The sequence below is a fragment of the Bacillus cereus group sp. BfR-BA-01316 genome, assembly GCF_022664195.1.
Lineage (GTDB): Bacteria > Bacillota > Bacilli > Bacillales > Bacillaceae_G > Bacillus_A.
In genome coordinates this window covers 1-91,939 of sequence record NZ_JAKUGX010000019.1, presented here as the reverse complement: position 1 = coordinate 91,939, position 91,939 = coordinate 1, and the positions used below count along the sequence as shown (strand labels likewise).

The window sequence follows — 91,939 nt, the reverse complement described above, 5'->3', positions numbered from 1 at the left end:
TCTTTCTGTAAATAGCTTTTTTGTCATTTTGAACATTCTCCGATCCCAATTTTCCTCTTATTATACAAGAAATACCCGATAGAATAGACTTTTTTTAAGTGTCTATTCTATAGGGTACATTTTATAATAACAGTGTTTTTTCTTTTCTATTTATAGGTCAATGTATTTTATTTGAATAAAAAAGAGGATATTATGATAAAGAAAAATAGAATAGGCACAATTATACCGATTTTAATACCGGTTTTATTGATTTTATCTATTGTTAATGTTGCATACAAAATTATTTTAACTGAATTTTTTGTATACTTTTACCTGTATTTCTTTGTCCAATTGGATTTATCTTAGCTATTTTTTCCTATGTAGTAGATAAAAATATCGGAGCGAAAATCGAGATACTATTAAATGTGTTAGTATTTCTGATTCCTTTTATTTGGATGTTCGGAAGAATTACGTAGTTGAAATTCAATCCGGACATCTCTCCTATATCACTAAATCTATGAACATATAAAAAAGGAAGGGAATTTTTATAATTCTCTTCCTTTTTTATATGTTCATTTGCTGTTTAGTACTTCGAAAAATGCTGTAGAATTTATCTCTATCATTATAACAGTATAAAAGTTGGTTATAAGATGCAATATTACATATCAAAATCTTTATTTGTTCTGTTATAATTTTAAGAGTAAATTATTCATCCATTAATTTACACCATCCATATCTACAGTTATGGAAACCCTAATTACATATAAAAAGAGAGAAGAACATTGGTGAGTTCTTCTCTTTTTTTTATATACTTAATATTACTATTCATTTTGACACCCACAATTCACACATGCTCCCCGACTCCGTCGCTGATAAACCAATGTGCTGTCGCTCCCCATAATAATCCTCCTACCATACATAGAAGTTGATTTATAACAGGCCAATCAATGAGTTGAAAATGTAGCATGAATGAATAAGCGAAATTCTGTAATACCCGGACATCGGGAATTACAAACACTAGGGTGATACACATTATCCATGCAAAATGAGCAGGATTGCACGTGGAATTATTTCTCCCCATATTCGAATTGTAGCCAATGCAATGATTGATCCAAGCCACCCGATGCAAACGATTGCCACTTCTCCCACATCTGATTGTACGTTTGCTAAAAATGATCCCATCATAAACCCTCTGGAATCATTTTCACCAAAAGGGAATCCTAGTCGATCCAGCCTTTGAATATCAAACCCGCAACCATTATCATGAATAGAAAGATATTGTAGGCATCCTATTTAAAAATGAGGTGCACACCATATTAGTGAAGCTGGCATATATATTTCGTATCTATCCAAATAAAAAACAAGTACTATTAATTCCTAAATCTATTGGTTACTGTTATTTTGTATTTAATCGTCTTCTTTCTCTATAGAATTATACATGTGTTACACAAACCCACTTTTAAGTCCATATTTACTTCTTAAAATAAACAGCACCAAAGTTTTCATTAAACCTCTTACACCAAACAGAAACCGAACCATATGCACTTACATCTATCCCTTCAGGAATTCCGTAGTTTTGGTCTCCTTTATTTCCCTTTAATTTTCCTAATTCAATATACTGATAGTTTTTCACGTCTTCATTATTTTTCAAGCGATTCGTAGGAACTAATACAACTCGCACATCCGGCCCATTAGATGTTTTAAAATCAGAAAGTCGTAAAACACGTTTTCCATCCGCTAATTGATGAATTGTTGCCGTTCCAGTTGTTTCATGAACACCATTTTGAAACTGTCCTTCACTTATTACTCGATCACTTTGTTGCTTTGTTTCATTTGATTGTACTTCTGTTTGTGGCAATGCTTCATTCACTTGCTTATCAATAAATAATTTCTCTGGTCGGAACAATGACCATAAAACCCCCATTACAATTATCAAACCGCCTATAAACCATACATATTTTCTTTTCATAAAGTAAAAAACCTCCTGTAACATACTGTGTAGTAGTATGTTAGCAAGAAGGTCTTTCATTTTTATAACATAAATATTACAAAAGTCTTTCAGCGGTCTTATTTTTTCTGATGCGATGGGAAGCGTAAACCAAAATTCACTACCCTGCTTGCCGTCTGCGCGCCCCCTCTCACCATTTTATCTCTTGTGCATTTCAATCAATGATTTTGCAATAGCTAATCCAAATTCAGGACTTTGCTTGCAAGAGTCTTAGAATTTTTGCATCAGAACCATTAAAAGTATAGTGAGGCCTATTCAGGAAACTTAAAAAGAGCAGTTAGTAAATTTAGTTTTTAACTGTGTCTTTAACTCAATAATCTTCTGAAGAATTAACAGTAGCAGAAACCTTTTGTTTTTCATTGCCAGAGACATGTCTCTCTAATTAAATCTCAGGTGTCGCATATTCTCCTGAGAAACCAATCTGAGTAATGACAACATCCATATTTTTTTCTGTTTTAAAGTGATTAATAGTTGCTTGATTAGCTGTTTCTTTAGTCTTTAGCTAGGCTTCTTTACTAAATTCATCTATTGTACCGTAATCCATAATTGCATATACATAAGCATCCAGTGTTAGTAACGTGGCACTTCCTAAGACAAATAGGGGTTTCACTAATTTTTTACTCATGTACATTCATAATTCCATTCTATTGTTTATTTATTTTGTTCATATGAACACTTTGAATTTTAAAGTACCTTATACGCTTTTTCTATTTCATTAGATGACAATAAGATTATATTTTTATAAGGAAATATATTAATTTTGAATTGTACAAATAGGGAGAGTAACTTCAACTGTTGTTCCTTTATTTATTTCACTCTCAATAAATACCTTTCCGTGATGTGTTTCGATAATTTTATAGCAGATCATTAATCCTAAGCCAATCCCCTCTTCTTTAATACTGTAAAAAGGTTCTCCTAGATATGGTATACGTTCTTTTGAAATCCCACACCCTTGATCGATAAAACGAACGATTATTTGATCATTATCAAGTTTATCAATTTGAATCAGAATTTCTCCTCCCGTTGGCATGGATTCAATTGCGTTTTTTAAAATATTAACAAATACTTGTTTTAATTGATTTCCTTCGCATGGAATCAATGGAATACTAGGTGTAAAATCGATTCTAATTTGTATATTATTCATCATTGCTTGAGGTTGCAGTAGCGTCAAAACTTGATCCATTAGCACACCAATATCATTAGGTTGTATCTTTACCACCTGTGGTTTAGCTACCGCCATAAATTCATTTGTAATACTTTCTATACGCTCAATCTCTGATGATACTATATTTATATAACCCTGATCATTCTCATTTCCCGTTGATTTTAGTAATTGCATAAACCCTTTCATTGCGGTTAATGGATTATTAATTTCATGAGCCATTGCAGTCGCTAATTGTCCTACGACAGCAAGTTTTTCAGATTTTCGTAGTAATTCTTCTGTTTTTAACCGTTCAGTGATATCACGAGAAATGCTTAGGAAAACTTTTTTACCATTTAAGTTAAAAACACGGACACTAAACTCAGTTGTTATTATTTTTCTTGTTGGAAAAACATATTCATCTTGCAAAGTGAAGGAAGTTTGTCCCTCTCTAATTTTTTCTAGTAACCTTACGATCATTGGAGAATCTTGTGGTACAAAATTTGGAAATGGCAACGAGAGCAGTTCTTCTCTACTATACCCAAATCTTTCACACCCAACAGGGTTTACCTCAATAAATCGACTTGGAACATGATCTTCATTCAGCTCTACTACATATACTGCGTCAGTTGCTTGTTCGATTAGTGCACGGTACTTCATTTCACTATCTCTTAATTGTTGGTGTAATCGATGCCTTTCTCTTTCTGCTTGTTTTCTTTCAGAAATATCTCTACATATTGCTGATAAAGCTATCACATTTCCTCTTACATCTAGTATAGGAGAAACTGTCAGACTAACATCAAGAAGACTTCCATCGTTACGTTGTCTAACCGTTTCTAATCTAGTAACTATGGATTCCCCTGTTAGAATTTTCCGAATATTTTCAAGTGATTCATCCATTAAGAAATCTGGTACACAAGGTAATCTCTTACCTATGATTTCTTGTGATGACCACCCAAATATCTTTTCATAAGCTTTATTGGCTTGTAAAATATGCCCTTCTCGATCAGATATGGTAATAGCATCTACATTATGCTTTATAAACGATTCCAGTAATTCTTTGGTAGCTCTTAATTCTGATTCTACCTTTTTCCTTTTGGTTATATCAACTGTAGAACCAACAACTTCAATAACTTGCCCATTTCGTTTAATCGGCCTAAGTGCAATAAGAATAATAGTTTTATCATTTGGCCAGGGTAATTCGAATATAATTTCTTTCCCTTCCCATGCCTGAAGATAATGCTTCATCAATTGTGGAACTAAATGTGGAGGAACAATAGAAGCATCAATAGTGCGTAAGCTTTTTCCTACCACCTGTTCAGAATAAAATCCTTTTTGATAATAAAACTGCCCATCACATAAAGTGTGTATAAAGTGCTTACCCACTTTTTTAAATTTAAAAATCCCGCCTTGAAGTTCATGTACGGTATCTGTGAGTTCTTGCTTCGATTTTATTAATTCTCGATTTATTTTAGATAAATCTTGTGTTAAATAATACAAACTCTGGTAAGCTTCCATAAGAAAGAGCCCGATTAGAAGTCCTAAAGCTATATATAATAAGCCTCCAGTGTAAAGCAATGTAGTATTAAAACATAAACCAACTAACCACTTTATTCCCACAAAAACAGAAAAATATAAAGATGCACTTTTAAAAGGATCAAGGTTTTTAAAATATGTTTTAAAAGTAGCAAATAGGATACTCATACTTAAATATGCAATCACGGGTGGCTCCCAATACCCACCAATGTAAAAGATACGCATTATAATAATGCTAATTAATGTAATCCAACCAGCAATGCGACCGAAGTAAATAAAAGATAAAATAAGAGGAACAACTCTAAGATCGTAGGAAAATCCCATGTACGGAAAAGAAAAGAACATCAAAGTAACTGCGATAATCCCTCCATAGAATTTTTCAAAATATCGCCTGGAATGAATCGTAAACACTTGAATAAATATTGCTGCGCTAACTAATAGAGAAAAAATAGAAAGATTGATGAAATAGTCTTTAATAATCATGTAATGTCCCTCCTTGCATTAAGTATATTCGACAAAAAAGCAGAAAATCCTACAAATAGTATAAACAGTTTAGGTGCAAAAAAATTAAAATAGATGTAAATAATCTTTAAATCTTGGACATTCTGAGATCCAAAAATTCTCTAAAGCAAATATTGAATTTACCAAAACTATGCTTTTTTTAGACTCATATAATCGTATCTACAAAAAGCAACCAGAAATATTTACTTTCATGATGGAAGTGCTCTTTTCTAGTCTAAAAAAAGCAATATATCGTTTTATTGCACCAAAACTTGAAGAAAGAAATCTTCTCGAAAAGACAGAAGTACTGCATAAATTCCAAAATACTCGGCAGAAATCAACTTTCTATTTTAACAGTAATCTTATTTAGTCTGAAATTTCAATTTAACTATAAAAACGATCCTTTTTGTAGGAACCTACAGAAAAGATCGTTTTTTTTAACTCTTATTCTTTGCTGAAATGCTCATTTATGATGGGATCGAGTCATGAACCACACATTCTAATTCGAAGACATTTTTTAATATCTACGCAATTTCTCCAAAGTCTCCAATATATCATCTGTAAAAGCAGTAACTCCCTCTTTCTCTAAAGCTCTAAAATATAAACTTCTTAAAAAATCTCTAATATTTTGTACTAAAATATCATGTTGAGGATGTGGGATATCTTCAACAATTGCTATACTATGTAGCCAATTGCTCCACTCTTCTTCAGTTAAAATATTTTGATTCCGTAACGACATGATTGGCGTTACTAATCTCTCATCCTCAAAGTTTATGTATACGTAATCATTCAATCGAACCTTCTGACGAACGGCAGCAAGGATTGCATATGAAAACTCACGATTTCGTATTGTACGTGCTAAAGCATCTAGTGCATCAGCCGCATGTGCCGTAGAGTGTGCCCAGCCTTTCCCTTCTACGTAACCCCTTACATCTTCTTCTAAATAGACATATTCCAGCACTTGTTCTGCCACACTGTACAGTTGGTCTTCAGTTAACAATGGTTCTCTTTCATGAACAGATAAAATAAGTGGTGGAATTAATACAGAGAACGCACGTTTAAAAACAGAGTCTGTTCCTTTTTCACCAATTTTATAAAATAAATAATCAGGACTAATCGCTTGTAACATTAATCCTCGTAATTCTTTTTGTCTAAATACATCATTTGTAATCCATGTGTGAAGCGTACTATAAATCAAATCATCACGTAATTCAGCATCAGGTGATCCGATATAATCTAGCATCCACTGTGCATATGGATATGCGTCGACATCGTCTGGTACAGCATAATTGTTATTTTTAATTTGTTGTAGCTCTTCTTTTAATTCTAGTACTTCATTCATTATATTTCCTGTCCCCTTTTTACGTTTTTCAACTTATTTTTGCCTTATCCCCTGTAATTTTTTTCATAAAATCAAGTCGATTTTTAAATATATTTTTAGTACCTATCCTTCTATAAACTTGATTAAATTATATAAAATTTATCCTGATAAATAAAAGAAAATACATATAAAATAAGTATTGGCATAGCACTAATACATTGGAACACCGAAGTCTCTCACTTTGTTTGCATGCATTTTATTATAGTTTTTTCATTTGTATTCAAACACAGTTACAATCAAAACTTTAATCATTTTAGAACCTGTTTAATAAATTCTGTTTTAGCTTTTGTGTATGCTTCTCTATCTTGGTTAAACCTTTGAGCCAACTCTTGCTTAAGAGTTGAATAATCATAAACTAATTGCGGATTTTCTTGTAAACGGTTACGAAATAAAAGTTGTTGCTCCCATCGCTCAGTTCCTTTAACCATCAAATGCAGATGAGCTACACGCCTATTATTCTTAACTTTCACAAAGAACCTTCTCCAAGGTCTTTCATCTAATTCTGGGCTTACATAATGCCATTCATATATAGCCAATTTAGCTGAAATATCTAGCACTCTATCAAATGAGTCTGTTTCAGCCATTAGATCAATTATAGGTTTTGCAGGTAAACCAGGTATGGATGTACTTCCTATATGTATTACCTTGCTTACACCGAGAGGAGCAAGCAGTTCATAAAGTTACTGTTCTTCACATCTTCCTTTATCTTGCCAATCAGGATTTGCATTAACTATCTCTACTGACTCATTCGCCCATAAAGGCCAATCATTTGGATTATTTTTTTTATCCATCCAAAACATCTCCTTTCACAAATTATAACACTATTTTTTATGTTGAAATTCCATGTTTATAGAGACAAATTATTTCGGTTCATTATTTTAACTCATTCAAAACTGCAATAATTTTTATTACATCTATATTTGGTAGAGTTTAAACCCTAGATGGCTACACCCTTTCTACCTTTTTATTCTGCTATATAAACGATTTTATATTCCTTTAAATACAACTTCCGGATTCTCAAAATCACTATTAGAAAATACAACATCCGCACACTCTTTCGGATTATGCTCGTCTATATACATCTTACAAGCTGCATGATACCTGTTCAAAAACATCTTCTCCGCTTCTTCATAACTTCCAAAAGCTTCAGTCTCTCGCTTTGCACCACGTTTTCTCGCAATCTCAAAATCTGTATCTACAAAAATTTTATAATCAAATAGATGCTCAACTTCTTTTTTCAATAAAAATGTTCCATCTACTATTAACACCATATTTGGCGAGGCCACTAGCGGCTCATTATGTACAGGGATATCCGTTATTAAGTTATGAGAAATCGTTTCATAACTTAAATTCCCGTGAGGTCCTAAAGGCTTTAATAACCTTTCTTTAAAAGCTGTATAATCATGTGCATCTTCGTAATACCCTCTTGCGGATCCTTTTCCTTGCGCATATCGAATCGCCCTCGGGTTATGAAAGTCGTCAATGCTGGCACGTGTTACTTGCTCTCCCCATTTTTTAATTTCTTCCGCTAATTCGTTCGCAAATGTTGTCTTTCCTGACGCCGTAATACCACTCACTCCAACTCTAATTGGATGAGTTAAGTTTAACGTTAAAATATGATCAGCAATTTCTTTCATTCGTTTTTGGCGATGCACGATATGACCTCCTCATTTTTGTTTACATAACAAAATTATGATGAATAAAAATGTCACTACTTGTCGGTAAGTCGATATATTTTTATTGATTTACATATTCCTTATTTCCCCTTAAACCCTCGATACAAAGCAGTTCGTAACTCCTGCTTATATTCCTCAATTTCTGGCATATCGAGCTCTTCTGCTAATCGAATTGCTAATTCAATATCATACGGTACACGTACGAGTTGAATGGAAAAGCTCGCTGCTTCTTTTTCATTGTATGTTCCTTCAAAAATTAAATAGGAAGCTTGTGTAATTTCAAGTGGATTTCCTACGCTACCAGCATTACATAACGTTTTCCCCCTAAAATTTTGAACGTATGCTTGATGAACGTCACCGTAGCAAACGACATCTGGTTTTCTTTCCCCTTCTATATTCTCTGTCAACTCACTATTTTCGAACATACTAACACGCTCTTCTCTTGAAGCGTGTGGTTGAATTCTTTCATACAAACTTCTCGGTGAAGCGTGGAACATACGAATGAGTTTGCCGCTCATAAAAAATTCGATTGAAAATGGTAAACTCCTTAAATACTCATTTTGTTCTTCTGACAATTGTTTTTGATGCCATTTTAACGCTTCAAATTCAGTCGGTTTTGTAATGAAATCATCCCAGTTTCCCATTACTACTCCTTCACATTCTTTACGAACAATTTCAATTACTTCGCTAGAATGAGGGCCTTTTCCTACTAAATCTCCAAGACAAATAATGCGCTCAATACCTCGTAATTTAATATCTTTCAGTACAGATTCTAATGCCGGAATATTACCATGAATATCTGAAATTACCGCTATTTTATCCAAATGAAACCCTCCATTATCTATTGTTTATTATATCCACATGATATGATTGGTACCATTTCGGAATATAGGATGAAAAATGATTATGTTCTTCTAAAATTCTGTTTAATCTCTCTTTCATATTCTCTACTAAATGTGGTGTAGTTCGGTTTGTCCATACGATATCCGCTGGGAATGTCATCGCTGCATATAATGAATACAGTTTCCAAAAATGGAGTGACGGTTCACCTCCGCAATAACCGTGAACTTGACCAACCGCAAATGGTTTGCTTATTCTTGTAGTAAAAATCGCTACGTTATAAAAATCATGTATTGGATCGCCAAAATCATATCCACCAAAATCAATAACGATAAACTCCTTATTATGAATCATACTATTCGCTGGATGGAAGTCATCATGTAAAAATGTGATAGGACGATTTTTTAATAAGTCTTTATGATTCTCTACAAAGGTTAATACTGGCTTCATATCTAGAAAGTCTACCTCTAAGTCTGCTAATGCTTTCAAGTATCTCTCGTACTTGTTCCACCGAAACGTTTCCCACGAAGCAATGACATTCTCTTTTTCTATTGCATGAATTCTCTTTAAAACTTCTCCCGCTCTTTTCCCCGCAGCATACTGCTCTTTCACCGATAACTTGCCTAAACTCTCTTCTCCATTTACTCCGTCAATCCATTCAAATATTTGAACGCATTTATTTAATTCTTCAAGTCTTATGAAATGAGTTAACTTCGGCGTTGGAATATGTAATAACTCTATTTGTTTCATATACGTATATTCTTCTTGTTTTCGTTCAAAGTTAACAGCATCACATACTTTTATAAAATACGTTACTCGGTTTTCTAATTCCATTTTATATTTCTCTTCATGTGAAAACCCTTTTGAAATAGCTGTACATTTTACAATACGAGGCCACCCTAGTTTTCTCTCTATCTCTCTGAACATTTCTTCCACAAAGTTCACCTCTATTCATATACGTACAAACTACCTAATACTTCACGCTCTCGTTTATTTCCACCTTTAAACTCCACCGCAAACGGATATTCCCCGTACTGCATTATACGTTCTTTTACTAGACCTTCCCCAATCGGTTCACAAAATTGTACGCTAATATTTCCAAACGATACACTTTGACATTCAGCATTCCACTTTACATTTTTTGTGGCCAAGCTTACTGTTAGTCCCATTACTTCTTTCCATTTCCGCACTGTTTCTCGAACATTTTTCACCGCATAATGAATCGTTTCAATTTGTTGTACTTTGTTTTTATGTTCCGTAATCGTCCCTATTTCACGTAAATCGTTTCTTCTTTCTTCATCCGTTTCATTCCACTGTATAAAGAATGGTAATCTCGGTCCGTTCTCTTCTTGCTTTACAAATAACATTTTCCATTCTAAAAGGCGGCCATCTTTTCTCATCCGTTTCCCTTTAAATGGTCCTATCGTTTGTAAGCCATGTTTGCTTAATTTATCTGCTAGTTCTTCAATTTCATTTGTTCGAATTGCGATTTGTAGCATTCCTTCTCCATTTTGTAATTTCACCACTGTTTCTTGTACTAATGGATTTTCTGCTTCCTTCGCTTTTTCTTCATGCTGAACAGCTAAAAATTCTATATATGATAAATCAAAATAACATAAACTATTCCAAGTACCCCAGTTTGTATGCTGTCCGCCTAACGCAGTATGAAAACCTAGTACCTGCATTTGTTTTGCCGCTTCCTCCGGTGTACAATGAACTGCGTGAACGAGATGATCAAATGCTAACATATTCTTTCTCCCCTTTCTCTCCATCCTTTCATTGTATATTTTATTTTTCTTTCATTCAATTCAAAAAACTTTAAAACCTAGTTGATTTATACGATTAATATGTATTATAATGAAACAAATTTAATTATTGCTGATTGGAAAAACCAAAGGCACTTTTCTCACACGGGAAAAGTGCCTTTTTCATTTATTATTACAGGGGGATTATTTATGCAGAAATTAATTATCTTTTCTATTATCGGATTTTTCGCTCAATTGATTGATGGAGCGCTTGGAATGGCGTATGGGGTAACGTCTTCCTCTTTATTATTAATGTTTGGTATTGCACCAGCTGTTGCTTCTGCATCGGTTCATTTAGCTGAAGTAGTCACTACTGCCGCTTCCGGTGCATCTCATATACGATTCGGAAACGTTGATAAATATACAGTTTCTAGACTTACATTGCCAGGAGCGATTGGCGCTTTTGTCGGAGCATGTTTTTTAAGTAATTTACCGGGCGATATTATTAAACCGTACATTTCCTTATTTTTATTTACTTTAGGGGTTTATATTTTATTACGATTCATCATTCAAAAACAAATTGTTGCTTCAAATAAGCGTATGTCTGCTAAACAACTTGTGCCACTTGGCTTGTTCGCAGGATTTGTTGATTCAACTGGCGGTGGTGGCTGGGGACCTATTACGACACCTGTTCTTCTTGCAAAAGGGAATGATGCTAGAAAAGTTATTGGATCTGTAGATACGAGCGAATTTCCTGTTTCACTCGCTGCAACAATCGGCTTTTTCATCTCACTTGGTTGGGAACAAATAAGCTGGGTTTGGGTATTTGCCCTAATGCTCGGTGGTATTGTTGCCGCACCAATCGCGGCATGGTTAGTACGCATCGTTCCTTCGCATTTACTCGGCGTACTCGTTGGCGGACTTATTATTTTTACGAATATACGTACATTGCTTACATCATTTAAAGTTGATCCAACTATTATTACACTTTCTTATGTTGCAGTTGGTCTTGTCGTTATTATTTCTATTTTTATTTCTGTCCGTAACCATTCAAAGTATTCGAAACAAGCGACGAGTAGCTATCCAACAGATCAAAAACAAATGCTACCATAATTACGCAAAATACCGCCCGATTTGCTTCGAGCGGTATTCTTTATTTTTCAATCTTCCAATTGATCATCGTTTCTGTATTATTTACTCTTTTCATATGTAATTTCTCTAATACACGAATAGAGCTATAATTATCAAGGAGTGTCTCCGCTATAATCGTTTCCACTTCTCCTGTTTGAAAAGCCCATTTCATTAATTCACTAACTGCTTCTGTTGCATAACCTTCATTCCAATATTTCTCAATAAATCCGTAACCAATTTCTACTGTATGTTGCTCGTTCGGTTTCCCTTTAAATCCTATATCACCTAGAACAACATCATCCTCTTTCCGAATAACATACCACGCGCCCCACGGTAATACAGCCGCATCTTGTTTCAAATTTTCTATATGCCCTAAAATATGCGGGCCACTATTGTATCCTTGATTATTCGTAATTTGAACCCATTCTTCCGTACACGGGATAATATGTAATCTTTCCGTTTCTAATTTCATAACGATGTCCCCTTTTCAATTAAACAATACTACAATTTCACTATAAATATATAGAATATTCATTCTTTTTTACGTAAACATATGTTTATTCTTTGAAACAAAATAAAAAACTAATCCCTTTTGATATTTATGTCGAATTATATTTTCTGAATTTTCTTTTAATTTTAAAGGGTTTTTCAATATTTTTTGCGAAACATTTGTATAACAATTTCTTTCTTTATTTATTGTTACATAACAGTAGGTTCGGGTGGAGCTTTGCGAGCGTTTCCTATACAATAACCGATATTTTTTGACTTTTCCTAACAAAATCCCTTGCAATATTTTCAGAAACTCATTACAATTGCCATATATTAAAAATCATAGCAATGAATAAATCCTCATCAATCCGATGAGGTAGAGGTTGCAACTTTTAAGAGTAGAACGGCCGAGACACAGAGAATGTCACCCGACTCCGTTTAAAAGGAAAAGTTGCCGAAGTTTATATTTCTTCTCTGGAAATATTGGCTGGGGCTGTCTCCGAAAGGAACAGAACTGTCACGTTTACAAAATACCGAGTAAACGTGGTGTGCTATCTTAACGGAAGGGTATGATGGGGTGGTTATTTGTGAAACGTTCCGCCTAATTCTTTTGGCGGTTTTTTGTATTTTTCTCCCCCGCTCCTTCCTATCTTACAAGAAAAGGAGTGTTGAACATGAATAGCGCAACGAATCAAGCTACCTCTAAAACGCAAACTACACAAGGACAAGGTGAATTAAAACGCGGATTAAAATCTCGTCACCTTACGATGATTTCTCTCGGTGGTACAATCGGTACCGGACTATTTCTTGCCAGCGGTGGTGTTATCCATTCGGCTGGTCCTGGCGGTGCACTAGTCGCATACGCTGCAATTGGAATTATGGTTTATTTCTTAATGACAAGCTTAGCAGAACTCGCAGCTTACATGCCTGTTACTGGATCTTTTAGCACTTATGCAACAAAATTTGTTGATCCATCACTTGGCTTTGCACTTGGATGGAACTATTGGTATAACTGGGCGATTACGATCGCTGCTGAACTAGCGGCCGTAACATTAATTATGAAATTTTGGTTCCCAGATACACCTTCTCTTATTTGGAGTGGACTTTGTTTAGCTATTATTTTTCTCTTAAACTATTTATCTGTTAAAGGTTTTGGTGAATCTGAATATTGGTTCGCACTTATTAAAGTAGTTACTATTATTATCTTTTTAATTGTCGGTTTTATGATGATTTTTGGAATTATGGGCGGCGAATCTGTCGGCTTTAAAAACTTCACTGTTGCAGATGCACCATTTAACGGTGGAATCATGGCAATTATCGGTGTATTTATGGCTGCTGGTTTCTCATTCCAAGGAACTGAATTATTAGGAGTGGCTGCTGGTGAAACTGCTGATCCAGAACGCAATATTCCGAAAGCAATTCGTTCTATCTTTTGGCGCATTATATTATTCTATATTTTAGCAATTCTTGTTATCGGTTTATTAATTCCTTATACGACTGATAGCCTTGCAGCAAGTGATGTTACAGTAAGTCCATTTACACTTGTATTTGAAAAAGCGGGCGTTGCCTTCGCTGCTTCTGTTATGAACGCTGTTATTTTAACTGCAGTTTTATCTGCTGGTAACTCTGGCATGTATGCATCAACTCGTATGCTTTGGGATTTAGCTCGCCAAGGAAAAGCACCAAAGTTCTTAGGCAAATTAGATAGCCGCGGTGTACCTGTTAACGCATTAATCGCAACATCAGTAGTTGGTAGTGTCGCTTTCATCGCTTCTTTATACGGTGACGGTGTTGTATACATTTGGTTATTAAATGCTTCTGGGATGTCAGGATTTATTGCTTGGGTAGGAATTGCTGTTAGTCATTACCGTTTCCGAAAAGCTTATGTTGCACAAGGGAAAGATTTAAAAGATTTACCGTATAGAGCAAAATGGTTCCCGTTCGGTCCAATCTTTGCATTTACACTTTGTGTTATCGTTATTTTAGGTCAAAACTACGGAGCATTTACGGGAGCATCTATCGATTGGAACGGTGTGCTCGTTTCTTACATCGGTTTACCACTCTTCTTAGTACTATGGTTAGGTTATAAATTTACTAAGAAAACGAAAGTCATTCCACTTGATAAATGTGAACTGAAATAAAGTAAAACGAGCAAACAAATTTGTTTGCTCGTTTTTTATTGCAATGCTTCTCCCTTCCCTATTTCTCCTGTTTTTGCAATAATAGAGAAAATATAAATAAAGGTTGGGGTTACATGAACATTCGTATTACTGATGAAGCAATAGCAGCTATACATAGACTAGAACGTGAAGACAAAAAGATCATTCGCATTAGAGGAACAATGACAAACTCTTGCAGCATTTTCGTTGATGTTGATTTAATTTGGGATACATATAATGCGGATGATGTTGTATATGAAGATGAACAGCTTATTGTACAAATGGACTCATTCACGAAAGACTACACTGGTGCTACGGTGAAACTTGATTATAAGACGACTGGTTTTAGCATTACGACTCCTAGTGAGACGTTGGTGTATGGATTGTCGATTAAAAAATAAAAATTGTTTTTAACTGACCACTGAGGTGAAAAAATGGGTAGCAAATCACATCAATGATATTACGAAAGAAGATAAAGAAATTGTTTTTCATTGGTTGCGAGAATTGCTCAATAATAACCATCCTGTCAATCCATGGATTATGAAACATGGGTTAAGAACGGTGATAAAAAATGGCTGTTTACCAAAAGATTTTTGTTTTTAATTATTTGTAAAGAAAGCAACAATCTATATGAAAACAGCTAATAATAAACACGTTTATACTTCATTTGGAAGTATAAACGTGTTTTCTCTTTAAAACATTAACATTGTCTTAAAATATTTTGAAACATTTCCGGCTTATTTTGTTCAAAACTCTCTATTAGTTCTTTTCCAAATATCGTTATACTCTTTTCCCAAGGGTGACCTAAATACCCCCACTTAAAGTCCTTCTGAATAAAGAAATAATAATCTCCATTTGGAAAAATCGGGATTGTCCACTCATCAAATTCATTTCTATCGAACTTTAAATGTGGATTTACCCAGTAACATTCATGTTGCCAATCAAGTGCCATTATATATTCATCCGATACTGTATTCTCTTTAAAAACTAGTAATGCTTTTTCTTCAAGTTCGTCATATACATCTAAATCTACCGACTCTCCGAAGTAATGAGAAATATCATATGTAACAAAAGGACTTGGCACCTTAAATGATGGAAATGTAGAATCACTTGGCGAAAACTTAAGCTCACTATATATCCTGTCCCATATTTGGTCGTACTCTTTGTCTGTAAACTCCATCCAATTTTTCATTAAACAACTGCCTTCCCTTATAATTTCAAAGGATTTTCACTCGATTTTCCCGAATATATAAATAACTATTCTCGCAAGGAGCGAATTTGTATGAATCTATTTGAACATGAAACGTAAAACCGCTTCATTTTAATAAGAGGTCCTCCCTTTCTCATTTCTTACTATATCATTCATTAACAAAATAGGAGGACATAATATGAAACGTGATCCATTATTTTCGGCACTATTAGATAGTGCAAAGACAAACTTTAGCGGCTGGGATTTTTCTTTCATTTCAGAAACTGGCCGTATGAATAGCGAGCCTCTATCGTGGTCATATGGTAGTACAGCCTTCCAGCTTATGCAACGTGCAAAATCAATGCTAGATATGGGTACTGGCGGCGGAGAGTTTTTATCTATGTTACAACCGTTCCCGTCAACTATTTACGTTACTGAGGGCTATGCTCCGAATGTCCCAATTGCACGAAAGAAATTAGAACCTTTAGGAGTTACAGTTGTAGAAGTGACCGATGATACTGCTTTACCATTTCAAGATGGTCAGTTTGATTTAATTGTGAATCAACATGAATCATATGCTGCTTCCGAGGTAAAACGAATCCTTTCTCCAAATGGGATATTCCTTACTCAACAAGTCGGTGGTTTTGATTGCGCCCATCTTAATGAGCTGTTTGGTGCACCGCTTAATTCAGAATTTGCAAGTTGGTCACTCGAAACAGCATGTAGTGAATTAGAGCAAAATGGATTTACTATTTTAGAAGCAAAAGAAGAGTTCCCTTTTCAACGTTTTTATGATGTCGGTGCTGTCGTCTATTATTTAAAAGCAATTCCATGGCAAATTCCTGACTTTACTGTTGAAAGCTATACTGAGGAATTATATCGAATACATGAAATCATCTTGCAAAAAGGATATTTCGATGTAAAGCAGCACCGCTTTATCATTAAAGCAAATTATGTAGAGCAAAATTTGAATTAGCATTCCCTGCAAAAAAGCCAAATTCCAATAAAGGATTTGGCTTTTTCTTCGTATTTTAACGTATCTTCTCTTATTGAGAAACGAGATGTTTTACATATCGTTTTTTCGTATCATCTTCTGTCAGAAGAGCAGTTGTGTATTCAACAATATTACGATTATCATAAATAAATGTATGCTCTAAATTGTTTTCGTCTTTTAGTAACCTCAGTAAGTATCTTTGTAAATGGCTAATTACACCTCTGTTATCATCATCTAATATCCAATCAATTGACTTCCATTCTAATATACCTTCATCAGTGCTTAATGGCGTATCGATATGTACTTCATCTGGTAAATCAGCAAGAAATACATACATTCCATCACTATCCCGAGGCTCATCCTTTTCTTTAAAAATGACATTACCCTTATAAGTTACATCATGAAGTTGAATACCCGTTTCCTCAAACGTTTCTCTAATTACTCCTTCATATGGGGTTTCATTATCCTCCATTTTACCTCCAACGCCATTCCACATTCCATTGTCGGCTTTTTGTTTCTATTTAACAGAAGTATTTTATCCCCTTTTCTAATGAAGCATATTGTGTACTTATACATATCATCATATCCTTTCTATTTCCTAACCGTTAACTTAATATAAAAGCGTTAATTATTATCCTCTTTATAGGAGCACCTGCGGATTAAAGGTCCATCTAATTCATTGATTGTTTCTGAGGAAAATAAAATAAAAATACTAAACTAGTCTAGTATTTTCATTTTCGAAAAAGGATAATATATAAATTCCACCTTGCCAATAACGTTATCTTCTTCAATATAACCTAAACCATTTCGACTATCCTTACTATGTTCACGATTGTCTCCCATTACAAATAACTTATTTGGTGGAATTTTTGTCTTTTGAAAGTTGTAAAACACTTGTGTATTGTTGAATAAATCTTTATTTATATAAGGTTCATCTTGCTTTTTGTCATTTACGTATACAATTCCATTCGTTATGCTAATTACGTCACCAGGAAGCCCTATTACACGTTTTACATAATATTTCGATCCATCCTCTTCCTTAATAATGACGATTTCTCCGTGCTGTATGCTAGAAAAAAGTACCGCAGCTTTATTTACAAATACGTAGTCTTCTTCATGTAAAGTTGGCTGCATTGATTTTCCTTCCACCTTACATAAAGTGAAAGACTGGTACGCTCCTACTAGGACAAATATAAATAGTATGTACTTTCCCCAACCTCTCTTAATCTCCTCTTTCATATCCATTCCCACCTTATCAAAACACTTTTCAACTCAAAAATATATCACTGCACAATATGTTTTCATTTGCGCAGTGATATACTACAATTTGAAGTTTTTTATTGTGCCTTACTCGGCTATTGTGCTACTGGGACTGGACTTGCACCCGATCTCTGCGTTTTTAAATCAAAATATGCATCCAAAACCTCTTTACCAATTGCAGAATTAATACCTGATTTATCATTATTCACCCATGGTACAACAACAGAAAAAGCAACTTCCGGATCAGCATCATATGGCGCATACCCGGCGAGAGTTAAATTATAACATTTTTTTCGATAGTTGTTCTCATCTCTTCCAATATCACTTTCTCCACCGTACACTGTCTCTGCTGTTCCTGTTTTCCCAGCTGGTTTATAAGGTAACCCTTTAAAAGTTCCAGTACCTGTCCCATCAGCCTCTTGGAAAACCCTCCTAAATCCTTCTTTCACATGATTTATATATGAAAGATCCATATCCACTCGATTTAACACGACTGGTTCCATCGATTGCATAACTTTCCCGACTCCCTCTGGTCTATTTGGTTGTTCTCTAATTTCTTGTACAATTTGTGGTTTCATACGGTAACCACCATTTGCAATCGTTGAAATATATTGAGCAAGCTGGAGCGGCGTATATGTATCATATTGTCCAATCGCATAATCAAGTAAAAAACCTGGTATATTATCTGTTCTACCTATTTGACCTATCGATTCATTCGGTAAATCTATGCCAGTTGGCACACCTAAACCAAATTGTCTAAAATAATAACGCATTTTATTAAACGCTTCTTGTTTAATATCTAACGGATTGTTTGGTACATAATCAATCCCCGCAATCTTTAACGCCGTATTAAACATGTAGACATTGGATGAAACTTGCAATGCTCTTAAATCATCAATATCTCCAAAGTCTTTCCACGATTTCTTCGGCTTCGAACTTCCTTTAAAAAACATTGGTGCATCGAAAAAATGCGTATATGGCTTAATCGCTTCTGTTTGATATCCCGCTAATACCGTAGCTCCTTTCACCGTTGATCCTAACTCGTAAGAACTTATCATCGTTCCTAAAGCGTAGTCTTCTATTTGCATCCCGCCATCTTTATTTACAATTTTCTTTCCTGCTAATGATAGAATTTGACCATTTTTTGGATTCATCATAACGACGAATGCACGATCCATCATCGGTTCAGAAGAATGAAATGCCCTTAAATTCTTTTCAAGACTTTCCTCCACTTTTTTCTGCAAATCCATATCAACTGTTAGCATTAAATTATTTCCACTTTTTCCTTTTGTCACTTTTTCAGTCCGAATAATATTTCCAGCTTTATCAGTAATATTTTTAGACTGTTCTTTCGTTCCATGTAACACATCTTCATATTGTTTTTCGATGTAACTCTTACCAATACGATCATTTCTGTTATAATCTCGCACTAAATAATAGTCTAATTGCTCCCTTGGTAATCCCTCATTCTCACTAGAAACACTACCAAGTACAGAACGTAGTATTTTATCATTTGGATATTCTCGCTCCCAATCCACAGTCGTATCTACGCCTGGCAAGCTCGATAATCTTTCACTCACTACTGCATATTCATTTTGACTGACATCTTTTTTGACGATTTGTGGCGTCATTTTATATCCCGCATTCATTTTACTTTTAATTGCTAGTACTTCTATATCCTCCTTCGAAAGCTCGTTTAATTCTTCTTGTGTAATTCTTTCTCGTCTCAACTCTTCTACTTTCTTATCTAAGTCTTTCCCTTCTATTTCCTGCTTCCTAAATTTACTCTCGTCTTCTTTCGTTACTTTTGTTGCTGCACGCTTTTCATTTAACTGCATCCAAAAATCTTTTTTATCTGTCTCTGTTAACTTGTCCATATCTTCTTGTGGCATTTCAATTAGCTTTGCTAAATTTCTTGCCACTATTAAAACCTCTTTTGAGTCCACTCCTTTCATCTTCGTATATGTAACAGTTCGTAACGGTTTATTATTTACAATAACTTTCCCTTCCCGGTCAAACATCTTCCCTCTCGGAACTGGAGTACTCACCGTTACATCTTCCTTTTTATTCACTTCATTTCGATACGTTTCTCCGTCAATGATTTGTACTTTACCTAATTGAATAATAATAGCTGAGAATAAAAGAAAAACGATAAAAAATAGTACATTTAACCGAAACGGAATATGAGTCTTTTTCTTTTTCGACTGTTTCTGCTTCTCCTTTTTCTGTCTCATTTTGCTCCCTCGCTTCATTCTATTAACATTTCTGTGCAAAAATCATTATGTATTAAATTTATTTATATGCTATATATAGAATTTTATATTAATTACAAAAGAAATAAAAGATTTAATTTTCAGTTTTCATATTTTATGTCCTATTTATTACCATTCCCCTTAATAAGCGATAACATGAATATAATTCATACAAAAAACTGAGGTGACATCATTCACCTCAGTTTCTTTACGAAAACAAAAACTTATTTAATCGAAGATAACCCTTCAACAAATTCACCAATTTTATTTTGAAAAACATAATCAAAATTATATTCTTGACCCGTTAATTCTTCATTTACTAAAATAGTTGTTGCTCCTACTTCTCTCTTTGCGATTTCTGGGAATGAAGCGACAGGCTGTACTTTGAGTGACGTTCCCATTACGAGAAGTACATCTGTTTCATATAAACATTTGATCGCATTTTGATATTGTGGTAACGTATCTCCGTATAAAACAACATCTGGATTTAAAATGAAATTACACTTCTCACAGCGTGGCACTTCATGATCAATCATATATTGTAAATCATATCCCGCTTTGCACTTCGGACAATGTGCTGTTTGAAGTGTTCCATGTAAATCAATGACATGTTTACTACCACCTAATTGATGTAAACCATCAATATTTTGCGTTAAAATCGTTATATCTTTTCCTTGTTCCTCTAGCTCTGCTAAAAAGCGATGCCCACGATTTGGTTTATATTGATGAAACGTATTAATTTGAAAGATTTCTTTATAATGCTTCCAAAATTCTTTCGGACTTCTATTATAATATCCTCTTGATAAATACATCTCTACATTCGCATCAGCATATAATCCATTTGCTGAACGAAAATCAGGGATTCCACTTTCCGTACTTGCGCCAGCCCCTGTTAACGCTGTAATTTTCTTCGCTTTTTCTAATATCGAACGTACTTCTTCAAATTGCACAAAAATCACCTCTATGTATATTCCTATACTTATTATACCAGTTGTTTACAATAGGTGTTGTACAATTCATTTTACTTAATGCGTCGCGCCACCACATTCTACAATATCTACCTCTACTTTCGTCGTTACTTCGATTGCCAATTCTATTCCTTTACTAATCGTAGAAAGTGACATACTCGGTTGACCTGGATAATTGCTCGCTTGCTCTGGTAAGAACGGAATATGAACAAATCCACCTTTTATTTTCTTATCATGTTTCTCTGGTTCATGCATGAGACCATAGAATAAATGATTACAAACGAATGTACCTGAAGTTTGTGAAACAGACGACGGTATACCTTCTTCGCGAAGTTTTTTCACGATTGCTTTCATCGGAAGTGTAGACCAATACGCGGTCGGCCCTTCTTCTACAACCGGCATATCCACCGGCTTGTTCCCTTCATTATCAGCAATTCTTGCATCATCAACGTTAATTGCTACACGCTCTATCGTAATATCTGGTCTGCCCCCAGCTTGTCCAATACATATAATAATGTCAGGCGATAACTCTTCTATATATGCTTTTAATATTTGTATTGATTTATGAAATACGGTTGGCACTTGTTTACTAATAATCTTGTACTCTCCGATTGTTTTTTCATGCAAACTTTTTGCGACTTCCCAAGCTGGGTTGATGCTTTCTCCGCCGAACGGATCAAATCCTGTTAATAATACTGTTTTCATAGTTTCACTCTCCTAATTAGAAACGATATACAAGGCCGTACATTATAAACATATTTATAATGAAAATGGAAAGAGCAATTGGTACTTGCGCCTTAATGACTGCATTCTTATCTTTCAATTCTAACAGCATCGCCGGAACAATATTAAAGTTTGCCGCCATTGGAGTAATCAATGTTCCGCAATATCCAGCAAACATACCGAGTGCTGCCATAATAGCTGGATTCCCTCCGTGCATTTGTACAATTAGAGGTAAGCCGATTCCGCCAGTGATTACTGCAAACGCTGCGAATGCATTCCCCATTACGACTGTAAATAGCATCATTCCTAAACAATACGCCATAACAGCAACGAATGGATACTCTGTCGGTAACACTTGTCCGACTAAATCAGAAACAACTTGTCCAACGCCAGACTTCGCGAAAATACCGCCAAGTGCCGCTAACATTTGTGGTAAAATAACTGCCCAGCCAACAGCTTGTAATAACCTACTTCCTTCTTGAACAGGCGTTGTTATTTTTGATTTTGTAATACGCATCGCCGCAATGAATGCGAGTAATGCTCCTAACGCTAATGCAACTAACGTTACTTTATCTGGATCAACAAGCGCGACATTTCCCCATTTGATTTTTCCTAACGTTAACGTACCGATAATTGTAAAAATAGGTATTAATAGTGCAGGCATGAAAATTTTATTCTTTAATTTCTCAGCATGTTTCACACGTTCTTGCACTGGTACTTCTTTCTCCTCAGATTTTGTTACTTTATTTAATGAAGCTAAAACGACCATAACTAGCACAATACAGCCAACATAAAATGAAGGTATTACATTTCCAAATATGAATGTAACTGCAAACAATGCCCAAAATAAGCTAGAACCGAATCGGTTTGGATGTTCACGATCAAATGCGATACGAATTGCGATAAAGGCAACAATTATCCCTAGTAAATAATAAATTGTATCCATTGTTATAATGTTCATCTTATATAGCCTCCTTCTCTTGTTTTTCTTCTGCCTTCATTGTTTTCTCTATATACTTATCAAACCTTCTAAACCTAATCCAGCTCACAATAAGGGCAGATATCGCAGTTGGAATACCCCAAAGCGCCATATCCCATACACCGACATGCATTCCTACTGAATCAAAGAATCCTTTCATTAATAAAATGGCACCAGTTGCGATAAAAATATCTTCTCCGAAAAACCAAGCTGTATTTTCCGCAGCTGCTGCATTTGCTTTAATCTTTTCTCTTAATTTTTCAGGAAGTTTACCGTATTTACCTTGCGCAGCCCCTTCTGCCATTGGCGCAACTAGTGGTCTCACTGTTTGCGCATGCCCACCAATATTAAGTCCAAGTGCTGCTGATGATTCTCTTATCGTAAAATATGACATTAATACTCTTCCAGTTGTTGCTCCTTTTGATTTCGTTATAAGTGCTTCTGCTCTTTCTTTTAAACCATAACGCTCTAAAATTCCGATTACCGGTAAAGTTAATATGATTGGCATAGACATATATCTGTTTTCTATGAAAAATTTACCGAACATGCTGATCACATCATAAAAGCTTAAGCCTGAAACCATACCAGTAACAATACCTGCAACCATAACTACTAACAGTGTATTTAGTCTAAATAAAAACCCAACTGCAACAAGTAGTATCCCAATTAATTTAATCATTTCCAGCACTTCCCCTCATTTTTTATTTCGGTGCACATATAGAAATATCGTTAAGTTCGAATGTTCTGTATATTCTCTCCGCAAATTGTACTGCTTTCTCTCCATCACCGTGTAAACATATCGTTTGCGCCTGAACTGCTACTTTCTCCCCATTAACCGATTCTACATACCCTTCTTTCACCATTTGAAGTACTTGTTTTATCGCTTCATCTTCATTTTTTATAAGAGCATTTTCTTCTGTACGGCTCGTTAAAGTTCCATCCTGCTTATACGTACGATCAGCAAAAGCTTCCTGTACGAAAGTTATATTATATTTTTCTGTTGCCCTTATAAACGCTTCACTATTCGCTAATCCGTAAAGTAATAGATTTGGGTTAATATGATAAATTGCCTTTGCGATTGCATCCGCAATTTCCGAATCAGTTGCCGCCATATTATATAACGCACCGTGCGGTTTTACATGTTGCATTTTCCCTCCAGCAGCTTTAACAAATCCGTCTAATGCGCCAATTTGATATAAAACATAATCGTATACTTCACTTGCTGAAACGTTCATATTCCTTCTCCCAAATCCAATTAAATCAGGAAATCCAGGGTGTGCCCCGATTGCTACGTTATGCTGCAGAGCTTTTTCAACCGTTTGCCGCATAACGGCCGGATCACCAGCATGAAAACCGCAAGCAACGTTTATAGAGGAAACGAACGGAAGAATTTCATCATCATTCCCCATTTTATAAGCTCCAAAACTTTCTCCTAAATCACAGTTTAAATCGATTGTAGTCACGATGTTTTCCTCCTAATCTCAGCTTCGTAAAGCGATGAATTTCTTTAATAGACTCATACTTGTTTCCTGTTCTATATATAATTGTGCAGCTTCTTCCATAGTTATTTTTTCAAAAGTTACATAGTCTCCTGGTTTCAGCTGCGCTAGAAGAGGTAAATCTACTGAAATTACATTTCCAATTCTCGGATAACCACCTGTCGTTTGTCTATCCGCCATTAATATAATAGGCTGTCCACCATTCGGTACTTGAATTGTTCCGAATGTAACTGGGCTCGATAAAATTTCTATCTCTTCAACTCTATTTAAAACATCTCCGTCAAGCCTATATCCCATACGATCAGCATAATTGGATACTTTATACTCTTTCGAAAAAAACGACTTTATACTTTCTTCTGTAAATTGATCATATTCAAAGTCTGTTATGACGCGAAGAGTAGGATGCTTCTTGTATTTTGGTAAAGCATTGTTACAAATTGCCCACTTCGTTTTTATACGCCCTTCTTCTTGTAAGTTTTGAATGAAACGACTCGCAACTTCTGCTCCTGTACCAATTTGAAAATAATCTCCTTTTTTCAGCATTCTCCCTTCAATACCGCCAAGAGCAGCACGTATGTAAGTACTTTTACTTCCCATCGTACGATCAATATTTATACCGCCCGCAAAAGTCACATACGCTCTGCAACCGCTTTTCGCTTTTCCGAGACAAAGCATGCTTCCTTCTTCAGCTAATATGGGGCGCCATAATGGAATGCGCTCTCCATTTAATAACGGTTCCATATCTGCTCCACCAATCGCGAGCAATGTCGTTTTCTTTATTAACATTTTAGGCCCCATTATTGTAATTTCGAGTCCAGCCTCATTCTCCTCATTGCCTACTAACATATTAATCATCCTGAGCGCATTTTTATCCATAGCCCCGCCAACAGGTACACCGTATTGTTGATAATGAGATCGTCCTAAATCTTGGACTGTTGTAAGCATTCCTGCATGCAAAATCTCTACATCCATTCTTTAGCCCCCTCAAGCGATACGTACTCTTCCTTTGTTATTGGTATAAATCGTAAATACATACCACTTTGAATATATGTTGGTGTTTCTTCTTTTGGATTAAATAGAGAAATAGGTGTTCGGCCGATAATATTCCAGCCTCCTGGTGTTTCTAGCGGATAAATACCTGTTTGATTTCCGCCAATACCTACTGAACCAGGAGCAATTTGTAACCGCGGTGTTTCTTTTCTAGGTGTTTCTAGTTCTTTCGGTAACCCGCCTAAATACGGGAATCCTGGTGTAAAACCTAACATATACACGAAATATGTTGTTTCACTATGTATTCGAATAACATCCTCTACTTGTAAGCTTTGATAATGCGCAACCTCTTCTAAATCAGGTCCATACTCTCCCCCGTAACACACTGGTATAGAAATATGTTTCACATCTCGGTTCACTTCTTCTTTATATGAATCACACAGCTCCTTTATATACTGGCAAACGTGATCATATGGTCTTTCACTTCTCTTATTTCGCTTCCATACTTCGTACAAATTGTAGTACACCGCTAATGAAGTAAACGACGGAACGCATTCAACCATTCCTGCAAACGGATGTTGCTGCAGTGCTTGAAATAATCGTTGCACTTTTTCGTATATATCCATCCCAATTTCTTCACCAAATGTAACAATAATTGCTTGATCCCCTAACGCAGAAAATTTCATCCTACTCCCTCTTTCTATGCCCAAAAGCCGAGTTCTTTCGAAATGCGGTATGCTGTTTCTTTCACTTTCGCAGTAAAATATGAAATGTTACTTTCGCTATACTCAATTGCTAATCCCGAAATACTAATGCCCGCTACAACCGTTCCATCACTTGCAAAAATTGGAGCTGCTATAGCCGCTGTATGATTTTCTAATTCAGAGTAGCTAATTGTGTACCCTTCTTTTTTCGCCATATGTAATACTTCTAACAAATGCTCCTTATTCACGATCGTTCCATCTGCAAACTGTTTTAAATCTGTTTCCTCTACGTACTTTCTTTTCTCTTCCTCAGAAAAATACGATAGTAAAATTCTCGGACATGCACCTGCATACAGTGGTGCTCTTCTTCCAACCGCCGTATAAACACGTACTGGCTGAGCTCCTTCCATCTTCTCAACATAAATTGCGTCATTACCATCTTGAATAATTAAATTTACTGCTTGCCCTAAACTATCTCTAAGCTCTTTCATATAAGGTATCGCAATATTTCTTACCGATAACCTTTGTGAAACAAGTTGACCAAATCGTAAAAAAACGACTCCGAGACGATACTTTCCCTTTTCTGTTTTTTGTAAAAAGTCCATTTCTTCTAACGAACCAATTAAACGATAAACAGATGTTTTCGGCATATTCGTAAGCTGAACCATCTCTGTTAAACTTAGCTCTTCATGCTCATAAAACAACTCCAAAATATCCATTGTCTTAACTGCCGTTTTATTTATACTCATCATGTCTCCTTTTCGTTCCGAATTTCGGAACTTAAATTCCGTTTTTCGAAACAAACATATAATTTAAAATTATAAAATATTCTTTCAATTCTATCAATATATTTTTCACAAACAAAAAAAGTATGGAAGAATATTTCTCCCATACCTTTGCTTTACTTTATAATGCTCTTACTTGTTTTAACGGCCAAAAAACAGCTTGTCCTTTTCCGACAATTTCATCTTCTGAAATAAATCCAAACATACGACCGTCTTTAGAAACTTCACGATTATCTCCTAAAACAAACACTTGGCCTTCTGGCACTTTCGCTTTCCCTGTGATTTGTTCTAACGTAAAATCAGGAGTTAATACACGGCCAGCTGCTTTTTCTTTAAACTCTTTTAAATATGGTTCTTCCATCGCTTTTCCGTTTACATATAAAACATCATCTTTATACTCAACTGTATCACCTGGTAAACCAATTACTCGTTTTACTAAATCGTACCCTTCTTTTCCGTGGAAGACGATAACGTCAAAACGATTTAATCCGTTTATACTATAACCAATCTTATTAACGAGAACGCGCTCATTATTTTCTAAAGTTGGCATCATCGACTCACCTTGTACTAATGATGGCGTAAACAGCACCCCACGAACGATAAAGGCAATCGCAAGTGTAATACCTATCGTTTTAATCCATGAGATCAATTCTTTCTTCGTATTCGTCTTCATCGTTTCTCCTCTTTCTTAAATACTTACTTTATTATTTCAACTAACTCTTGTACTAACTTTAGGTCAATTTCAGAAAAACATGACTTACCTTCTCTAACCGCTGTACCTACATGCGCCTGCTTAATTCCAGTTTCTTCTAGCAATTGTTTTACATTCTCTTTCGTTACTCCGCTTCCGGCAACAAGCTGTATATTCCCTTCACTTTCCTTTTGCATCTCTGTAAGCACTGGAATATTATCTACTACATTTCCTTGTCCGCCTGAAGTTAACACGTGAGTAACTTTATTGAATTTCTTCAAAACTTTCATCGCTTCTACTGGATTTTCTGTATCATCTATCGCACGGTGATACGTTACATTTATTCCATCTACAACAGATAATAAATCTGCTAATTTCTCTTCTTCAACTTCATTTTGTTCATTTAACACACCTAATACAATACCCGCTGCACCTAACTTCTGTGCAACGATAATATCTTCCTTCATCATTTCAATTTCTTCTTCCGTATATGTAAAAGACTTCGCATGCGGACGAATCATAACATGAACTGGTATTTGCACTGCTTCTACTGCTTTTTTTATAAAAGCATAACTCGGTGTTAAACCACCTTCTGTATACGATGAAATGAGTTCAATTCGATTTCCACCAGCTTTTTCAATTCGCTTCACATCTTCTAAACAAGTTGCAATAACCTCTAGCATGAGATAACCTCTTTTCGTGCTTTTTTCTTATTATACAGTAGGTGAAATAAGAAGCATAGCATTCCACTATAAAACTATAAAAAGAAGAATGAAAAGAAAGATTTTTTCATAGGTGTCACTCCTTTTTATTTTACAAAAACACCAAATTATTTACTGTTATATTTAGTATTCTTGTAATTCAATTTTTGCTAGTATGAATAGCTTTTTCTATATATTTAATTATTTTTCTTAGCAACTTCATAATAATAGTGGCTAAACGCTTCTACTAATGCGTCACCAGAAGCATATAGTTCTTCTGGTGTATTATCTACCCCTCCCATTTCAATAAGTAATGCATTTGGAGAAAGATCTTGATTATATACTCCGTCTCCTTTCGTACGGTCTTTAATGAAAATCCCTCGACTTAAACCGTAATATTTTTCATCTAAATATGAATTTATTGCCGTTACTATTTTTTTGTTTTTTTCATAGTTAGGATTATTTCGTCCTAAAATAAAATAGAGTCGCGCATAATTCTTTCCATTAATAGTTTTTAATGTAATGTTTTTTCGGGCATCATCCCTATGAAGGTCAATTGGGAACATAATATTTTTATCTTTTGCTAATATATCTTGTACTATTTGGCGGGAGCCTTTGTAAGATTGAGCCCAATTTAAATTTTTATTTCTCAGAAAATCCCTCATATTTGTAGTATCATGCGAAACACCTATTCCTTTTTCCTCTAACTTTTGTTTTAGATAACCTCCAACAAACGAAATGTTCACTTCATTATTTGTACTGGAGGCATCATTTGGTTTGGTAGCTCCTGGAATAAGAGGAATAAACGATTCCCAACTATGTGTATGATAAATAAAAACTTTATTTTCACTATTATTTTGTAGATTCGAACTTTTACCGGTAGAATTATTTTCTTTTTCACTATTTTGATGTCCAATAGCAGACCCTTCATTTTTGATATTTTCTAAAGGAATATTGGATTCTTCAGGAATATTAGTATAATCGGTCCCTTCTCCAGCAATTAATATTTCCGAATAGAATTGATTCATATTAGGAAGTTCTCTACTTAATATACTTCGGAGATCATTTATGTTAATGTTTGTAGAGATTGAAAGTAAAAAAGATTCCAAAGACGCTTGTCCTTTTTCTTTATGAAATTCCTCTACAAAATAATGATTCTCACTTCCTATCATATACATAAGACCTTTAGTAGAATTAGTTCCCAATAGTTGATTAATATAAAATGATTTAAATAAGTTTGAATTACTGGAAATGAAAAATGAAGTGAGAATACATATAATAGTGAATAAAATACATATCATTATATAATTTAAATTCAATACTTTCAGTTTAATTTTATTCATTTTATATCTCCCTTCATTTAATATATTCGTACGCATAATTTTCAATTAATATGATTACTAATTGAATAGAAATCCTTCTAATTTGAAACTATTAATAGAATTCTCGTTCCTAATAATTCATTTTAGTTCTTTTTATCAATAATTTTCACAATAGATCCAAGCTGTTTTTATTAAAAATGCTCATATCTGTGATCTTAAAGAATAAAAATGTACGCTATATAACTTATGATTCGCCGATTATTATCATCGTACTTATAGTCGTAAACTGAATACCTTCTTACTTTCTCGCAACGATACAATTCGCTTTTCTTCATCTCAAAAATAACATCATATTATTATTTATAAAGAAAGAAGACCCTATATTAGGGTCTTCTTTCTCTTGACTAGTACATTTCAACAGCCTCTATTTTAAGCTAAGACCGAAACGCGGCATCCGCCAGTATGGAAAGAGTTGCATCATCCATCGGCGGATTGTGCAGTCCTGCTCTGACGTTTAAATAATAACGATGAAGCGGATTTTTTTCTGATAAACTTTTCGCTCCTACGATGCGCATTGCTTTATCTACAATAGATATTGCCGCGTTCGTTACAACATATTTCGCAGCTGCTAGTTCGGCTTGCAATGATAATTTATCTTTTGCCTCATCGTATTTTTTCGCAATTTGATATAAAAAGACACGAGCTTGCATAAGCTCAAGTTCTAATTCTCCAACTAATCTTCTAACATTCGGTAATAAACTAATAGAATGATTTAAACTATTTGGCTTGTATGATTCCGCAAACTGAACTGCATAATTTCTTGCCGATTGTGCAATTCCTAAATAACATGCTGGTATATGTAGCAACCAGCCAATACCCTTTTGTTTCACTTTCCCGCCCTTTACATCCGTAAAAAAGCGGTTCTCTATCTCTACATTTTGTAAAACGAGATCATGGCTCGCAGTTCCTCGCATTGCGATACTATCCCACGTTTCTTCAATTGATACGCCTATCGTATTCTTCGGAATGACAAACTCTCCGATTTCTTCCTGGCCTTCAACACTTGCTGAAATAATAAAATAATCAAGTACTGGCGCCATTGTCGTAAAAGTTTTTCTTCCATTTATAATCCACTTCTCACCTTTTTTGACAGCTAACGTCTCTGGTTTCCCGCCGCGCGTAGGACTACCTGTATTCGGCTCTGTCGCTGCTCGATTAAAGAGTGCGCCATTACGCACTTCTTCACAAAACCAAGTGAACATTTCCTCATCCCAAGAACGATTTTCAGCTAATTCCTTTACAATGCCAAGGTGCCATCCAATTGATAATGCGGTAGCACCGCAGCCTTCTGCTATTTTCTCTTGAAATAAAACGAAGTCATATAAAGAAATCGCATTGCCTCCCCATTCTTTTGGCAACGTTAATTTCGTATATCCGATATCTTTCAAATTATTAATATTTTCATACGGAAATGATCCTAATTCACTTAGTTGATGCTCCCTTTCCATGAACTTCGGAATCAATTTATTTATTTGTTCAATAACTAAAGATTGTTCTTCTGTTTCAACAAATGAGAGTGCCATACATAATCTCCTTTATGTTCGATTCATAAACCGTTCATTTTGTCATTATGATTATATGAAGTTACTTCTCTATTATTTCACTATTCCGATAAAAATACAATGCTTTTGAACAATAAGAAAAGTTCCTATAAAAGGATAGGTTCTTTTCTTATATTAATCCCCTTTCAATGCCTTTAATGGCAAAGAGGTTACATATCCAATATACGAGCATAATTCTTTAAAAAAGAAGGGGATTTCTGTATCTAACGTTTTATACGCTGACGTTGGAGTTGCTGATGCATACGCTTCAATTTTAAGATGTTTTGCAATTTTCATCGCACGTTTCATATGAAGTGGATCACTCACGATCGTATATGTGCGTATTCCGTTCTCTATTCCAACTTGCTTTGCATTCTTTAAATTCTCTTCTGTGAAAAGAGATTTTGTTTCAATTAGAATATCCTCATCTTTTACACCATGTTTCAGTGCATACACTCTAGCAGTACGTGCTTCTTCAAGCTCTGCCTCAAACTTTGTACCACCTGTGAAAATAATCTTTTTAATATTACCGTTCTTATATAAAGAAATTGCATGATTAATTCTTTCTTTAAATACAGGAGATGGTTTTCCGTTCCATGAAGCTGCTCCTAGCACGATACCAGCATCTGTCTTCACATCATCATCTGTTTTAAAGCGATAACTCCAAATATCGTAAGCTGCATAACTTACATATAAAATAATAGAACAAATCATAAGCAAGAATACTTGCAAGATTCTTCTTTTCTTACTTTTCTTATTTTCTTTCATTTATAACTGCCTCCGTACATCATCCATACTTCTATATAAAAACGTATATATCAAATCATTTTGTTTGAATTTGTTTAAAAGAAGGAATTTTTCTTGTAATATATATGCATTAAAGGGTTTTCATTTAAAATTGAGGATTATCAATTCATTTTTCGTTTGCGGTTTTCATTACATTTGTGTAATTTATAAGTTTATTACCATACAACTACATTGTAACGAATTTTTTATCATAATGGAATGATGAAACAAAAGTAAATAAAAGAAGTAACTGTTTTGTAAAAAAAAAGGTATATTTTTCATCTTGACGATCAATACACCTTTCTTACTATGAATTATCATTTTTCTTTATATGACTCTAATTTTTCTAATAACCGTTCTTTTACAGCTGGCCATTCATTTGCAATAATACTGTATACAACTGCATCTCTAACATGCCCGCTCGGCAATTTTCTTTCGTTTCTAAGTACACCCTCTTTTACTGCGCCGAGTCTTTCAATTGCTCTTTGTGCTTTTTCATTTCGGGCATCCGTCTTAATTTGTACTCTCCGCATATGCAATTTTTCAAAAGCATATTGTAATAACATATACTTACATTCTGTATTCATACTCGTACGCTGTACACTCGGGTCATACCACGTTTTTCCTAACTCAACTGTCTTATCTTCCACTGAAATGTTATATAAGCGTGTACTCCCTACTATTTCATTCGTCTTTTGATCAACAACAACAAATGGCAAATCCTTCCCTGCCCCATAAGCTTTTATCGCCTTTTGAACATATTGCTGCATATCTTGAACAGTATCCATTTTAGAGATTAAATACGCCCAAATATCTCGATTTCCTTTCACGATTGAAAACATTTTTTCGACATCATTGCTATCCATTAACCGTAACTTTGCTCTTTCGTGAATAATTTCCATTTGTAAGCCCCCTTCTTTTGTTGTTACTATATCATATTATTATATATTGTTTTATTATTATATAAAAATTAAATTCACCATTACAGATATATAATATATCTTAAAGCAAAAAATGCGATGCCTTTATTCAGGCATCGCACTCATAATTTGAATTGAAATTTACTTCTTTTCCATTACCGCAAAATAGTTATTTTCGCTATCTGCAAAATTAAATATTCTACCTGTAGGCATATTTACAATTTCTCCAACTGTAACATTTTTGTTTACTAAATCACTATATAAACGATCGAATTCTTTTGAGAAGAACATTAAAGAAGGTGTACCAAGATTTAACTCAGGCTGCATTTTAGCAATTAACTCTTTATTATGGAGAATAATACTTGTTTCAGCTTCTTTCGTCGGAGCAATTTCAATCCATCGCATTCCTTGACCGTTATCTTCCTCTGAAATTACAATAAACCCTACTTTTTCTGTCCAAAATTTCTTCACTTCATCTTGGTTATTCACATACAACATAATTTGACCAACATTATTAATCATTTATTTCAACGCTCCCTTACAAAAAAATTTATTTTACTCAATACTTTTAAACTTACTTATCATCAAAAATAAAATTACGGTACAAAAATCTATTTCAGTGACTCCAATCGCTCGTTCAAACGATCCCAAGTTTCGGTGATACCTTGCAGCATGCCCATGTCCATAACACTCTTAAGTGCCTCTTTGTTAACATATTCAGCACGGTTTATTAGCTTTGTCTTTCCACCTAAATCGATGAATTCTAATGTCATCTCGGTTGACGGCATAGAATCATTTACATTGCCCTCAGCATCCGAAAAGTAATCGGTGTAGACGATTTTCTCTGGTTCAATAATCTCTTTATAGACTGCTTTTCCCCATGATTCCATACCAAAAAATTGCTCCAAGTTCTGATTCACACACTTCATACAGTAGTGCCAAACGCCTCCCGGACGGAAGTCGACAGTGCATGCCGGAATTTCCCAACCTCTTGGCCCCCACCAATGTTTCAAATGTTCTGGTTCTTTAAACATACTGAATACTAAATCGCGCGGCGCATCGAAAACGCGCTCCAGTACTAATACCCGATCGTTCTCTACTCTCGATACCATTGTATTATTTGACATTTCAATTCCTCCTTAAGACTTTTCCTTGTTTTGTAATTCCTTCAAATACTTATCTAGATTATCGAATCTCTCTTCCATCACATGCTTAAATGACTGTACCCAACAATCAAGTGCTTGGAAAGGCTCAGGTCGTAACTTATAAATCCGGCGATTAGCTTCAGCCTGCACTTCCACAATTCCAGTATCACTTAGCACTTTTAAGTGTTTTGAAGTTTGTGGTTGCCTTAATCCTAGCTGGTCGGCAATTTCCCCAACAGTTAGAGGACCGTCACGCAACAGTTCAACGATATTCATACGATTCGGTTCAGATAAGGCATTCAGCGTCGCCATGTTCACGCCCGGAATTTCACCCGACATATCACTCACCTCATTAAGTGATGGTCTCCGGTTATAACACATCAATATCATCACTAATATTATCTTCCTGTTGAGTCGATTATAACTAAAGTGGAATATTCCTGTCAAGGAATATTCAAAAGATAAATTCACACTAAATGTGGCTTTTACTTTGCAATAAAGTGAAATTTTAATTCATGTTTTTTATTTCTCTCCACTGGTTATTATTTCGCACTAACTACGATTTTACGATAAATAAAAAGAAGTCATTTGAATCAAAATGACTTCCGCTTTTATTGAGTAAATATTTGCTTCTTAAAGTCAAAAAACTTTATATATTCAGAACTTATATATTAGTTTAAAGCAACAAATAAGCAATCGGCGTAATAATTAGCAACGTTAAAATCGTTCTTTGCACATATAAAATAATAAGTTCAGATACTTTTAACGGAATATCTGTCGATAATATACAGGGGATTGATGCGGAGAAAAACAATATAGATGACACCGAAACAACCGCAATAACAAACTTTGTCACAAGCGGTGCACTTACAACTAAAAGAGAAGGTAAAAACATTTCTGCAATACCAACTGATGCTGCTTTTGCAGCTAGTTCCGCTTCCGGAAGCTGTAAAGCCCATGTAAACGGATAGAAAATATAACTAACCCAATCAAATATTGGCGTAAACTTTGCCAAGACGATACCAATTAATCCTACTGACATAATAGATGGTAAAATCCCCATCGTCATTATAAACCCGTCTTTTAAATTCACTGTGATATTTTTCATAATACTTGGCGCAGATTTTGATACTTCTAATGCATCTTCCCAAGCTCGCTCTAACATTTTCTCTTTATAAACTGGCTCTGGAAACCCTTCTTGCGTAATATATGTATCTGGTTTTCTACTAAGAGGCGGGATTCTTACGGTGATAGCGGTCACGATGAATGTTACAATAAGCGTAGTCCAAAAATACATATTCCATAAATGCATAATATCTAATGTTTTTGCGATGATGATCATAAATGTTGCGGATACTGTTGAAAAACCTGTTGCGATAATCGCTGCTTCTTTCGTCGTATACTTCCCTTCTTTATAAACGCGATTAGTAATTAAAAGAGCTAGCGAATAACTTCCAACAAAGGAAGCAACCGCATCGATTGCTGATCGTCCAGGTGTTTTCCATAACGGTCTCATAATCGGACGACAAAACGTGCCGATAAACTCAAGCAATCCGTATCCGACTAATAACGCTAAAAATGCCGAACCAATTGGAACGAGTAAACTTACGGATATAACTAATTTCTCATACAAAAAAGGTCCAACATCTGGCGCAAAGAACCAAGCTGGTCCTACTTTCAAACAATATAATACGCCAAAAACAACACCTACTACTTTTAAAATAGAAAAACAAATATCTACGATAGATGCATTCCATTTCTTCGTATAAAATGGATAAATCGCACCAATTATCATTACAAGTAGTGCGTAATATGGTACTACAGAAGGAACTGAAGTCCGAATCCACGATACGATATGATCAATCATAATTGACGAAGCACCGTTTATCGTAACTGGTACGAAAAACATAAACACCCCAACTAGACTAGCAAGTATAAACCGAAGAATAATCCCCCTCTCTCGCCCTGTCTTAATTACATTACTTTTCAACTCAATTTCACTCAAAATTCGACACCTCCTAATATCTAAAAATTCTGTATAATAATGTTGGATTCCTTCTTTCAATTTCTAATATTTAATCATATGAAAAAGCCTATTTTAAAATATACGATTCAAATAGGCTTTTTCTATTACCTCTCATAATCATCCACAATCACTTGAATCACACGATAAGATTCTTCTGCCACCTTCTTATTACTATCCCTATTCGCATCATATGTAATTAACGCCTTCCAAAGCGCCCATCCTCTCGCTCTATTCCACGTTTCTTCATCCATACGTAATACTTCTTTAAATATGTTTCTACTATTTTTATGAAAAAATGTCCATGCCATCGCCGCATCACACGCAGGATCCCCTACTCCTAATATACCAAAATCAATTACGGCACAAAGTTTTCCATCTTTAATAAGCAAGTTCCCCGGTGCAACATCTCCATGAACCCAAACGGGTTTACGGTCCCATGTTGACCTAAGTGCTAAACCCCAAAGATGCTTTAATAATGTCTCATCAAAAACGTCCTTATTATTCTCAATAGCCACTCTCGCTTCTTCATCGTATACAGATATAAGCCCGCCCCGGTAAAAATTATGTGCTCCAGCTATTGGTCCGTTACTCGCATCAATGGATTGCAATTCAATTAAAAATGATCCTAAGTCTGCTGCGAATTCATGTAAGTCACGAACATTTTCTTTCATAACTGTCTCTCCCTCTATCCACTTATTAATAGACCAAGGCCACGGATACTCTTCAGACGGATTCCCTTTCGCAATCGGTGCAGAAATTGGTAAAGCGATTTCCTTACTTAATATAGGAAGCCACTTGTTTTCTTTCTCTACTTGCGGTACATATGCCGCATCACTTGGTAATCTTACACTCATCTGATTTCCTAAATGAAACGTTCTATTATCATGCCCACTACATTTTACCGGCTTAATTTCTAAATGTGCCCATTCTGGAAATTGTTCCTGTATTAACTTTTCAACTAAACTTACGTTAATTGGATTCATTCACTTTCTCCTTCTCTTTTGAAACTTACTAAGCCCATCCGTACTACCGATATATTCAAAGCCACATCGCTTATAAAATTCATTCAACGTACGATTATGCCCAACACAATCTAACTTCAAATACTCTTTATCACTTTGTACATTCTCTTCTACCCACTGTAAAATCCATTCTCCTATTTCATTCCCCTTATACTCCCGTTTCACCGCAAATCTATGAATATACAACGAATCAGAAACTTCTTCTTTACCAAAAATACGTTCATCCCATTCATTTTGTTTAGGAGATACTGTAACCGTACCGACAATTTCAGCTTCTTTCATAACAACATACGTATATTTCGCTCTTATGCCTTCTAATATTTCGGCCGTAGCTTCTCCTCCCAAAAGATACTGCCACTGATTTACTTCTTTATCTTGTAGCCACTGTGCTACTTCTTTTAATAGAGTAATAATGCTTTCACTTTCATCTTCAGTGGCAATTCGAATTGTATATTCTTTAACTATATTTCTCTCCATATTGCGTTCCCCTTTCATATTACTACCATACTGACAAACGCGTTCTACCGTCATTTTCATCTGTAACGTATTCAACGTACAAACCTTGATTCAGTGCATTTTCATACATCAATTCAATCACTTCTTGATCTTTCGCATAAATTTGGATGTAATCACCATCCGCCACTAGCACGACTACTTCACACTTACTCTCTTTAAATTCTTCATATGTTTCAATCTCTCCTAGTGCTTCCCCTTTTGGATATGCTTTTAAATCTGCAAAAATGAGATAATATATGTTGTCTTTTATTAATTTTTTTAATTCTAATCCATTCATTATTTTTTTATCTTCCGAAAATAATTCTGAACCTATTCCATCACGCACTACTAAATAAGATTCCTCATTTTCCACTCGCCAATCAAATACAGTAATGTCGACTGGCCTTAACACTTTCCAAAGTAAATTAGTGTATTCATTTGGAATATCTACAAAAATTCCTCTTTTCATTTGTTTGCTCCTAACTTATTTGTTTTATTTTCGTCCCATACATTATATACCAAATTCAACTACTACATTTTGTCGATACCCTATGTAACTTGTATTTCATCACAAAAAAAAACGTTTCACTACTAGTGAAACGTTTTTTATCTATTAAGCATTCAATTCCGTTTTATGTTCCTTTACTACACTACGTTTTAAAGCAGTTCCAAGTATGATAAACATACTTACTACACCAATCCAAACGAGCACTGTAGTAGGAGTATTCCAAGCCAATCCTTTTCCGAAGAAGAAGATTTCTCTTAGCCCTTCTATCATAAATCGCATCGGTAACCAGGAGTAAATCCAATCTTGATAAAATGGAGACATCATTTCAGGCGCTAGCGCCAATAGCGGTGCACCAAAGAAAAGTAACAGTGCAAATAACCCGATTCCCTTTAATCCAACTAATGAAAGGACCGCAGAAATCATTAAGAAGAAACTAAATGATGTAATGGATAAAAATAGAGCCGTATCCGTGAAATCCGAGATATTTAATCCTACCATTCCATCTGCTATCCATGTAAGACCAAATCCAATTACAAACGCCGCAATAGCCCCCACTAAAATTTGTTTTACTTTTAATATGAAGTTTTCTTTTCTTGTACCCACTCGCGTTTTACTTATCGCAATAAAGATAATTGCTGCGCTCGCTAAACTTGCAATCCATAACGGTTGGAATAAAGAAATTGGCGAGTTACCGTTTGCACTATTTTTTCCAATTTCATTTATATTTGTCACTTTCTTCGTAATAGGTGTTACTAAATTTGAAACTTGATCTGTTGTTAAAGTAGTCCCTTTTGCTTTAAATCCTTCTAGTAGTTGTGTACGAACGTTATTGTTCATATTATCAACTACTCCATTTAACATTTGCCCTGCCATAGTTGAAGCCGCCGTATTCATTCCTTGATTTATATATATTTCGACTTCAGGCGAAGAAGGCTGTGGTGTTCGTAGCGATGCTTGTTTTACGCTAAAGTCTTTCGGAATCACTAATGCTGCATAATACTTTTGATTGTTTAAACCTTTTTGAACAGATTCTTTATTTTTTACTTCCACCCACTCTACCGCAGGTTCTTCATCAGTTTTTGATGTTTTTTCGATCATATCAACAATTGTTTGCCCCATATTCATTTTAGCTTGATTCGGAATTTCCACTCCTTGATCCTCATTTACAATTGCGATTGGTAAGTTTTTCGGCTTAGGTTGAACGGTTGGAAATAATGTTAATGAAAAAATAAAAACAACAAGTAGTGCAATAACTGGTGATAATAAGAAAAGTTTGTTTTTAAACATTTTCTTTTATCCTCCTTTAATTTGATTTATAATAACCAACAACGTGTTGTTTATTTATATTTCGAATTATATGTTTAAGTTAAATCTTATACAATAATCAAAAATAGTGAATGTGTCGGTTATAAGACACTTTCTTTAAATGTGTTGGAAAAAATTAAGGAGGGACATGCTTTGCGCGATAGTAATTTAGATTTACGTGTTATTCGTACGAAAACTGCCATACGAAATGCATTGGTGGAGTTAATTGAGGAAAAAGGTTTTGAAGCCATTACAGTGAAAGATATTACTATGAAAGCAAACATAAACCGTGGTACTTTTTATGCACACTATCAAGATAAATTTGATTTAATGACAAAATGCCAAGAAGAAATTATGCATGAGTTTTCCATCATTGCCAAACAGAAACTTCCGGAAGTTATTGCTGAACTTGGATCAAATCCTTCTCCAACAATGCCGTTTGTACTTATCGCTTCTATTCTTGAATTTCTAAATGACAATAGTGATTTTATGAAAGCTGTACTAAGCCCAAAAGGAGATTTATCTTTCCAAACAAAATTGAAAGACTTTATGTGGAAAACACTATTTGAAGATACGAATGGCGCTCTTATTAATAAGGAAAATTTACTTGTTCCAAGCCAATACTTAGCTTCTTATATGGCATCTGCTCATATAGGCGTCATCCAACAATGGTTACATAATGGACAAAAAGAAAAACCGGAGGAAATTGCTCGTATTTTATCAACAATCGCAGTTCATGGTCCTTTCTATGCAGCTGGTTTAAAGAAATAAGCTTGCCTGCATAGAAACATGCTTTAATCAATCTGAACATCAACAAACTTCTAAATGAAATGTATGGCTGAGTAGTTACTATTATTTTTATTAATAACTTGAAATTTATGTTCCTATGAAAAAAGCTGTTGAAAGGAATCCTCTTCAACAGCTTCTCCATTATTAACGATATAAACGAACTGCTCCTGCAGAATTATCATCTGCTTGTCCAACTACTTCAAATTTCAATCCAACCTTCGGTACTTTACGTCCTGCATCTGGGATTAAATCGTTCATATACGATTTAGAATCATCAAACTTCGTTACACCTGGTAACCCTTTGTAATCATATGTTCCGCGTGTTGGAGATACAACTTTCCATGCAGGCGTTTGGTTAAAGGAGAACGCAGCATCTGCGATTTGGTATCGTGTACTATTTTTAACAGTTGGTTTGCCGTTTAGCGTTCCAACAATTGCCTCTGGATGAGAGTCAACAACCCCTAAGAAACCTTCGCCTGGATGCATACCAACCCAATTATCTGTAAAGCTAGAGTCTGCATACCATACAACAAGACCTGTATTATACGGTACACCACTGCTATATTTTAACGCTTGATCAGCACCAGCGTAGTTTCTCCACTCTAAATAATAGTTATGTTTCTTCTTATCAAAACCGTTTGCCGCAACGAAACCATTTAATTTTAATTTGGCTTCGCCTTCTGCATCATCAGAGAACACAACATTTCCATCTACAGTTAATGTAGCGTTATCAAGAGTAAAACCGTTCGGTGCTAAACCACCATCTGTAATGTATTCGAATACTAGTTTTACTTTTTGTCCTTTAAATTGGCTTAAGTCATATGACTTATCTACCCATTTACCATCCGTTGTGTCTAGACCATTTTTCACATTCTTTTCGCCAATTCGATCCACTAACGTTTTCTTATCATCCTCTGTCACTGCATGTACTTCAAGGAAGTCATAATCTGTTTCAATTTCATACAATGATTTGTAATCAAACTTCGCCATTGTTGCATTTGTTAAATCAAACACTGGCGTTTCTATTGTTGTATGAAGATTATCGCCTTTTGTACTATAGTAATATTTCTTACCGAATGCAGGCTGAATACCTTTTACATCTTTATCTGGTAAGTTAACGCGAATCAGACCAGGACGAGTTGATTTCGTTACACTTTGATCTAAGTACGTCGCAAAACCGATACCGCGATTTAATTTATCATAGTCAATCTCTACAATATTTGCCCAGTTTCCACCCATGTTCTTTTGAAAGAACTCTTTGTTTTGCGGAGAGAAACTCGGTGGCGTTGAACCTGCAATTTTACCAGCCCAGCTGCCGCCGCTCATAACAGACCAAGAGTTAATTGGCTCACCTGATCCTGAATACTTCGTATCATACTCATCTGGAAGACCTAAATCATGACCAAATTCATGTGCGAATACACCAACTGCTCCGTCTTCTGGCTCAATTGTGTAGTCGTATGCTGCCATTTTACCGCCCCAGTTATCAACCTTTGCTTTTGTTCCTTCAATTGGATATGGTGCTCCAAGGTTCCAGCGATGTGACCAAATTGCGTCATCACCTAGTCTACCACCGCCTCCATCTTGCCCAACTCCAGCGTGAATGACCATTAAGTGATCAATAAGACCATCTGATTCGTTTTTATTGCCATCACCATTATTGTCATATTGATCGTATTGGTCAAATTCAGATAAATCAATACCACTTTCTACAGCTGCATTTAATGCCTCTTTTACAAAATCACGAGGTCCTTTTGGTCCTTTATTATCATGACCGCCATCTCCTGCATCTGCACCATAATCCGCTGCTTTACCAGGAACTGTCAACCACTTTGTTACTGTCCCATCAACTGTATAACTACCACCAGATTGCTCTTCATAATATTGTTTAAATGTTGGGATTTTTGAACCATCAAAGAGTGTAAACGGCTCATCACCAAATAACATTTTTTGATAATGTTCTGGATTAAAATCATTTGAATACATATAACCTGGTACTTGATCAATATTGTTATGCTTAAAGTCAGCAAACTCTACTAGCAATACAAGAACTTTATCTTTACGAACATCACCGTTATATTGTTTTTGCTTCGCTGAAGTAGTTGGTACTTTTCCGTTTAATCCCCCTTTAACCGGCTCTTGTCCAGCTACCGGGCCACTAACAGGTTGATCAGCTTTTGCTTTCGTATCTGCTTTTGCATCTTTAACTTTTTTCAAAAAGTCAGAAGCTTCTCTCGAAACACTATCCCCTGCTGCTGGCTCTTTTCCAGCATTTTCGCCTTTTTTCTTCTCTACGTATTTTTCAACAGCTTTTAATGTGTCTTCTTTCGACTCAGATTCACTAATTACACCGCGTTTCTTGAGCGCATCTGCTAAACGCTCCTCTGGAATTAAATTTTCATCAATTGGACTTAAAGATCCTACATTAGACGGCGTTGCCGCATAAACAGATTGACTACCAAATCCAAATGTGCAACTAAGCACAGCTGCCGCCGCAAGCGTAGACAGCACTTTAAAAGGCTTTTTCTTCATCCCTATTCCTCCCCAACCTTAAATATGTTCCAATGATCTTATAATAAAGAATATTCCGATAATTTGCAATATACTGTCTTAATTTGTAATATTTTTGAAAATATTCTTTATTTTAGATTGATATACATTCTGATTCATCGATGTTTTCAGAAGATATTGATGGAAGTTGATAAAACTATTAAAATCTCTGTACATAATTGCAAGATATACTTTGCCAATTGCGATTTCTAATATCATTGTTGTTTCACCGTCCCCATGGCTTGACTGTAATTATAGGAGACAATGTAGTTCGAAAAGGAGAGATAGTAAATTCTGTTAGTACTCATTCTAGTGTTCAGGGAGTTTACCATTCTTTCAATATTCTTGCATCTGAACTGCAACTATCCTCCGCAGCAATACAAACTGTAGGAAGTAAGGGCTACAGTATACGTGTCGTACTGTAACGGACCTTTCTATGTAAGCTGGCTTAAAAAAATAAGAGATCATCCACTACACATAGCGAATGATCTTTTTAACTACAGTATTTCGATATACCCTTCTGTTCCATGTACCCGAATTCGTTGACCGTCTATTATTAGTTTTGTAGCATTCTCTACCCCGACGACTGCTGGTAATCCATATTCACGCGCAATAACAGCTCCATGTGTCATGAGTCCGCCAACTTCGGTGACTAACCCTTTTATAGATACAAACAATGGTGTCCATCCGGGGTCAGTAAATGCGGTAACTAATATATCTCCATCTTCTAAATTCGCATCTTCCATGTTTAAAATAACGCGTGCTCTCCCCTCAATCACTCCAGAAGAAACAGGCAGACCTACAATCGCTTCGGCCGGGAGATTTTCTCGTTTGTACTTACCTGTAATGATTTCTCCATCAGATGTGATAACACGTGGAGGCGTTAGTTTTTCATATAATTTGCACTCATTTTTCCGTTTATTAATAACCTCGTAATCCAGTTTATTCGTACGGACAACTTCGTGAAGTTCTTCAAAAGTTAGATAGTATATATCTTCTATTTCATGAATAACGCTGTCTTGTTCGAGTTGTTCGGCTTCTTTCAGTAAAGCCTGCTTATAAACGAAGTAGCGATTAATCATTCCGTATTTTGGATATTCACGATAACCGATGAAATTCCGGATTAGGCTGATCATTCGTTTTGTCTCTTTTACTTTTTGTTTACCATCCGGTAAATGCTTCAATCGATCTAATAACTCTTGTTCTTTTTTCAAAGCTTCCTGTAGCCCTTGCTCAAATTTCCGATTACCCGCATTAGGCTCAAAGTCTTTAATATTATTTAGAATCATCGGGATAATTGTATTTGATTTTTCAATCCAACGAGTTTTCGTAATATCGATTTCTCCGCTGCATCTCATTCCGTATTTATTCAGAAAAGCATAGATTGCATCTCGAGCTTTATCCCCACCTTTAAACTTAACTAGTTCATCTAAAAAGCTGTCATCTTCTATATGCTGTAAATACTCAATGACTTCTGGATAAGGACGAATCACATCTGCGACATCCAATAGCGCCAGACCCATTTCCGAAGTAATATTGTTTGGTACAGATTGAGAAAGCGTATCTGCTACGTTTTTTTCACCTAACCATTCGTTCATATTTTCATTGATCCATGATGAAGCATCTATAGCAGCCATAAACACAGCTGAACTTTGTGGGTCAAATAAAATCTTCTTTAATATCTGGATATCTTCCAGAATAAAATCAAATAAATCCGATCCTGATTTCGTTTGAATGTTTTGTTTTAACTCTTCAATCGATGCTTGACTATTCTTGATTAAATCCGTAACGATTGCCGGATCGTTTTCGATTTGTGGTTGCGTACTTGTAGATGGCATACTTTTACCAAGACTCTTTTCTTTTTCATCAGCCGGTAACAATTTGATAAAATCATCTCGCTCTATTACAGTCGTTAATGCATCTTTAATAAGCGGCTCCAAGTTCCCTATTGTATTTAATAAAAGTTCTCTACTAGCAGGCGAAGCCAATCTTTGTGTAACATCAACAAACAGCCTTCCCCCAGCTTGAAACCTCGGTCCAAAGGATGTTAACTGGAATAAAGACATTCCTAATGGCTTCAAAGGATCAGTCATCATTTGTTGGTGACCAACCGATACATACACATGATTTTCCTGATCATTTGCTTCTGGAATTGGATATAAAGTCGTTATCGGCCTGCTTTGGACAATATAAAATGTATCATCAACTAAACACCATTCAATATCTTGCGGACAACCAAAATAAGCTTCAATCTGTCTTCCGATACGTGCTAGTTGTAAGATTTGTTGTTCAGTAAGTGTTTGAATATCTTGCTGATTAGGAGCAATTTGCTTTGTCTCTGTTCCGCCTTCTTTTCGTCCATAGATAGCTAATTTTTTAGTTGCTATCATCTTATCGACGATTTCCTCTTCTTTTACTTTATAATTATCAGCAGATACTAAGCCAGAGACCAGCGCTTCTCCAAGTCCGAAACTGGCATCGATTGATAGCACTTTTCGGTTACAAGTAATTGGGTCAGCGGTAAATAAAATCCCGGAAGCCTGCGGGAAAACCATCCTTTGAACGATAACAGATAAATAAACTTGGCTATGGTCAAATCCGTTTTGCATTCGGTAAATTACCGCACGATCCGTAAATAGAGACGCCCAACATTTGCTAATATGCTGCAAGATGGCCTCTTTTCCAATGATGTTTAAATAAGTGTCTTGTTGCCCAGCAAAAGAAGCATGTGGTAAATCTTCAGCTGTAGCACTAGAACGCACTGCATAAGCATATTCATCTCCAAACTGGGAGAGATAGTGAGCAACTGCTCCCCCAACATCGAAAGGAATTTCTACTTCCATAATGATTTCTCTAATCTTCCTGCTGATTTCACCAATTTGATTTCGGTCCTCTATTTGTAGCATTGTTAGTTGATTCAATAAAGCTTGAAACGTTTCGTTTTGTTCGATGGCTTGTTGATATCCTACTGTTGTAATACAAAATCCTTCTGGCACTTGTATTCCTTGAATTTTTGATAACTCCCCTAAATTTAACCCTTTTCCACCAACGAGAAAAAGCTGCGTTTTTTCTATTTCCTGAAAATCGAGAACAAAAGAACTCATTTAACATCTCTCCTTACAATGCATGTGTTCTTGATTGTAACAGTAGTAAATGCGAATAAACAGTCTATTTTGACCTTTAATTCCATGATATAATTAAGTTAGGAAGAGATATTCCCCCTCTAATTCACTTCAATTACATCAACAAACTTAAACATTCGCTTATTACGAAATGCATCTGTACATATAATCGTCTCCTTTATTGGATTAATATTGACTACTGTTATGTAATTTTCATATAGATAGCCACCTCTGTAATATGTAAGTAAAACCTCTTCCTCACCTAAAAATGAACATAACAGCCTATTTTCAATCATTTCTTTTGCATCTTGCGTTAAGATTGGGCGTGAGATTTTCGTTTGCCTACTTATCATTTCTTTAATAGTTGCGAACTGCTCTGGCATACTGGCAAATGGTTGCCACTTTACCATACCTCTTCCTTTTGGCATATTAGCATTCTTCACGATTTATGTCCTCCTAATAATGTGTTTCTATATCTTGCTGTTGCGACGCTTGTGTAGGAAATCCCACGTAAAATACTGTTCTTACCAAATCGTGTTCGAATTTCGTCCATGACCTTCGTTAATCGCATTTCTTTTTCTCTTTGTATAATGTTATCGAAAAGTGAAATTTGCTCTTCTCCTTCATTTATTAAATTTGTTAACGAAATACTTATCGATCGAATCGGTTCCCCTGTATAACGCTCGTATAAAAAATATGTACAAACATTGTAAATATCCATCGTTAAATTTGTTGCTCTGTTTAACGTATGTGCCTTTCTTATTCCCCCGCCATATTCCTTGCTATATCCAACTGAAAAATGGATCGTTTGAGCGTATTTCTTTTCTCTTCTCAACCTATAACAAACTTCTTCTATATGCTCTAATAACATAACTACGAACTCTTCTATTGAGTAATCACGTAATAATATTTGGCTTTTCGCTATAGATGTTGTTGCTGGAACATACTTCTCTGCTATTCTGCTAAAATCAATCCCGTTACTATGTAGATGTAATTCTTCTCCTATTACACCGAAAGATTGCTTTAAATATTTCAAAGGGTACTGAGCCAATTCTCCAATTGTATGTACACCTTTTCGATTCAATTTCATTTCAGTTTTATACGATATACCCCAAAATTTACTGAGCGGTCTTATGCTCCATAACTTCTCGGGTATATCGTCGTACGTCCATTGTGTTATCCCATCTTTATTCTTTTTCGCTTCAATATCCATTGCTACTTTACTCAATAATAAATTGGGTCCTATACCAATCGTACTTTCAATCCGTGTACGTTCATATATTTCTCGCTTGAACTTTAATGCGAACTCGCGCGGATTACTCGCAAACAAATGAATACTTGCGGTCATATCCATGAAAAATTCATCGATACTATATTGATGAAAATCTTCCGGTGCAACATACTGCAAAGCTAAACCTGTTATGTAAGTTGAACATTTCATATACGTATGCATAATTGGATTCACAATAATAATATCTGGTCGCTTCGGTATTTCGTACAATCTTGCCATCTTCCTTATCCCTAACGCTTTTAATGGCGGTGTTGCTGCTAATACGATTGATCCGCTCCGATTCACATCTCCTACGACGGCCAATTTTGTATAACGTGGATCCAGTCCTTTTTTAATACATGACACACTCGCATAAAAGCTACGAAGATCTACACATAGAATAATACGATTTGGTAAAAGAGAATAATCATACAAGGTTATCACCCCTAAAGGAACGTTTGTTCTTATTATATACGAACTTATGTTCTTTTGAAAGGTATTCCCATGAAAATTTTGGTTAAAATAATCGTACTTCAAAAATCCCTTTAAGAAAATCTTAAGAAATCCCCCTCTAAATTCATAAGAAATTTTTTCTATACTGAAAAATGTAAATACACAAAAGGAGAAACAATCATGAAGAAACTTTTACTTTGCATAATAGGAATAGGCCTCCCTATATACTTACTACCTTTCATGTTGCGCGGGGATTTGGACAGATTTAATCCAATTGCTGAAGAAAAAAATGTATACGCCATTGCGAAGGGATATGGCGTTCCGGATTATAATCATAAAGGACGAGCTATGTACTCACTAAAAGGTGTTGATGAATCTGGGAACGAGAAAGAATATATAGTAGGAACTAACACTCCTAATGATTTTATAAGAAAAACTTACTTAAAAATTCATGTGAAGGGCAAGTATGTCTATTCTTGCGACGTTATTTCTGAAAAGGACATTCCGGAGAAAATAAGAAAACAACTATGAAATAGTGTATAAACGAAAAAGTCTACTCGTATGAGTTGGCTCTTTTTCTTTATTTTATAAAGTCTTAATCGTTACTTTTCCTATACACCAAATTGCAAATATCAATTCTAAACGAAGTCGCTCTGAACACCATTGGCTTAGTTATTAGTAAAATTAGATAACATTTTTACTAATAGAAACCACGTTTGAAAGATAACCATGTAAATACTATAGACGTTGATCTTTCTGGAAATTTCAATATTAAAAAGCCTAATTTCTCAATTTAATGTGAAGAAATTAGGCTTTTTTCATTGCTCCATTAAAGAGCCCGATTGCTGAATATATAGGATATAATACGTTTCCGACCAATTATTATATTGCATCTTGTAATTTACCCTTGTTTATTATCTATTTTTGAATGATGGATTAATTCGTGATTTATAAAGCAAGAAATCATTGTTCTATATACTTGTTCAATAATATCAGGATTTACATTATTTTCATCAGCAATTGTTCTAACTTTTTGAATTACAGCTTCAACTCTTTTTGGTGCTTTAACATCTTCAGTATCTTTTCTGAATTTTGCATTATGATACGGTTCACCGTGACGTATCTAAATGAGGTTCTCTTGGATCACCCTACCCCCTCTCACTTCCTCTAAATATGAAGTCTTGTCCTTAATTGAGTAACCAGCGATAGTAAAATAAGCGCAAATTTTTCGGTTAGATGCAGAATAGAGCTCGTTCCGGGGTTTATAAAGGGAGGTTTTCCGATTATGCAAAGCAAAATTACCCATTTTCATATTTTTCGAGTCAATAGGCGGAATCTCTCTGTCTATTTATCAGATCGGGTGCTTAACCTGTTCCCCAAACCGATAATTGATATAAACTTTTCTTCTGTATAAAGCATATTCTTATTGGTCGACTTAATCTCCATAAAAAGTCCCTCCAATAAATTTCTTAATGGAAGGATTCATCTAAGATAGTTAATTTCACCGGTGGTTAGCTCAACTTAATGACTACGGGATCTGTCCCCATTTAGTGATGAAACCCATTATCACATTTCGTATCATGTGGCATAGGCCCGTCCAGGGAATCTAGAAAGGCAACGGCCTGTTTGAGGTTCATCAAAAATAAATGCGCGAGATCCATGGAAAATCCATTTCGAACCACAACGCGCATAATCGTCACCGCTTCCATATCTGGAGGCAATGGATAGGCGGGTACTTGCCAGCCGAACACACGCAATTGTCGAGATAAATCATAAAGATTCCAGTTTAATGTGTAACCATCTTTCAGTCGCCAAGCGAAAACCGGAATATCCGAACCATCGGACAAAAGTTCGAACGGTTCCATCTTCTGAATCGCCTTGCTAAGAAAAAGAGCGACTTTCTGAGAAGCCCTTTGGACATCATAGTACCCACTTTTCCCCAAACGCAGGTAATTGTAATATTGCAGGAGCACTTGTGCGCCAGGACGAGAGAAATTCAGGGCAAAAGTCGGCATGTTCCCGCCCAAATAGGAGACGCGGAAGATTAGATCCTCAGGGAGATCTTCAGCTTCCCGCCAAATTATCCAACCCAACCCAGGGTAGACTAATCCATATTTATGTCCGGATACATTGATGGACTTCACCCTCGGTAATTGAAAATCCCAGACTAAATCTGGTTGAAGAAACGGTGCTATAAATCCCCCCGAAGCCGCATCCACATGCATGGGAATGTCGAGGCCCGTCCTCTCCTGTAAATCGTCCAACACTTTCGCAATGGCGGCAACCGGTTCGTAAAGCCCGGTATAAGTCTCACCGAGAATCGGTACTACACCAATCGTATTTTCATCCACGGCAGCGAGGACCCCCTGAGGATCCAATTGGGGATGCTTTGGGCTAACCTTCACATAGCGTGGTTCAACCTCCCAATAGTTCGCGAATTTTTCCCAAACGACTTGAACAGCAGAACTAAACACAATATTGGGACGATCCACCGACTTCCCTTCGCTTTTGCGTGCGTTTTGCCAGCGTCTCTTTAACGCAAGCCCCCCGAGCATACATGCTTCCGACGATCCAGTTGTTGAAACACCCATAGTCGTAATGGGGGTGGGCGAATGCCAGAGGTTGGCTAAAATGCGGACACACCGCTCCTCAATTTCGGCTGTCTGTGGATATTCATCCTTGTCAATCATGTTCTTGTCGAATGATTTGGCATATAAGTGCTCTGCGGCAGGCTCCATCCATGTGCTAACGAATGTTGCAAGATTCAAGCGGGCATTGCCATCAAGAGCAATTTCATCATGGACGATTTGATACGCTGTTTCTGGTAACATGCCTTTATCAGGCATGTGAAAGCGCGGAACGACTGATTCTCCTTCGCGGGCAAACAGAGGATTTATAGAAAATTCGTGAGGCAGCTCCATTTGCATGTGACGCGGTAGATATTGTGGATTATCTGGTATGATCTCTTTTCCTTCGTATGCATCATTTTGAACTTCTACTTTTCGATTCTGTGGCATACAAGTCCCCCTTAATTAATTGTTTAACAAACATATTATTTACAAAAAAGCATTTGTTAAACCTAGGGGACAATTCTAATAAAAGATGCCGCCACCATTCGAATTAAAGGCGTATATTAACATAAGCCATTCAAATAACAAAACAGCACCTCTCCAGCAAATTAGAGGGGGCTGTTGTTTTTTCGCTAAAACCTCATTTATTTATGATACGGTTCACCACTATTAATGCTAGACTATATCCTCTACAACCTGCCCTAAACATGAAACAGGCACGCGCGTTCATCTTTCGATAATCGCGCCCTTTAATGGAATAAGGAATGATTATTTGTTCCATTCCCATAGCTTTCTATATAATGAAGACTTATTGCACCATATGTCACCTTTAGGCTGGGAACATATTAATTTGTTAGGAGAATACCATTTTAATTCGGAGAAAGTGATATCATTAGATTCTTTAAGGCCACTAAAGCTTTCTTAACCTTGTTAAAAACGGGGTAATCGTCAGGAAAATGAGCTTAGCGTTGTAAATCCCAAAATAAAAACCCCCATTTCTCTGTATTAAAATTGAGAAATAGGGGGTTAATCAATTAACAATATTGCCCGATTGTTGAGAATTTTTATTTAAAACAGATAACTGATTAATAATCCTGCTGATAATAAGAAGCCAAAAACCGTGTTTGTCATCGCTGTTGATTTCATTGCCATGCGCATATATCGAGGATTCTTTACTCCTTTTTGGAAGCCTTGAATTGCAGAGATTGGTTTTTTCAAACCTAAGAACATAACCAATGTCCAAGGGCTTATATAACCCATCAATACAATCATAACGATCCATAAATAAGAAATTAAAAAGGCCACAGCTAGTGTTACCACCGCTTTCTCTCTCCCAAGGAGGATAGCCAACGTCTTTCTTCCACCTTTCATATCTTCATCAATATCTCGAATGTTATTCGACATGTTGATTGCACCTACTAAAATCCCAATTGGAATGGAAATCAATATACTTTCAACCGTTAAAGTATTCGTTTGAATAAAGAATGCAATTAATACAAAACATGTTCCCATTAACAGTCCAGAAACTAATTCTCCAAATGGAGTGTACGCAATTGGTAATGGACCACCTGTATATAAATAGCCAACCGCCATCCCAATTAAACCAATGACTACTAACCACCAGCTACTATTCATACAAATATAAATGCCAATAAATGCTGCTACCACATACAATAAAAGCGCAACTGTTAAAACATTTTCTGGCTTTAATCCATGACGGACAATTCCACCACCAATTCCAACAGAATCAGCGGTATCTAACCCACGTTTGAAATCATAGTACTCATTAAATAAATTCGTTGCTATTTGCAATGCTAAACATGCCAGCATCATCGTAATAAATAAAAGCCAATTAATTTCGGCAACATAAAGTGATGCAACTGTCCCTAATATTACTGGAGAAAACGTCGCCGTTAATGTATGTGGGCGCGTCATTTTCCATATTAATTTAGCGGAACTAATTTCTTTTTCATTCCCCATAAATCTGTTCAATCTCCCTACATTTTAAGTATAAAATCACTAGAAGTATCTTTCTATCTATTTCTTACTTCACATCCATTAATTATATCAAATAAATGATTACCCTTTCTAACAAATCTACTATTAATAAAGTGAAAAATTATAAAGTGAAACTTTAATCAGTGGGGGGTTTTGTCCACCCCCCACTGATTATTAGTTGAACCAATCGGGCTTTTACGGGCAGTTAATCTCCCACCTAACTCCCTCGCAGTCGCCGAATTTTGAGGTGGGAGTCTTACTGCCCGCAAATAGCGGGATAAATTAAAATTTAAATTTATTTTTTCTAAGGTATTCTTCCATACTACTTATATTTTGAGTTTCATCTGCCAATGCGATATAACCGTCAGGTCTAATTAGAAAAACAGAACCAAATTTAATACCTGCTTTCTGTACTCCTTGACTATACGGGAATGTATGCAAAAGAAGATTATTTTCTTTTGCAAAGTTACTTAAATCAGGAGTTACATCTCCATATACATGTAGCTGCCAATCGAAAGATTCAAGTGGTGCAAAATTATCGGTATCATCAAAAGGAATCCATGGTAAACGATCGCCTCCATGAATTTCACCTACACTCCCTTTAGCGAGCTTACTATTTCGATAGTTAATCCGTATTTGCGAAACAACTTTAAACATCGTTTTCCTAACTATTGAAAACTTAGTCATCTTAGGGATAATAACTGGAATTAAGTATTTGCGATTGAACTTTTTACATACACCGTTACCAACAATAGAAGTAAATACTCTATCTGTCGTTGCGACTAAAGTTTTGGCAAATTGTATTCTTTCTTGTTCATAAGAATCTAGAATAGATTCATCAGCTTTTCCTTGAATCACAGCCCCAAGTTTCCATGATAAATTTACTGCATCACCAATACCCGTATTCATTCCTTGTCCTCCTGCTGGACTATGTATATGTCCAGCGTCTCCCGCAATAAAAACACGTCCTTTTCTAAAATGTTCACTCACCCTATGGTGTACTTTATATGTTGAATACCAATTCACTTTCGCAATCGTTAAATTCGTGTTTTTCTTTATATACGGTTCAATTAAAGAAAAGCCGTATTCATTGTTTTCTTCTTTCATTAAATCCTCAGGTATTATTCCAATTAAACGTAAGGATCCAGAAGTCCGAATCGGCATAACAATCATCAATCCATCTTCAAAAAGCCTCATTTGAAAACCAATATTTTCTCTGTTTCCAGTTTGTACATCTGCTACATAAAAAGTTTGTTTATATGTGCCACCAGGAAAATTCAAGTCTAATCCTTTTCTTACTGAACTATGCGCACCATCACATCCACACAAATAACTATAAACATTTTTCTCTTCAACACCATTCTTTATTGTAACGACGTTCACATGGTCATCTTTCTGATTAAATGATACAAGCTCAGTATTCCATTCTACATGGACCCCTCTAGCTTCTAACTGTTCAATTAAAAACTTTTCATGTTCATCTTGTGGGAAGCTTAGTATAAAAGGATATCGACTTTGGCCTTCCCCCATATTCTCAAAGTTGAATTTAGCCTTCAATGTTGTATTCCTATAAAATTGCATATTAACAAATTTAATTCCTTTTTGTACGACCTGATCTGCAAACCCAAATTGACGATAGAACTCTAATGTTCTTGCTTGCACACCCATAGCTCTTGAAGTTTCTCCCGGACCTTGATTTTTATCGATAATTCTAAATGGGATTCCTTGTTTTGTAAGTCCAATAGCTAAAACTAATCCAGTTGGTCCAGCTCCAACAATTAACAATTGATTCTTCATAAACTTCCCTCCCCATTTTCAAGCGAAATAATGAACAATGTGTTGCTTTATTTTACTCCAAATTATAATCTTGAATAAAACTCTTAAAAACAATCAAAAATGATGGATGTGTCGTATATCCGACATATTTTCTTAATGTGTTGAAAAAATTCAGGTGGAATATTGCTTGCGTGATATATATAGCGATTTACGAGTCGTTCGTACAAAAGAAGCCATCCGAGATGCACTTGTGGAATTGATGGAAGAAAAAGCAACTGTACCGTGAAGGGTCACCCCATCATTTCAGGAAACTGTGACACAAATTAACCGGTACCTCATACGTAAGGAACCGGTTAATGAAATGAATGAGCCAAGATTATTTATATTGTATAAAACCTCAGACAACATATGGTTACACTCTTCTTACATATATCCCCTTGAACCCGTTGTCTTCTCTTACTAATTTAACTTCAACATTGCACTAACCGGATTATGATCACTGTTTTCAAACTTCAAATCATGCCCTTGTACGCTTACAATCTCCACATTTGTAGAGACTAAAAACCCATCAATAATCGTAACAAAGTTCTCACCTTCAACATAGCTCTTCACATTATCACGAACTGTCCAAACCGTATCATCAACAGCCCACTGGAACCCACCATCAGTGAAATCTTCTGGTAACTGTACTAACCACTCTGGCCATCCTTCTTTAAACTTCGAATCCTTTAACTGCACATCAGATAATAGTTGATTCCAGTCTCCACCAAGCACGATATAATCGCCATTTTTGTAATGTTTATTCATATACTCTTTCAAAAATTCAACTTGTTGCTTTCGAATGTTTCCACCCTTATCATATGCAGATAAATGAACGTTCACCATTCGTAAATATTTTCCGTTATCAACTGGAACCTTATGCTCAACAATCGCTCGATCTACGTCGAATAATTGACGAAGCCACATTTCTCTTCCAGGAAGCTGATATCTCGTCACTTCTTCTACTTTATATTTTGAAAACGAACCAAGTCCACTGTTCGTATATCCGTGTGGCGTCTTAATTGGTACCGGCACCCACTGCACATTAAAGTTATCACCAAACGTAGACGCATGATCTTTCAGTCCATCTTGAAACGCCTTATACTGATTCACATCAAATGAACGAAGTGACTTCTCATCCATCTCTTGCGTTAATATAAAATCAGAATCTTCCTTTTGTAAGAAAGGCAGCATACTGCTGATATTCTTTTCTGTTTGCTCTTTACTACTAGAACGCGAACCTTTCCCTCCGTCTAAGAAGAAATCTTGATCTTTATCTAAACCGCCGTAGCCAATATTAAACGTTGTCACCTTAAACTCTTTCCCGACTTTAAGAACCCGCTCGTTATTATTGGTCACCTTCAACTTCTCAACAACCTTATGCTTCACATTCTTAATTGCCACATAAGTAATAAATGCTGTGAAAGCACCAAATATAGAGCCTGTCCCCCATAATAAACATTTCATTGTCTTTTTCAATCTCATGGCTCCTTTATTCTCTTTTTATAGTTTGTATATGTAATATTTTAATATGTTTCTACATTTAAAATATATAACGTAACTCTAAAGGCTTCAAATACGATAAAAGGGATTGAAACGATTCACGCATTAAATAAACGAAGCCGAACTCTGATTTGTTCGCAATTTCAATCGCTTGTTCGTCATAAGACACAGCTGTGCCGAGAAATAAATGTACCCTATAGAATAGACACTAAAAAAAATCTATCCTATAGGGTATTTCTTGTGTAATAAGAGGATTCGATTGACTGAAGATACATATATACGTTCAGGTCTAAAAAAAAATTCAAATTAACCCCAAACAACACCTCGCCTCTCGTATTCCATTCTATATTCAACGGCAGCTGCAATTTTGGAGCTTGCGAACCTTTCCGTGATCCAAAGTCCCAAATCAAGTCCTGAAGTGACTCCTCTTGCAGTGATAATATTGCCTTGATCCACAATTCTATAACGAAGAAGCTCTCCCCCATATTCACTGATTTCATTCTGTGCCAAATGGTGCATCGTCGCCTTTCGACCATTCAATATACCAGAGGCAGCTAGTAGCATACCTCCTGTACAAACTCCAGCAACGATCGTTCCTTCGTTGTGCATCTCTTTAATCATTTCGGTCAAGGTTCCAAGCTCTGCTTGCTTTCGTGCCCCATGTTCAGCTTTATGATTCCAGCCACCCCCAGGCACAATTAACAAATCTGGACGATTATCCATTCGTAAAAAATCATTTAGTTTAACCGTAACTCCAAACGAAGTAGTAACTTCTTGTTTTGGTTCACTTGAAATTAATTCAACCGTAAATGGAGCCCCTTCTTCTATCGCTCTTTTGAGTACCTCAAAAGGTGCGAAAGAGACAAGCTCTCCGAAACCGTCAAACAATACAATTTGTATTTTCATTTTTGAACACCTCATATGATTTCTTTTGTAAATCGTAGACATATAAAACGATTCGGCAATTATGTAATTGATTTAAACAAAACCTCATCTAATAGAAAATATCCTGTATAGCTAAACAAATAGGTCCTGAATTAGGAGAAGAAATGTTATCTACAAATTAACAATGAAGACAATCTTTCTCCTCTTATTTTATAAACTTTCAAATGTTCCTCTAATTCTCTCACATCATCTAACACACTTAACGCTTTCTTCACAAAATTCCAATTCAAACTACCAGATAACCATAATAATGAAGAAAGTCTTTTATAATCATTTGAAGTTAAAATATCATTAGCCTTATACCCTTCTAAAAATGCCCTAGCAACACTCCAACATACTTCATGTGACTGTATTCCTTCTGTTCGAGAATACCATTTTATTAAAAAAACTAACCCTTCAATGTGATCTACATATCCAATAGATTCAAAATCTACAATTCCTTGTACACATTGACTTGAGTCCCATATGACATTTAAAGGATTTAAATCTGTTTGTACAATAAAATCTAAATCACTCGTATGTGCGCATTCTATATGATACTTAGCGAAATCTATATAACTCCGCAAATCCTTACATGTACCACCCTTATTTTCTAATAGCTTAATAAATTGGCCATATCCATCCAAATGAGATTTCTTTTGAAAAATCGAGCTTTTAAATGTACTAGAAATATCATGTATCTTTCTCGCTTCCTTTCCAAAGACTTCTGAAATAGTTTCTGTACAATAAGTAATATGTTCTCCCTCAATCCAAGTAGATAATATGAATCGGTACTGTTCATCGTTCCAAGTGACAAACGTAAATGACTCCCCCGCCCTATTCTCGTTAATCTGCATAAAAGGTATCCCGTGCTCGCGTAAATAATACGTAAACCGCACTTGCTCTTTCAATTGTTCGTTTGATAACGTTCCAAAGGCTGGATTGATCGTTCGATTATTATTAATAAACCGTGCCGAATACCGATTTTCATTCACCATAATTTTATAGTGTAAATCCGTATTCCAGCTATTATTATGTAATTCTCCTTCAACTACCAATAAATGGATTTCTTTAAAATAATTCATTAATACATCTTTTATTATGTGTCTCACCCTATTTTCCTTTCATACAAAAATTAGAAAAACGTCATTCTTTCTACTCTGATTTGTTTAGTATCATTTTTAGGAATGTCGAAAGCCTAATCCTATCGTATTCCTACATGACAATACTGGTCTACTAATCTCTTTAGTTGTTCTATGTTTTCTGAAGATTTTTTTCTGACAATCTATCCCCAGTAATTATTACGTCCCAGACAAAAAAGCCGCATTTGCGGCTCATGAACTTATAGGACCAACATACGTTAGTGGAATGACTTACCGTTTAATCGCATCCACAATTAGCGATGGGAAACCAAGTTTATCTCCTTGATTTCTAGAATCATATCTTTTTGAGCGGAAGATAACGCTATCATTTGCATCCCATTCGTTGTAATAAAATTGCCCATTTTCATCGCAATACTCAAGTAAAACCACTTCAAATCCAGCAGTTTCAAACAATTTCGTTAATGTTTTATAATTATGAACGATTTTATGGCTTGCAGCTGGATGGTCTTTCGGGCCAGGTCCACCTACTTGAACTATGTTTTGATATGTTTCATCTTGGAAAAATGCATCAGGGACGCCGCACCGAATATGACCTGACGGTTTTAAAAATTTATAACAAACTTCAGCTGCTTTTACCCCTTCTTCAAAAGTAAGATGCTCCCATACATGCTCTGCCAAAATAGCTGAAATAGAGTTATGTGCAAATCTTTCTTCCCATGTCGTTTCAACTAATAAGTTAAGCTCATCTTCTTGCGTTTGAATCCAACCTGGATTATTGTTAAATGCTCCAGCTCCAACTACTACTTTAATTTCATCTTGTTTTATTACCATCATTTTCACCTCATAAAAATTTCAAGTCATTAATCTTTTTCTATGTTTACTATAAGTTTCCCTTCTTCAACTAAACTACCAGTCCGTTCAACTAACTTTAACTCTTTCGATTCGAAACTTGCGTAGGCAAAACAACCATCACCAATTATTTTTTGGGGATTGAGCAGCTAAAGACATAAGCTGGTGGTACATTTCTAAGCTCCCTTTTCACATCTATTCTAGTAAAAAACTGATTAATAAACTTCTTTTTAAATTTAGTATATTGAAAAGTAACAAATTTTCCACCTTCCTTTAAAATTTTGGTGGTAGTTAATAAAATTTTAAAGGAAACATTTGGGGGTAAACTAGAAAAAGGAAGACCCGAAACAATATAATCTGCATAAGGAATACAATAGCCCTTTAAATACTCGTCGATATTTTCCGCAGACCCCCATACAACGAATAAATTTTTCTCGTTTTTAAATTTTTCTTTCAATAATAAATAAAACTCTTTATTATTTTCCACTAACAAAAGAGTAGTATTCGAATTTCGTTTTTCAAGCAATTTATTAGTGAATACACCCGTACCTGGTCCATATTCAACAATATATTTAGCTTTCTTAAAATCGATACTTTCCACCATTTTATCTGCAAGAAACTTTGAGCTTGGAAGTACTGCACCAACGTTTCTTGGATTAGTTATATATTGAGATAAAAAAGACAGAGGTTTCATATTTACTCACTCCAATAGTTTGAATGTACTACCATAGTTTAAAATTCAAACCTGAAGAAACTAGAGTGAAAATTCTTAAGAATCCTTAAGATTTGAATAAGCTCTGTAAAAATAGTTTGCCCTAAAGAAAGACCACCCTTAAAGGACATATCTTATAAACACTCCCTATTTCCCTTTAACACATGTTTTTCAAACGTCAAATACAGAGAAACAGGAAATAAGGTATGTACGAAAACTGTATATTTCTCGTTCTTTTTTCAAAGAAAACCTATAAGATTACCCGTAAATAAATACATACTTACTGTCGTATCCATGAAAAATTAGTCGATGCTATATTGATGAAAACCTTCCGTCGCAACGTACTGTAAGACTAAACTTGTTATATAGCATGCATAATTAAATTTACAATCATTATGTCCGTACATTTTCATATTTCGTACGCCCTGCCCATCTTTTAACCTATAACGCTTTTAAAAGTAATGTCGTCGCTAATACTATCTATCCCTACGGTTTACATCTTCTACTATAGCCAATTTTGTATACCGTGGATTGAGGCCTTTTTTTAATATATGAAACACCTGCATAAAAGTTACGAAAATCTACACAAACAATAATCATACAAGGTCATCACTCCTAACAAAAAGAACATTTATTCTCTATTGGGTTTTTTATGAAAATTATGGTTAAAACATTTCTTATGTAGAAAACTCATAATTTCTCCCCAAAAACTTAAGAATTCTTATTCGTTTTCCATAAGAACTTCTGTCTATAATTAACCTTGTTCTACAGATGTAATGATAAAAAAGGGGAAATACATGTGAAAAAATTATTATTTTGTATGCTAGGAGAGATTTCCCTCGTTTATCTATTACCTTTCAGGTTACGCGGGGATCTTAATAGATTTAAACCGATAACAATAAGTAAGCTGATACGTAATGACTTATGTGATTTGAACTATAAAATCACATGAGTTTAAATCATAATCCCACCGTAAACTACACCGTATTAAAGAAGCTATTTTGAAAATTAGAAGTATAATATTAGCGTAAGTATCTAATTAACCCATTAGATTGCCACAAGTACGTTTTTGACATAACACCACCTGCTATCTATAAACTTATCAACTTTGTCTTGTTAAATATATAGGAAAAAAGAGCCAATCTCCTATATGACAATGAGATTGGCTCTTTGCTTTACTTATTCGCCTGTTTCGGAAAATTGTTTAATACGTTCACCGATTTCATTACGAACACGTTGAAATTCAGACCACTCTTTTCCTGCCGGATCATCAAATCCCCAATGAACACGATGAACGTGCGGAGGTGTAGAAGGACAAACAGAATCTGCGTGACTACAAAGAGTAACGACTAAATCAGCATTATTTAAAATGTTTGAATCAATCCTATCTGATGTTTGACTTGTTATATCGATATTTACTTCTTCCATCGCTTTAATAGCATTTGGATTTACTCCATGCGCTTCAATGCCAGCAGAATATACATTCCACTTATCTCCTAAGTATTGTTTGCCCCAAGCTTCTGCCATCTGGCTTCGGCATGAATTTCCTGTACATAAAAAGTAGATTGTCTTTTTGTTTTCCATGTTGTTTTCCACCTTTGTTTTTAAATTTATCCCGCTATTTGTGGGCAGTAAGACTCCCGCTTCAAAATTCAGTTCGAGCAAAGAAGTTAGGTGGGAGCCCTGCTGCCTGTAAAAGCCCGATTGGTGAAGGCTAATAATCGGTGGGGATGAATCCCCCCACTGATTAAAGTTTCACTTTATACTACTTGATCATTAAAGTATTTACGTTTAAACCAAAAAGCAACATTTACAAGTGCAATCATTACAGGTACTTCGACTAACGGTCCAATAACAGCTGCAAATGCTGCACCTGAGTGAATACCAAACACACCGACAGCCACAGCAATTGCTAATTCAAAATTATTGCTACCTGCTGTAAATGCTAAAGTTGTTGTCACCGGATAATTTGCACCAATTTTTCTTCCCATAAAGAAAGAAACAAAAAACATCACAATAAAATAAATTAATAACGGAATTGCTATTCTTACTACATCTAGTGGGACGCTAACAATCATTTCTCCTTTTAAAGAGAACATAATGATAATCGTAAATAGCAGTGCAATTAATGTAAGTGGACTAATCTTAGGTATAAACACCTTTTCATACCACTGTCTTCCTTTTAACTTTACGAATACAAATCGTGTCAACATACCCGCTATAAAAGGTATTCCCAAATAGATAAATACTGATTTCGCTACCTCTACCATTGTAATATCGACAATAGCTCCTTCAATTCCTAACCACTCTGGAATTACTGTTACAAACACGTATGCATAAACTGAGAAAAATAACATTTGGAATACCGAATTAAAAGCAACTAAACCTGCAGCATATTCTTTATCACCATCAGCAAGATCGTTCCAAACAATTACCATTGCAATACAACGTGCTAAACCAATCATAATAAGTCCGACCATGTATTCTGGCTTATCAGGAAGAAAAATAATTGCTAAAACAAACATAAGTACAGGCCCAATAATCCAGTTTTGTACTAAAGAGAGAACCAACACTTTTACATCTTTAAATACCCGCCCCATTTTCTCATAGCGAACCTTCGCCAACGGTGGATACATCATTAAAATTAAACCAACAGCAAGCGGGACAGACGTCGTTCCAACTTGTAATGTATTAAGCACGTCTACTACACTAGGAAACACAAACCCTAAACCAATTCCAACAGCCATAGCTAGAAAAATCCATAATGTTAAATATCGATCTAGAAAAGATAAACGTTTCATTTTATCCCCCTTCTCTTATTAACAACAAGAATTTTTATCTACTACGTTAGAAGTCGTACAACAAGATGGATCTTCTATTTTATGAACATCACTATCTGCTTTTGTATAAAAGAACTCCCACTCGTTACCATCGGGATCCGTTACCCAAAACTTATCTTGAACCGCATAACAACAAGTAGTATCCATCTCATCACGTGCAAAGAAACCTTCTTTTTCTAATCTTTCTTTATGAAATGTAATTTCTTCAGCTGTATCCACTTGAAAACCAAAATGATTTACCTGATTTCCATTCACTTCATCTCGAACATTAAGTGTAAAATTAAGCCCTGGGCTTTCTAATAAAAATTTTGCATAATCCATTTTCACTTTAACTGGTGACACACCAAATACCTTTTCGTAAAATTCAACAGACTTCTCTAAATTAGTAACATTTATACCAATATGAACATATCTCATTGCTTATTCCTCCTCTTAAAATGCTATTAATCAATTTTTTTTGATTAATAGTGCAAAATTTTAACAACAGCTACCTTTTCCTGTTTTTCTAAAGATACAGCATAGTTCTTCTGATAATAAGTTATTTACTTCCGCATCATTTAAATCATAATAACTCCACGTACCTTTTGTTTTTTTTACAATTAAACCTGCATCTAATAAAATCTTTAAATGATATGACAACTTAGATTGCGTCATTTCGAAAACCTCTGTTAAATCACATACACACGTCTGTCCTCGTTGACAAAGTTCATACATAATCTCTAAACGTTTCTGATCAGCTAACGCTTTAAACTTTTTCTCATATAACTGAAAATCTTGTGCCAACAAACTTCATTCTCCCTTCATCAATTTTTTTTGATGTTTATAGTATATACACTTATTAACTCTTTACGCAACTAATTAATCAGGTTTTTTTGATTAATATAGAACAACTTCTTCTAATCATACCTATGCCACAAGTAAAAAGAACCATAGCCTTTTCAAAAATGAAAAACTAAGGCTCTTTTAACAACTCAATAGTTAAAATATTTTAGAGGGGTGGTGCCTCATCACCATCAAGCTAAGAAAAGCGAATACCCCAAAACGATAAAAATGACCTGAATTCTCATAAATAACTGTTGTAGTGATATAAAATTTTCGTTTTAGGGATACTTCAAAATATTAGCTTGATGGACATGGGGACGAGCCCCTAAAATACAATTCCGCTAGAAATTTTTGCGCTATATTCTCTTTTATTTATGATAGTTGATTAACAACACTTTCTAAAAATTTGTCTACCTTTTCTTTTGATGTATCCGGTGTATGATAACCAATCGTAAATGTAAGTCTTCCATTATAAAAGCTTGCACCCATTGAAAAGAATGGCGCATACATAATGGGTGATGTCATATACCCGTCCTCAGCTTGAACTTCACCAAACTGAATAGGTTCATCAGCGATCGCCCCGAAATTTGTCAGTAATGGCAACGCCATCCCCATCTGTAAAGCCTGTTCGTATTGCTGATTATACATTTCCTTCACCACAGATAGCTTCATACCTGCCAGTAGCTCCATTCCTGCTGCTGAAGAAAGACCTGGATTTTGAGACTTTATTTTATCCATTGATTGTTTAATTCGAACGAGAGTCTGATTAAATGATTCATCATCCTCCATTTTAATCACTGGCATTTCCATGCCGGATAAGTTGCAAATAGCACCAGTTGTATAATTAGGCAGATATCGACGTAAATCAATTGTTAAACCGATCATTTTTTCTGCGGTGCGAGGTTCTACATACACAGTGAAATGTGATAAAGCTCGGAAGTATGCAGTCATGATTACATCATTCAAGGTAGCCTGTTGTGCTTTTGTCCATTGGGTTAGACGTAGAGATTGCTCATGGCTCAACCGCCGTACGGACATTTGAGGGGATTTATTTTTGTTGGGTTGAGATGGAAAAGACCATAACGATGCCTGTTGTTCCTGGTTAGGACGATACGCGCTTTTTATGTCCGATATTCCAGTATATTTGAATACATGTGATCGATCTCGAAAACTCTCATTTCCCTCACCAAATTCCTTTATAATTTGATTCTTAGATTGTCCCAAGGAAAGTTGAGTATAAATTGCTCCCAGCAAATTAATATATTCCTTGACCCCTGCACCATCTGAACATAGATGAGATAATTTCACAACTAATATATCTGTTGTAGTGCCTCGTAATAATTTTGTTTGAACCATAGGCCCCTTAATACGATCACCAGGTTCCTTAATAAAATCTATTGCCATTATTTCAAGTTCTTGATTATTTCCTTCTGCAAAAAGGCAAATAGGTGAGTTAGTGGCAGATGAATGTTCCTCCCAGTAAGGAATATCATTTTCTACAAACCGGCTGCAATTGTAACGTTATCCTTACTGATTGTTCAAGTATTTTCTTTGATATACCTACAGGAAAATAAAGAACTGCATTAATTTGTTGATCTGCAGAATAAAGACCTAATAAATAATTCATTCGATCTTGAGGTGTTACTGAAAACTTTCTTTGTTCCATAATTTTGTCCCCCTTTTAAGACCTTTTTTGGTATAACCTTATTCTCCATATGGTTGTAACTTTTCTAGTCACTTTTCTTCAAGAGCAAATAATTCTTATTTTTTGAATTTTTTACGAAAGTATCTTTTCCTTACTGGTTCCATTCTTTTTGCGGCTCTTTGTAGGTGATATACTCATTATTTTATTGTTATTAATACTTCCTATCTCTTCCGATAAAATCAAACGTAAATTAATTTAGTTTATATATATGCAAACATTTTACAATAGTGTTTAGGAATTATCGATAAAACAAATAAATCATTTTTATGTTTGTTAATAAAAAACAATAATATAATACGTTCAGGTATTACTTCATAATAAAAGGTTGATGGGCATGGAGGACCACCAACCTTTTATCATATTGCTTTAGATGTTTGTATTCATTATTACATTGTTTACTAAAATATCAATCTCTGATGTATCAACTCTCTCTTGCAGTTCATTCTTTAATTCTTTTACTAGTTTTTCGACACCATCAAATAAATTGAGCTCAGCTTCAACTAAGAAAGCTTTTCCTCCATTAGATTCAATCTCTTTAATCGTTTCATCTGCAGCTGTTTTATTTCAGCCGTAGTGAATCGCAACTAATGTACCCTCTTTCGCCAATCTCTTTGCAATGGCACGGCCAATTCCACGACTCGCCCCTGTTACTAACGCTACTTTCCCATCAAGATTTTTCATTTTTCCATCCTTCCTCAATTTTCGTTTGATAAAATCCTATACTTATATTTTTATTGAAATATCAATAATTTAAAATACAGATTTATAGGTAATTCAGTTAGTTAACTCATGATATTATAGTTGTAATTTACGATTTACTTTAGAAAATGAAATAAGGAGGCTACACAATGCAAAACGCAGTAAAATTGGATGAAATCGATCATAAAATTATGAACCTGTTATATAAAAATGCGAGAATTTCTGTTTCAGAAATAGGACGGATTATATCCATGACGCAGCCTGCTGCAAAAGAACTGATTAACAAACTTGAAGATCAAGGAGTTATAGCGGCTTACAGAACAAAATTTGAGCCTTCCAAAATTAATAAAAACATTCAAGCATTCATTATGTTTAAAACGAGCCAATGCTCTGATTTTATCCAATTGTGTAATGCCGCTCCTGAAGTAACAGATCACCCATTATCTATTGAACAAAGAGATGGTATTAAACTAAATCGCATCCAAGAAATTGCTGAAGAGATTTGTTATCAAAATAACGAGGAAATAAATGATTAGTAAATAAAAAAGAGCATTGAAAAATCAATGTTCTTTTTTATTGCGTTTTTACTTGTTAATTAGATTTCCCTTCGAAAAGAGAACCTGTTATTCAAATCGAAAGTATTTTAACCACCTACCCCTGATTCCTCTGCACCTCCCTAAACTCCTCCTTCACCTTCTCTAACAACCCTTCTTCCGTAATTAATCGATATGCCGTATTCGCTAATGCCTTTGCCGATGTAATTAACGCTTTATCACCTAGTTCTGAACGAGCTGCTTCTCTAAATTCATTCGTATGAGCAATTAAGTCATCTGGCCCAATTTTAATGTAAGGATGAATTGTCGGTACGACTTGGCTTACGTTTCCTGCGTCTGTTGAGCCGATTCCTACTCTTTCTTTACGGTTTACATCTTCACCAAGTTGTTCTAGTTCTTCGGCTACGACGTCATTAAATGTTTCTGTTACGAGCAATTCATCGATTTCATTTTGGAATTGATGAATTTTCACTTTTGTACCTGTTGCTAGTGCTGCACCTTGTGCGATATTTCTTACTTTTTCTGTTACCTCAGCACATCTTGTTCTTGTTGCTGCGCGGATAAAGAATCGTGCCGATGCGTAATCAGGAATAATATTAGGCGCTTTTCCTCCTTCTGTAATGACTCCATGAATTTTCACATCTGATGGAAGTTGTTGGCGAAGTGCATTAATACTGTTATAAAGCTGGATAATCGCATCTAATGCGTTTATTCCTTCTTCAGGCGAAGCTGCTGCGTGAGCTGTTTTCCCGTAAAAATGAAAATCTAGTGGATCGACCGCTAGTGATGGACTCGTCGTCGCTGTTTTTCCGCTCGGATGAATCATAAGCGCCGCATCAATATTTTTAAATAAACCTGCTTTTACATAACTCGCTTTCGCACTACCATTTGGCCCACCCTCTTCTGCTGGTGTTCCGAACACGACAACTTCCCCGCCGATTTCTTCAAGTGTTTCTGATAATGCGATCGCTGCTGCAACGCTAATTGTTCCGATTAAATTGTGACCACACGCATGGCCGAGTCCTGGTAAAGCATCATACTCAGCTAAAAATGCGATTACTGGCCCTTGTTTTCCGGAACTTTTTCTTGCGATAAAGCCTGTTTCATGCCCAGCTATATTATGTTGCAATTGGAATCCTGCGCTTCCTAACAGTAAACTTAATGCTCTTGATGCGTAAAACTCTTGGTTACCAATCTCCGGATTCGCATGAATATCATGACTTGTTTTTATGTATTTTTCCTTATTTCTTTCTATACTTTCAGTAATTGTTTTTCTTTGTGACGTTACTCCTGTCGCTCCCATTTTTCTTCCTCCTTTTATTTTCACGTAAAAAAGCCTCTTTCTAAAAGATAGAAAGAGGCTTTTTTACGTGAAAATGAGCTTCTTTCTTATCTTTCAAGTTACCTTGCTGGAATTGGCACAGTATTCATATAGAATCCGCTGCCGAGGTTTCGTAGGGCCAGTCCCTCCACCTCTCGTGATAAGAATTTTCATAAAATTATATTAAATTATTTTTATTCTAAGTTCATTCCAGGCAAAAGTCAAGGAATTCCTATCCGAATTTACCGAATATCTAAAAACCCTTTTAATACGCCAATTGTCTCCGGTGCTTGTAGTCTTGCACATATGTACGGGAATTCCGTACTACCTTCAAACATCATTTGAGATGTGAGCGGTGCCCCTGCCCAAAAGATTTCATCATCGATTACTATAAACGGGTATGCTTTGTTTTGTCTTTGTAACTTTATATTTTTTAATGGAACTGGTCCATCACTATATACCGTTACTTGTGCATTCGTACGCATTAACGCTTGCCATACTCTTTTATCTACTTGCCTTGTGCTTGGAAGTGAAATGATAATTTGACGTTTTGCAGCTAAAATATCTTTTAGTAGTCCTTTCGGCTCTTCAAGATTCATTTCCATAAACCAACGTAAACGTTTCGATATTTTCCGCTCCCACACTTGTCTTGATGTCGTACGATCATATACATCTCCGTGACGTTCTATATGGGCTGTTAATTGTGATAACGCTTGTTTTCTCGATAAATTTTTACGCATGTAGTGGCAATCTGATAATTGAATGAACTTCCCTCTCGCTCTCGTAACTGCTACATTGACGAGACGATGGTTTTTATGATCAAAGAATAACACACCAGGACGTTCTTGCGGATAACTATCAACCGTATCAAAGATCATCATATCTCTTTCAGACCCTTGAAACTTATGAACTGTCGCCGCTAAAACTGGTATGTTTTGATATTTCGTTCTCTGCAACATTTCTCTAATGCACGTTGATAAAAAGCGGGACTGCGCCCTGTACGGCGTAACTACACCGATAGATTGAACACCATCTAACAATCCAATTAACATCATTTGCATCGCTACTAACCCAGACATAATATTAAAACGCGAACCTGAAGCAGCGTCTTTTAAAGAAAAAGCTCCCATTAAGCTCGTATCAAATAAAACACTAGCTTCATTTGCGAACGGTTGTAGTTTCGCAAGTTCTTTACGCTCTGAAACAGATGGATGATCGTAAACTCTATTTTTATAAATAAATGAATTCGTAAACTTCGATATATCCGCATGCATACGTCTTTGTTCCTGCAACATAAAAAGGTTGGGATGTGCTTCTGATTTATTTACAGAATTAACAATCCCTGCATGATAAAACATATCTTCACCGAGCCATTTTCGAACGAGTTCATGGTTTGCCATCGCAATCGGAGGTAATTGTAAAAAGTCACCACAAACGACAATACGTTTTCCAAGAGAAGCAGCTAATGCGATTTGCGGAACATATGCCATACTTACTTCATCTACAACAACTAAATCAAATGTGCGCTCATAAATAAGTGAATCAATGGCACATTTTGATAGCGTTGCACCGATTACTTTTGCATTTTCAATATATTCTTTTTCTACTTCTTTAATTTTCGCTTTTTGCTTTCGAAGATCACTTTCAATCTCTTGTATACGCTTCTTATCAGCAGAAGTCGCTTTATATGATAAAATCTTTTCACGAAGATCTTGTCGTGTCTCTTCTAAATAGAGTCTTTCTTCTCCCCAAGATCCGTTCGTCGTTTCAACTAACTTCGACGCAAGTAACGTTTCATGATTTCGTATATGTTCATGTTGACTATAACCGTAACGAACAATTTCGCCAGGTGTCCATTTCTTCTTCTTCTCAATTTGCTTCGTTACTTCACTCATTAATACGTCCACAGCCGCATTACTATGAGCTAACACAAGTACCGATTTTCCTTTTTGATAATGAGCAGAAATAATACGCGATAAATTGTAAGACTTCCCTGTTCCCGGTGGTCCCCACACGTACGTTGTCGGATTGTAAAATGAACGATACGCCAATTCATTTTTCGTATTTTTCATCTTCTCAATATGCTTCGGACTACTCGTCCCATCAACAAGACGCTTTATACGATTACGTTTCAACTTATCTTTATGCGCCTCTTTCAATCGCTCTTGCAGTTGCTCTAAAAGTTGCCACGGTTCACTGTATAAAACAGCTTCTCTTATTTCACCTTGTATATAATCATTTAACTTCAGTTCTATTTCTAATCCATGTACAGATAATACTTCCCCCGTCGCTTCTTCACCATCGAACTCAATTCGAATTGGTGAACCTTCCGGTAAGCTTACTTCCGAAATAAGCTGAAATACGTATACTGTACTTTCATAATCTGTATATAAGAAACGACCGTTAATGATAGAAATTTTACTACCACCTATCGTCTTCCAATGTTTAATTTCATATGCTAATGCATAATGCCACTCTTTCATCGTTTCCGATAATGAAGGAGTTTGAGTAGTTGTATTCATAGTATAATCTCCTTCCTTCTCCCCAAACATACTTTCTCACTATACCATATTACACGTTAAAATTTGTAAGGTTTTTATCTTGCTTATTTTCTTAATTTTCAATATTATTTTATATATAATTTTCAGAAAGAAGGAGTGCACATGCCAGTCAGAAGAATTGAACACGTCGGACTTATGGTCGCAAACTTAGAAACATCTATTTCATTTTATGAGGAAGTAGTCGGCTTACAGCTCATTAAACGGATGGGGCATCCAAACCCAGACTTAAAACTCGCTTTTTTAGGTGTAGAAGAATCAAAAGAAACGATACTCGAACTAATTGAAGGTTACAACTCTTCTCTTCCGGCAGAAGGAAAAGTGCATCACATTTGCTTTAAGGTAGATTCATTAGAAGATGAAATCGAAAGAATACAGAAACACGGAGTAACATTTTTACTTGGAGATGAAATCGAAACATTACCGGATGGAACACGTTACATATTCTTCACTGGCCCTGACGGGGAGTGGATTGAGTTTTTTGAGACGGAGAGATAAAGTGAAACTTTAATCAGAGGGGGGGGTTTGTCCATCCCCTCTCATTATTAGCCCGTACCAATCGGACTTTTACAGGCAGTTAATCTCCCAAAAATAGCGGGATAAATAATCGTAGAGATATCAGGTTTTTATTTTGGGGTTATTTTAAAACCTTAGCTTGATGGGCATCGGGGACTGACGGCAAAACTCGGATATTATATGTTAAGACATTTTTAGAGAGCATAAAAAAAAGACACCCTAAAGTGCCCTCCTCCGATTTGAGAATCACATCTATGTATGGAAGAAATTTAGAAAAGACAAATACAAAAAGGGAAGCTTCTAACTATAATTTATAGAGCTCGCATGTAAGCAATTACTTACATGCATATTTCCTTATTTACTGGAAGAAGAATCCCCCGTTATATTACTTTCTAATCAGTCTCGTTAAAGCCATCCCAAGAAATCCAGCACCCATTCCTATTAGCCATCCAGTTTGGGTACTTCCTAACATAGATCCCACTCCTCCACCAAGAAACATGCAGCCAACGAATACTAATCCTCCAATTCCCCAGTTCGGCCGATCCATAATTCAATCACATCCTTTCAATAAAACATATGCTATTAGCCACCTAAACTTTCTTACATAGGATATGTTAATTATTTTGCTAGAGATGGCATAGTTATTTAGCAACTTTCAGGGAATTAAAAAGACGGAGATTGACCGATTCGAAGGGATTGCAGGAGGAGAATTTAATTTTTTGTATTATAATAACTTAGGGGTTATGGAACAAATTCTTCTTCAACTAACCAGCTAATAGAAGCCTGGAGGTTTTCCACAATCGAGGGCTCATCGCCATCAAGCTAAAATTTCGTTTCGGGGAAGAATGTGTTTCTTTACATGGTAGCGATGGGGTTCCGCCAGCATTTCGAAAAAAAACCACGCTAAGCACATTTTAATACAAAAAAAGCCGAGTTTTACCCCTCTAAGAGTAAACCGGCTCATTAATATTTAAAGGAAGTAATGTTTATAAATTGGTAGAATACAATTCTTCAAGCTTATATTCTCCTAAGAAATTGATACGTTCCCAACCTAAATGCCATTATACGGCATTAAATCTTCTTGGAATTCACCTTTTCTTCAGTTCTTCTACTGCTTTTTCCATGTAAACTGTATTCCATATGTTTATAGCATTAATTATTATGTTAAGTGCCCTGGCTCGTTCTCTTAATTCGCCATTTTTATCGAAAAATATAGCTCTAGCTAATGCATTTGTGGCCTCACCCTTATCCAATTGTCCGTTAATAGACACACGTGGTTTAAATTGTCCTTTTTCATGAAATAGACCAGTCATGTGCCACATTCTTTTTAAAAGAAGGTTTCCATTCTGACAAATCCTGATAAACAAACGTTATATTGTCACATATTTTCTCTGCAACTTCGTACATATGTTTTATATCATTAGCCGTAAATAATATACTTCCTTTGCGTTGAGTACTGTCTACAATAGTTGGTATGATGTCGCCCTCTTTTACTAATAGATCAATTAATACGACCTCGGATATGTTAGCTAACTCTTTATACTTGATTTCTTTTAAGCAACCCGGTTTTGGAATCAAGCTTAAAGACATAGCTTGACATTTTGAAGGTACACATCTAAATTCATCTATAGTCTCAGTAGCTAACGCATCATAATAGTATCCAAATTGAGATATGCCGGTTGTTAGTTCCACCATTCTCCATATGTTGCCGCCACCTATTCTAACTTGAGACTCTATGATTATTGGCTTATTTTGTTTGTCTATCTTTATTTCTGTATGAGTAATGCCGTTTTCCATTTGCATATCGTCCAAAAATAGCATTACTTTCTCCATAATTAATTTTTTTTGAGATTCATCTATAGGTGCCGGCATAATAGTATAGTTTATTATAAACGTATCTTCTTTAAATACTTCAGCTGATATAGCTAGTATAGAATGTTTTTTGTTATAAGAAACGGTTTCGACCGTATAAACTACATCACCTCCAATGTACTCTTCCACTAAAACAGGTAGTTGAATACCATTATCTTTAATAAATACCTCTACGTCATCTCCCGTGTCTAGCTTAGATACACCTTTACCACCTGCGCCAATCGGGAGTTTTATTATAATACTATCTTTTTTGTTCAAAAATTCATTAATGTCTTTAATGTTATTGCAAACTGTCGAATCTATCGAAAAGTCTTTGTCTGCTAGAATTTCACGCATCATGTCTTTATTGCGGGTTATCAGATTAGCATTGTAAGAAGGTCCTTTAACATTAAAAATCTTTGCAATTATGCAAGCTGTATCTAAGGCTGTTTCGTTGAAAGATACAACCACATCAAATGGTTTCTCTTTGTATAATTCTTCAGCATAGTACACACACAAAGGTATGTTTGTTGTGTCTATTTCTTTTTTATAGAAACACTTTTCTAAGATAGCACCATCAAAATATATATGTTTAGTGTAAGACCCTATATACGAAACAGTATACCCACTGTCTAAAGCATCTTGTATAGGTTTTGTCCATCCCCCTATAAATAAAATGTGTGGTGTATTTTCTATGTCAGTGCCTTTTGATACCTTATACATCATAATCATCTCCTCTAAAATGAACTCGTATATTCAATGTCAGTTCCTTTTGATACACCTCGTCTTAACAACACCACTAAACACAATGTTGTTCCGAAGCCCCCTATAAATAACGTAGTTTGAAGCCCAAATATAGAAACTAAAAATGCACTAGCAAAACTTCCCAATGCCCAAGCTCCCAAATTAAGCGTACGCTGTACAGCATTTACTCTGCCTAGCATGTGATTTGGTGAGGCAAGTTGTCGTATGGTTGCAGCGTAAGGGCCAAATACACCTTCTCCCATACCATGTATGATACTTGCAGCTACTATACCGTAAACGGTTCCCATATATCCCATTATCGGTATAACGGCCAGACCGGTAACTGATACAGTAGCACTATAAATAAGCATTTTTGTATTATTAATTTGTTGACTTTTTTTCATGAGTATCGTATTGCCTATTAAAAATCCCACCGCTGCTGAACCTACAACAAACCCTATTTCAAGTTCAGATAGACCCATTACCTTATAAAGGAATATTACTAAAATGCTATTTAGTATGTATTTAAAAAAACCGTAAACAGCACCACAGCTTACAATTGGTTCCAATACAGGGTGTTTTTTAAAATATATCAAACCTTCATATATGTTTTTGTATACGGATTTTATATTTACGTTTTTTAAAGAGCCTTCTGTATGCGGTTTAAACTTTGAAATAAATAATACAAACACAAAACAAACAAAATACGTTACTGCGTCAACAGTGAAAGAACCTGTTAATCCAACTAGAGTAATAACGATTCCTGCTAGCATAGGACCAATTACTATAGAAAGAGACTCCGAAAGTGCTAGTTGAGCATTTCCTTTTTTTAAGTAGTCTTTATCTGTTAATATTTCCGGTAAGAAAGAAGGAATTGCAATGTTGTAAAACGTGTTAAATATTCCATTTAAAAACATGAGAAACACCAATAAAGGGAACGTTATTATATTTGTTACAGTCAGTATGAATACTGATAAAAATAAAATACCTTGACATATACTACAAATTAGCAAAACATTTTTTCTATGAAAGATGTCTATCAAAGCACCGGCTACTAACCCAAAAATTAGGTAGGGTAAGAATATAACCCCACGAAGCATGGCAGCATTTGCCTCACTTGTTTGTAGCACCTCTAATGCAAAAAGAGGCAAAGCTACTATTGTAAACTGGGTACCTAACAAACTTATAGATTGTCCTAGCCAAAGCTTGTGAAAATTAAAATGTTTGCTATCTTTCATAATACCCCCCCATTAATTCATATTTATAAATTATCAAGTTTACGATATAAGTAAGATCAGGCAAAACCTATCTTTCATCTAATGTCTATACCACATAAAAATTCGAAACCTGATATAAAAGCGATTTTAGTTCCAAAATGAAGACTTGATGTTTAAAACTCTCCTGGCTAATGAAAAGTTCATCTTCCGAAAAATACTGCCGCAATTCGTTCATAACTCAATTGAAAGACGGATGGAATTGACTTGTCAGAGTCTTGTAATTGATTAGTTCGTTTCAGATTCATTTTCCAATCATATGTCACTTTGAATCACCTCCAGCCTCAGTATAACCTTGAAGGCACGCTGTTGTACGCATTTTGGAATGTAACAGCAAGATAACAAAGTTACAATGACGAGTTGTTATGTAATTGTACATAGTCAGATTCACACGATTGGAGAAGATGAAAAATCTTTGAATCCAAGGTATCTGGTTTGAATTCCACTCGTCACAAATATACACTTGGATTGGATCGATGCTTTTATAGCAGTGATATACCAGGTATTCCTTCAGTATTTTATATAGGACTTTTTCAGTGATCTCGCATTTATGTGCTTTCTTGTTGCAGCGAGCCAGTGCACTTAACATAATAATTAATGCTATAAGCGTATAGAATACTGTCTATATGGAAAAGGCCACAGAAGAATTGAAGCGAAGAGGGTGGGGTCAAAGAGGCTCTAATGCCGTATATATGGCCTTTAGGTGGGAACACATCAATTTCTTAGGGGAATATAAGTTTGAGGGATTGCATTCAACAAGTTTACATTCCTTACGTTCTTTAAATAATAAAAAGCAAAATTACTCTTAACGGGGTAAAATTCAGCTTTTTTTATATTAAAATGTGCTTAGCTTGTTTTTTTCTGAAATGCTGGCGATTCCACTCTAAGGGTATCTCACCCAGTTCTTATTGTTGCAAGATAAGCAGCATATAGTCAATTAAAATAATTTAACAACCCACATTAGAAAAAACATCAAGAAAAGACATTCCAAACATGGAACGCCTTCTTTTACTTTATAAAACCATCCACTTAAATCTATTTTCCAAATATACCATTCAACACTCTGAAATATTCTAATCAACATAATCACTCATTTAACTAAAGAAATTAGTTAATTGCATAACGCTCTTCTGACTTTTCTTGCGAAAGTTAGTGGATCATCAACGTCTTCGATATTAACGTAAATCAAATTTGGATCATCACATAACCACTCATTGTGTATAGACGAAACTATTATTCCTTGTTTAATAATTGTAGCAACAAATTCAGTGACTTCCTTTTGTAAGAGTGCTACCCGGCCTAGACATAATGCCCGTCCAGTTTTATTATCTCTTGATTCGAATGAGAAGGAAGTTGTTACTCTAAAACGTTTTCCTAAGATTGTTGCTTGTATTTCATCCCGATTTATTGTTGCCACGCATTTTCCACCAGCGAATCCTTTTTGGCCGCCGATAATTCTTGCAAACTGTTGACAAATTGATTCCTCATTAATCGCCATACCTTCAATCATCCCCCCTTTTACTGTTAGGTTATGAATTCATACATAGGTCTGAAACGGTAATGAATCTATTCGGTTACAAAAAAGGTGATGGCAATCTAACGAAATCTGTTAGCTCAATTATTCTTGATCATATGACTAGTTACCCGAGTTTAAATGATGCAGAATTTTTTTGTTATGAGGTGTTTTTCCTTTTTAGCTTGATGGGTATGGGGTGCTACTCCATAGCTATTAAGTTAAGAAACACATTCTTCCCCAAATGTTTAGTTACAAAATGTCTTAGACTGCATTTAGATAAACCAAAATAACAAGCAAAAGCCCCTTCAAATTTGAAGGGACTTTTTAGTATATAGAAATTAGCTTAAATCAAAGATAACATCTCTTGAAAGGGGGCATTTTTATATTATTCAGGTTTATTGAGGAGCCTTCGTTTGAAGCAACTTTAACCCCATACCAATAAAAATCATTCCTGTTACTTTATTTAGAATCATTCCTACCTTTTGATTTCCTCTTAATTTTTTTGTGACATATGAAGAGAAATAAGCAACAAATAAACACCACAATAGTCCAGTTACTGTAAAAGTAAGTCCTAAAATGATAAAAGGCATAGGACCTGAAGCCTTTGTATCTATAAATTGCGGAAGAAACGCAATAAAGAATAAAGAGACTTTTGGATTCGTAAGACTTGTTAAAAGTCCTTGTAAATAGATCTTTTTAATGTTCAATTTATTGGATGAGGCTTGGAAAGCTACATTTGTCTTATCCAATATCATTTTAATCCCTAAATATACAAGATAGATAACACCTATAACCTTAATGGTGTTAAATAACACAATGGATTTTGTAAGTATAATAGATAAACCAAAAGCAACCAATAACGTATGAACTAAAGAACCAGTAATAATACCAAAAACAGAATACACACCTGCTTTTCTACCTTGTGAAATACTTCTCCCCACAATATACATGGTGTCTGCGCCAGGAATTAGATTTAATAAAATCCCTGTTAGTAAAAACACTTCATAATTAATAATACCGTACATTCTAGCACCTCTATCTATTTTTTTGGTGCCCTTATTGATATTAAAGTAAATAAAAGAAAAAGAAAAGTATTTTCTATTTATTCAAGAAAATCAGTGGCTTTTTTGATTTACAACCAATAAAACTGATGGAGTGTATCATTCGTATTGCGGACCCAAAACTCACTATTGAATAAGTAAAACCCCAGAAATCCAAAGGTCTCTGGGGCATCATTATATATCTATCTCTTTTTGTTTTTTGTTTTGTTTATGTCTATAAAGGAATTTTCGACCTGTTAGAGAAATCAGTAATAAAATCATTATTAGTACTAAAAATTGCATAAATGATAAATCAAAATATTTAGCACCTGTAACAATTAAAAGTGTAGAAATCGTACCTTTTACAATGAAAAAAATAATAATCCATAATCCGCTTTTTTTCCAGTTCATTTTTATTTTACCCTTTCTTACGTTTAAATTCTTAAAAGATTTAGTGATAGTCCTTGAAAGTGACATCTTAATAGAAATCTATTACATTAATAAAAAAGTCATGTCTAATTAAATGTGACGATTCTATAGTAAGTGAAAATGATATTCATTGTCAATTTTATTGACTATTTTAATTCCAATCGTCTCATACTGGAATGGTTTGAATAACTATTCTTTTCATCTCAATCTCTTTCCACTTTGTTTCTTCTGGGTAATGAGCTCTTGTCTTCTAACGAAAAACACCTCCATTAAATTTGCATACTTAGTATGCGAATTCAAGAGGTGTTTTTTCATGTACCACTATTCGGGTTCACTTCAATCACGATTTCCTGCTTTTCTATAAATTTAAGTTATTGATACATGTATCGTTTCACGCGAGATACTATTTACTAGTACACGATAACTGGATCATTAGTGCTCAAATTATCATACACAGTTTTTGCAATATTAGGAAGAAGGTTAACACATCCGCCTGATCCCCCTGTTAAATAGGCATTATTCGCCCAGTTTGTTCGCCAGCCTGCATCATGGAACCCTTGACCGCTATTTGTGAACGGAACCCAGTAATCTACTTTAACTGCATAATCAGCTTTACCTACTGCGCTGCCTTTCAGCGTGTATGGTGTTCGTTTATATAGGACGTACCACACACCTGGTGATGTATCTTCACTCGTGCTATGTTTACCAGTTACTACATTTGTTGTAACTACTAATTTTCCATCTTTGTAAATCCAAATTTGTTGCTCTGCAATTGAAACTTCCGCATACGTGTCTCCGATACCATTATTCGATGTTGTTTCATAACCGATCCCTTCCTTCTCCCACCCATTTCCGTGAATATTAGAAGCAGAAAGTGATTTTTCACCTTTCTCAAAGGCTTGTTGAACTTGTTTTGTTTCTTTTTCAACATCTAGTGCCCAGCCATAACCTTGTCCTTTTACTGATATGACCGACCCAGAATGAGTTTTAAATGCGAAATCTTTATTTAACGTTGATTTAGCATTATTAATTTCAGCAATCTTATTCTTAATGTCGCTCGCATCGATTGTAACTTTCATATCCTTTGACATAGAGGCATTTTGAATTAAATCTTTCGCTTTTAAAGGATAAACTTCATTCTGCACCTTATAATCAACGGACTGTTGCAGAAGATCCTGTAGTGCTTTCTCCTCTTTTTTGACAATCGGATCGTCTTCTTTAATAGGCTTTATGTATGCAGACTTCAGATGAATTTCGCTTTTATACTTCTGCTTGTCGTAATCTTTCAGTAGACTAGTAACGTCATACTGTTTTCCTTCAACGCTTTTCGAAATAATAACCTTGCCTTGTTCGAGCTTCGCCATAGCATCTTGAGGCGCTTTTAATTTTTCGTTCATAGAGATGAGCTTTTCTTCTACAAGCTTTTTCATCGTTTCACTACGATACTGATCCGCCTTTTCCGGTAGCAGTGAATAATTTTTTTCCTTTGAGGAAGGGAAAAATGTCCACTGACTTTTTAATAGTTTCTTAACTTGAGGCAAATCTTTTTCCGTAAGTTCTGTTTTTGTATCTTTTTCATCTAAAACTTGTTGTTGATCGACATAGACTTTGTTTGCTAGTCCAGATGTTTTTAATTTCTGTATTGCCTGATCAGTGCTCAGACCACCGACTTTTGTGTCATTAATCGTAACATTCGAATTGAAGTGAGTTGCCTGATAATAACTCATCCCCCCAATGAGAAGTACAATTATACCAACACCCGCTGCGATAAGCTTCCAATTTGTAAAACGTTTGCTTGATCTTACTCGTTTTTTATCAACTTCTTCAACTGATTCATTTATTGTATTGTTGTTCATCAATCTTTCCCCCATATACATTAACGTCAATCGATTTTAAATCAAAACCATTGACTAGTGTACCTTATTTTTCCTGAAATTTCATTATTTTTGACCAGATTTTATCGCATTTAATTGACCAAATTTAGATTTTTTAATAGAACAACACATAAAGATGGCAGATAATTTTTTTCAATTCACAATAAATAACCCCTTACAAGTAATAAATCATTGCAATAAATACAAAAAGTATGCAATTATGATTGCATACTTAGTAGATTTAACAAAGAACTTGGTAGATTAAGTATTTGAAATTCATGATAAAACAGATCCTAAATCTTCAACTGAAAAGAAGAAAACAATAAGAATGGACAGAGAGTAAAGGTATCGGGACCAGATTAGCAGTTCCAATTCAAGTTGATGAGTACATAAAAGAGCGTTCTGAACTCCTTTTATATCAAATTCAATGTTTTTCTAAGAATGTAAACTTTTTAAAAGACGTAGTTTTAGAAAACAGCAGTCTACATATTCATCATTGAGAACAAGACATCCCGGAAAAAGCCCAAAAGTTAAGTACCATATACTTTTATTCAGATAACGTCTCACCTGTAATAATTTCAAACAAAGTGGCTGCGTTTTTTCTGTTAATTGAGCATACCGATTATCTCCCGCCATTACTTCTACTATATCCTTATTAGAACTAATCCAAATTTGATATACCACAGCTTTCGCTTCTATTTCGGTGTTTCTATTATGTAATTATAGTTTTTTTTGACATTTTATCATTATAAATTTAAATGGAGGTTTATTTTCCATATTTTTATGTGGCTCAACAATTCCCGTAGATTCGATCAGTCCATATTTTCCAAAGTCTTGTTTTACCGAGTCAGCATCATAAAAATACATTTTTACCCCTTCCATTATTTCGAAATAGTCTCTACCCAGTTGTTTACCCTTTCCAAACATTGGGGCTTCTTTTGAAATAGTAGTAAAAATCATATATCCGTTTGGCTTTAATTGGTTATAGCAATCTTTAATAAACTTCTCTCTCTCATCCTTATTCAATAAATGAATAAGTGCATAACAAAATATACCATCATACAGTTTGTTATCAAAAGGCATATCCGTTACTGAACCATGGAAGAAATCAGCATTAAGTTCATTTTGTCTTGCCAATTCAATCGCTGTTTTTGAAATTTCAATACCTGTTACATGTATCCCGTTATCAATAAAAACCTTTGCATTTCTTCCGTACCCAATACCAGGAATCAATATATCCTTCACTTTCTTTTCAAGGAAAAATTCCTTCGTCAAAATTGCGGAGTCTGAGGCTTCAAATCCCCACATCATTTGATTTTCTATAAAACTTGCTTCCCAAAATTCTGTCATATCTCAATCTCCTTTATAAATATTAACTCTCTTTTTTAAAAATCTACTGTTGCCTATGTAACTCTTGTGCTTGGACATACCATAGTCATGCCCTCTTTCATTGAATGTAGCAACGTTATCGCATATTCACGAAATTGTATCAAATTTCAACATTAATTAAAAACAAAAAGCATTGGATACCCAATGCTTTTTACACTTACGCAAACAGAGACGTATTCGCATATAAAGCTGGCGAGCCACCTGAATGTACGAATAAAATGTTGTCCTCTTTATTAAATTTACCTTTTCTAATTAAATCGATTAGTCCCGCTACTGCTTTACCTGTATAAACTGGATCAAGTAAAATACCTTCAGTTTTCGCAAGTAACTGAACCGCTTCAACCATTTCCGGTGTTGGTAACGCGTAACCTGGCCCTACATATTCATCAAAGCATGTAACTGCTTCGCGTGAAATAGAGTTTGGGATACCAACGTGAGCTGAAGTTTCATCTACAAGTTTTGCAACTTTCTCTTCTTGCTCTGCTTTTCCTCTACTTACATTTATTCCGATTACAGGAATTTTGCTTTGCGTTCCGGAAAAACCAGTAATTAAACCAGCATGCATACCAGCGCTACCACTTACACAAACAACTGAACTGAAATCAATTCCTTGCTCGAATGATTGAGCCATAATTTCTTGCGCACAAGCAATGTAACCCATTGCGCCAGTAGGGTTCGATCCACCAACTGGAATTACATATGGTGTATTTCCTTTTTCACTTACTTCTCTCGCTACTTTATGCATTTCTTCCATAAGATCTGTTCCGTTTGGCACAACAATTACATTCTCAGCGCCTAATAAATGATATAAGAAGTAGTTTCCGTTAAAGTCTGGCTTTTCTTCTGGCTCAAGCCCTTCTTCTAACACAAGAATACACTTCATTTTTTCTTTTACCGCAGCTGCTAATGTTAGACGGCAATGGTTGGACTGAATACCGCCAGCTGTAATTAACGTATCTGCACCTTTTGCCTGTGCATCCGCAACTAGAAATTCTAACTTTCTCGTCTTATTACCGCCAGCTGTTAAACCAAGTAAATCATCTCGTTTAAAATAAATAGTTGGCCCACCAAGTGCTTCAGAAAAATTGTTTAACTTTTCAATTGGTGTATATGATTCTGTATATTTTTTTCTCGGGAATTTAGCTAAGTTCATCAATAACGCTCCTTTTGTACTTCTTTCACAATATATGTAACGATACTATTATTACATGTAAAAATGATGAAGTCATCTTTCTGGATTAAAAATGTATTGAATTTCAGTTCGGTAAATGAAATTCAACTAACGATTTTAACTTCGGTGCGGTATATGAAATTTATATCGACTTACCAACAAAAAAGACAAAACAAAAGGCTTTGTTAAATAGCATTATTGTTTTTTATGTATATAATATGGGAACGTCCGATTTGGACGTTCCCATATTTCATTAAAGCCCCCTATAATAGAATAACTGTAAAGCTAATGACGCTTTTTTAAAAGCTGCGTTTCCCTGCCCAAGCTCCTTGCATTTTACTTAGAAATACAATTTGCCCAATATGATATGCGTCGTGCAATGCTAAACTCTTCAGTTCAAGAACTAATGATCTTTCTCCAGGGATCTGTCTATACAAATCTTCTTGTTCTGATTTCGCTAATATTTTTTCAAGTTCACGATGAACATAAAAGTATTCTTGTTTTGTTTCCTTCCAATTTTGAAATGTCTCAGTTGGTAATCGAAATGTAGATTCATTATCTTCTGCCTGTGGTTCATTCGCTGTTTCACCAAGAAATCGCATCAGAAGTCTCTTTTTATAGAAAAGTAAATGACAAACTAATTCCCATATGGAATTCATTGCCCCCTCATCTGGTTTCCAAATTGCCTGTTCAAAAGTAACACCCTCTAGCACTTTTTCAAGTGGTGGAAACCAGTCTTCTTCATCTAAGCAGCTTGCCCATTGTTGTAACAAAAGTGTCTTTACATCCATTTTCTATTCCCTCCAATTTAATCCCTTTAATAGATAACCCCTTTGGTCAAAATTTATTTGCGGCGTGTTGTAGATAGCTATTAAACTGGCCCTTTAATGGAACAATGAACGTTCTATTATTTGTAAAATTCTGATCATATAAGTTTATCAGAATCGCTACTGAAAAAGAACAACTGTCTAAAACCATTTTAGTTATCATTTATATGTTTGAATAACAACATTATTTTTAACAAAGCCAAACAAAAAGAGCCCTATCTCATTCGATAAGGCTCTTACCAATCACTTATTTGCCGAAAAACGAAGAAGCTGCATTAATCCCGGCTGTAAATTCATTTCTCCTTTATGACGTACATATATAATTTTGTCTCCATCAAATTTTGGAGGGTTCCCTGGATTATACGTCTGCCACTCATTCGTTCCTTCTATAGCGTACTCCATATATTCAGTTGCACCGACAATTACATTTTCACTATCATCTGCTGTAACATTTGGTGCCATTTGTGCAATTTTCGCATCACTAATTAATAGTTTCTTTATATCTTTATCACGTTTATAATCGTAAGCTGTTACGGTTACATCGTTACCGTATGCTCTTATTTGTAATCCTTGTTTAAATGAAGAACCATCTGGAGCAGTTTTCTCTCCGCCATTTGGTCCAGCTGACATCCAGCCCGTTTCAATTCCGCCCGTATTTACAACAGTAAATCCTTTTTCATCTCCACCTGCAATTTTCTTTTTACCAGCCCAGTCAGGTAAATTTAAATCCCAATGCGTATGACTCGTAAAGAAAACAACTTGCGGATAGTCTTTTAAAATATCGTACAATTTATCGACGTTTAAATAGTCTTGTAAATATGGTGATTGTCTTGATCCAGATACCGTATCCGGTAAAACGTGATGAGAGAAAATGAAAATCGGCTTATTTTTATCTTTCTGGCTGTACTCTTCTAGATTTTGTTTGATCCAACCTAATTGTTCATCACTCATATATACTTCATCCGACATTTTTGAATCATGGTATTTCATATATTTTTCAGTTCCTAAAAATAAGAGCGGATAACCGTCTAATTCTTTTTTATGATATACCTTTTCTTGTCCGCTAAACTGTAAATAGCGGTTGAATAGCGTTTTCTCAGTTACACCATTTGGCCATGTATTTTGAGAGAGTTTCCCATCAGCTGTCCATTTACCAGCATAAAACTCATGATTCCCAACAGTTGACCACACATTTTCCGGATGCTTATTTTTGTTTAACACACGTTTTACATCATCATACTGCGACTTCTGTCCAGTTGGCGTTATATCCCCATTCATAATAAGTGCTCTTGAAAGTGGCGTCACTTTGTTCATATCTTTTAACACATGATCAAAATCCCCTAAATCCCCTTGAATGTCACTAATAACGTTAAAAGTTGTAGCTGACTTTCGAACTTGCTCTTTTCCTTCTGCATGCATTGTAAATGTCGGTAATAATACTGCCATAACAGCTAATGAAGCAACTGCCCTTTTCATACAATTTCTCCCCCTAATAATAGAATGTATAAACTGACATGTTCTGCGTTCTCTTAGTTGCTTGTCCAATTCACATTATAAGGAGAGATTGTAAAAATTGATGGAGTGAAAAATTAAGTGTTTTTTAAGAGATTTTGTCTTTTTTACACGACACATTTAACAATTGGCGCCAATTTTTCTATTTACCTATTAATATTAAATGAATGTAAAATTATACGATCAATCACTTAGTTTGATATGTTGTGTTTTAATTTCCTTTACACAATTTCAATACAGTACTTTACCTTTTTAAATTCTCTTCATTTAATTCGTACAACTCTAGTACAATAAAACGCCCATCTTTTCTGTATATTCCCACAAAAAAATAACGTTTTCCGTTTAGATGCATCTCATTTATTTTTCTTGGTGTTCCGCATTCCATTCACTTAAATAAGATGCATATTCTAATTCATCTGGATTATCATGTAACATAGAAATAAACTCTAATTTATTCCCATCACAATCCAGAAAGTATACACTTGCAGCTGGCATCCATCTTTGGACAACTGGCTCTTGATTTCCTTTCCCTTGGCTTCCTACCACTTCTATTCCACGATTCTCTAACCATAATTTAGAAGTCTTTAGAAATTCTAAATCTACACCAAAAGCAAAGTGTTTCATCTCAAAATCCTCAATATTATGTACTTCCCATAGCCCAAGCATTTGCTTTTTACTTTCTCCTACCCAAAAGAAAGCCACTTTTCTTTTCGATAGTTTTCTTGCTAATGCTAACCCTAACTTATTTTGATAAAAATCTATCGCCTTTTCTAAATCTCTTACATGTAAATGAGTTTCATATATGTTCTGTATCATTCTACTTGCTCCTCTCTGTATTTGTATTGGTAACAACGGGTTAAGTAGTTACTGTAATTTTAAATCTGAATTATGTATCTCCATATTTACTATTCTATCGAAATTAAAATATGATATATCCAACTGAAGTAGTAAATTCAAATAAAATTTCTACTGCTTTTGTAGGAAGAGACTCCATTAAATTTAGATGAAATCCTATTTAAAAAATGAAAAACGCTATTCTTTTAGTAAGAATAGCGTTTTTCACTCTTTGGGGGTAGTTAATATTTTTAATTATGTGCTTTCTAATTATTGTTTTTTATTACTTCTAATTTTCGGGAAAAATCCACTAATTAATAATGTTATAATCCACGCCATTATTAGAATGAAATTTATTGTATTACCGGAATTTAAACTTAAAATCCTCCACAAATAGGCAGCACAAAATACGAGCAGAGCGGTAATAATAAGTAAAAATACCCTAACCACTAATCTTATGTAAGGTTTCTTCTCGTGCCTAATAATGAAGATTCCTCTACCTTTGTACAATCTAATCACAAACAGCAACAAATATACGCCAAGTGCGGCTCCAATAACAATTGATATAATTGAGTTGTTTTTTCTCTGCTCAGCGAGAGAGAAGTAACTTTCAGGTAATTTTCCAGTTTCATATTCAATCCATGCGTGATAAATATCTTGTCGTAAGTCTATACCACCTTCACTATTCGTAAGAATTACCAATCCATCCTTTGTATTAGGAATGAAACCATAAAAAGAATGCCAGCCTCGATTGTCACCAGAATGATAAATTAATTTCCATTGATTAGATAACTTTTTTTCAAATACACCTAAACCATTCTCACCTAATACCGGCTTTTGCATTTCCTTAACACGTTCACTTTTGATGACACCATTACCTTTATTATTTGCATCCATGCTTGCAAGTATTAATGTCATCATATCGGTAATATTTGTCTTGAGACCTGCGGCAGCCTGTTCGGTAAATTGGTAACTAGGGAGTTCCTCTCCAAAATATCCATAGACTTTCGAAAGATTAGGATTTTCAGGACGTTGTAGGAATGAACTAGATTTCATTCCTACAGGTTTCATAATTTGTTCCTCCATATAACGATCAAAAGGTATTCCGGTAACCTCTTCAATAACAAGTTGCAAAATTGTATATCCACCACCAGAATAAATTGTTTCTGAACCGGGTTTTTTGGTAACCTCCACTGGCTCATTAAACCATCCTTTTCCAGACAGAGACTCCTCGATAGAATCAAGATGTTTCCCGGGTGCAACCCCAAGGTATCCTTTATGTGCAGAAAGCCCTGCTGTGTGGCTTAACAATCTTCTTATTGTAACTTCATTATTATTGAACCCTGAATTAGGTAATTTCCATTTGGTTAGATATTTTCCAACGGGATCATCTAATGATAAACGACCTTCATCTACAAGATGTAGGATTCCCCACGCTGTAAGACTTTTAGATATGGAACCAGCCTGAAACAAAGTATCATCACTCACCGCTTTTTTTGTCTTTTTATCTACATAACCGTAGTTAAGTGTATAAGCAATACGCCCCTCATGTACGATGCCTATTGCAACCCCTGGTACATTATAATTCCCCTGCCATTTTGGTACCTGTTCATCCATCTTTTTCTTGAAGTTCTCTATACTCCTATCAGTCAACGTGCCCGATTCTGCCCTCACCGCTTTTGTAAACCACGCTTCATTCGTAATTAATATACAAATGATTAAACATAAAATACTTTTGCATATTATGGATACTTTTTGTCTATTCTTCATTTGCTCCACCCCTTTTTCAGAATATTCTCTCCGTTATTCAGAATATCTCATTCAAATATCCAGTTCTATCGATTTTTATTACTTAACCTTACAAAATTGTAATAAAAATCAACAAACTAATTACTCAGGGGTTTTACTGTCCTTTACACAATTTCAATAAAGCACTTTACCTTTTTAAATTTTCTTCATTTAATCCGAACAACTCTTGTAAAATAAAACGTCCATCTTTTCTAATAAGTACGTCATCAAACCAAATTTCACCCCCGCCATACTCTGGCCTTTGAATGTTTACTAAATCCCAATGTATCGCTGATTTATTCCCGTTGTCTGCACCTTGTAACGAATCTCCAATCGCTAGATGAAAACTACCATTTATTTTTTCATCAAATAACGTATTATTCATCGGGTGTAATATATAAGGATTAAAAGCTAGTGCAAATTCACCAATATATCTTGCTCCCTCATCCGTATCAAGAATTTGATTTATTCGCTCTGTATCATTTGCATATGCCTCTATTATTTTCCCATGCTTAATATGTAACTTTATATCTTGAAACGAATAACCTTGTTGGACAGACACTGTATTGAAAGTTACTACTCCATTTACTGAGTTTTTAACAGGTGCTGTATACACTTCACCATCAGGTATATTATCCGTGCCATCTCCTTTTAATACACCAATTCCTTCAATTGAAAATTTCAAATCCGTACCTTCCCCAATAATCCTTACTCGCTTTGTCTTTTCCATTAATTCTTTTAACGGCTCCATCGCTATCGACATTTTTCTGTAATCTAACGTACAAACATCATAATAAAATTTTTCATAAGCCTCAGTGCTCATATTCGCTTCTTGCGCAGAGGCTTCGTTCGGGATTCTAGTTGTCACCCATCTTGTTTTATACACTGCTTCACTATGAGCTTTTCCAAATATCTTTTGATATAATTTCATTTTTTCTGCTGGTACATCTGCTAATTCATATGCATTTCTAGGACTACGGAGATTAATATATACTTGCATCTTACTTAAGCGATAACACTCCCAATCTGCAAACAACTTAAATTGTTCTTCAGATCCTGACAAAATCAGTTGCCTCGTAACAGAAACGTCACGCATTGATACATGCGCATATCCCCCTGCTTTTTCCACAGCCTTAATAATTTCACGAACTACTATAGGATCTATTTCAGTAACACTTTGAATTAACACTTGGTCACCAGGTTGCACTTTAGTAGAATGGTTGACTAGCACATCTGCTAATTTAGATAATTCCCGCTTCATTACGCCCCTCATCCCTTCACTGCCGTTTCAATAACTTAATAAAAAAAGAGAACTACTCTCTTCAATCATTTCTCTTCTCCATCCAAACAATAAATCATTAGAAATATAACATATAAATTCCATAGACTAGGTACTACAGCCACACTAAAGTAAAGAGTCCCTGGTAATAACCAAGATCCGCAAAGTATCATCAAAAATGAACCATATGAACACTGTGGGTATATCGTGGCTCTTTTCCGTTGTTATCTTATTTATTTGTGCACTGCTCATTTTCCATATAATTTTCACACTCTGGAAGCAACGAAATCGTTTGTACAAACTCAATGAACAATCTAATATAATCGTCCATTCACTTCCGATGTCCTTAGGAATGATTTCTACAATGACAATTTGTGTAGTTATCGGAGCCATTATGAGTCACCATTTAAGTACAGCCTATGTTTTAGGACTCCTGATTGGTATTTTTGTTAGTGGTATTATCAGTTTTCCATTTCAAGATATGATCCCCATATTAAATGGGATTGTAGCAGGAGCAATGGGAGGATTAATGGGCGTAATGATTGGTATCATGATACCTCAAAACGGATTGTATATCATTGTAATACTATTAATGATATTGTTTACAGCCACTTGGGTTACCATGAATCGACGAATTCGTAGTCAACCTGTAGAGTAGAATCTACTCCCTTATTTTTAGGTGGCGTCACTGCTATCATTCTCTTGTTAATCGTATTTCTCAATTGCCACTGTGCATCAGTTTGATACAATTATATTGGATGGGAGTCCAATATATATTATTAAAATTAAGATGGTTCAAGTCGGAGGAAGGCACCTTAGGGTGTCTTTTCTTTATTTTCAAAAGGACCTGCTCAATTAATGCGTAAAAACATAAAGTAAAATGAATCCGTTAAAATACATGAGTGAACCCTAGTTTTCCCCTCCCATTAAAGGAGGAACTATTATGGGCTTTGGTGGTAGTTGCAGTAGTTGTGGCGGCGGCTTTGCTTTATTAGTAGTATTATTTATTTTATTAATCATAGTTGGAGCTAGCTGCTTCTGCTAAAAAAACTATCAGAAAAGACACTCATATATGGGTGTCTTTTCTTTATGCGTTAAAAAGCCCACCTATTTCCGTAGGTAGACTATATGTGATTTTGCACTTGTGCACGATTGAATTATAACAGAAACGTTATACCTCTACAGTAATAATTTTACGTACTATACAACTGCACATTCAGAAGACAATAATGTTGCGGCATTTTCATCTTAAAAAAATGAGCCCATAGTAAAAACAACCTTAAAATAGGCATATGAACAAGGTGCATCATCTAGTGATAGGTCATATTTTGTTGGTGTACGTATTGAACTTATTTTATAGCGCTATTTCTACTTAGATTTAACGAACAGAAATATAGGAAAGCATTGATGGGGTTTTATTTTATAAACGGAGGTCATGAAAATGAATCAGTTTCAACAAGAACTACAAGCGTTAAGCCTTAATGATTATCAGTCTGAAAATGTTGTGTATTGGGACCAGCAAAACCAATATCCATATTACTATATTGAAGGTGATGCTCGTCGCTGTGGCGGTTGTGGTGGTCGTTGTGGTGGTCGTTGTGGTGGTGGTGGATTCCGTTGTGGTGGATTCCGTTGTTTTGGTTGCTTCGGTTGCTTTAATTGTGGTGGTTGCGGTGGTTGTGGTGGTTGCGGTGGTTGCTCTAATTGTTTTGATGGTTTTAATGGTTTTAGTGGTTTTAACGGTACTACTGTAACATTTGGATAAAGTTTGATTAGACATGTTTTAAAAATCCTTATTTAGTGAGAACCGAAAAGAATTCATTTTGAATAAAGTTTGAACAAAAACAGAGTAATTATTGTGGATTAGTGTACAAATTTTATTTCGTGAAAAAAGTTTAATCAAAAATCATTTAGAATTCTTTGATAGAAACGTCGCAACTTCCTTCAACACTTCGCGACTTTATTATAAACATCGCATCTTTTTTCAAAGCATCGTGACTTTATTTCAAACCCACATATTTAACGGGTATAAAGTAGATCTATCAGACTTACCTTTATATAATGAAGAATTTTTCTAAGTGTTTTTCCAGGCGTGTAACTTTATAAAATATAAAACACCATTTCAAAATAATTTAAAATGGTGTTTTTATATTAATCAACCATTTTTATATACAAACAATAGAATACTTTATTAAGAAGCAGGATATTCTAAAACAATCCAAATTGCATCGTTTTCATACTGTGCCCGTTTTGAAGATACTAAATAATGATGCGAACTATTAATAAAATCAGTAGCTCGGACTATCACTGCGGAATCTTGATCTTCCTTTAATATTGTATGAGGTAATAGCCTAGCTAAATCCTCTTCCTCCGAGGAAGTCCATTTGTTTTCTTTCCAACAAACTAGCACAAAAATTGCATTCATTAATCTTAAAAGATATATTACTTCTACATTTTCATTCTCATATAAATCGGGTTCTTTCCCAAATGGTTTACTTGCTAAAAAACTTTCGGATTCGCTATTCCTAAAAACGGCATACCCATCATAGCGCCTAACTTTACATACGAACCCAAGAACAAGCTATATTTACTTGTTGCTTCTGAATTTTCTTCTATAATATATTTCGCATTCCGCTTCAACAAATTAGAACTTTTTTCCTTTCTCATACCATTGTATAAGATTTTCATTACTTATTAGTAATTTCACTTGAACATCCACTATCTAACAAAAACATTAGCTGATAAATATAAGTAAGATAATATACATAAACAATATTCCCGAAAGGTAAAAGTTCGAAAATAGCAAATCAACAAAAAACAGTTGTATTTTATTGTAAATACGAAAGTAAACTTTTTATTATTAGTTTACTTTCAAATTCCCGAAACCATTGCCTTCCCGTCAATTCTCCTAATATCCCCAATTTATAAAAAGAAATTATACATTAAAAGACTATAAACAAAGGGGTTAAAAATCCCTTTGGGAATATTTAATAAAATAATGGATGAATCCATCACAAGGAAAAGAAGCTAACAATAAATTGTTAACTTCTCAGTTTAAATCCAAATAGTATCTTTCCTTATCTTCTACTATCTAGATTGTGATTTAATATTTGTAAGATGAGCATCGAACATATCAATTATTTCAAGAAATCTATCAGCTTCACGAAAAACATGGTCTGCTAATAATGGATGAATGATACTCTTTATTTTACATTGCTCAATTAAATCACGTGCCGTTTTCTTAAAATCCCGAAGAGATGTGACTGACACACGATTTTGATCTAAAAATTGATCTAAAAGAGGAACTGTTTGAGATTGTGGCTTCATAGATTCTAAGTCAATTGCTTGATACATCAATTCATCAAAATCATTGCTAAAATTCCGGGCTGTACCTACAAGCTTTCTTTCCGATGGATCAAGAAGATGACCAATAAATTTAGCATGGTCTGCCATAATCCTTAAAAAGAAAACATTTTCTTTAATAATAGCATCAGGAAGGGCATCTAATTTACCTTCATTTAATTCAATTAAACGTTTTCTAAAATAATTAGCTTCCCTACTTGTATGGTCAACTAACAGTGGAAAATTATTTTGTCCTGGCAATTTACATGTGAGAATTAATCCTAGAATTTTTCGTTTAAATCCCCAAATATTAGTTGCAGCTTGTTGTACTTCTGCATTAAATCTTTTTATTTGCCCAGGATCTGTTTCATTTGTATAGGAATACGCTATTTTTTCGATATGTTCAAACAATCGATAAAATTGATTAGCCTCTTCGATTAGTTGGGTATCCTCGCATCTAAACCCCAATCGAAGAAAAAAAGAATGCTCCTTCATGATTCTAGACCAAAAACGAATTTCATTTAATGATCGTTCAACAAACATTACAGACGTAACACCCGTATCAGGATGTAATGAGGTTTCATCCCTATTCATTCTTAATCCCCCTCAGTAAATACTAAGCTAGTTCCATTCTTATGAGTAAATATATATAAAAATACCATCAATAAAATTTCATGATGAATAATGATAAATCTCGTATACATGTAAAATTAACCTAACCTATCATTATCGATAGCCTAAAAAAGCTCACTCCTTATCTATTTTTATATAAGGAGTGAGCTTTTCTTCTGAAGTTTCCCTGGCGCAACCTTAGCCTGATAGCGATGTGCAACTACCCCACATCCATCAACTTAAGGTATATTTTTATACAAAACGCGGTCTTTTCACGTAGTATTTTATTATCGTTTATAGATGTTATAAAAGTAGGCATATCAAATAAACCCT

At 35.1% G+C, this 91,939-nt stretch carries 82 protein-coding genes, 12 pseudogenes and 2 riboswitches; of the genes and pseudogenes, 18 read left to right on the top strand and 76 right to left on the bottom strand.

Features of this window, described 5'->3' with window-relative positions; all coding sequences use genetic code 11:
• The first annotated feature begins 192 nt into the window (after positions 1 to 192).
• Positions 193 to 455: pseudogene (locus MR071_RS15645) on the top strand (hypothetical protein).
• Positions 456 to 1,011: 556 nt separating this feature from the next.
• Here the strand turns inward: MR071_RS15645 and MR071_RS15640 are convergent.
• Complete coding sequence (locus MR071_RS15640; RefSeq protein WP_242236748.1) at positions 1,012 to 1,161, bottom strand: hypothetical protein; 150 nt, start codon at positions 1,159 to 1,161, stop codon at positions 1,012 to 1,014.
• A gap of 122 nt (positions 1,162 to 1,283) precedes the next feature.
• Between MR071_RS15640 and MR071_RS15635 the strand changes: the two genes are divergently transcribed.
• Positions 1,284 to 1,409 carry a helix-turn-helix domain-containing protein gene (locus MR071_RS15635; RefSeq protein WP_309243136.1) on the top strand — a complete coding sequence of 42 codons (126 nt, stop codon included), beginning with the start codon at positions 1,284 to 1,286 and terminating at the stop codon, positions 1,407 to 1,409.
• Between the two features lie 41 nt (positions 1,410 to 1,450).
• Here the strand turns inward: MR071_RS15635 and MR071_RS15630 are convergent, their stop codons facing one another.
• From MR071_RS15630 to MR071_RS15625, 3 genes and pseudogenes are all read right to left on the bottom strand, one after another.
• Positions 1,451 to 1,948, bottom strand: coding sequence for a DM13 domain-containing protein (locus tag MR071_RS15630; protein WP_105587209.1), 498 nt, complete (start codon positions 1,946 to 1,948; stop codon positions 1,451 to 1,453).
• Positions 1,949 to 2,024: 76 nt separating this feature from the next.
• Positions 2,025 to 2,170, bottom strand: a pseudogene (locus MR071_RS25820) (sensor histidine kinase); the annotation flags it as partial.
• A gap of 571 nt (positions 2,171 to 2,741) precedes the next feature.
• Entirely contained in the window at positions 2,742 to 5,147 is a 2,406-nt protein-coding gene (locus MR071_RS15625; protein WP_242236745.1) for a PAS domain S-box protein, read from the bottom strand.
• 118 nt (positions 5,148 to 5,265) lie between these two features.
• Here MR071_RS15625 and MR071_RS25630 point away from each other — a divergent pair.
• Positions 5,266 to 5,529: pseudogene (locus MR071_RS25630) on the top strand (hypothetical protein); the annotation flags it as partial.
• Positions 5,530 to 5,682: 153 nt separating this feature from the next.
• Here MR071_RS25630 and MR071_RS15620 read toward each other — a convergent pair.
• The 6 genes and pseudogenes from MR071_RS15620 to MR071_RS15595 form a co-directional block, all read right to left on the bottom strand.
• Positions 5,683 to 6,507 carry a DUF2785 domain-containing protein gene (locus tag MR071_RS15620; RefSeq protein ID WP_105587211.1) on the bottom strand — a complete coding sequence of 275 codons (825 nt, stop codon included), beginning with the start codon at positions 6,505 to 6,507 and terminating at the stop codon, positions 5,683 to 5,685.
• A 287-nt stretch (positions 6,508 to 6,794) separates the two neighbouring features.
• A pseudogene (locus MR071_RS15615) lies at positions 6,795 to 7,337 on the bottom strand (GrpB family protein).
• A gap of 195 nt (positions 7,338 to 7,532) precedes the next feature.
• A complete protein-coding gene (locus MR071_RS15610) occupies positions 7,533 to 8,201 on the bottom strand; it encodes a nucleoside/nucleotide kinase family protein (RefSeq protein WP_105587212.1) in 669 nt (222 codons plus the stop codon).
• A 101-nt stretch (positions 8,202 to 8,302) separates the two neighbouring features.
• On the bottom strand, positions 8,303 to 9,046 hold the full coding sequence (locus tag MR071_RS15605) for a metallophosphoesterase family protein (RefSeq protein ID WP_105587213.1): 744 nt from the start codon (positions 9,044 to 9,046) through the stop codon (positions 8,303 to 8,305).
• 13 nt (positions 9,047 to 9,059) lie between these two features.
• On the bottom strand, positions 9,060 to 9,998 hold the full coding sequence (locus MR071_RS15600) for an aminoglycoside phosphotransferase family protein (protein ID WP_242236743.1): 939 nt from the start codon (positions 9,996 to 9,998) through the stop codon (positions 9,060 to 9,062).
• Positions 9,999 to 10,009: 11 nt separating this feature from the next.
• Positions 10,010 to 10,810, bottom strand: a complete 801-nt coding sequence (locus MR071_RS15595; RefSeq protein ID WP_105587215.1) for a VOC family protein — start codon at positions 10,808 to 10,810, stop codon at positions 10,010 to 10,012.
• 207 nt (positions 10,811 to 11,017) lie between these two features.
• Here MR071_RS15595 and MR071_RS15590 point away from each other — a divergent pair, with 207 nt between their 5' ends.
• Entirely contained in the window at positions 11,018 to 11,920 is a 903-nt protein-coding gene (locus MR071_RS15590) for a sulfite exporter TauE/SafE family protein (protein ID WP_142395912.1), read from the top strand.
• A 40-nt stretch (positions 11,921 to 11,960) separates the two neighbouring features.
• Here MR071_RS15590 and MR071_RS15585 read toward each other — a convergent pair whose 3' ends face one another.
• Positions 11,961 to 12,410 (bottom strand): GNAT family N-acetyltransferase, encoded by a 450-nt coding sequence (locus tag MR071_RS15585; RefSeq protein ID WP_105587217.1) that lies wholly within the window; start codon positions 12,408 to 12,410, stop codon positions 11,961 to 11,963.
• Positions 12,411 to 12,796: 386 nt separating this feature from the next.
• Positions 12,797 to 12,989: riboswitch (Lysine riboswitch) on the top strand.
• A gap of 112 nt (positions 12,990 to 13,101) precedes the next feature.
• Between MR071_RS15585 and MR071_RS15580 the strand changes: the two genes are divergently transcribed.
• The 3 genes and pseudogenes from MR071_RS15580 to MR071_RS15570 form a co-directional block, all read left to right on the top strand.
• Positions 13,102 to 14,568: an amino acid permease gene (locus MR071_RS15580; protein WP_105587218.1), complete on the top strand. Its 1,467-nt coding sequence runs from the start codon at positions 13,102 to 13,104 to the stop codon at positions 14,566 to 14,568.
• 113 nt (positions 14,569 to 14,681) lie between these two features.
• Complete coding sequence (locus MR071_RS15575; protein ID WP_142395913.1) at positions 14,682 to 14,987, top strand: iron-sulfur cluster biosynthesis family protein; 306 nt, start codon at positions 14,682 to 14,684, stop codon at positions 14,985 to 14,987.
• 25 nt (positions 14,988 to 15,012) lie between these two features.
• Positions 15,013 to 15,189: pseudogene (locus MR071_RS15570) on the top strand (DNA alkylation repair protein); the annotation flags it as partial.
• Between the two features lie 97 nt (positions 15,190 to 15,286).
• Here MR071_RS15570 and MR071_RS15565 read toward each other — a convergent pair.
• On the bottom strand, positions 15,287 to 15,778 hold the full coding sequence (locus MR071_RS15565; RefSeq protein WP_105587221.1) for a DUF2716 domain-containing protein: 492 nt from the start codon (positions 15,776 to 15,778) through the stop codon (positions 15,287 to 15,289).
• A 196-nt stretch (positions 15,779 to 15,974) separates the two neighbouring features.
• Between MR071_RS15565 and MR071_RS15560 the strand changes: the two genes are divergently transcribed.
• Positions 15,975 to 16,751, top strand: a complete 777-nt coding sequence (locus tag MR071_RS15560; protein ID WP_105587222.1) for a class I SAM-dependent methyltransferase — start codon at positions 15,975 to 15,977, stop codon at positions 16,749 to 16,751.
• 70 nt (positions 16,752 to 16,821) lie between these two features.
• On the opposite strand, the pseudogene MR071_RS15555 reads toward MR071_RS15560, so the two are convergent.
• From MR071_RS15555 to MR071_RS15435, 25 genes and pseudogenes are all read right to left on the bottom strand, one after another.
• Positions 16,822 to 17,345: pseudogene (locus tag MR071_RS15555) on the bottom strand (NUDIX hydrolase).
• Positions 17,346 to 17,486: 141 nt separating this feature from the next.
• Entirely contained in the window at positions 17,487 to 18,008 is a 522-nt protein-coding gene (lepB, locus tag MR071_RS15550) for a signal peptidase I (RefSeq protein WP_242236741.1), read from the bottom strand.
• A gap of 116 nt (positions 18,009 to 18,124) precedes the next feature.
• A complete protein-coding gene (locus MR071_RS15545) occupies positions 18,125 to 20,281 on the bottom strand; it encodes a peptidoglycan D,D-transpeptidase FtsI family protein (RefSeq protein ID WP_242236739.1) in 2,157 nt (718 codons plus the stop codon).
• 224 nt (positions 20,282 to 20,505) lie between these two features.
• Complete coding sequence (locus tag MR071_RS15540; protein ID WP_242236734.1) at positions 20,506 to 21,240, bottom strand: NAD-dependent protein deacylase; 735 nt, start codon at positions 21,238 to 21,240, stop codon at positions 20,506 to 20,508.
• A gap of 66 nt (positions 21,241 to 21,306) precedes the next feature.
• Positions 21,307 to 21,954, bottom strand: a complete 648-nt coding sequence (gene pcp / locus MR071_RS15535) for a pyroglutamyl-peptidase I (RefSeq protein WP_242236731.1) — start codon at positions 21,952 to 21,954, stop codon at positions 21,307 to 21,309.
• Positions 21,955 to 21,970: 16 nt separating this feature from the next.
• Positions 21,971 to 22,933, bottom strand: a complete 963-nt coding sequence (locus tag MR071_RS15530; RefSeq protein WP_105587228.1) for a DUF979 domain-containing protein — start codon at positions 22,931 to 22,933, stop codon at positions 21,971 to 21,973.
• 1 nt (position 22,934) lies between these two features.
• On the bottom strand, positions 22,935 to 23,630 hold the full coding sequence (locus MR071_RS15525) for a DUF969 domain-containing protein (RefSeq protein WP_000593391.1): 696 nt from the start codon (positions 23,628 to 23,630) through the stop codon (positions 22,935 to 22,937).
• A 22-nt stretch (positions 23,631 to 23,652) separates the two neighbouring features.
• Positions 23,653 to 24,414, bottom strand: coding sequence for a 5-oxoprolinase subunit PxpA (gene pxpA, locus MR071_RS15520; protein ID WP_242236729.1), 762 nt, complete (start codon positions 24,412 to 24,414; stop codon positions 23,653 to 23,655).
• 18 nt (positions 24,415 to 24,432) lie between these two features.
• Complete coding sequence (locus tag MR071_RS15515; RefSeq protein WP_105587230.1) at positions 24,433 to 25,422, bottom strand: 5-oxoprolinase subunit C family protein; 990 nt, start codon at positions 25,420 to 25,422, stop codon at positions 24,433 to 24,435.
• Positions 25,413 to 26,126 (bottom strand): 5-oxoprolinase subunit PxpB, encoded by a 714-nt coding sequence (gene pxpB, locus MR071_RS15510; protein ID WP_105587231.1) that lies wholly within the window; start codon positions 26,124 to 26,126, stop codon positions 25,413 to 25,415. The genes MR071_RS15515 and pxpB overlap by 10 nt, the downstream gene beginning before the upstream one ends.
• Positions 26,127 to 26,140: 14 nt before the next feature.
• Positions 26,141 to 26,893, bottom strand: coding sequence for an IclR family transcriptional regulator (locus tag MR071_RS15505; RefSeq protein WP_078181192.1), 753 nt, complete (start codon positions 26,891 to 26,893; stop codon positions 26,141 to 26,143).
• A 157-nt stretch (positions 26,894 to 27,050) separates the two neighbouring features.
• A complete protein-coding gene (lepB, locus tag MR071_RS15500) occupies positions 27,051 to 27,602 on the bottom strand; it encodes a signal peptidase I (RefSeq protein ID WP_105587232.1) in 552 nt (183 codons plus the stop codon).
• A gap of 23 nt (positions 27,603 to 27,625) precedes the next feature.
• Positions 27,626 to 28,303, bottom strand: a complete 678-nt coding sequence (locus tag MR071_RS15495; RefSeq protein WP_105587233.1) for a copper homeostasis protein CutC — start codon at positions 28,301 to 28,303, stop codon at positions 27,626 to 27,628.
• A gap of 215 nt (positions 28,304 to 28,518) precedes the next feature.
• Entirely contained in the window at positions 28,519 to 29,664 is a 1,146-nt protein-coding gene (gene spoIIP / locus MR071_RS15490) for a stage II sporulation protein P (RefSeq protein WP_105587234.1), read from the bottom strand.
• A gap of 413 nt (positions 29,665 to 30,077) precedes the next feature.
• Positions 30,078 to 31,226, bottom strand: coding sequence for an acyl-CoA dehydrogenase family protein (locus MR071_RS15485; protein WP_242236727.1), 1,149 nt, complete (start codon positions 31,224 to 31,226; stop codon positions 30,078 to 30,080).
• Positions 31,227 to 31,379: 153 nt separating this feature from the next.
• A complete protein-coding gene (locus MR071_RS15480; RefSeq protein WP_105587236.1) occupies positions 31,380 to 32,012 on the bottom strand; it encodes a YdcF family protein in 633 nt (210 codons plus the stop codon).
• Positions 32,013 to 32,347: 335 nt separating this feature from the next.
• On the bottom strand, positions 32,348 to 32,932 hold the full coding sequence (locus MR071_RS15475; RefSeq protein ID WP_105587237.1) for a GNAT family N-acetyltransferase: 585 nt from the start codon (positions 32,930 to 32,932) through the stop codon (positions 32,348 to 32,350).
• Between the two features lie 159 nt (positions 32,933 to 33,091).
• Entirely contained in the window at positions 33,092 to 33,472 is a 381-nt protein-coding gene (locus tag MR071_RS15470) for a VOC family protein (RefSeq protein WP_105587238.1), read from the bottom strand.
• Between the two features lie 89 nt (positions 33,473 to 33,561).
• Positions 33,562 to 34,077, bottom strand: a complete 516-nt coding sequence (locus MR071_RS15465; protein ID WP_105587239.1) for an SRPBCC domain-containing protein — start codon at positions 34,075 to 34,077, stop codon at positions 33,562 to 33,564.
• 12 nt (positions 34,078 to 34,089) lie between these two features.
• On the bottom strand, positions 34,090 to 34,434 hold the full coding sequence (locus MR071_RS15460; protein WP_105587240.1) for an ArsR/SmtB family transcription factor: 345 nt from the start codon (positions 34,432 to 34,434) through the stop codon (positions 34,090 to 34,092).
• Positions 34,435 to 34,771: 337 nt separating this feature from the next.
• Positions 34,772 to 36,100, bottom strand: coding sequence for a YjiH family protein (locus MR071_RS15455; protein ID WP_105587241.1), 1,329 nt, complete (start codon positions 36,098 to 36,100; stop codon positions 34,772 to 34,774).
• A gap of 125 nt (positions 36,101 to 36,225) precedes the next feature.
• Positions 36,226 to 37,104 (bottom strand): aminoglycoside phosphotransferase family protein, encoded by an 879-nt coding sequence (locus MR071_RS15450; protein WP_105587242.1) that lies wholly within the window; start codon positions 37,102 to 37,104, stop codon positions 36,226 to 36,228.
• Positions 37,105 to 37,620: a GNAT family N-acetyltransferase gene (locus MR071_RS15445; protein ID WP_242236723.1), complete on the bottom strand. Its 516-nt coding sequence runs from the start codon at positions 37,618 to 37,620 to the stop codon at positions 37,105 to 37,107.
• 22 nt (positions 37,621 to 37,642) lie between these two features.
• On the bottom strand, positions 37,643 to 38,107 hold the full coding sequence (locus MR071_RS15440; RefSeq protein ID WP_105587244.1) for a DUF2691 family protein: 465 nt from the start codon (positions 38,105 to 38,107) through the stop codon (positions 37,643 to 37,645).
• A 144-nt stretch (positions 38,108 to 38,251) separates the two neighbouring features.
• Complete coding sequence (locus MR071_RS15435) at positions 38,252 to 39,433, bottom strand: YhgE/Pip domain-containing protein (RefSeq protein WP_105587245.1); 1,182 nt, start codon at positions 39,431 to 39,433, stop codon at positions 38,252 to 38,254.
• Between the two features lie 171 nt (positions 39,434 to 39,604).
• Between MR071_RS15435 and MR071_RS15430 the strand changes: the two genes are divergently transcribed.
• Positions 39,605 to 40,222, top strand: coding sequence for a TetR/AcrR family transcriptional regulator (locus MR071_RS15430; RefSeq protein WP_142395914.1), 618 nt, complete (start codon positions 39,605 to 39,607; stop codon positions 40,220 to 40,222).
• Positions 40,223 to 40,384: 162 nt separating this feature from the next.
• Here MR071_RS15430 and MR071_RS15425 read toward each other — a convergent pair whose 3' ends face one another.
• From MR071_RS15425 to MR071_RS15410, 4 genes are all read right to left on the bottom strand, one after another.
• On the bottom strand, positions 40,385 to 42,772 hold the full coding sequence (locus MR071_RS15425) for an immune inhibitor A domain-containing protein (RefSeq protein ID WP_105587246.1): 2,388 nt from the start codon (positions 42,770 to 42,772) through the stop codon (positions 40,385 to 40,387).
• 515 nt (positions 42,773 to 43,287) lie between these two features.
• Complete coding sequence (ppsA, locus tag MR071_RS15420) at positions 43,288 to 45,894, bottom strand: phosphoenolpyruvate synthase (protein ID WP_242236720.1); 2,607 nt, start codon at positions 45,892 to 45,894, stop codon at positions 43,288 to 43,290.
• A gap of 119 nt (positions 45,895 to 46,013) precedes the next feature.
• Complete coding sequence (locus MR071_RS15415) at positions 46,014 to 46,355, bottom strand: YolD-like family protein (RefSeq protein WP_105587248.1); 342 nt, start codon at positions 46,353 to 46,355, stop codon at positions 46,014 to 46,016.
• The gene (locus MR071_RS15410) at positions 46,352 to 47,617 is read right to left on the bottom strand and encodes a Y-family DNA polymerase (protein WP_242236717.1); all 1,266 of its coding nucleotides are present in this window, start codon (positions 47,615 to 47,617) and stop codon (positions 46,352 to 46,354) included. The genes MR071_RS15415 and MR071_RS15410 overlap by 4 nt, the downstream gene beginning before the upstream one ends.
• A 198-nt stretch (positions 47,618 to 47,815) precedes the next feature.
• Between MR071_RS15410 and MR071_RS15405 the strand changes: the two genes are divergently transcribed.
• Positions 47,816 to 48,166, top strand: a complete 351-nt coding sequence (locus MR071_RS15405) for a YxeA family protein (RefSeq protein ID WP_105587249.1) — start codon at positions 47,816 to 47,818, stop codon at positions 48,164 to 48,166.
• Positions 48,167 to 48,536: 370 nt separating this feature from the next.
• Here the strand turns inward: MR071_RS15405 and MR071_RS25815 are convergent, their stop codons facing one another.
• The 4 genes from MR071_RS25815 to MR071_RS15390 form a co-directional block, all read right to left on the bottom strand.
• Complete coding sequence (locus MR071_RS25815) at positions 48,537 to 48,758, bottom strand: chorismate mutase (protein ID WP_105587270.1); 222 nt, start codon at positions 48,756 to 48,758, stop codon at positions 48,537 to 48,539.
• Positions 48,759 to 49,182: 424 nt separating this feature from the next.
• The gene (locus MR071_RS15400; protein WP_242236715.1) at positions 49,183 to 50,652 is read right to left on the bottom strand and encodes a glutamate decarboxylase; all 1,470 of its coding nucleotides are present in this window, start codon (positions 50,650 to 50,652) and stop codon (positions 49,183 to 49,185) included.
• Between the two features lie 621 nt (positions 50,653 to 51,273).
• The gene (menA, locus tag MR071_RS15395; RefSeq protein WP_105587251.1) at positions 51,274 to 52,185 is read right to left on the bottom strand and encodes a 1,4-dihydroxy-2-naphthoate polyprenyltransferase; all 912 of its coding nucleotides are present in this window, start codon (positions 52,183 to 52,185) and stop codon (positions 51,274 to 51,276) included.
• A gap of 300 nt (positions 52,186 to 52,485) precedes the next feature.
• Positions 52,486 to 54,000 (bottom strand): FAD-dependent monooxygenase, encoded by a 1,515-nt coding sequence (locus tag MR071_RS15390; RefSeq protein WP_105587252.1) that lies wholly within the window; start codon positions 53,998 to 54,000, stop codon positions 52,486 to 52,488.
• Positions 54,001 to 54,166: 166 nt separating this feature from the next.
• Between MR071_RS15390 and MR071_RS15385 the strand changes: the two are divergent.
• A pseudogene (locus MR071_RS15385) lies at positions 54,167 to 54,250 on the top strand (TetR/AcrR family transcriptional regulator); the annotation flags it as partial.
• Positions 54,251 to 54,438: 188 nt separating this feature from the next.
• Here the strand turns inward: MR071_RS15385 and MR071_RS15380 are convergent.
• The 11 genes and pseudogenes from MR071_RS15380 to MR071_RS15330 all read right to left on the bottom strand — a co-directional run.
• On the bottom strand, positions 54,439 to 55,503 hold the full coding sequence (locus MR071_RS15380; RefSeq protein WP_375337512.1) for an endonuclease/exonuclease/phosphatase family protein: 1,065 nt from the start codon (positions 55,501 to 55,503) through the stop codon (positions 54,439 to 54,441).
• 324 nt (positions 55,504 to 55,827) lie between these two features.
• Positions 55,828 to 56,427, bottom strand: coding sequence for a DJ-1/PfpI family protein (locus tag MR071_RS15375; RefSeq protein ID WP_105587254.1), 600 nt, complete (start codon positions 56,425 to 56,427; stop codon positions 55,828 to 55,830).
• Positions 56,428 to 56,573: 146 nt separating this feature from the next.
• Positions 56,574 to 57,557, bottom strand: a complete 984-nt coding sequence (locus tag MR071_RS15370; protein WP_242236712.1) for an aminoglycoside phosphotransferase/kinase family protein — start codon at positions 57,555 to 57,557, stop codon at positions 56,574 to 56,576.
• Positions 57,558 to 57,818: 261 nt separating this feature from the next.
• A complete protein-coding gene (locus MR071_RS15365; protein ID WP_242236710.1) occupies positions 57,819 to 58,382 on the bottom strand; it encodes a class I SAM-dependent methyltransferase in 564 nt (187 codons plus the stop codon).
• Positions 58,383 to 58,524: 142 nt separating this feature from the next.
• Positions 58,525 to 59,091, bottom strand: a complete 567-nt coding sequence (locus MR071_RS15360; RefSeq protein WP_105587257.1) for a class I SAM-dependent methyltransferase — start codon at positions 59,089 to 59,091, stop codon at positions 58,525 to 58,527.
• A gap of 1,197 nt (positions 59,092 to 60,288) precedes the next feature.
• A complete protein-coding gene (gene arsC / locus MR071_RS15355) occupies positions 60,289 to 60,693 on the bottom strand; it encodes an arsenate reductase (thioredoxin) (protein ID WP_105587258.1) in 405 nt (134 codons plus the stop codon).
• A 176-nt stretch (positions 60,694 to 60,869) separates the two neighbouring features.
• Positions 60,870 to 61,910 (bottom strand): ACR3 family arsenite efflux transporter, encoded by a 1,041-nt coding sequence (arsB, locus tag MR071_RS15350; RefSeq protein WP_242236708.1) that lies wholly within the window; start codon positions 61,908 to 61,910, stop codon positions 60,870 to 60,872.
• An 18-nt stretch (positions 61,911 to 61,928) separates the two neighbouring features.
• On the bottom strand, positions 61,929 to 62,366 hold the full coding sequence (locus MR071_RS15345; protein ID WP_105587260.1) for an ArsI/CadI family heavy metal resistance metalloenzyme: 438 nt from the start codon (positions 62,364 to 62,366) through the stop codon (positions 61,929 to 61,931).
• Positions 62,367 to 62,426: 60 nt separating this feature from the next.
• Positions 62,427 to 62,732, bottom strand: a complete 306-nt coding sequence (arsR, locus tag MR071_RS15340) for an arsenical resistance operon transcriptional regulator ArsR (RefSeq protein ID WP_105587271.1) — start codon at positions 62,730 to 62,732, stop codon at positions 62,427 to 62,429.
• Positions 62,733 to 63,143: 411 nt separating this feature from the next.
• Positions 63,144 to 64,437: pseudogene (locus MR071_RS15335) on the bottom strand (condensation domain-containing protein).
• A gap of 414 nt (positions 64,438 to 64,851) precedes the next feature.
• Positions 64,852 to 65,157 (bottom strand): annotated as a pseudogene (locus MR071_RS15330) (SDR family NAD(P)-dependent oxidoreductase); the annotation flags it as partial.
• A 167-nt stretch (positions 65,158 to 65,324) separates the two neighbouring features.
• On the opposite strand from MR071_RS15330, the gene MR071_RS15325 reads away from it, so the two are divergent.
• Positions 65,325 to 65,711 carry an Lrp/AsnC family transcriptional regulator gene (locus MR071_RS15325; protein ID WP_309243135.1) on the top strand — a complete coding sequence of 129 codons (387 nt, stop codon included), beginning with the start codon at positions 65,325 to 65,327 and terminating at the stop codon, positions 65,709 to 65,711.
• 115 nt (positions 65,712 to 65,826) lie between these two features.
• On the opposite strand, the gene MR071_RS15320 is transcribed toward MR071_RS15325, so the two are convergent.
• Together MR071_RS15320 and MR071_RS15315 are read right to left on the bottom strand one after the other, a co-directional pair.
• On the bottom strand, positions 65,827 to 67,032 hold the full coding sequence (locus tag MR071_RS15320; RefSeq protein ID WP_105587261.1) for a M20 family metallopeptidase: 1,206 nt from the start codon (positions 67,030 to 67,032) through the stop codon (positions 65,827 to 65,829).
• Positions 67,033 to 67,115: 83 nt separating this feature from the next.
• Positions 67,116 to 67,217, bottom strand: a riboswitch (SAM riboswitch).
• Positions 67,218 to 67,292: 75 nt separating this feature from the next.
• A complete protein-coding gene (locus MR071_RS15315; RefSeq protein ID WP_142395915.1) occupies positions 67,293 to 69,602 on the bottom strand; it encodes an AAA domain-containing protein in 2,310 nt (769 codons plus the stop codon).
• 111 nt (positions 69,603 to 69,713) lie between these two features.
• Between MR071_RS15315 and MR071_RS15310 the strand changes: the two genes are divergently transcribed.
• Positions 69,714 to 70,106, top strand: coding sequence for a VOC family protein (locus tag MR071_RS15310; protein WP_105587263.1), 393 nt, complete (start codon positions 69,714 to 69,716; stop codon positions 70,104 to 70,106).
• A gap of 403 nt (positions 70,107 to 70,509) precedes the next feature.
• Here the strand turns inward: MR071_RS15310 and MR071_RS15305 are convergent, their stop codons facing one another.
• The 5 genes and pseudogenes from MR071_RS15305 to MR071_RS25485 all read right to left on the bottom strand — a co-directional run bounded on the left by MR071_RS15305 (position 70,510) and on the right by MR071_RS25485 (position 74,259).
• Positions 70,510 to 70,671, bottom strand: a complete 162-nt coding sequence (locus MR071_RS15305; protein ID WP_164881585.1) for a hypothetical protein — start codon at positions 70,669 to 70,671, stop codon at positions 70,510 to 70,512.
• A 439-nt stretch (positions 70,672 to 71,110) separates the two neighbouring features.
• Positions 71,111 to 71,398 (bottom strand): annotated as a pseudogene (locus tag MR071_RS15300) (Tn3 family transposase); the annotation flags it as partial.
• Between the two features lie 19 nt (positions 71,399 to 71,417).
• Positions 71,418 to 72,698, bottom strand: coding sequence for an ATP-grasp domain-containing protein (locus tag MR071_RS15295; protein WP_242236706.1), 1,281 nt, complete (start codon positions 72,696 to 72,698; stop codon positions 71,418 to 71,420).
• A 14-nt stretch (positions 72,699 to 72,712) separates the two neighbouring features.
• Positions 72,713 to 73,957, bottom strand: coding sequence for an MFS transporter (locus MR071_RS15290; RefSeq protein WP_242236704.1), 1,245 nt, complete (start codon positions 73,955 to 73,957; stop codon positions 72,713 to 72,715).
• A 179-nt stretch (positions 73,958 to 74,136) separates the two neighbouring features.
• The gene (locus tag MR071_RS25485) at positions 74,137 to 74,259 is read right to left on the bottom strand and encodes a hypothetical protein (RefSeq protein WP_255834214.1); all 123 of its coding nucleotides are present in this window, start codon (positions 74,257 to 74,259) and stop codon (positions 74,137 to 74,139) included.
• 297 nt (positions 74,260 to 74,556) lie between these two features.
• On the opposite strand from MR071_RS25485, the pseudogene MR071_RS25810 reads away from it, so the two are divergent.
• A pseudogene (locus tag MR071_RS25810) lies at positions 74,557 to 74,802 on the top strand (Tn3 family transposase); the annotation flags it as partial.
• Between the two features lie 302 nt (positions 74,803 to 75,104).
• Here the strand turns inward: MR071_RS25810 and MR071_RS15285 are convergent.
• The 4 genes from MR071_RS15285 to MR071_RS15270 all read right to left on the bottom strand — a co-directional run bounded on the left by MR071_RS15285 (position 75,105) and on the right by MR071_RS15270 (position 78,834).
• Entirely contained in the window at positions 75,105 to 75,491 is a 387-nt protein-coding gene (locus MR071_RS15285; RefSeq protein WP_242236750.1) for a DUF1259 domain-containing protein, read from the bottom strand.
• 413 nt (positions 75,492 to 75,904) lie between these two features.
• Positions 75,905 to 76,534 carry a LysE family translocator gene (locus tag MR071_RS15280; protein ID WP_242236700.1) on the bottom strand — a complete coding sequence of 210 codons (630 nt, stop codon included), beginning with the start codon at positions 76,532 to 76,534 and terminating at the stop codon, positions 75,905 to 75,907.
• 210 nt (positions 76,535 to 76,744) lie between these two features.
• Positions 76,745 to 76,960 carry a hypothetical protein gene (locus MR071_RS15275; protein WP_105587268.1) on the bottom strand — a complete coding sequence of 72 codons (216 nt, stop codon included), beginning with the start codon at positions 76,958 to 76,960 and terminating at the stop codon, positions 76,745 to 76,747.
• 428 nt (positions 76,961 to 77,388) lie between these two features.
• A complete protein-coding gene (locus tag MR071_RS15270) occupies positions 77,389 to 78,834 on the bottom strand; it encodes a L,D-transpeptidase family protein (RefSeq protein WP_242236699.1) in 1,446 nt (481 codons plus the stop codon).
• A gap of 223 nt (positions 78,835 to 79,057) precedes the next feature.
• On the opposite strand from MR071_RS15270, the pseudogene MR071_RS25805 reads away from it, so the two are divergent.
• Positions 79,058 to 79,349 (top strand): annotated as a pseudogene (locus MR071_RS25805) (hypothetical protein); the annotation flags it as partial.
• Between the two features lie 223 nt (positions 79,350 to 79,572).
• Here MR071_RS25805 and MR071_RS15265 read toward each other — a convergent pair.
• From MR071_RS15265 to MR071_RS15235, 7 genes are all read right to left on the bottom strand, one after another.
• Entirely contained in the window at positions 79,573 to 80,202 is a 630-nt protein-coding gene (locus MR071_RS15265; protein WP_242236697.1) for a class I SAM-dependent methyltransferase, read from the bottom strand.
• Between the two features lie 196 nt (positions 80,203 to 80,398).
• Positions 80,399 to 81,394 carry a D-cysteate sulfo-lyase gene (cuyA, locus tag MR071_RS15260; protein ID WP_105588167.1) on the bottom strand — a complete coding sequence of 332 codons (996 nt, stop codon included), beginning with the start codon at positions 81,392 to 81,394 and terminating at the stop codon, positions 80,399 to 80,401.
• A 317-nt stretch (positions 81,395 to 81,711) separates the two neighbouring features.
• Positions 81,712 to 82,203 (bottom strand): DinB family protein, encoded by a 492-nt coding sequence (locus MR071_RS15255; RefSeq protein WP_105588168.1) that lies wholly within the window; start codon positions 82,201 to 82,203, stop codon positions 81,712 to 81,714.
• Between the two features lie 279 nt (positions 82,204 to 82,482).
• Positions 82,483 to 83,715 carry a DUF4073 domain-containing protein gene (locus MR071_RS15250; protein WP_242236696.1) on the bottom strand — a complete coding sequence of 411 codons (1,233 nt, stop codon included), beginning with the start codon at positions 83,713 to 83,715 and terminating at the stop codon, positions 82,483 to 82,485.
• Between the two features lie 393 nt (positions 83,716 to 84,108).
• On the bottom strand, positions 84,109 to 84,567 hold the full coding sequence (locus tag MR071_RS15245) for a VOC family protein (RefSeq protein ID WP_105588170.1): 459 nt from the start codon (positions 84,565 to 84,567) through the stop codon (positions 84,109 to 84,111).
• A 288-nt stretch (positions 84,568 to 84,855) separates the two neighbouring features.
• Positions 84,856 to 86,355 carry a serine hydrolase domain-containing protein gene (locus MR071_RS15240; protein WP_105588171.1) on the bottom strand — a complete coding sequence of 500 codons (1,500 nt, stop codon included), beginning with the start codon at positions 86,353 to 86,355 and terminating at the stop codon, positions 84,856 to 84,858.
• A 166-nt stretch (positions 86,356 to 86,521) separates the two neighbouring features.
• Positions 86,522 to 87,634, bottom strand: coding sequence for an aminopeptidase (locus tag MR071_RS15235; RefSeq protein WP_105588172.1), 1,113 nt, complete (start codon positions 87,632 to 87,634; stop codon positions 86,522 to 86,524).
• Positions 87,635 to 87,944: 310 nt separating this feature from the next.
• On the opposite strand from MR071_RS15235, the gene MR071_RS15230 reads away from it, so the two are divergent.
• From MR071_RS15230 to MR071_RS15220, 3 genes are all read left to right on the top strand, one after another.
• Positions 87,945 to 88,310, top strand: coding sequence for a hypothetical protein (locus tag MR071_RS15230; RefSeq protein WP_242236694.1), 366 nt, complete (start codon positions 87,945 to 87,947; stop codon positions 88,308 to 88,310).
• Positions 88,311 to 88,595: 285 nt separating this feature from the next.
• Positions 88,596 to 88,697: a YjcZ family sporulation protein gene (locus tag MR071_RS15225; protein WP_000505688.1), complete on the top strand. Its 102-nt coding sequence runs from the start codon at positions 88,596 to 88,598 to the stop codon at positions 88,695 to 88,697.
• 396 nt (positions 88,698 to 89,093) lie between these two features.
• Positions 89,094 to 89,417, top strand: a complete 324-nt coding sequence (locus MR071_RS15220; protein ID WP_242236692.1) for a heterocycloanthracin/sonorensin family bacteriocin — start codon at positions 89,094 to 89,096, stop codon at positions 89,415 to 89,417.
• A 426-nt stretch (positions 89,418 to 89,843) separates the two neighbouring features.
• Here MR071_RS15220 and MR071_RS15215 read toward each other — a convergent pair whose 3' ends face one another.
• Positions 89,844 to 90,062: a hypothetical protein gene (locus tag MR071_RS15215; protein WP_242236690.1), complete on the bottom strand. Its 219-nt coding sequence runs from the start codon at positions 90,060 to 90,062 to the stop codon at positions 89,844 to 89,846.
• A 677-nt stretch (positions 90,063 to 90,739) separates the two neighbouring features.
• Positions 90,740 to 91,588: a DUF2935 domain-containing protein gene (locus MR071_RS15210; protein ID WP_242236688.1), complete on the bottom strand. Its 849-nt coding sequence runs from the start codon at positions 91,586 to 91,588 to the stop codon at positions 90,740 to 90,742.
• Between the last annotated feature and the right edge of the window lie 351 nt (positions 91,589 to 91,939).

Coding starts and splice junctions, on each gene's coding strand:
- MR071_RS15315 (WP_142395915.1), bottom strand. CDS start 69,602: ATGTTTGGGGAGAAGGAAGGAGATTATACTATGAATACAACTACTCAA.
- MR071_RS15240 (WP_105588171.1), bottom strand. CDS start 86,355: ATGAAGAATAGACAAAAAGTATCCATAATATGCAAAAGTATTTTATGT.
- MR071_RS15630 (WP_105587209.1), bottom strand. CDS start 1,948: ATGAAAAGAAAATATGTATGGTTTATAGGCGGTTTGATAATTGTAATG.
- MR071_RS15495 (WP_105587233.1), bottom strand. CDS start 28,303: ATGCTAGAGGTTATTGCAACTTGTTTAGAAGATGTGAAGCGAATTGAA.
- MR071_RS15640 (WP_242236748.1), bottom strand. CDS start 1,161: ATGGGATCATTTTTAGCAAACGTACAATCAGATGTGGGAGAAGTGGCA.
- MR071_RS15365 (WP_242236710.1), bottom strand. CDS start 58,382: ATGATGGTAATAAAACAAGATGAAATTAAAGTAGTAGTTGGAGCTGGA.
- MR071_RS15270 (WP_242236699.1), bottom strand. CDS start 78,834: ATGAACAACAATACAATAAATGAATCAGTTGAAGAAGTTGATAAAAAA.
- MR071_RS15265 (WP_242236697.1), bottom strand. CDS start 80,202: ATGACAGAATTTTGGGAAGCAAGTTTTATAGAAAATCAAATGATGTGG.
- pcp (WP_242236731.1), bottom strand. CDS start 21,954: ATGAAAACAGTATTATTAACAGGATTTGATCCGTTCGGCGGAGAAAGC.
- ppsA (WP_242236720.1), bottom strand. CDS start 45,894: ATGAGTTCTTTTGTTCTCGATTTTCAGGAAATAGAAAAAACGCAGCTT.
- MR071_RS15450 (WP_105587242.1), bottom strand. CDS start 37,104: ATGAATCCAATTAACGTAAGTTTAGTTGAAAAGTTAATACAGGAACAA.
- MR071_RS15425 (WP_105587246.1), bottom strand. CDS start 42,772: ATGAAGAAAAAGCCTTTTAAAGTGCTGTCTACGCTTGCGGCGGCAGCT.
- MR071_RS15225 (WP_000505688.1), top strand. CDS start 88,596: ATGGGCTTTGGTGGTAGTTGCAGTAGTTGTGGCGGCGGCTTTGCTTTA.
- MR071_RS15530 (WP_105587228.1), bottom strand. CDS start 22,933: ATGAACATTATAACAATGGATACAATTTATTATTTACTAGGGATAATT.
- MR071_RS15440 (WP_105587244.1), bottom strand. CDS start 38,107: ATGAAAAGAGGAATTTTTGTAGATATTCCAAATGAATACACTAATTTA.
- MR071_RS15435 (WP_105587245.1), bottom strand. CDS start 39,433: ATGTTTAAAAACAAACTTTTCTTATTATCACCAGTTATTGCACTACTT.
- MR071_RS15400 (WP_242236715.1), bottom strand. CDS start 50,652: ATGCCACAGAATCGAAAAGTAGAAGTTCAAAATGATGCATACGAAGGA.
- MR071_RS15515 (WP_105587230.1), bottom strand. CDS start 25,422: ATGGATGTAGAGATTTTGCATGCAGGAATGCTTACAACAGTCCAAGAT.
- MR071_RS15210 (WP_242236688.1), bottom strand. CDS start 91,588: ATGAATAGGGATGAAACCTCATTACATCCTGATACGGGTGTTACGTCT.
- MR071_RS15505 (WP_078181192.1), bottom strand. CDS start 26,893: ATGAGTATAAATAAAACGGCAGTTAAGACAATGGATATTTTGGAGTTG.
- MR071_RS15390 (WP_105587252.1), bottom strand. CDS start 54,000: ATGAAGAATCAATTGTTAATTGTTGGAGCTGGACCAACTGGATTAGTT.
- MR071_RS15320 (WP_105587261.1), bottom strand. CDS start 67,032: ATGGGAGCGACAGGAGTAACGTCACAAAGAAAAACAATTACTGAAAGT.
- MR071_RS15345 (WP_105587260.1), bottom strand. CDS start 62,366: ATGAGATATGTTCATATTGGTATAAATGTTACTAATTTAGAGAAGTCT.
- MR071_RS15590 (WP_142395912.1), top strand. CDS start 11,018: ATGCAGAAATTAATTATCTTTTCTATTATCGGATTTTTCGCTCAATTG.
- MR071_RS15310 (WP_105587263.1), top strand. CDS start 69,714: ATGCCAGTCAGAAGAATTGAACACGTCGGACTTATGGTCGCAAACTTA.
- arsC (WP_105587258.1), bottom strand. CDS start 60,693: ATGGAAAACAAAAAGACAATCTACTTTTTATGTACAGGAAATTCATGC.
- arsB (WP_242236708.1), bottom strand. CDS start 61,910: ATGAAACGTTTATCTTTTCTAGATCGATATTTAACATTATGGATTTTT.
- MR071_RS15595 (WP_105587215.1), bottom strand. CDS start 10,810: ATGTTAGCATTTGATCATCTCGTTCACGCAGTTCATTGTACACCGGAG.
- MR071_RS15585 (WP_105587217.1), bottom strand. CDS start 12,410: ATGAAATTAGAAACGGAAAGATTACATATTATCCCGTGTACGGAAGAA.
- MR071_RS15480 (WP_105587236.1), bottom strand. CDS start 32,012: ATGAAAGAAAATAAGAAAAGTAAGAAAAGAAGAATCTTGCAAGTATTC.
- MR071_RS15475 (WP_105587237.1), bottom strand. CDS start 32,932: ATGGAAATTATTCACGAAAGAGCAAAGTTACGGTTAATGGATAGCAAT.
- MR071_RS15285 (WP_242236750.1), bottom strand. CDS start 75,491: ATGGCGATTAATGAGGAATCAATTTGTCAACAGTTTGCAAGAATTATC.
- spoIIP (WP_105587234.1), bottom strand. CDS start 29,664: ATGAATAAAATTAAACTGAAAGTATTGAATTTAAATTATATAATGATA.
- MR071_RS15220 (WP_242236692.1), top strand. CDS start 89,094: ATGAATCAGTTTCAACAAGAACTACAAGCGTTAAGCCTTAATGATTAT.
- MR071_RS15445 (WP_242236723.1), bottom strand. CDS start 37,620: ATGGAGAGAAATATAGTTAAAGAATATACAATTCGAATTGCCACTGAA.
- pxpB (WP_105587231.1), bottom strand. CDS start 26,126: ATGAAATTTTCTGCGTTAGGGGATCAAGCAATTATTGTTACATTTGGT.
- MR071_RS15325 (WP_309243135.1), top strand. CDS start 65,325: ATGCAAAACGCAGTAAAATTGGATGAAATCGATCATAAAATTATGAAC.
- MR071_RS15280 (WP_242236700.1), bottom strand. CDS start 76,534: ATGTACGGTATTATTAATTATGAAGTGTTTTTACTAACAGGGATTTTA.
- lepB (WP_242236741.1), bottom strand. CDS start 18,008: ATGAAAGAGGAGATTAAGAGAGGTTGGGGAAAGTACATACTATTTATA.
- MR071_RS15305 (WP_164881585.1), bottom strand. CDS start 70,671: ATGGATCGGCCGAACTGGGGAATTGGAGGATTAGTATTCGTTGGCTGC.
- MR071_RS15380 (WP_375337512.1), bottom strand. CDS start 55,503: ATGAGATTGAAAAAGACAATGAAATGTTTATTATGGGGGACAGGCTCT.
- MR071_RS15465 (WP_105587239.1), bottom strand. CDS start 34,077: ATGTCAAATAATACAATGGTATCGAGAGTAGAGAACGATCGGGTATTA.
- MR071_RS15235 (WP_105588172.1), bottom strand. CDS start 87,634: ATGAAGCGGGAATTATCTAAATTAGCAGATGTGCTAGTCAACCATTCT.
- MR071_RS15485 (WP_242236727.1), bottom strand. CDS start 31,226: ATGGCACTCTCATTTGTTGAAACAGAAGAACAATCTTTAGTTATTGAA.
- MR071_RS15470 (WP_105587238.1), bottom strand. CDS start 33,472: ATGATTAATAATGTTGGTCAAATTATGTTGTATGTGAATAACCAAGAT.
- MR071_RS15545 (WP_242236739.1), bottom strand. CDS start 20,281: ATGAAGCGAGGGAGCAAAATGAGACAGAAAAAGGAGAAGCAGAAACAG.
- menA (WP_105587251.1), bottom strand. CDS start 52,185: ATGGGGAATGAAAAAGAAATTAGTTCCGCTAAATTAATATGGAAAATG.
- MR071_RS15580 (WP_105587218.1), top strand. CDS start 13,102: ATGAATAGCGCAACGAATCAAGCTACCTCTAAAACGCAAACTACACAA.
- MR071_RS15460 (WP_105587240.1), bottom strand. CDS start 34,434: ATGTCGGGTGAAATTCCGGGCGTGAACATGGCGACGCTGAATGCCTTA.
- MR071_RS15375 (WP_105587254.1), bottom strand. CDS start 56,427: ATGAAAATACAAATTGTATTGTTTGACGGTTTCGGAGAGCTTGTCTCT.
- MR071_RS15565 (WP_105587221.1), bottom strand. CDS start 15,778: ATGAAAAATTGGATGGAGTTTACAGACAAAGAGTACGACCAAATATGG.
- MR071_RS15290 (WP_242236704.1), bottom strand. CDS start 73,957: ATGAAAGATAGCAAACATTTTAATTTTCACAAGCTTTGGCTAGGACAA.
- MR071_RS15295 (WP_242236706.1), bottom strand. CDS start 72,698: ATGTATAAGGTATCAAAAGGCACTGACATAGAAAATACACCACACATT.
- MR071_RS15620 (WP_105587211.1), bottom strand. CDS start 6,507: ATGAATGAAGTACTAGAATTAAAAGAAGAGCTACAACAAATTAAAAAT.
- MR071_RS15560 (WP_105587222.1), top strand. CDS start 15,975: ATGAAACGTGATCCATTATTTTCGGCACTATTAGATAGTGCAAAGACA.
- MR071_RS15255 (WP_105588168.1), bottom strand. CDS start 82,203: ATGGATGTAAAGACACTTTTGTTACAACAATGGGCAAGCTGCTTAGAT.
- MR071_RS15405 (WP_105587249.1), top strand. CDS start 47,816: ATGAAGAAACTTTTACTTTGCATAATAGGAATAGGCCTCCCTATATAC.
- MR071_RS15275 (WP_105587268.1), bottom strand. CDS start 76,960: ATGAACTGGAAAAAAAGCGGATTATGGATTATTATTTTTTTCATTGTA.
- MR071_RS15245 (WP_105588170.1), bottom strand. CDS start 84,567: ATGATACAGAACATATATGAAACTCATTTACATGTAAGAGATTTAGAA.
- MR071_RS15250 (WP_242236696.1), bottom strand. CDS start 83,715: ATGAAAAGGGCAGTTGCTTCATTAGCTGTTATGGCAGTATTATTACCG.
- MR071_RS15360 (WP_105587257.1), bottom strand. CDS start 59,091: ATGAAACCTCTGTCTTTTTTATCTCAATATATAACTAATCCAAGAAAC.
- MR071_RS15575 (WP_142395913.1), top strand. CDS start 14,682: ATGAACATTCGTATTACTGATGAAGCAATAGCAGCTATACATAGACTA.
- lepB (WP_105587232.1), bottom strand. CDS start 27,602: ATGAAGACGAATACGAAGAAAGAATTGATCTCATGGATTAAAACGATA.
- MR071_RS15625 (WP_242236745.1), bottom strand. CDS start 5,147: ATGATTATTAAAGACTATTTCATCAATCTTTCTATTTTTTCTCTATTA.
- cuyA (WP_105588167.1), bottom strand. CDS start 81,394: ATGAACTTAGCTAAATTCCCGAGAAAAAAATATACAGAATCATATACA.
- MR071_RS15525 (WP_000593391.1), bottom strand. CDS start 23,630: ATGATTAAATTAATTGGGATACTACTTGTTGCAGTTGGGTTTTTATTT.